This is a genomic window from Sinorhizobium sp. CCBAU 05631 (genome assembly GCF_002288505.1).
Taxonomy (GTDB): Bacteria; Pseudomonadota; Alphaproteobacteria; order Rhizobiales; family Rhizobiaceae; genus Sinorhizobium; species Sinorhizobium fredii_C.
On sequence record NZ_CP023064.1, the window covers coordinates 1084919 to 1197993 of the forward strand.

The 113075-nt window shown below is 63.1% G+C and carries 106 protein-coding genes and 3 pseudogenes (2 of these 109 running past the window's edge); 56 read left to right on the plus strand and 53 right to left on the minus strand.

The annotated features are described in order from the left end of the window. From SS05631_RS24505 to SS05631_RS24525, 4 genes are all read right to left on the minus strand, one after another. Positions 1–874 carry the 5' portion of an ABC transporter permease gene (locus tag SS05631_RS24505; protein ID WP_037416650.1) on the minus strand. The gene continues 125 nt to the left of window position 1, outside the view, so the window shows 874 of its 999 coding nt (coding positions 1–874); it begins with the start codon at positions 872–874; its stop codon lies beyond the left edge, outside the window. Further along, complete coding sequence (locus tag SS05631_RS24510; RefSeq protein ID WP_037416647.1) at positions 871–1872, minus strand: ABC transporter permease; 1002 nt, start codon at positions 1870–1872, stop codon at positions 871–873. The genes SS05631_RS24505 and SS05631_RS24510 overlap by 4 nt, the downstream gene beginning before the upstream one ends. After that, complete coding sequence (locus SS05631_RS24515) at positions 1865–3379, minus strand: sugar ABC transporter ATP-binding protein (RefSeq protein ID WP_037416645.1); 1515 nt, start codon at positions 3377–3379, stop codon at positions 1865–1867. Before SS05631_RS24515 ends, SS05631_RS24510 begins: the two co-directional genes overlap by 8 nt. Positions 3380–3600: 221 nt before the next feature. After that, on the minus strand, positions 3601–4593 hold the full coding sequence (locus SS05631_RS24525; protein ID WP_083853938.1) for an autoinducer 2 ABC transporter substrate-binding protein: 993 nt from the start codon (positions 4591–4593) through the stop codon (positions 3601–3603). 239 nt (positions 4594–4832) lie between these two features. Between SS05631_RS24525 and SS05631_RS24530 the strand changes: the two genes are divergently transcribed. The 6 genes from SS05631_RS24530 (at position 4833) to paaX (ending at position 9438) form a co-directional block, all read left to right on the plus strand. Beyond that, positions 4833–5909: a LacI family DNA-binding transcriptional regulator gene (locus SS05631_RS24530; RefSeq protein ID WP_037416642.1), complete on the plus strand. Its 1077-nt coding sequence runs from the start codon at positions 4833–4835 to the stop codon at positions 5907–5909. A gap of 43 nt (positions 5910–5952) precedes the next feature. Further along, positions 5953–6426, plus strand: coding sequence for an Lrp/AsnC family transcriptional regulator (locus SS05631_RS24535; protein WP_037384241.1), 474 nt, complete (start codon positions 5953–5955; stop codon positions 6424–6426). Further along, positions 6423–7049 carry a LysE family transporter gene (locus SS05631_RS24540; protein WP_037416639.1) on the plus strand — a complete coding sequence of 209 codons (627 nt, stop codon included), beginning with the start codon at positions 6423–6425 and terminating at the stop codon, positions 7047–7049. Before SS05631_RS24535 ends, SS05631_RS24540 begins: the two co-directional genes overlap by 4 nt. A 154-nt stretch (positions 7050–7203) precedes the next feature. Further along, positions 7204–7656 (plus strand): helix-turn-helix transcriptional regulator, encoded by a 453-nt coding sequence (locus SS05631_RS24545; RefSeq protein WP_037416631.1) that lies wholly within the window; start codon positions 7204–7206, stop codon positions 7654–7656. 63 nt (positions 7657–7719) lie between these two features. Beyond that, the gene (locus SS05631_RS24550) at positions 7720–8448 is read left to right on the plus strand and encodes a TfuA-like protein (protein ID WP_037416628.1); all 729 of its coding nucleotides are present in this window, start codon (positions 7720–7722) and stop codon (positions 8446–8448) included. Between the two features lie 111 nt (positions 8449–8559). Next, complete coding sequence (paaX, locus tag SS05631_RS24555) at positions 8560–9438, plus strand: phenylacetic acid degradation operon negative regulatory protein PaaX (RefSeq protein WP_037416625.1); 879 nt, start codon at positions 8560–8562, stop codon at positions 9436–9438. A 26-nt stretch (positions 9439–9464) separates the two neighbouring features. On the opposite strand, the gene SS05631_RS24560 is transcribed toward paaX, so the two are convergent. Beyond that, complete coding sequence (locus tag SS05631_RS24560; protein ID WP_037416622.1) at positions 9465–9935, minus strand: Lrp/AsnC family transcriptional regulator; 471 nt, start codon at positions 9933–9935, stop codon at positions 9465–9467. Between the two features lie 118 nt (positions 9936–10053). On the opposite strand from SS05631_RS24560, the gene SS05631_RS24565 reads away from it, so the two are divergent. Together SS05631_RS24565 and SS05631_RS24570 are read left to right on the plus strand one after the other, a co-directional pair. Next, a complete protein-coding gene (locus tag SS05631_RS24565; RefSeq protein ID WP_037416619.1) occupies positions 10054–12132 on the plus strand; it encodes a transketolase C-terminal domain-containing protein in 2079 nt (692 codons plus the stop codon). 2 nt (positions 12133–12134) lie between these two features. After that, positions 12135–13361 (plus strand): 2-oxo acid dehydrogenase subunit E2, encoded by a 1227-nt coding sequence (locus SS05631_RS24570; RefSeq protein ID WP_037416617.1) that lies wholly within the window; start codon positions 12135–12137, stop codon positions 13359–13361. Between the two features lie 77 nt (positions 13362–13438). On the opposite strand, the gene SS05631_RS31155 is transcribed toward SS05631_RS24570, so the two are convergent. After that, entirely contained in the window at positions 13439–13594 is a 156-nt protein-coding gene (locus SS05631_RS31155; protein WP_157213159.1) for a hypothetical protein, read from the minus strand. 323 nt (positions 13595–13917) lie between these two features. Between SS05631_RS31155 and SS05631_RS24575 the strand changes: the two genes are divergently transcribed. The 7 genes from SS05631_RS24575 to SS05631_RS24605 all read left to right on the plus strand — a co-directional run bounded on the left by SS05631_RS24575 (position 13918) and on the right by SS05631_RS24605 (position 23020). Further along, positions 13918–14508, plus strand: coding sequence for an ANTAR domain-containing response regulator (locus SS05631_RS24575; protein WP_037416578.1), 591 nt, complete (start codon positions 13918–13920; stop codon positions 14506–14508). 106 nt (positions 14509–14614) lie between these two features. Continuing rightward, complete coding sequence (locus SS05631_RS24580; protein WP_244412130.1) at positions 14615–15859, plus strand: CmpA/NrtA family ABC transporter substrate-binding protein; 1245 nt, start codon at positions 14615–14617, stop codon at positions 15857–15859. 355 nt (positions 15860–16214) lie between these two features. Next, positions 16215–16409: a hypothetical protein gene (locus SS05631_RS24585; protein WP_037416572.1), complete on the plus strand. Its 195-nt coding sequence runs from the start codon at positions 16215–16217 to the stop codon at positions 16407–16409. A gap of 7 nt (positions 16410–16416) precedes the next feature. After that, complete coding sequence (gene nirB, locus SS05631_RS24590; protein WP_037416569.1) at positions 16417–18879, plus strand: nitrite reductase large subunit NirB; 2463 nt, start codon at positions 16417–16419, stop codon at positions 18877–18879. Between the two features lie 10 nt (positions 18880–18889). Then, positions 18890–19222, plus strand: a complete 333-nt coding sequence (nirD, locus tag SS05631_RS24595; RefSeq protein ID WP_037416566.1) for a nitrite reductase small subunit NirD — start codon at positions 18890–18892, stop codon at positions 19220–19222. 2 nt (positions 19223–19224) lie between these two features. Next, positions 19225–21882, plus strand: a complete 2658-nt coding sequence (locus SS05631_RS24600) for a nitrate reductase (RefSeq protein ID WP_037416563.1) — start codon at positions 19225–19227, stop codon at positions 21880–21882. Further along, positions 21854–23020 (plus strand): SAM-dependent methyltransferase, encoded by a 1167-nt coding sequence (locus SS05631_RS24605; RefSeq protein WP_037416559.1) that lies wholly within the window; start codon positions 21854–21856, stop codon positions 23018–23020. The genes SS05631_RS24600 and SS05631_RS24605 overlap by 29 nt, the downstream gene beginning before the upstream one ends. A gap of 8 nt (positions 23021–23028) precedes the next feature. Here the strand turns inward: SS05631_RS24605 and SS05631_RS24610 are convergent, their stop codons facing one another. Both SS05631_RS24610 and SS05631_RS24615 read right to left on the minus strand, forming a co-directional pair. Further along, positions 23029–23493, minus strand: a complete 465-nt coding sequence (locus SS05631_RS24610) for an NUDIX domain-containing protein (protein ID WP_037416556.1) — start codon at positions 23491–23493, stop codon at positions 23029–23031. Positions 23494–23599: 106 nt separating this feature from the next. Then, positions 23600–24053: pseudogene (locus SS05631_RS24615) on the minus strand (pyridoxamine 5'-phosphate oxidase family protein). 369 nt (positions 24054–24422) lie between these two features. On the opposite strand from SS05631_RS24615, the gene SS05631_RS24620 reads away from it, so the two are divergent. Then, the gene (locus tag SS05631_RS24620) at positions 24423–24734 is read left to right on the plus strand and encodes a hypothetical protein (protein ID WP_234819616.1); all 312 of its coding nucleotides are present in this window, start codon (positions 24423–24425) and stop codon (positions 24732–24734) included. A 25-nt stretch (positions 24735–24759) separates the two neighbouring features. Here SS05631_RS24620 and SS05631_RS24625 read toward each other — a convergent pair whose 3' ends face one another. Continuing rightward, the gene (locus SS05631_RS24625) at positions 24760–25533 is read right to left on the minus strand and encodes a slipin family protein (protein WP_037416550.1); all 774 of its coding nucleotides are present in this window, start codon (positions 25531–25533) and stop codon (positions 24760–24762) included. Continuing rightward, on the minus strand, positions 25533–26915 hold the full coding sequence (locus tag SS05631_RS24630; protein ID WP_037416547.1) for a nodulation protein NfeD: 1383 nt from the start codon (positions 26913–26915) through the stop codon (positions 25533–25535). Before SS05631_RS24630 ends, SS05631_RS24625 begins: the two co-directional genes overlap by 1 nt. Before the next feature lie 302 nt (positions 26916–27217). Between SS05631_RS24630 and SS05631_RS24635 the strand changes: the two genes are divergently transcribed. The 6 genes from SS05631_RS24635 (at position 27218) to ugpC (ending at position 34287) form a co-directional block, all read left to right on the plus strand. Beyond that, positions 27218–28222, plus strand: coding sequence for a LacI family DNA-binding transcriptional regulator (locus SS05631_RS24635; protein ID WP_037416544.1), 1005 nt, complete (start codon positions 27218–27220; stop codon positions 28220–28222). A gap of 43 nt (positions 28223–28265) precedes the next feature. Beyond that, positions 28266–29558, plus strand: coding sequence for a sugar ABC transporter substrate-binding protein (locus SS05631_RS24640; RefSeq protein ID WP_037416603.1), 1293 nt, complete (start codon positions 28266–28268; stop codon positions 29556–29558). An 89-nt stretch (positions 29559–29647) separates the two neighbouring features. Continuing rightward, positions 29648–30604 carry a sugar ABC transporter permease gene (locus SS05631_RS24645; protein ID WP_037416539.1) on the plus strand — a complete coding sequence of 319 codons (957 nt, stop codon included), beginning with the start codon at positions 29648–29650 and terminating at the stop codon, positions 30602–30604. After that, positions 30597–31490: a carbohydrate ABC transporter permease gene (locus SS05631_RS24650; protein ID WP_037416537.1), complete on the plus strand. Its 894-nt coding sequence runs from the start codon at positions 30597–30599 to the stop codon at positions 31488–31490. Before SS05631_RS24645 ends, SS05631_RS24650 begins: the two co-directional genes overlap by 8 nt. A gap of 3 nt (positions 31491–31493) precedes the next feature. Further along, positions 31494–33215, plus strand: coding sequence for a GH32 C-terminal domain-containing protein (locus tag SS05631_RS24655; RefSeq protein ID WP_037416535.1), 1722 nt, complete (start codon positions 31494–31496; stop codon positions 33213–33215). Positions 33216–33240: 25 nt separating this feature from the next. Beyond that, positions 33241–34287 carry a sn-glycerol-3-phosphate ABC transporter ATP-binding protein UgpC gene (ugpC, locus tag SS05631_RS24660; protein WP_095678084.1) on the plus strand — a complete coding sequence of 349 codons (1047 nt, stop codon included), beginning with the start codon at positions 33241–33243 and terminating at the stop codon, positions 34285–34287. Between the two features lie 52 nt (positions 34288–34339). On the opposite strand, the gene SS05631_RS24665 is transcribed toward ugpC, so the two are convergent. From SS05631_RS24665 to SS05631_RS24680, 4 genes are read right to left on the minus strand one after another with little or no spacing between them, the layout of a single operon-like run. Next, entirely contained in the window at positions 34340–35101 is a 762-nt protein-coding gene (locus SS05631_RS24665; RefSeq protein ID WP_037416530.1) for an ABC transporter ATP-binding protein, read from the minus strand. Further along, the gene (locus SS05631_RS24670; protein WP_037416527.1) at positions 35095–36165 is read right to left on the minus strand and encodes an iron ABC transporter permease; all 1071 of its coding nucleotides are present in this window, start codon (positions 36163–36165) and stop codon (positions 35095–35097) included. Before SS05631_RS24670 ends, SS05631_RS24665 begins: the two co-directional genes overlap by 7 nt. After that, a complete protein-coding gene (locus tag SS05631_RS24675) occupies positions 36162–37298 on the minus strand; it encodes an ABC transporter substrate-binding protein (protein ID WP_037416525.1) in 1137 nt (378 codons plus the stop codon). The genes SS05631_RS24670 and SS05631_RS24675 overlap by 4 nt, the downstream gene beginning before the upstream one ends. Before the next feature lie 51 nt (positions 37299–37349). Further along, entirely contained in the window at positions 37350–38483 is a 1134-nt protein-coding gene (locus SS05631_RS24680; protein ID WP_037416522.1) for an ABC transporter substrate-binding protein, read from the minus strand. Between the two features lie 103 nt (positions 38484–38586). Here SS05631_RS24680 and SS05631_RS24685 point away from each other — a divergent pair, with 103 nt between their 5' ends. Then, complete coding sequence (locus tag SS05631_RS24685; RefSeq protein WP_037416519.1) at positions 38587–39396, plus strand: class I SAM-dependent methyltransferase; 810 nt, start codon at positions 38587–38589, stop codon at positions 39394–39396. A gap of 241 nt (positions 39397–39637) precedes the next feature. Next, on the plus strand, positions 39638–40087 hold the full coding sequence (locus SS05631_RS24690) for a DUF4168 domain-containing protein (RefSeq protein WP_037416600.1): 450 nt from the start codon (positions 39638–39640) through the stop codon (positions 40085–40087). 67 nt (positions 40088–40154) lie between these two features. Here the strand turns inward: SS05631_RS24690 and SS05631_RS24695 are convergent, their stop codons facing one another. From SS05631_RS24695 to glgX, 6 genes are all read right to left on the minus strand, one after another. After that, the gene (locus SS05631_RS24695; protein ID WP_037416516.1) at positions 40155–40817 is read right to left on the minus strand and encodes a DUF6766 family protein; all 663 of its coding nucleotides are present in this window, start codon (positions 40815–40817) and stop codon (positions 40155–40157) included. 44 nt (positions 40818–40861) lie between these two features. Further along, positions 40862–41344 carry a hypothetical protein gene (locus SS05631_RS24700; RefSeq protein ID WP_050988209.1) on the minus strand — a complete coding sequence of 161 codons (483 nt, stop codon included), beginning with the start codon at positions 41342–41344 and terminating at the stop codon, positions 40862–40864. Positions 41345–41403: 59 nt separating this feature from the next. Beyond that, positions 41404–41841 carry a CBS domain-containing protein gene (locus tag SS05631_RS24705; protein WP_037416514.1) on the minus strand — a complete coding sequence of 146 codons (438 nt, stop codon included), beginning with the start codon at positions 41839–41841 and terminating at the stop codon, positions 41404–41406. An 85-nt stretch (positions 41842–41926) separates the two neighbouring features. Then, a complete protein-coding gene (locus tag SS05631_RS24710; protein WP_037416512.1) occupies positions 41927–42172 on the minus strand; it encodes a DUF2934 domain-containing protein in 246 nt (81 codons plus the stop codon). Positions 42173–42241: 69 nt separating this feature from the next. After that, positions 42242–42424 carry a hypothetical protein gene (locus SS05631_RS32085; protein WP_086022736.1) on the minus strand — a complete coding sequence of 61 codons (183 nt, stop codon included), beginning with the start codon at positions 42422–42424 and terminating at the stop codon, positions 42242–42244. Positions 42425–42437: 13 nt separating this feature from the next. Then, positions 42438–44561, minus strand: a complete 2124-nt coding sequence (glgX, locus tag SS05631_RS24720; RefSeq protein ID WP_095678085.1) for a glycogen debranching protein GlgX — start codon at positions 44559–44561, stop codon at positions 42438–42440. 164 nt (positions 44562–44725) lie between these two features. Here glgX and treZ point away from each other — a divergent pair, with 164 nt between their 5' ends. Both treZ and SS05631_RS24730 read left to right on the plus strand, forming a co-directional pair. After that, complete coding sequence (treZ, locus tag SS05631_RS24725) at positions 44726–46498, plus strand: malto-oligosyltrehalose trehalohydrolase (protein WP_037416510.1); 1773 nt, start codon at positions 44726–44728, stop codon at positions 46496–46498. An 83-nt stretch (positions 46499–46581) separates the two neighbouring features. Beyond that, positions 46582–47223: a UdgX family uracil-DNA binding protein gene (locus SS05631_RS24730; RefSeq protein ID WP_037416509.1), complete on the plus strand. Its 642-nt coding sequence runs from the start codon at positions 46582–46584 to the stop codon at positions 47221–47223. Between the two features lie 4 nt (positions 47224–47227). Here the strand turns inward: SS05631_RS24730 and SS05631_RS24735 are convergent, their stop codons facing one another. The 3 genes and pseudogenes from SS05631_RS24735 to SS05631_RS24745 form a co-directional block, all read right to left on the minus strand. Further along, the gene (locus SS05631_RS24735) at positions 47228–47947 is read right to left on the minus strand and encodes a glutathione S-transferase (RefSeq protein ID WP_037416592.1); all 720 of its coding nucleotides are present in this window, start codon (positions 47945–47947) and stop codon (positions 47228–47230) included. A 166-nt stretch (positions 47948–48113) separates the two neighbouring features. Beyond that, positions 48114–48221 (minus strand): annotated as a pseudogene (locus tag SS05631_RS32090) (hypothetical protein); the annotation flags it as partial. Between the two features lie 59 nt (positions 48222–48280). Further along, positions 48281–48496 (minus strand): hypothetical protein, encoded by a 216-nt coding sequence (locus SS05631_RS24745; protein ID WP_037416507.1) that lies wholly within the window; start codon positions 48494–48496, stop codon positions 48281–48283. Between the two features lie 144 nt (positions 48497–48640). Here SS05631_RS24745 and SS05631_RS24750 point away from each other — a divergent pair, with 144 nt between their 5' ends. Next, complete coding sequence (locus SS05631_RS24750; RefSeq protein WP_037416505.1) at positions 48641–48967, plus strand: hypothetical protein; 327 nt, start codon at positions 48641–48643, stop codon at positions 48965–48967. 107 nt (positions 48968–49074) lie between these two features. On the opposite strand, the gene SS05631_RS24755 is transcribed toward SS05631_RS24750, so the two are convergent. After that, a complete protein-coding gene (locus SS05631_RS24755; protein ID WP_037416504.1) occupies positions 49075–49338 on the minus strand; it encodes a hypothetical protein in 264 nt (87 codons plus the stop codon). Positions 49339–49413: 75 nt separating this feature from the next. Next, positions 49414–50697, minus strand: coding sequence for a DUF763 domain-containing protein (locus SS05631_RS24760; protein WP_037416502.1), 1284 nt, complete (start codon positions 50695–50697; stop codon positions 49414–49416). 158 nt (positions 50698–50855) lie between these two features. Here SS05631_RS24760 and SS05631_RS24765 point away from each other — a divergent pair, with 158 nt between their 5' ends. Beyond that, positions 50856–51404 (plus strand): DNA-3-methyladenine glycosylase, encoded by a 549-nt coding sequence (locus SS05631_RS24765; RefSeq protein ID WP_083853929.1) that lies wholly within the window; start codon positions 50856–50858, stop codon positions 51402–51404. Between the two features lie 107 nt (positions 51405–51511). Here the strand turns inward: SS05631_RS24765 and SS05631_RS24770 are convergent, their stop codons facing one another. From SS05631_RS24770 to SS05631_RS24780, 3 genes are all read right to left on the minus strand, one after another. Further along, positions 51512–52606: an ATP-dependent DNA ligase gene (locus tag SS05631_RS24770; protein WP_037416496.1), complete on the minus strand. Its 1095-nt coding sequence runs from the start codon at positions 52604–52606 to the stop codon at positions 51512–51514. Between the two features lie 23 nt (positions 52607–52629). Next, positions 52630–54747, minus strand: coding sequence for a catalase C (gene catE, locus SS05631_RS24775; protein ID WP_037416492.1), 2118 nt, complete (start codon positions 54745–54747; stop codon positions 52630–52632). A gap of 112 nt (positions 54748–54859) precedes the next feature. Further along, positions 54860–55321, minus strand: a complete 462-nt coding sequence (locus SS05631_RS24780; RefSeq protein WP_037416489.1) for a YbhB/YbcL family Raf kinase inhibitor-like protein — start codon at positions 55319–55321, stop codon at positions 54860–54862. A gap of 252 nt (positions 55322–55573) precedes the next feature. Between SS05631_RS24780 and glgA the strand changes: the two genes are divergently transcribed. Continuing rightward, the gene (gene glgA / locus SS05631_RS24785) at positions 55574–57034 is read left to right on the plus strand and encodes a glycogen synthase GlgA (protein WP_037416486.1); all 1461 of its coding nucleotides are present in this window, start codon (positions 55574–55576) and stop codon (positions 57032–57034) included. Between the two features lie 115 nt (positions 57035–57149). Further along, the gene (locus SS05631_RS24790; protein WP_037416483.1) at positions 57150–58061 is read left to right on the plus strand and encodes a DMT family transporter; all 912 of its coding nucleotides are present in this window, start codon (positions 57150–57152) and stop codon (positions 58059–58061) included. A gap of 36 nt (positions 58062–58097) precedes the next feature. Here SS05631_RS24790 and SS05631_RS24795 read toward each other — a convergent pair whose 3' ends face one another. After that, positions 58098–58937 carry a fumarylacetoacetate hydrolase family protein gene (locus SS05631_RS24795; RefSeq protein ID WP_037416480.1) on the minus strand — a complete coding sequence of 280 codons (840 nt, stop codon included), beginning with the start codon at positions 58935–58937 and terminating at the stop codon, positions 58098–58100. Positions 58938–59313: 376 nt separating this feature from the next. On the opposite strand from SS05631_RS24795, the gene SS05631_RS24800 reads away from it, so the two are divergent. Next, entirely contained in the window at positions 59314–59691 is a 378-nt protein-coding gene (locus SS05631_RS24800; RefSeq protein ID WP_037416477.1) for a hypothetical protein, read from the plus strand. A gap of 79 nt (positions 59692–59770) precedes the next feature. On the opposite strand, the gene SS05631_RS24805 is transcribed toward SS05631_RS24800, so the two are convergent. Both SS05631_RS24805 and SS05631_RS24810 read right to left on the minus strand, forming a co-directional pair. After that, positions 59771–60592: a BA14K family protein gene (locus SS05631_RS24805; RefSeq protein WP_037416589.1), complete on the minus strand. Its 822-nt coding sequence runs from the start codon at positions 60590–60592 to the stop codon at positions 59771–59773. A 158-nt stretch (positions 60593–60750) separates the two neighbouring features. Further along, positions 60751–61029 (minus strand): hypothetical protein, encoded by a 279-nt coding sequence (locus SS05631_RS24810; protein WP_037416474.1) that lies wholly within the window; start codon positions 61027–61029, stop codon positions 60751–60753. 317 nt (positions 61030–61346) lie between these two features. Here SS05631_RS24810 and SS05631_RS24815 point away from each other — a divergent pair, with 317 nt between their 5' ends. Further along, complete coding sequence (locus tag SS05631_RS24815; protein ID WP_037416471.1) at positions 61347–61613, plus strand: DUF2277 domain-containing protein; 267 nt, start codon at positions 61347–61349, stop codon at positions 61611–61613. 334 nt (positions 61614–61947) lie between these two features. Here the strand turns inward: SS05631_RS24815 and SS05631_RS24825 are convergent, their stop codons facing one another. After that, positions 61948–62367, minus strand: a complete 420-nt coding sequence (locus tag SS05631_RS24825; RefSeq protein ID WP_083853927.1) for a DUF1236 domain-containing protein — start codon at positions 62365–62367, stop codon at positions 61948–61950. A gap of 97 nt (positions 62368–62464) precedes the next feature. Between SS05631_RS24825 and SS05631_RS24830 the strand changes: the two genes are divergently transcribed. The 4 genes from SS05631_RS24830 (at position 62465) to SS05631_RS24845 (ending at position 66696) form a co-directional block, all read left to right on the plus strand. Beyond that, on the plus strand, positions 62465–63106 hold the full coding sequence (locus SS05631_RS24830; RefSeq protein ID WP_037416467.1) for a ThuA domain-containing protein: 642 nt from the start codon (positions 62465–62467) through the stop codon (positions 63104–63106). 665 nt (positions 63107–63771) lie between these two features. Continuing rightward, a complete protein-coding gene (locus SS05631_RS24835) occupies positions 63772–65214 on the plus strand; it encodes a GMC family oxidoreductase (RefSeq protein ID WP_037416464.1) in 1443 nt (480 codons plus the stop codon). Between the two features lie 156 nt (positions 65215–65370). Beyond that, complete coding sequence (locus tag SS05631_RS24840) at positions 65371–65670, plus strand: hypothetical protein (protein ID WP_234819613.1); 300 nt, start codon at positions 65371–65373, stop codon at positions 65668–65670. A gap of 30 nt (positions 65671–65700) precedes the next feature. Continuing rightward, complete coding sequence (locus SS05631_RS24845; RefSeq protein WP_037416459.1) at positions 65701–66696, plus strand: phosphoribosyltransferase family protein; 996 nt, start codon at positions 65701–65703, stop codon at positions 66694–66696. A 43-nt stretch (positions 66697–66739) separates the two neighbouring features. Here the strand turns inward: SS05631_RS24845 and SS05631_RS24850 are convergent, their stop codons facing one another. Continuing rightward, positions 66740–68233: a lipopolysaccharide biosynthesis protein gene (locus SS05631_RS24850; RefSeq protein WP_037416456.1), complete on the minus strand. Its 1494-nt coding sequence runs from the start codon at positions 68231–68233 to the stop codon at positions 66740–66742. Positions 68234–68694: 461 nt separating this feature from the next. Here SS05631_RS24850 and SS05631_RS24855 point away from each other — a divergent pair, with 461 nt between their 5' ends. Then, entirely contained in the window at positions 68695–70173 is a 1479-nt protein-coding gene (locus SS05631_RS24855) for a hypothetical protein (protein WP_037416453.1), read from the plus strand. Between the two features lie 131 nt (positions 70174–70304). On the opposite strand, the gene SS05631_RS24860 is transcribed toward SS05631_RS24855, so the two are convergent. Together SS05631_RS24860 and SS05631_RS31160 are read right to left on the minus strand one after the other, a co-directional pair. Further along, positions 70305–70727 carry a DCC1-like thiol-disulfide oxidoreductase family protein gene (locus SS05631_RS24860; protein ID WP_037416450.1) on the minus strand — a complete coding sequence of 141 codons (423 nt, stop codon included), beginning with the start codon at positions 70725–70727 and terminating at the stop codon, positions 70305–70307. Then, positions 70724–70915 (minus strand): hypothetical protein, encoded by a 192-nt coding sequence (locus SS05631_RS31160; protein ID WP_157213158.1) that lies wholly within the window; start codon positions 70913–70915, stop codon positions 70724–70726. The genes SS05631_RS24860 and SS05631_RS31160 overlap by 4 nt, the downstream gene beginning before the upstream one ends. A gap of 318 nt (positions 70916–71233) precedes the next feature. Between SS05631_RS31160 and ggt the strand changes: the two genes are divergently transcribed. Next, positions 71234–72817 (plus strand): gamma-glutamyltransferase, encoded by a 1584-nt coding sequence (ggt, locus tag SS05631_RS24870; RefSeq protein WP_050988207.1) that lies wholly within the window; start codon positions 71234–71236, stop codon positions 72815–72817. A 219-nt stretch (positions 72818–73036) separates the two neighbouring features. On the opposite strand, the gene SS05631_RS24875 is transcribed toward ggt, so the two are convergent. Both SS05631_RS24875 and SS05631_RS24880 read right to left on the minus strand, forming a co-directional pair. Continuing rightward, positions 73037–74149 carry an MFS transporter gene (locus tag SS05631_RS24875; protein ID WP_234819631.1) on the minus strand — a complete coding sequence of 371 codons (1113 nt, stop codon included), beginning with the start codon at positions 74147–74149 and terminating at the stop codon, positions 73037–73039. 109 nt (positions 74150–74258) lie between these two features. Beyond that, positions 74259–74486: a DUF1127 domain-containing protein gene (locus SS05631_RS24880; RefSeq protein ID WP_037416443.1), complete on the minus strand. Its 228-nt coding sequence runs from the start codon at positions 74484–74486 to the stop codon at positions 74259–74261. Positions 74487–74621: 135 nt separating this feature from the next. Here SS05631_RS24880 and SS05631_RS24885 point away from each other — a divergent pair, with 135 nt between their 5' ends. After that, a complete protein-coding gene (locus tag SS05631_RS24885; protein ID WP_037416440.1) occupies positions 74622–76130 on the plus strand; it encodes a winged helix-turn-helix domain-containing tetratricopeptide repeat protein in 1509 nt (502 codons plus the stop codon). Between the two features lie 24 nt (positions 76131–76154). Here the strand turns inward: SS05631_RS24885 and SS05631_RS24890 are convergent, their stop codons facing one another. Beyond that, positions 76155–76547 (minus strand): GFA family protein, encoded by a 393-nt coding sequence (locus tag SS05631_RS24890; RefSeq protein ID WP_037416581.1) that lies wholly within the window; start codon positions 76545–76547, stop codon positions 76155–76157. 201 nt (positions 76548–76748) lie between these two features. Here SS05631_RS24890 and SS05631_RS24895 point away from each other — a divergent pair, with 201 nt between their 5' ends. The 3 genes from SS05631_RS24895 to SS05631_RS24905 are packed head-to-tail and all read left to right on the plus strand — an operon-like array spanning position 76749 to position 80419. Then, the gene (locus tag SS05631_RS24895; protein WP_037416437.1) at positions 76749–77615 is read left to right on the plus strand and encodes a Ku protein; all 867 of its coding nucleotides are present in this window, start codon (positions 76749–76751) and stop codon (positions 77613–77615) included. A gap of 3 nt (positions 77616–77618) precedes the next feature. Then, the gene (gene ligD / locus SS05631_RS24900; protein WP_037416433.1) at positions 77619–80171 is read left to right on the plus strand and encodes a DNA ligase D; all 2553 of its coding nucleotides are present in this window, start codon (positions 77619–77621) and stop codon (positions 80169–80171) included. Positions 80172–80212: 41 nt separating this feature from the next. Then, positions 80213–80419 (plus strand): KTSC domain-containing protein, encoded by a 207-nt coding sequence (locus SS05631_RS24905; protein ID WP_037416430.1) that lies wholly within the window; start codon positions 80213–80215, stop codon positions 80417–80419. A 17-nt stretch (positions 80420–80436) separates the two neighbouring features. Here SS05631_RS24905 and SS05631_RS24910 read toward each other — a convergent pair whose 3' ends face one another. From SS05631_RS24910 to SS05631_RS24955, 9 genes and pseudogenes are all read right to left on the minus strand, one after another. Beyond that, positions 80437–81246: a Ku protein gene (locus SS05631_RS24910; RefSeq protein WP_037416427.1), complete on the minus strand. Its 810-nt coding sequence runs from the start codon at positions 81244–81246 to the stop codon at positions 80437–80439. Between the two features lie 155 nt (positions 81247–81401). Further along, positions 81402–81605 (minus strand): hypothetical protein, encoded by a 204-nt coding sequence (locus tag SS05631_RS24915; protein WP_037416424.1) that lies wholly within the window; start codon positions 81603–81605, stop codon positions 81402–81404. Positions 81606–81738: 133 nt separating this feature from the next. Further along, positions 81739–84708 carry an NAD(P)-dependent oxidoreductase gene (locus SS05631_RS24920; RefSeq protein ID WP_037416421.1) on the minus strand — a complete coding sequence of 990 codons (2970 nt, stop codon included), beginning with the start codon at positions 84706–84708 and terminating at the stop codon, positions 81739–81741. Positions 84709–84977: 269 nt separating this feature from the next. Continuing rightward, entirely contained in the window at positions 84978–86555 is a 1578-nt protein-coding gene (locus SS05631_RS24930; RefSeq protein ID WP_037416415.1) for a BCCT family transporter, read from the minus strand. Between the two features lie 141 nt (positions 86556–86696). Continuing rightward, positions 86697–87596 carry a succinate--CoA ligase subunit alpha gene (sucD, locus tag SS05631_RS24935; protein ID WP_037416412.1) on the minus strand — a complete coding sequence of 300 codons (900 nt, stop codon included), beginning with the start codon at positions 87594–87596 and terminating at the stop codon, positions 86697–86699. Between the two features lie 14 nt (positions 87597–87610). Further along, complete coding sequence (locus SS05631_RS24940; RefSeq protein ID WP_037416409.1) at positions 87611–88795, minus strand: malate--CoA ligase subunit beta; 1185 nt, start codon at positions 88793–88795, stop codon at positions 87611–87613. A 12-nt stretch (positions 88796–88807) separates the two neighbouring features. Beyond that, positions 88808–89749: a CoA ester lyase gene (locus SS05631_RS24945; RefSeq protein ID WP_037416406.1), complete on the minus strand. Its 942-nt coding sequence runs from the start codon at positions 89747–89749 to the stop codon at positions 88808–88810. A gap of 21 nt (positions 89750–89770) precedes the next feature. Further along, positions 89771–90961 (minus strand): aminotransferase class V-fold PLP-dependent enzyme, encoded by a 1191-nt coding sequence (locus SS05631_RS24950; protein ID WP_037416404.1) that lies wholly within the window; start codon positions 90959–90961, stop codon positions 89771–89773. A 177-nt stretch (positions 90962–91138) separates the two neighbouring features. After that, positions 91139–91782 (minus strand): annotated as a pseudogene (locus tag SS05631_RS24955) (response regulator transcription factor). Between the two features lie 250 nt (positions 91783–92032). On the opposite strand from SS05631_RS24955, the gene SS05631_RS24960 reads away from it, so the two are divergent. Next, positions 92033–93298 (plus strand): GGDEF domain-containing protein, encoded by a 1266-nt coding sequence (locus SS05631_RS24960; RefSeq protein WP_037416401.1) that lies wholly within the window; start codon positions 92033–92035, stop codon positions 93296–93298. Positions 93299–93333: 35 nt separating this feature from the next. Here SS05631_RS24960 and SS05631_RS24965 read toward each other — a convergent pair whose 3' ends face one another. The 4 genes from SS05631_RS24965 to SS05631_RS24980 form a co-directional block, all read right to left on the minus strand. Beyond that, positions 93334–93660: a GYD domain-containing protein gene (locus SS05631_RS24965; protein ID WP_037416399.1), complete on the minus strand. Its 327-nt coding sequence runs from the start codon at positions 93658–93660 to the stop codon at positions 93334–93336. An 82-nt stretch (positions 93661–93742) separates the two neighbouring features. After that, positions 93743–94879: an adenylate/guanylate cyclase domain-containing protein gene (locus SS05631_RS24970; RefSeq protein ID WP_244412128.1), complete on the minus strand. Its 1137-nt coding sequence runs from the start codon at positions 94877–94879 to the stop codon at positions 93743–93745. Positions 94880–95008: 129 nt separating this feature from the next. Next, entirely contained in the window at positions 95009–95572 is a 564-nt protein-coding gene (locus SS05631_RS24975; RefSeq protein WP_037416393.1) for a methylated-DNA--[protein]-cysteine S-methyltransferase, read from the minus strand. Between the two features lie 99 nt (positions 95573–95671). Then, positions 95672–96562, minus strand: coding sequence for a GNAT family N-acetyltransferase (locus tag SS05631_RS24980; RefSeq protein ID WP_037416390.1), 891 nt, complete (start codon positions 96560–96562; stop codon positions 95672–95674). Between the two features lie 242 nt (positions 96563–96804). Between SS05631_RS24980 and argE the strand changes: the two genes are divergently transcribed. The 8 genes from argE (at position 96805) to SS05631_RS25020 (ending at position 105546) form a co-directional block, all read left to right on the plus strand. Continuing rightward, positions 96805–97929, plus strand: a complete 1125-nt coding sequence (gene argE / locus SS05631_RS24985; RefSeq protein WP_037416386.1) for an acetylornithine deacetylase — start codon at positions 96805–96807, stop codon at positions 97927–97929. Between the two features lie 125 nt (positions 97930–98054). Further along, positions 98055–98978, plus strand: coding sequence for a glyoxylate/hydroxypyruvate reductase A (locus tag SS05631_RS24990; RefSeq protein ID WP_037416383.1), 924 nt, complete (start codon positions 98055–98057; stop codon positions 98976–98978). Positions 98979–99005: 27 nt separating this feature from the next. Continuing rightward, the gene (locus tag SS05631_RS24995; protein ID WP_037416380.1) at positions 99006–99362 is read left to right on the plus strand and encodes a cupin domain-containing protein; all 357 of its coding nucleotides are present in this window, start codon (positions 99006–99008) and stop codon (positions 99360–99362) included. Between the two features lie 66 nt (positions 99363–99428). Beyond that, entirely contained in the window at positions 99429–99647 is a 219-nt protein-coding gene (locus SS05631_RS25000; RefSeq protein WP_037416376.1) for a hypothetical protein, read from the plus strand. A gap of 344 nt (positions 99648–99991) precedes the next feature. Next, positions 99992–101455, plus strand: coding sequence for an aldehyde dehydrogenase family protein (locus tag SS05631_RS25005; RefSeq protein ID WP_095678087.1), 1464 nt, complete (start codon positions 99992–99994; stop codon positions 101453–101455). Between the two features lie 10 nt (positions 101456–101465). Next, positions 101466–102509 (plus strand): tartrate dehydrogenase, encoded by a 1044-nt coding sequence (locus SS05631_RS25010; RefSeq protein WP_037416370.1) that lies wholly within the window; start codon positions 101466–101468, stop codon positions 102507–102509. A 15-nt stretch (positions 102510–102524) separates the two neighbouring features. Further along, positions 102525–103982 (plus strand): NAD-dependent succinate-semialdehyde dehydrogenase, encoded by a 1458-nt coding sequence (locus tag SS05631_RS25015; protein ID WP_037416367.1) that lies wholly within the window; start codon positions 102525–102527, stop codon positions 103980–103982. Between the two features lie 298 nt (positions 103983–104280). Then, positions 104281–105546 carry a CAP domain-containing protein gene (locus SS05631_RS25020; protein WP_245369170.1) on the plus strand — a complete coding sequence of 422 codons (1266 nt, stop codon included), beginning with the start codon at positions 104281–104283 and terminating at the stop codon, positions 105544–105546. Positions 105547–105676: 130 nt separating this feature from the next. Here the strand turns inward: SS05631_RS25020 and SS05631_RS25025 are convergent, their stop codons facing one another. Both SS05631_RS25025 and SS05631_RS25030 read right to left on the minus strand, forming a co-directional pair. Beyond that, positions 105677–106954, minus strand: coding sequence for an FAD-binding oxidoreductase (locus tag SS05631_RS25025; RefSeq protein WP_037416361.1), 1278 nt, complete (start codon positions 106952–106954; stop codon positions 105677–105679). Positions 106955–106966: 12 nt separating this feature from the next. Beyond that, a complete protein-coding gene (locus SS05631_RS25030) occupies positions 106967–107635 on the minus strand; it encodes a haloacid dehalogenase type II (protein ID WP_037416357.1) in 669 nt (222 codons plus the stop codon). Positions 107636–107956: 321 nt separating this feature from the next. On the opposite strand from SS05631_RS25030, the gene SS05631_RS25035 reads away from it, so the two are divergent. The 5 genes from SS05631_RS25035 to SS05631_RS25055 form a co-directional block, all read left to right on the plus strand. Further along, positions 107957–108793, plus strand: coding sequence for a GNAT family N-acetyltransferase (locus SS05631_RS25035; RefSeq protein WP_037416355.1), 837 nt, complete (start codon positions 107957–107959; stop codon positions 108791–108793). A 13-nt stretch (positions 108794–108806) separates the two neighbouring features. Next, on the plus strand, positions 108807–110180 hold the full coding sequence (locus SS05631_RS25040) for an aspartate aminotransferase family protein (RefSeq protein WP_095678088.1): 1374 nt from the start codon (positions 108807–108809) through the stop codon (positions 110178–110180). A gap of 258 nt (positions 110181–110438) precedes the next feature. After that, positions 110439–111146: an HAD-IA family hydrolase gene (locus SS05631_RS25045; protein ID WP_037416322.1), complete on the plus strand. Its 708-nt coding sequence runs from the start codon at positions 110439–110441 to the stop codon at positions 111144–111146. 85 nt (positions 111147–111231) lie between these two features. Further along, positions 111232–112842, plus strand: coding sequence for an ABC transporter substrate-binding protein (locus SS05631_RS25050; protein ID WP_037416343.1), 1611 nt, complete (start codon positions 111232–111234; stop codon positions 112840–112842). A 92-nt stretch (positions 112843–112934) separates the two neighbouring features. Then, positions 112935–113075, plus strand: the 5' end (the start) of a protein-coding gene (locus SS05631_RS25055) for an ABC transporter permease (RefSeq protein ID WP_037416319.1). Its footprint extends 810 nt past the window's final position; the window shows 141 of its 951 coding nt (coding positions 1–141); the start codon lies at positions 112935–112937; its stop codon lies off the right edge, out of view.

Genomic DNA, 113075 nt, shown 5'->3' on the forward strand with positions numbered 1-113075 from the left:
GGCCGGACGATAGAAGCTGCAGCACCACCAGCGCCACGAAGACGGGAATGACCCGGCCGAAGCCGCCGAACGGATTGACGCCGCCGAGGAAGCAGGCAAGCACGGTGATCAGCAGGTAGGACTCGCCGTGACCGATGCGCACCGAATTGAACCGTGCCAGCATGATGATGCCGGCAATGGCGCACATCATCCCGGAGAGCGTGTAGACGAGGACGATCGCCTTGCGCGTATTGATGCCGGAATAGCGGGTCGCTTCGAGATTGGAGCCGATCATGTAGGTATTGAAGCCGAGCTTGGTGCGGCCGAGCAGCACGTGCCAGCCGAGCACGCAGACAATGAAGACGATGAGCGGCACGGGGATGCCGGCGATCGAACCATGGCCAATCGGTCCCATGAAGGCGGGGAACCCGGAAATGTCGCCGCCACGCGTCAGGAACTCGCCGAGCCCGCGCAGGAAAATCATCATCGACAGCGACACGAGGATCGGATGGGCGCGGGTGAAGGCGATCACCAGCCCCATGACGACGCCGCTTGCCGCGCCGACCAGAAGCGCCAGCAGACAGCCGACGATGAAGATGCCGACGCCAGCATCGACGCCGCCATTCTCCCTGAGGACCCAGGCGACCGTAAGCCCGGCGATATTCGCCGTGAAGGTGATCGCCAGATTGAGGCCGCCTGTGAGGATCGGCAGCAGCATGGCAAGCGTCAGCAGGCCGAGTTCGGGCAGTTGGAAAGCGACGGAGCCGAAGGTTGCGGCACTCAGGAACTGCGGCGAGGCAAGTCCGAAGACAAGGACGACGGCGACGAAGGCGAGGCCCGGTCCGGCCATCTCCGGCCCGAGGGCCGTTTTGACGTGCTCGAGGATTGTGGTCATCGTCCCCCTCCCTTCTGGCCGACGAAGGGCACCAGACGTTCGATGCGCGTATTGGAAAGCGTGATGGCGAGCAGGATGATGGCGCCGACGATCATCTTGAAGGCAAAGGGTGAGACGCCCATCAGGTTGAGGCCGTTCTGGGTGATGGAGATCAGGAGAACGCCGAGCACGCAGCCGAGCACCGAACCCTTGCCGCCGCCGAGGCGAGCGCCGCCGAGGACGACCGCAGCAAGCACGTCGAGTTCGCGGCCGTAAAGCGCGTTCGGCACCACCTCCTGGGCATAATGCGCCTGGATCAGCCCGCCGATGCCGGCCATCAGGCCGAGCCAGCCGAAGGCGATGAACTGCATCGCGCCTATGTTGATGCCGAAGCGGCGCGCGCCCTCCGGGTTGTCGCCGAAGGCGTAGAGCTGCCGGCCGATCGTGGTGCGGGTGATCAGCATCCAGGTGGCTATGACACAGATCACCATCACGAGAACCGGCAGCGTGATCTCGATCCAGGTCCCGTCCGGCATTTCATGTTCGAAGAGGATGACACGGTCGGTCAGCCAGTCGGGCAGGTCGTAGATCGACACGCCCCGGGTGAAGAACATCAGCAGCCCGAAATAGATGTTGAACGTGGAGATCGTCGCGACGATTGAGATGATCCGGAAGCGGTGGATCAGGAAGGCGTTGACGCAGCCGAGCAGCACGCCGAACGAGGCGGCGATCAGAAGCCCGGAGACCCAGCCTCCGCCGCCGATCCAGCCGAGCACGATCGCGGTGCAATATTGCACGACCGAAGCGGAGACGGCAAAGGAGATGTCGATGCCGCCGGCAATCAGCACGACCAGCAGGCCGACGGCGAAGATGATGTTGACCGCGCTGATATTGAGGAGGTCGAAGGCGTTGCCGAGCGAGAAGAAGTTCGCCGTGGCAAAGGAAAGCACGGTGCTGATGACGATGATCACTGCCAGCAGCGAGAATTCGGTCGCGTGAGTGCGGATCAGGCTACGCATAGACGGCCGCCTCGATGTCTTCCAGCCGCGCCTGGCGCGGATCATAGCTGCCGACGATCCGCCCCTGCGCCATATGCAGGACGCGGTCGGCGTTGAAATAGACTTCCGGCACCTCGTCGGAGATCAGGATGATTCCTAGGCCGCTCTCGGCGAGGCTGGCCACGATGTCGAAGATGCCGGCGCGGGCGCCGACATCGACACCAACCGTGGGGCAGTCGAGAATGAGGATCTTCGGATCCGTGGCGAGCCATTTGGCGATCGCCACACGCTGCTGGTTGCCGCCCGAGAGCGTCGATATTGCATCGGCCTGGCGGCCGATCTTGACGCCAAGATCGGCGATCCAGCGCGAAACGAGGCTGCGCTTGCGGTCCTCGGAAAGCAGCCCGCCGGAAAGGATCTTTCGCAACGAGGCGATCACCAGATTGTCGGCGATCGCCTGCGGCTGGATGAGCCCGAGCGACAGCCGGTCCTCCGAGAGATAGGCGACGCCAGCCTTGATCGCATCGCGGTTCGAGGTGAAGCGAACGTCCCGCCCCTCGATGCTGATCGTGCCGGAGACGGGCCTCAGCATGCCGAAGAGGGCGAGCGCCAGCTCGGTCCGCCCGGCCCCCAGCAGCCCGGTAATGCCGACCGTTTCGCCGCGCCGGACTGTGAGCGAAATGTCCTCGAACTGGCCGGGCCGGGTCAGCCCCCAAACATCAAGCACCACCGGCTGATCGTCCTTCGCGCGTGCGCGGACATGCTGGTCGAAGATCTTGCCGGTCATCAGTTCGGTGATGCGCGACTGCGTCATGCCGGCGGCGGGATAGACCCCGACCAGCGCCCCGTCGCGCAGCACCGTGATGCGGCTTGAAATCTCCAGCACCTCGGCGAGCCGGTGGCTGACGAAGACGACGGCGACACCGGAAGCAGAGAGGTTGCGAACGATATCGAGGAGGTGATCGGTCTCCGACTGGGTCAGCGATGCGGTCGGCTCGTCCATGAAGACGAGCTTCGCCTCGCCGATCAGTGCCCGGGCGATCGCCACGATCTGGCGCTGGGCGATTGCATATTCCTTCAGCGGCATGTCGACGTCGAGACTGACGCCGAGCCGAGCGAGCGCGTCGGTGGCGATCTGCCGCATGCGGCCGTAGTCGACCAGGCGCGGCCGGCGGCCGACCACTTCGTGGAAGGCGATATTCTCGGCGACGCTCATTTCCGGAAACAGCGCCAGGTCCTGCCAGATGACCTTGATGCCGCGGTCCTGGGCGGTAACCGGCGACATGTGCGAATAGGTCTCGCCGTCATATTCGATGACAGCGCCGTCCGCCGGGCGGTAGACGCCGGTGATCACCTTGATGAGCGTGCTCTTGCCGCAGCCGTTCTCGCCTGCGAGACAATGCACTTCGCCGGGGCGGACCTCGAACCTTACATTCTTCAGCGCCTTGACGCCGCCGAAGGTCATGTTGATGTTGCGAAGGGACAGAAGCGGCTTTTCACCGACCGTCGCGCTCGTTGCCTGATGCATGGACCCTGCGCCTGTCGAACTTCGTTTCACGAGACTTGCCAGGCCGGCCGGAGCCGGCCCAGCAGCCGGGAGAACCCGATTGCATGTCTCCTTGGATCGATCCCGATTTAAGGAAAAAGACATGCAGCAATTCAAAGTGCTACAGCGACCTTTACGCGTCTCGTAGGATGCACGGTGCTGTAGGGCGGGATGCACGGCGCGCATCCCGCCTGGAAACACCGTCAGAGACCCATCGCGGCGAGGTCGGCGACGGTGTCCTTGTTGATCGGTACCAGCTGGTCGACGATGATGTTGCGGTTCTGGAAGTCCGGATGGACGACGCCCAGGCCTTCGATCTCGTCGCCGTCCTTGATCTCCTCGCCCTTGAGCAACTTATCGGCCATCGTCACGAAGACTTCGCCCGCCTGCTTCGGATTCCACATGAAGCCGCCGGAGATCGCGTCGGACTTCACCAGCTTCTGGCCCTGTCCGGGCGAGAAGGGCCCGAGAACGAAGATCTCGCCCACTTTGCGGCGTTCCTCGATCGCACGGCCGGCGCCGATCGGGCCCTGGCTGCCGAAGGCGAGGAAGCCTTTGAGGTTCGGATGAGCGGAGATCAGGTCAAGCGCCGTCGAGCGGCTCTTGTCGACATCCTCGGCAACGCCGTAGCGCTCGCCGACCAGGGTCATCTCCGGGTAGTTCTTCTTGATATAGGCGATCGCCGCATCAGCCCAGGCATTGTGCAGCGGCACGGTCAGCGAGCCGACGAAGACCGCATACTCGCCCTTGCCGCCCATCTTCTCAGCCAGCAGCTTGCCGTGCGCCTCGCCGAAGCCCTGGGACGAGGCAAGCTCGAAGTCCCAGTCGGCCCCCTTCTGGTTCGGCGATTCGTGGGTGATGACGATGATGCCCTTCTCCTTCGCCTTGGTGAGGACCGGCTCCAGCACCTTGGCATCGTTAGGCACGACGCCGATGACTTTGACGCCCTGGGCGATCAGATCCTCGATGGCGCGAACCTGCAGGGCCGGGTCGGCGCTCGTCGGACCGACCATGAAGGCGTCGAGGCCGAGCTTCTGGCCGCGCTCCTTGATGCCCATTTCCATGGCGTTGAACCACGGAATGCCGCCGATCTTGACGACTACGCCGACCTTCGGCGCATCCTGCGCCGCGACGGAAAAGGCACCGGCGAGCGAAAGCGAAGCCGCCAGAGCGGCAGCAAGAAATGTCTTGATCATGTCTCTCCTCCACAGGTTCCCGCAACGGGAACTCTCCCGGGCGCTTGCGCGCCGGCCTCCAGTTTCAATCCTCCTTGACGAGAAGCGAGTTTCCCGCCGCTGACCGTCGCCTCCTCAGGCGACCCACGCCGTGCGCAATCGATATTTCTTGTTTGCACAATCGATGGTGCAGAGACTATCCTGCAGACTTAATCTTTCGTCAAGCGGAAATCGGCTCTAAGAGATTCGAGGGGGCTCAGATGGCGAACAGCGGCAAGAAGAAGGCGACGATCTACGATCTCTCGGTGCTCTCGGGCAGCTCGCCTTCGACGGTGAGCGCCGTGCTGAACGGCACCTGGCGCAAGCGGCGCATCAAGGAAAGCACCGCCGAGCTCATTCGCAGCCTCGCCGAGACCCACCAGTATACCGCCAACCGCCAGGCGCGCGGTTTGCGCAGCTCGCGCTCGGGCCTCGTCGGGTTGCTCCTGCCGGTGCACGACAACCGTTACTTCTCCTCGCTCGCCCAGACCTTCGAGGCGCATGTGCGCAGCAAGGGCCAGTGCCCGATCGTCGTCAGCGCCAGCCGCGACCCGGAGGAGGAGCGCAAGACCGCCGAGACGCTGATCTCCTATTCGATCGACGAATTGTTCATCTGCGGCGCGACGGATCCGGACGGGGTTCACGAGGTCTGCGAAGCGGCCGGCCTGAAGCACATCAATATCGACCTGCCGGGCACGAAGGTCCCGTCCGTCATCAGCGACAATTTCGAAGGCGGCCGGCTGCTGACCGAGGCGATTATCCGCCACTTTCCCGCCGACCGGCCGCTCCAGCCGCGCGATCTCTACCTTTTCGGCGGCCGCAACGACCATGCGAGCCATGAGCGGATCCGCGGCTTCCGCGCCGTGAAAAAGGAACTCCTCGGCGACGATCCGGACGAATGCATCCAGCCGACCGGCTATGCCGCGAACAATGCGCGAAAGGCCTTCGACGCCTTCTACGCCCGGCACGGCAAGCTGCCGCGCGGCCTCTTCGTCAATTCGTCGATCAACTTCGAAGGCCTATTGCGCTTCATGGCCGAGCATCCGCATAACAATTTCACCGACCTCGTCGTCGGCTGTTACGACTACGACCCTTTCGCCTCGTTTCTCCCTTTTCCCGTCATCATGATCCGGCAGGATGTTGAAGGAATGATCGCCAAGGCCTTCGAGGTGATCGAACAACCCCGGGCGGCGGCGCGCATCCATCTGGTGGAGCCGGTGCTCGTGCCGCCGAGGACGGCACTGACCGGGCCGCTCGATGCTCTGAAGGACATCGATCTGCCGCGGGGAGCACCTTAAATATTCTCTGTACATTAGCTGCCTTGCAATGTATTTTTCTGTAATGGACATTACAGACAAAAAAATCATTGGAATCCTAGCCAACGACGCTCGTGCCTCGCTGACGGACATCGGCGCCGCGGTGGACCTTTCGCCCTCGGCGGTCAACGAACGCATCCGCCGCCTGGTGACGAGCGGCGTCATCCGCCGCTTCACGCTCGAGGTCGATCACCGGATCCTCGGCTTCGACGTGCTTGCCTTCGTCTGGATCGCGCTGGCGACCGATGCCGACGAGAGCGAGTTTCGCAGCTTCATCGCCTCCCACCCGGCGGTTGCCGAGTGCCATCACGTGACCGGCGCCTGGTCCTACTGCGCCAAGGTGCGCATGCCGACGCTCGGCGACATCGAACCGTTTCTAGCGGAACTGAAGGCGCGCCGCTATCTCGCCCGCAGCGAGACTGTCCTGGCGCTCTCCACCGCCACGGAACGTCCGGTCACTTTGCCCGCGGGCGACGAGGCGAAGCGAGTGAGATCATGACCCTGTTCCTCTTCGCGAAGGGGCTGCTCCTCGGCCTTGCCATTGCCGCACCGCTCGGCCCGATCGGCGCGCTGTGCATCAGCCGTACGCTCGAGCGCGGCTTCTGGGCCGGCGTCGCCGGCGGTCTCGGCACGGCGCTGGCCGATGCAACCTATGCGATGATGGCGGCTGCCGGCTTTGCGGCCTTTGCGACGTTTCTCGCGACGCTTTCGGTGCCGCTCGGCGTCTTCGGCGGTGTCTTCATGCTCTGGCTCGGCTGGCGAGGATTGACGCCGCGGCCGATGGCGGCGGCGGCCGAGATCGGTGCACGCGATCTGCTGCACACCACCACCGCGACCTTCCTGCTGACGATGGCGAACCCGACCACGATCCTGACCTTCGCGGCGATCTTTGCGGGCCTCGGGCTTGCCGCCGTCGGCGATGGAGGGAGCGCCGCGATCCTGGTCGCCGGTGTCTTCCTCGGATCGCTAGGCTGGTGGTTCCTCCTGAGCGGCGGCGTCGCCCTCGCCAAGACCCGGCTGCCCGACGGTTTTTCCGCCTGGACCTCGCGTCTTTCCGGATTTCTCCTCATCGCTTTCGGCTTCGCCGCCCTTGCCTCGGCAGCGTCCGGCCTTGCAGGGTAGCGATTCATTTCGCAGCGACACGCGGCCAATACTCCTCCTTGCCGCAAAAGCGCCGTTTCAACCATAGAATTTAGCGCGCAGTGATTGCATCCGCTCGCTTATGCGAGCAGACTTACATATAACTGTGGTGAGAGATCGCGAGGAGAATCGTTTAATGAAGAAGAATCCAAATCCGATCGATACCTTCGTTGGTTCGCGGGTCAGAATGCGCAGATTGATGGTCGGAATGAGCCAGGAAAAACTCGCCGACGGCCTCGGGATCACATTCCAGCAGGTGCAGAAATACGAGAAGGGCACGAACCGCATCGGCGCGAGCCGGTTGCAGGCGATCGCGGATATTCTCGGCGTGCATCCGAGCTTCTTCTTCCAGCAGGACGAGAAGCCAGAGGCGCGAGAAACTGCGGCCGATGTGCATGAGTCGCACGAAATCTCTTCCTTTGTCGCCTCCAAGGAGGGGATCGCGCTTAACAGGGCATTCCTGAAGATCGCCGATCCGGTCTTGCGGAAGAAGATCATCGCCCTCGTCGCCGCCATGGCAAATTCCGGCGAGGCGGAACAGTCGGCCGTGCCGTCGGCGGCCCGCCATGCCGAACCCTTGCACAGCTAAGACCTGCAGCGCCGCGCGTCCTATCAGGCGCGCAACGGCTGCTGCAGCGCTTTGGACTGCTGCATGAAAATCCTATTCGTCGGCCCGACCGTCCCCGATGCGGCCAGAATTGCCGGCGACGCACTGGCCGTCCGGCCGCCCGCCACGCAGGGCGATCTCGTCCGCGTCGTCAACGAGGGGGCCACGGCCATCGGCCTGATCGACGGCAATTTCGAATATGTCGCTCCCGTCTGGCACAAGGAAATACTCTTCGCCCTCTCTCAGGGTGTCGCAGTCCTCGGCGCCGCCAGCATGGGCGCCCTGCGGGCGGCCGAATGCGCCCCCTTCGGCATGGTCGGGATCGGTGCCGTTTTTCGTCAGTATATCGACGGCGAGACGGTGGACGACTCGGACGTGGCACTGCTGCATGCACCACGGGAACTCGGCTATGCGCCGCTTACGGTGCCGCTCGTCAATCTGCGTGCGACGCTGCGCCACCTCACGGAGCAGAATCTGTTATCGCACTCGGATGCGGCGCGCACCGCCGATGCGGCGGCAAGCCTGTTCTACAAGGAACGGAGCTGGGCCGCGATCTTTGCCCGCGCGGGCTTTGCGTCCGGAACCGATGCGGTGATGCTGCGCGCCAACTATGTCGACCAGAAGCGCATCGATGCACTCGAGCTTCTTGAAGCGCTGCAACGGATGCCGGCGGAAAGACGTGCGGCTCCGCGAGACTGGAATTTCAACGCAACCAGTCTCTGGACGACGAGGCTGAGCCGGCTGCCGCCGTCCACCGAAATCGCGGATGTCTGAACGTCAGTGCGCTTTGGCTGAGCGAATAGCTCGCCTCCATGGCTTCTCCATTGTGTTCTGCCACAGCCCATGGAATGTGATCGGGCTGTGAGAGAAGGCGCGAGTCGAATAATGGCAGAAGGCGAGGCAGACGGTCGCATAGCGGAACTTGTCGAGAACATTCTCGCCGAGACGCCCCTGAAGGCCGCCGGCTTCATCGTGACGATCTATGGAGACGTCGTGGAGCCCCGCGGCGGCGTCGTTTGGATCGGCAATCTGATCGACACCTGCGCCGCGGTCGGCATCAGCGAAACGCTGGTGCGAACCGCCGTCTCGCGGCTGGTCGCGGCCGGGCAGTTGCTCGGCGAGAGAGAAGGACGGCGCAGCTACTATCGCCTTTCGAAAGCAGCCGGCAGCGACTTCGCTGCCGCGGCACGGATCATTTTCGGCAGCGCGCAGGCGGAAAGCTGGCAACTGGTGCATCTGAGCGGCGCCCGGGCCGAGGAAAGGATGCAGGCCCTCGAGCGCGCCGGCTACGCACGGCTAGACCCGCGCCTCGCCATCGGGCCTGCGAGAGAGAGGCCGGGATCGGCCGACGCCCTGGTGCTGCGCGCCGACTCGCCCGATTCGAAGGCGCTCGCCGCCTTTGTCCAGACCTATTGGGACCTCGCACCGCACGCTGCCGCCTATCGCCGATTCATCGACCAGTTCGCACCGGTGGTCCTTCTTGCGCAGAGCCTAGCGCCGGCCGCGGCGCTAACGATGCGGCTGCTTCTGATCCACCGGTTCCGCACCGTCCTGCTGCATGACCCCCGCCTGCCTTCTGCCGCTTTGCCTGAGGATTGGCCCGGCATGGAGGCGCGCCGCCTATTCGCCGCGCTTTACCGGCTCCTGTCGCCCTTAGCCGACGCCCATATCGGGCAGACCTTCGTCAGCGGGTCCGGTCCGCTTCCCGACGTCACCGAGGAGACGGAAAGGCGCCTTGCCCTGCTCGAAACACAGGCCGCTTAGTCTTTGCGTCTGAACAGCCGAGGCCGTCACACCGGAACGGCGGTCGAATATTTCACGCTCTTCAGGGCGAAATGCGACGACGAGTTCGCCACCGCGTCATGCGTCAGGATGCCGTGCATCAGCAAGCGCTCGTAATCGGCAACGTCTGCCACAACGACGCGCAACAGATAATCCCACTCGCCCGACATCGAGTAGCACTCCAGCACTTCCTCGTGGCTCTCGACGAAGCGTTCGAAGCTGCGGCGGGCGACAAGGTCGTGCGATTTCATCCGCACATGGCAGAAGACGTTCAGCCCGCGACCGACCATATCCGGATTGACGAGCCGAACGGCCTTTCCGAGCACGCCGGCGGTGTCGAGGGCCTTGATCCGCCGCCAGCAGGAGGCCGGCGAGGCGCCGACCGCCTCGGCCAACGCAGCGTGGCTGATATCGGCCTGTTCCTGGAGGATTCTCAGGATCTTTCGGTCGACCGTATCGAGATTGAACGCGCTCATCATAATTCTTTCGAAAATGAAACAGGTTCATCAATCGATATCGAAAATCCTGCAAGATTGAAACCGATTTGCGCCCGAGGCGAGCTACTCTTCCAGTGAGGAACCTGGAGGAGATAAGGCAATGGGACAGGCTGCACTCAAACCGCACCGTCGGAACGCACCGGACGAGAGCATCGACTGGAAGCGGGTGGTGCATCTGACGCTTCTGTCCCGCGAACTCGACGAGATGGAGGAGAAGCGCCTCGTCCCCGAGAAGAAGGTCCTCTATCAGTTCTCGGCCCGCGGCCATGACATGGCGCAGATCCTCTTGGGGCTGAAGCTCACGGGTAAGCACGACGCGGCCTGTGGCTATTACCGTTCCCGCCCACTGCTGCTGTCGCTCGGCGTCGATCCGGCCGACGCGCTCGGCTCGGCCATGGCGCGCGCCGGCGGCTATTCCGACGGCCGCGACATCGGCGTCGTCTTCAACTATCCCAATCCGAACGGCGCCTCGGCGCTGCCGATGTGCGGCGGCGTCGGATCGCAGTACACCCCGACGGCCGGATGGGCGCAGGCGATCGCCTATTTCAGCAAGCACCTCAAAAACCGGGATTACGACCGCGACATCGCCGTCGTCCTCGGCGGCGACGCTTCGGTCGCCTCCAACGGCTTCTGGTCGGCGCTGACGGTCGCCACGACACAGGGCCTGCCGATGCTCTTCTATATCGAAGACAACGGCTTCGGCATTTCGGTCCCCTCGACCTTGCAGACACCCGAGGGCAACATCGCCGCCAATCTCGCGGCCTGGAAAAACCTCACCATTCTCGATGGCGACGGCTCTGATCCGGAGGAGGCCGCGCGGCTCACCGGAGGCGCCGTGGACCTCGTTCGCGACGAACGCCGGCCCGTCCTGCTGCGCCTGCGGGTGCCCCGCCTCGAGGGGCACAGCTTCCAGGACACGCAGGCCTACAAGAGCGAAGAGCTCGTCAGAAGCGAATGGGCGCGGGATCCGTTGCCGCGGCTGAAGGACTATCTGGTTCCTGCCGTCTTGAGCGAAAGGGAATGGGAAGAGGTCGCCGGCGCTGCCAGGGCGGCGGCCGAACAGGCACGCCTGGAGGCCGAGTCGCGGCCGGTCGCCGATCCCGCAACGCTGACCCGCAATGTCTTCTTCGAGGGCGAGATGCAGGCGATGGGCGGCCAGCACTGTAGCGGTTACCAACCACCCGCAGCGACCGACACGCCGACGGGCGACGGCCAGCGGATCAACATGGTGACCGCAATCCGGCGGACGCTCGACCTCGAAATGTCGATCAATGACAAGGTCATCCTGTTCGGCGAGGATATCGGCCCCAAGGGCGGCGTCCATGCCGTGACCCTCGGATTGCAGGAGAAATACGGCGCGGCCCGCGTGTTCGACACCTCGCTGTCGGAGGAAGGCATCGTCGGCCGCGCCGTCGGAATGGCGCTCGCCGGCCTCGTGCCCGTTCCCGAAATCCAGTTCCGCAAATATGCGGAACCGGCGATGGAACAGATCAATGATTGCGGCACGGTCCGCTGGCGCACGAACAACCGCTTCGCCGCCCCGATCGTCCTGCGCATGCCGGGCGGCTTCTTCAAATGTGGCGACCCGTGGCACAGCCAGACGAACGAGGTCGCCTTCGTCCACCAGCCGGGCTGGAAGGTCGCCGTTCCCTCCAACGCCGAGGATGCCGTCGGGCTCCTCAGAACGTCGTTGCGCGGCAACGACCCGGTGATCTTCTTCGAGCACCGCGCTATGCTGGACCATGCCTGGGCGCGCCGCCCCTATCCAGGCGACGCCTTCGCCCTGCCCTTCGGCAAGGCGAAGTTCACGCGCCAAGGCAAAGACGTCACGATCGTCACCTGGGGCGCGATGGTGCACCGCTGCGAGGAGGCGGCAGAGGGGATTTCCGCCGACGTCATCGACCTCAGGACATTGATGCCCTGGGACCGCGACGCGGTGCTTTCCTCGGTCCGCCGCACCCGCCGCTGCCTGATCGTTCACGAGGATCTCGGCACTGCCGGTTTCGGTGCCGAAATCGCCGCGGCCGTCGCCGACGAAGCCTTCATCGATCTCGACGCTCCGGTCTCGCGGCTCACCATGCCGGATATTCCAAGTCCCCATAATCCGGTCCTGCTCGACTGGGCGGTCCCCTCGACGGAACGGATCCGCCGGAAAATCACCGACCTGCTGGAGTATTGAGCATGGGCGACCTCATCGACATCAACGCCCCCATCGAGCAGGAGGGGACGAAGGCCGTAGTCCGCAACTGGCTCAAGAAAATCGGCGAAAGCGTGAAGTCGGGCGACCCGCTGGTCGAGCTCGAAACCGACAAGGTGACCCAGGAAGTCCCCGCCCCGGCCGATGGCATTCTCACGGAAATCCTCATGGAGAATGGCGCCCAAGCCATGCCCGGCGCCGTTCTCGGCCGGATCGGCAGCGAAACACTCGGTCGTGAGCAGGCCGCGGTGCCGCCCCAGGGGTCGGCCTCGAGGACGCCCGGCGATGCGGGGGCACCGCATTTCTCTCCCGCCGTACGCCACGCGGCCGAGGAATACGGGATCGATCCGACGACCATTGCCGGCACCGGCCGGGACGGCCGCGTCACGCGCACGGACATGGACAGGGCCTTCGCGCAAAGGCCGGAAGGCCGCGCTCCGGTGCCCGAGGCGAGGCCCACCCAACCGCCACCGCGGATGGAACCGGCGGAGAAGGGCACCTTGCTGCGTTCGCGAAAGATAGCGCACAGCGGCATGCGCAGCTCGATCGCCGCACATATGCTCTCGTCGGTGACCACCGCGCCGCACGTGACCGCCGTCTTCGAAGCCGATTTCTCGGCGGTCATGCGCCACCGGAACGCGCATAAGGCGAAGCTGGCGGCGGAGGGCATCACTCTCTCCTATACCGCCTATATCGTTTCCGCCTGCGTGGCGGCGATGCGCGCCGTCCCCGAAGTCAACAGCCGCTGGCACGAGGATGCGCTCGAAGTTTTCGACGAGATCAATATCGGCGTCGGAACCGCGCTCGGCGACAAGGGACTGATCGTGCCGGTGATCCACCAGGCCCAGGATCTCCCCTTCGCCGGGATTGCGGCGAAGCTGCAGGACCTAACTGCCCGGGCACGGGCAAACGCCCTCGGCCCCGACGACGTTAGGGGTGGCACCTTCACCATTTCGAACCATGGCGTATCGGGCTCCTTGCTTGCGACACCGATCATCATCAACCAGCCGCAATCGGCGATCCTCGGGATTGGAAAACTCGAGAAGCGGGTCGTTGTGCGCGAGATCGACGGCGTCGACACGATCCAGGTGCGGCCGATGGCCTATGTGTCGCTGACCATCGACCACCGGGCGCTCGACGGCCATCAGACGAATATGTGGCTCACCCATTTTGTCCAGGCCTTAGAGACCTGGCCCCATGAACGAATGTAATAAATGCTGACGTGCGGGTCATAGGCGGACCCGATGATGAGCCATCAACGGCGGCAGCCCGCCAGCGGCAGCACCAGCTAGCGCGAAGCGTTCGTCTTCTCGAGCTTCGGCACCGTCCAATAGCGGCCGTCACCGGAATGGCGCTCCGCGGCCCAGAGCGGTCCCAGCCAGATGAGCAACAGACCGGCCGCCAGCGGTAAAGCCAAAACCGTAACGAACAGGACAGCTTGCATAGCAACATTTCCCATGCTCTGCAGCCGTCAGCCTTGCTGACGGCTGCAACGTACAACCGGTCGGGTCTGCGAAAAGTTCCAATTGAGGTCGGCGCGGCTGTGCCCGCCAATCTTAGATGTAGGTCGGGAGTCGGGACCCAGCGAAACGACGCGGTTGCCCGCCGCCCCCGCCCACCATCAAAGATGGAAGTTACGGCCCATTTTTTGCGCAGCCAGGTGTGCATGATGGGGCATTTAGCCCCAAATTTGAGCAATTCGACAATCCGCAAATTATTTAGGCACAGACCTATTGCGAAAGTTGCTGCACTGCATCATGATGCAGCATGTCGCATCGAGATCTGACCATCCTAGTCATTGACGAGAACGCCATTCGCGCCTCGATCATCGAGGAAGGTCTGCGCGAAGCGGGCCACCGCAATGTTACGGTCATCCATGAAGTCCATGGGGTGGCGCGGATCATCGAGACGCTGCAGCCCGATGTGATCGTCATCGATATCGAGAATCCCAACCGGGACATGATGGAACACCTCTTCCAGCTGACGCGCACCGTCGGCCGGCCGATCGCCATGTTCGTCGACCGCTCCGATACGGCCTCGATCGAGGCCGCGGTCGAGGCCGGCGTCTCGGCCTACGTGATCGACGGGCTGAGAAAGGAACGGGTCAAGCCGATCCTCGACATGGCCGTCAGCCGCTTCAACGCCTTCAGCCGGCTGCAGCGCGAACTGGCCGAGGCGAAATCGGCGCTCGAGGAGCGCAAACTCGTCGAACGAGCCAAGGGCATTCTCATGAAAATGCGAGGGCTTTCCGAGGAGGAGGCCTTCACGCTGCTTCGCCAGACCGCGATGAACGAGAAGAAGAAGATCTCGGAAATCGCGCAGAGCGTGGTGACCGCCGCCGGATTGCTGATCCGATGAGGGACGGACGCCACGCGAAGCGAGCAGCGCGTCGGGAGAGACCGGAGTGAATGCATTGACGAATTTCGACGAGTCCAAGGCGAGCAAGCTCGCCGCCGGCGAGGCCCTGCCCGTTCCGTCCATCGTGGCAGCCGAAGGGCCGCGCACCGTGCGCGCCGGCTTCATTCCGCTAGTCGATGCGGCCGTGCTGATCGCCGCAGCCGAGTTCGGCTTCGCGCAAAAGCAAGGCATCACCCTCGATCTGGTGAAGGATGTCTCCTGGGCGAATATGCGCGACCGGCTGGCCTTTCGTCAGTTCGACGTCGCGCATATGCTCTCGCCCATGCCGGTCGCGGCGATGCTCGGACTCGGCTCCAACCCGTCGCCGACGATCACGCCCTTCTCGCTCGGGCGCGGCGGCAATGCGATCACCCTGTCGACGCGGCTCTATGCCGAGATGAGGAGGGAGGGCGAACTCGACGCGAGCGACAACGCTCTGGCCAATGCGCAAGCCCTGGCGGCGGTGATCCGTCGCGACCGGGCCGCCGGTCGTCCGCCGCTGACGCTTGGCGTCACTTATCCGTTTTCCTCGCATAATTACGAGTTCCGCTATTGGCTTGCCGCAGGCGGCGTCGATCCGGACCGCGACGTCAAGCTCGTCGTCGTACCGCCGCCGATGACATCCGACGCGCTGGCGGCCGGGGCGATCGACGGCTTTTGCGTCGGCGCTCCCTGGAACATGGTGGCCTCGGAACGCGGCGTCGGCCGCATCGTTGCGACCAAGCAGGACATATGGCCGTCGGCGCCGGAAAAGGTGATCGGCATGCGGCCCGACTGGGCCGAGGCCAATCCAGAGACCGTTTCGCGACTGCTCGTCGCGCTCGATGCCGCCGCCCGCTGGTGCGACGCGGCGGAGAACCGCGCGGCTCTTGCAGAGGTCCTTTCCGCGCAGCGCTACGTCGCCGCCCCCGTCGATATCCTGCGACGGGTGCTGGCCGGTCAATTCACCATCGATCCCGAAGGCAACCAGCGGGTGGTCGACGACTATTTCGTCTTCCACGCCGGCTCGGCCAATTTCCCCCGCCCGAGCCAGGCGCTCTGGACCTACAGCCAAATGGTCCGCTGGGGACAGGCGGCCTTGTCCCCCGAGGGGCTGGAGGCGAGCGTTTCCGCCTACCGGCCCGACCTCTACCGCCGCGCGCTCGGACAAGCGGCCCCGCCGGCGGAGACCGATATTGTCCTCGAAGGCGCAATGCCCGGCGACGGCTTCATGGATGGACACGTCTTCGACCCCAAGCGGATCGGGGAATATATCGAGAGCTTCCCAGTGAAGGCGGCGGGGCTTCCCCCCGCCTCGCTCGACGACGTCTGAGCGATAAGCTGCTCGTTTCAACGGCAGGGGCTTCCTTTGAATGCCGCATCGCACAAAAATTAATCACAACACACCGTGTTTATTTATTGGGCAGACCTGCCGCGCTAGAATTCCATTGCGAATTCAATGAGGTAAGCGAATAATCCGAAACTGGCACGACGTTTGCTTTTGTAAAATTGCTTTAGTCAACGGCGATTGAAAGCGAGCTCGGGCGCCGCCAGCGCCCGTCAAAGACACCGACGTCGCAAGGCTTTGCCTCCAAGGGATTTCTTACAGGTCCCGGAGCGCAAATGTCCAAGCGGCTTTTTTTTGTGCCGGTCCCGGACCGGCCGGCAAATTTTGAGGAAACGTGCACATGACCAGGACCTCGATGGGCGGGCCACTCCGCCGCAGTCCCCCGAAGACAGCCGCAACGGGCGCGTCAAACCGCGCCTATCTGCGGGACCGGGTTTTGGCCATCCATCCGATCCTCAATCGAACCCACCTGAACTGTCGCGAAGTCGTGCTCTCTCTCGCCGAGCGACGCCACTTCGTCGAAGCTGCGGAGTAATTACCCAATGGCTGAAAGCACCCTTGAAAAACTCGTCATCATCGGCAACGGCATGGCGCCGGGCCGGATGCTGGAAGAGCTCTTCGAAAAGGCGCCCGGGCGCTATCAAGTGACGATCTTCAACGCCGAGCCGCGTGTCAATTACGACCGCATCATGCTCTCGCCGGTACTGTCCGGCGAGAAGGACTACGAAGAGATCATCATCCATGGCGACGGATGGTACATCAAGCACGGCATCACACTTTACAAGGGTCACAAGATCGTCGCGATCGACCGTTCCGCCAAGACCGTGACGTCGGATCACGGCGTCACCGAAAGCTACGACAAGTTGGTGATCGCCACCGGTTCGGTGCCCTTCATCATTCCAGTACCGGGAAAAGACCTGCAAGGCGTCATCACCTATCGCGACCTCGATGACGTGCAGGCGATGCTGCTCGCCGCCCAGTCGCGCGAGAAGGCGGTGGTCATCGGCGGCGGTCTGCTCGGCCTCGAAGCGGCCGCCGGCCTCAAGGCCCGCGGTATGGAGGTCACCGTCCTCCACGTCATGCCGACGCTGATGGAACGCCAGCTCGATCCGGCCGCCGGCTATCTCTTGCAGAAGGCGGTCGAAGAGCGCGGCATCAAGGTCCTGACCAAGGCGAACACCAAGCGGATCATCGGCGAAACCAGGGTCGAGGGCATCGAGCTCGAGGACGGCCGGATCATTCCGGCAACGCTGGTCGTGATGGCCGTCGGCATCCGGCCGAATGCTGGCCTCGCCAAGGATGCGGGGCTTGCGGTCAACCGCGGCATCGTCGTCGACGCCGGTATGCAGACTTCCGACGGCGACATCATGGCGCTCGGCGAGTGCGCCGAAGTCGGTGGAATGGTTTACGGCCTCGTGGCGCCGCTCTATGAGATGGCGCGGGTTGCCGCCTCCCACCTCGCCGGGGACCGCAAGGCCGCCTTCGTCCACTCGGACACGCCGACCAAGCTCAAGGTGACCGGCATCAATCTCTATTCCGTCGGCGATTTCGCCGATGGCGATGGGCGCGAGGAGATCGTGCTTCGCGATGCCACCGCCGGCATCTACAAGCGGCTGGTGCTCAAGGAGAACCGCATCATCGGTTCGGTTCTCTATGGCGACACCGCGGACGGCGCCTGGTTCAACGACCTGTTGAAGCGCGGCACCGATATCACCGAAATGCGCGACACATTGATCTTCGGCCAGGCCTACCAGGGAGGAGCCCCTCTGGACCCTACGGCGGCCGTTGCAGCCTTGCCGGATGATGCGGAAATCTGCGGCTGCAACGGCGTGTGCAAGGGCAAGATCGTTTCGACGATCACCGGCAAGGGCCTGACCTCGCTCGACGAGGTTCGCGCCCACACCAAGGCATCCGCCTCCTGCGGCTCCTGCACCGGACTTGTCGAGCAGTTGATGTCGCTCACGCTTGGCGAGAGCTACAACCCGGCCGCCGTGCAGCCGATGTGCAACTGCACCGAGCTCGGCCATGACGACGTGCGCCGGCTGATCAAGGCGAAGGGGTTGAAGACCATTCCGGCCGTCATGCAGGAGCTCGAGTGGAAGACATCCTGCGGCTGCGCCAAATGTCGGCCGGCCCTCAACTACTACCTCGTCTGCGATTGGCCGGACGAATATGCCGACGACTACCAGTCGCGTTTCATCAATGAGCGCGTCCACGCTAATATCCAGAAGGACGGCACCTATTCGGTCGTGCCGCGCATGTGGGGCGGCGTCACCAGCTCCAACGAACTGCGCGCCATCGCCGATGTAGTCGACAAGTTCAATGTCCCGCTGGTCAAGGTCACCGGCGGCCAGCGCATCGACCTGCTGGGCATCGAGAAGGAGGACCTGCCGGCCGTCTGGGCCGATCTCGGCAAGGCGGGCTTCGTCTCCGGCCAGGCCTATGCCAAGGGCTTGCGCACGGTGAAGACCTGCGTCGGCTCGCAATGGTGTCGCTTCGGCACCCAGGATTCGACCGGCCTCGGGATCCGCATCGAAAAGTTCATGTGGGGCTCGTGGACACCGGCCAAGCTGAAGATGGCTGTCTCCGGCTGCCCGCGCAACTGCGCCGAGGCGACCTGCAAGGACATCGGAGTCATCTGCGTCGACTCCGGCTTCGAAATCCACTTTGCCGGTGCCGCCGGTCTCGACATCAAGGGCACCGAGGTTCTGGGGCTCGTCAAGACCGAAGACGAGGCGCTCGAGCATATCGTCGCGCTGACGCAGATGTACCGCGAACAGGCCCGTTACCTGGAGCGCATCTACAAGTGGGCAAAGCGCATCGGCCTCGACGAAATCCGCCGGCAGATCATGGACGAAGCGGAGAAGCGCAAGGGCTACTACGACCGCTTTGTCTTCAGCCAGAAATTTGCACAGGTCGATCCCTGGTCGGAACGGGTCTCCGGCAAGGACAAGCACGAGTTCCGGCCGATGGCGACGGTCGGGTTCAACCAGGCAGCGGAATGAGGTGAGGACAATGAACTGGATAGCTATTGGCGACATCAGCGACATTCCGCTTCGCGGCGCCCGTTGCGTCAAGACGCCGATCGGCAAGATCGCTGTCTTCCGGACCGCCGAGAACGAGGTCTTTGCGATCGAGGATCACTGCCCGCACAAGGGCGGCCCGCTGAGCCAGGGCATCGTCCATGGCAACGCGGTCACCTGCCCGCTGCACAACTGGGTGATTTCGCTGGAGACCGGCAAGGCGCTCGGCGCCGACGAAGGCGCGGTGCGCACCATACCGGTCAGGAATGACAATGGCGCGCTCTCCATCGCGCTCGAGAACCTGGCACTGGCAGCGGCGGAGTAGGCATGGCGTGCGAGGTCAAGACCACCTGTCCCTATTGCGGCGTCGGCTGCGGCGTCATCGCCCGCGTGGGCGAGGACGGTGCGGTCAGCGTCAAGGGCGATCCCGAGCACCCGGCCAATTTCGGCCGGCTCTGCTCGAAGGGATTGGCGCTGGCCGAAACTCTCGATCTCGACGGTCGCCTGCTCCATCCGGAAGTCGGCGGCCGCCGGGCTGGCTGGGACGAAGCGCTTGACCTCGTCGCCGAACGGTTTTCCCAAAGCATCGCCGAACACGGGCCGGATTCGGTGGCCTTTTATGTCTCGGGGCAATTGCTGACCGAGGACTACTACCTCGCCAACAAGCTGATGAAGGGCTTCATCGGCTCGGCCAATATCGACACCAATTCGCGCCTCTGCATGTCCTCTTCGGTCGCCGGCCACCGGCGCGCCTTCGGCGCCGATACGGTACCGGGCACCTATGAAGACATCGAGCTTGCCGACCTCGTCATCCTGACGGGCTCCAACATGGCCTGGTGCCATCCGGTCCTCTACCAGCGCCTTTCGGCAGCGAAGGCCAACCGCCCGAAAATGAAGGTCGTGGTCATCGACCCGCGTCGGACGATGACGGCCGACATCGCCGACATGCATCTGGCGATCGCGCCCGACGGCGACACGGCGCTGTTCAACGGGCTGCTTGCGCATCTGGCAGAGAGCGGCGCCATCGATCGGGACTATGTGTCCGCCCACACGCAAGGCTTCGCCGAGGCCCTTCAGGCCGCGTCGGCACTCGATCTCCCTGCGCTGTCGGCGGCGACGGGCCTCACGCCCAAGCAGTTGCGCGACTTTTTCCGGCTGTTCGAAACGACGGAGAGGGTCGTCACCTGCTACAGCCAGGGCGTCAACCAGTCCTCCGCCGGCACCGACAAGGTGAACGCCATCCTCAACTGCCATCTGGCGACCGGCCGCATCGGCCGCCCGGGCATGGGCCCCTTCTCGCTGACCGGCCAGCCGAATGCGATGGGCGGCCGGGAGGTCGGCGGGCTGGCGAACATGCTTGCCGCCCATTTGGATATCGACAAGGCGGTCGACCGCGATCTGGTGCGCCGCTTCTGGGGAGCGCCGAGCATCGCCTCGAAGCAGGGCCTCAAGGCGGTGGACATGTTCCGCGCCGTTGCCGATGGCAGGATCAAGGCGCTGTGGATCATGGCGACGAACCCGGTCGTCTCCATGCCCGACGCCGACGCCGTCGAAGCGGCGATCAGGGCCTGTCCCTTCGTCGTCGTCTCGGACATGCAGCGGCAGACCGATACGGCCCGTCACGCCCATGTCCTGCTCCCCTCGCTCGGCTGGGGCGAGAAGGACGGCACCGTGACCAATTCCGAGCGGCGCGTTTCGCGCCAGCGCGCCTTTCTCCCCGCACCGGGCGAAGCGCGGGCCGACTGGTGGCAACTCGCCGAGGTCGCGCGGCGGATGGGCTTTGACGAGGCCTTCAGCCATTCGTCGCAATCCGAGATCTTCGCCGAGCACGCCGCACTTTCCGGCTTCGAAAACGATGGGCGCCGCGATTTCGACATCAGCGCCCACGCGGCGATCGACCGGGCGACCTATGACGAGCTCAGGCCCTTCCAATGGCCGCAGCCGAAAGGAAGCGCGCCTCAGGTCAAGCGCTTCTTCGCCAAGGGCGGCTTCTATCATCCGGATGGCCGCGCCCGCTTCATCGCCGTTCAGGCGCCGCAGGCGCGCCGCACCAACGAGGCCTTCCCTTTGACCCTCAACACCGGCCGGGTGCGCGACCACTGGCACACGATGACCCGTACCGGCAAGAGCGCCCGGCTATCGAGCCATCTCGCCGAGCCCTTCGTGGAAATCCATCCGCGCGACGCGCAGAAGGCCGGCGTCTCGATCGCCGACGTCGTCATGCTCGAAAGCCCGCATGGCACGGCGATCGTGCGGGCGCTCGTCACCGAACGGCAGGCCGAAGGCAATCTCTTCGTACCGATGCACTGGAACGATCAGTTCGCCTCGAAGGCGCGGATCGACGCTCTGGTCCCGCCGGTCACCGACCCGGTCTCGGGCCAACCTGCCTCGAAGAACGTCGCTGTTCGGGCGAAGCGTTTCGCCGCAAAAGCCTACGGCTTCGCCGTTTCGGCCGAAAAGCCTGAGCAGTTCGACGCGGCCTACTGGGCGATCGCCAAGGCCGAGGGCGGATGGCGCATGGAACTCGCCTTCACCGGCGCGGACGGCGATTGGATAGGCTGGTGCCGGCAGGCCTTCTCCATTCCCGCCGATATCGACCCGATCGGCTATACGGACCGGACCTCGGGAGAACTCCGCCTTGCCTTCTTCGACGGCGACAGGCTGCTTGCCGCGCTCTTCCTCTCGCCCCGGCCGGTTGCGGTGGCGCGAAACTGGGCGGTTTCGCAGCTTGGCGTTTCGCACGCGAATCTCAGCAAGCGCTTCGCCATGGCCGCCGGCCGCCCCGGTGCCGACAAGCCCGACCCGGGCGCAACCGTCTGTTCCTGCTTCAGCGTCGGCGTCAACCAGATCACCGCGGCGATCCGCGGAGGCTGTCACAGCGTCGAAGCCATTGGCGAGAAGACCAGCGCCGGAACCAATTGCGGTTCCTGCCGCTCCGAAATCAGGGGGATCATCAATGCATGCCTTGCCGCCGCTGCCGAGTGATCGCGCCTCGAAGCCGCAGCGTGTCGCGGCACTGGCGACGCTGCCGCTCTTCTGGACGCTGAAAGGCAAGCGCGTCGTCGTTGCCGGCGGCAGCGACGGTGCCGCCTGGAAGGCCGAACTGCTTGCCGCCTGCGGCGCCGAGGTGCACGTCTACGCATCGCATGCGGACCTCGGCGACGGCTTTCACGACCTGCTCGGCCGCGGCGCCGCCGATCGGGACGGCTCCTTCGTGCGCCATGATCAGACCTGGCATGACGGCATCTTCGGCGATGCCGCGCTGGCGATCGGCGACTGTGAAGACGACGAGGAGGCCGAAGCCTTCTTCAATGCGGCCGGTGCCGCCGGTGTGCCCGTCAACGTCATCGACAAGCCGCAGTTCTGCCAGTTCCAGTTCGGGTCGATCGTCAACCGCTCGCCCGTTGTCGTGGCAATCTCGACCGACGGAGCAGCGCCGATCCTGGCGCAGGCGATCCGCCGCCGTATCGAGACGCTCCTGCCGCCGGCGATGAAGCGTTGGGCCGGCGTCGCCCAGGCAATCCGCGAACGGGTGAATGTCCGCCTGCAGCCGGGCGCTCAGCGCCGCACGTTCTGGGAGCGCTTCGTCGATCGGGCTTTCATCGAAACACCGGAGGAGGGTGTGGAGACGCGGCTGATCGCGGAGGTGGATCGTCTGGCGACGCCCCGCCCCTCCGTCGGCCGCGTCACCATCGTCGGCGCCGGCCCGGGCGACGCGGAGCTCTTGACGCTGAAGGCGGTCCGCGCCCTGCAGGCCGCCGACGTCATCCTCTACGACGAACGGATCTCCAACGACGTGCTGGAACTCGCCCGGCGCGAGGCCAGGCGCATCCTTGTCAACCAGCGAAGCCGGGATGCAGACGCCGGAGATGGAAGCAACGCGATTGTCGCTCTCGCGAGGGCCGGAAAACGCGTCGTGCAGCTCCAGGCGGGCGATCCGGCAAGCGATGCCGAAACGCGGGAGGCGGCCGCATGGCTCGGCCAACGCGGCATCCCGGTAGAGATCGTCCCCGGCGTCGCCGATCGCCGCCGCGGCGCCTGGGAGAACGGCGATGCGCAGGCGCTCGTCGTCGCAGGCATGGCCGAGCAGGCTCACGAGCGGCTCCGGGTCGCCGGCCATTAGATGGCATGCTATCGGCGGTTATGGCGGTCTTCCAAACGATCGATGAATGCCGTTTGAGCGGCGTTTATCTTTGCCCGTGCCTCCTCGAGCGTGAACCATTCCGCCCGATCAACTTCGGGGAAGGATTGCATGCGCCCGCTTCCAGGCGGCCACTCCATCTCGAACAGGTTGCTGCGAATGCTGGCGATGTCGAACTCGCTTTCGCCCGCGAAGGCGGTGATCAGCTTGCCGCTTTTCAGGCGCGCCTCGCCGAGCGGCTCCAACGGCCCCGTGACGGCGATGCCGGTCTCCTCGAGGAACTCGCGGCGCGCCGCCGCTTCCGGCTCTTCGCCCCCCTCGTATTCGCCTTTCGGGATCGACCAGGCCCCGAGATCCCGGTTGCTCCAGAAGGGGCCGCCGGGATGAACGAGCAGGACGAGAAGCGCACCGGCTTCGTATCTGTAGAGCAGGATGCCTGCGCTTTTCTTCGGCATGTGCGATCCTCCGATCGATAGTCCGGCGCCCGTTCGGCCTCAGCGGCCGGGGCAGGATACATCGTAGCGGCGGCTTCGGACGAATGTCCGTCGCGCGCACAGAGTTTCAGCCCCGGTCATCTGCCGCGGCGGCACGTCCGGTCATCTCGTCGATGCCGATGCAATAGAAGAGATGCGGCGAAGCGCCGAGCATCTTCTGCGGCGTCGGCTTCAATCCTCCGGGTTCCCACCAGTTGACGTGCTTCTCCAGAAGAGACCAGGCGTGCATGCGTTCGCGTGCCATTGTGGCGTTTCCGGAAGCTACCGATACTGGCCATAGAGGAGCACGCTCTTCCAGCCCTGCGCGCCTATAAACACGTCGATCTGCAGACATGCGGATTGACGCGCATCCACTCGATCTTCCGGCCCGGCATGGAGAAGCTGTAGAGGCGCCGGCCGGCATAGGCATAATGGATCGGAACGACATAGGGCCGGTCGTCCTTTGAACAGGCGAGCCTGGCGAGCCGCCCCGACGTCACGACAGCGATGCACTCCGCTTCACTCATTTCCCTGATGAACATGATGTGAGTCCCTTCATCAAGCGATCTAAATGCTTTAGTCTATGGCCGAAGCGCAGACCCGCCTTGACCGGCGTCAAGACGGATGGGTGCCGCGGCGGCGGCCCTGCGCTTCCAAATTGATGCGGATCAACGAGTGTGGGGACTGGCCGCCCTAGCTTGGTAGCCAAAGGAGACCGCCAATCCGGGTCGTAGAGGGCGCCGTCACGTCTTCCAAACGACGCCGATGGTCCTGCTCAATGAGTTTTGTGTGCCGCTGATACAGCGAGATGCTGCAGAAGAGGAGGCTCTGCGATGTCGAAGACAATATCCGACCCTCTTGCATCAGAGACATGGCCACGATGGCCGGTAGGCCCTGAAGGTCGATCGCTGATGCTTTCGATGGCCCGTTTCCAGGCGGACTTCTTGCAGACCGCCTTGCGGGGTCAGATCGAGGCGCTCACCTTCATGCAGAGCCGCAGCGAGCAGCATCTGCAGCTCTGGGAGGAGCTGCTCGCGTCGGACTACGCGCGCGACGGCTTCGATCTCTACTGCGCCTTCTGGCGCAACGCCTTTCAGGACTATTCCGACGAGACGGAGCGGTTCACCCGAATGGGGGCAGAGCTCGCCACCCAGGCGGCAAAGCGCGTCAGCGAGGAGCAGGAAGAACTGACCGAGAAAGTGGCGCGGCAGATGGTGATGTGACGCGCCGGGGGCCTCGCCGGCGCTGCTATTCCGAGGAGCGTCCGGTCTTGGCCGAGAGGATTTCGGCGATTTCCATCGGGAACGGGAAGATGATCGTCGAGTTCTTCTCGCCGGCAATGACATTGAGCGTGCTGAGATAGCGAAGCTGCATGGCCTGCGGCTGGCGGGCGAGGATCTGCGCCGCTTCGAGCAGTTTCGCCGCCGCCTGCTGCTCGCCCTCGGCATTGATGACTTTGGCGCGCCGCTCGCGTTCGGCTTCCGCCTGGCGGGCGATTGCGCGGATCATCGATTCATTGATGTCAACATGTTTGATCTCGACGGTCGCGACCTTGATGCCCCAGGCATCGGTCTGCACGTCGAGAATCTTCTGGATATCGTCGTTCAGCCGGTCGCGCTCCGCCAGCATCTCGTCGAGATCATGCTTGCCGAGCACCGACCGCAAGGTCGTCTGGGCGAGCTGGCTCGTCGCCGCCATGAAATCCTCGACCTGGATCGTCGATTTCTCCGCATCAATCACGCGGAAATAAATGACCGCGCTGACGCGGACTGAGACGTTGTCGTGCGAGATGACGTCCTGGCTCGGCACGTCGAGCACGCGCGTGCGGAGGTCGACGCGCACCATCTGCTGCACGTAAGGAAGGAGCAGGATGAGGCCCGGTCCCTTGACGCCAGTGAAGCGGCCGAGCGTGAAGACGACGCCGCGTTCGTATTCCCGGAGGATCCGGATCGCGTAGGCAATGACGATCAGCAGGACAAACAGCGCCGCGGCGAGCGGGACGAGACTTCCTATGAAGGGCATCAAACTCCTCCTCTTCTGGCTTCCTTTGCCCGGCGCTCGACTTCGAGCGTCAAGCCGTCCCGGCCGACGACCATCACGTCCTCGCCGGGGCCTAGCGGATCGCTGCTCACCGCTCGCCAACGCTCCCCATGGGCGATGACGTAACCGTTGGCGCCTGCCCAGCTATCGACCTTGCCAAAAATACCGATCATCTGCTCGGCTCCGGTGGCGACCTTGTGCCGGCGGGACACGAAGGCGAGGCGGGCGACAATGAGGCTGAAGGCGAGGCTCGCGATCGCCACGCCGCCGAGAACCGGCCAAGACACCTGCAGCCCCGGCACGTCGGTATCGAAGAGGATGGCGGCACCGAGCACGATGGCAACGCCACCGCCGAGCCCGAGCACGCCGAAGGACGGCGCGTGCGCTTCGGCCACGAGCAATGCCACGCCGAGGATGATCAGTCCGATACCGGCATAGCTGACCGGCAGCACGGCGAGAGCATAGAGACCGAGCAGAAGGCAGATGCCGCCGACCGTGCCGGGCAGCACGGTGCCGGGCGACAGAAACTCGAAAATCAAGCCGTAGATGCCGACGAGCATCAGCAGCAGCGCGACATTCGGATCGGTGATCACCGAAAGGAGCCGCGTGCGCCAGTCGGGAAGCACGTCTTCAATTGAGAGCCCAATCGTATCGAGCCGGCTATCGGCCTGGCCGATGCGAACCGTTCGGCCATGGGCCTGCTTCAGCAGGTCCTCGACGGTGGCGGCGGTGAAATCGACGACCTTCTCCCGGACCGCCGCCGCCGAAGAGAGGCTTGCGGCCTCGCGCACGGCCTTTTCCGCCCAATCGACATTGCGATTGCGTAGCTCGGCAAGCCCGCGAATATAGGCCACCGCATCGTTGATCAGCTTTGCCTCGCCGGCGCTTGCCGGGCGTTTCGGAGCGTCGGTCTTGCCTTCCTCGGCAGGCTTGTCCTTGTCGCTTTCCTCGTCGCCGCCGAACAGCCCTCCGCCGATGGCGATCGGTGTCGCGGCGCCGAGATTGGTTCCCGGCGCCATCGCCGCCACGTGGCTCGCGTAAAGGATATACGTCCCGGCGCTCGCCGCCCTGGCGCCACTCGGCGCAACGAAGCTGGCGACGGCTACGGGCGAATCGAGGATGGCCCGGATGATGGCGCGCATCGAGGTGTCGAGGCCGCCGGGCGTATCCATCTGCAAAACCACCAGTGACACGCCCCGATCCTTCCCGCGCTGGAGTCCTCGGATCAAATATTCCGCGGTCGCCGGACTGATCGCGCCGTTGACGTGCAGCACCAATGCGACGCGCTCGGCCGCGGACACCGGTGGGACGGGAGAAGCGAAGGCCGACAAGATGAACAGAACAAGGGTGAGGATTCGGGACATCCGCCGTCAAGCCTCTGGTTGCGCTACGGGCCGAGCGGGAGTATGGATCGGACGCTATCCTACCCGCTCTCTACCTTTCGTCGAAATTCATGGTTTCTAATATAGGTTAGAACGGCAAAAAGCGTAAGGGATCTAGTCTCGATGCTCTGCCGCGAAAGTTGTATCGAGATGATGCCGCATAGATTTTTGCACTTGCCGGGAACGCATGAGAAGAGGCGGCGACGAGGCAGTCAAGGTCTGTGATTGACTCCGTCCGTTTGATGATGGTATTACTTGAGTAATCGTTAACCCAAGGAAACACAGTGACGATTTCGTTGAGCGACATAGCCGAGCGTGCAGGCGTTTCCGTCAAGACCGTATCGGGTGCTCTTCATGGTGGCTCGGCCCGGATGTCGGAAGAGACGCGGCAGCGGATCAAGGAGATCGCCGAGGAACTCGGCTATGTCACTAATCTCGCCGCACGCAGCATGCGGCAGGGCTGGATGCCGCTGATCGGCGTCGTCGCCGACGAGTTGATCACCTCGCCTTTCGCGACCGAAATCATCCGCGGGCTCGACGGTGCGGCGCGGGCCTCAGAGATGGCCGTCTTCGCGATGACGCTCAGCGGTAGTCGCGACGTTGCTTCGGTGGTGGAGGAAGTCCGCCGCTTCCGCCCGCGGGCGATCGCCTATGCCGCGATGTACCACAAGACCGTCACGCTGCCGGAGGAGTTTGCCGGCACCGTCGGGGTGATGATCAACTGTCGTGAGGCGAGCGACCGCGTCACGTCTCTCGTGCCGGACGAGGTCGGCGCGGCGCATGAGATCACCAGCTACCTGATCGACGCAGGGCGGCGCAACATCGCCTTCATCAACCTGCCGGGCCTGCTCGCCGGCGACCTGCGCGAGATCGGCTTTCGCCAGGCGATGACGGAGGCCGGTCTCGATGGCGCCGGCGCAAGGGTGTTGCCGGCGGTGCGGCGCGCCACCTACAGCGACCGGGCGCCGAGCCTCGTCCACTCCCACGTCACCGAACTGATGCGCGGGCCTGACCGCCCGGATGCAATCCTCTGCGGCAACGACCGGGTTGCGATGGAGGTCTATGCCGCCCTGCGCCGGGTCGGCGCCGAGATCCCGGACGACGTCGCCGTCGCCAGCTTCGACAACCAGGTCGATATCGCCTCGCGCCTCGATCCGCCTTTGACGACCATGGCCCTGCCCCATCGCACGATGGGCCGCATGGCAGCCAACATTCTGCTGACCAATGATGCGGTGCCGGGAGAAGTGCGAAAGTTGCCGTTCCAATTGGTGGAGCGGCTATCCGTATGAATTTAGTTGCAGCGTAAAAACCCGTTGAGGAGGAGTGACTATGATGGGTAATCGTTTACTTTCACTACTGGAGGCATCGGCGGCCCTGGGTCTGCTGATGGGCCAGGCCGAAGCCAATACCGTCATCCAGGTGATGCACCAGGGCGATCCCGGCTGGGTCTCGACCTATGGCGACGTCGCCAAGCGTTTCGAGGCGGCCAATCCGGACGTCGACATCGAGCTGATCTATGCGCCGCACGACGCCTATAACGAGAAGTTCAGCGCCGCCGTCATGTCCAAGCAGTTGCCGGACGTCATGGAACTCGACGCTCCCTTCCTCGCCAACTACGTCTGGTCCGGCTACCTGCAGCCGATAAAACCTCTGATCCAGCAGGATATCCTCGACGACATGACCGAGTCCAACGTCGCGCAGGGCACCTATCCGATCGACAAGGAGCTTTACGCCGTAGGCCTCACCGACTCCTCCGTCGTCCTCTATGGCAACAGAAAATACCTTGAGGCGATCGGCGCCCGCATTCCGAAGGGCGTGGATGACGCCTGGACGCGGGAGGAATTCGAAGGCTATCTCGACAAGCTCTCGAAAGTCGAGGGCGTCAAATGGCCGATCGACACGTTCCGAGGCTATGGCATCAAGACCGAATGGATCACCTATGCCTATGGTCCGATCCTGCAATCCGCCGGCTGCGACCTGATCGACCGCAAGAGCTGGAAAGCGGTCGGAACGCTCGACAGCGATCCGTGCGTCGATGCGCTGACGATGATGCAGAAATGGGTGAATAACGGCTGGGTCGTGCCGCAATCCTCCGGCACCAACCAGTTCTTCGCCGAGGGGCATCCGGCCGCGCTGGCGTTCGGCGGCCACTGGATCTATGCGGAAGCCGCCGCCTCGATGAAGGACGACATCGTCGTCATGCCGCTGCCGAAGTTCGGGCCGAAAGGCGCGAGCCCGAACGGCACCTGGATCTGGGGCATCACCACCGCCTCCGAGCATCCCGATATTGCCGGCAAGTTCGTGAGCTTCATGCTGAAGGACAAGCAATATCGCGACTATGCCAGGGAGGATTCCGCCTATCCGGGGCTGAAGAGCTTTGCCGCCGATTCTCCCTTGTATAGCACCGGCGGCCCGATGGCCGTCGCCTTCGAGCAGGCATCGAAGACCGCGATCGCACGGCCGCCGCATCCGGCCTATCCGGCGATCACCTCGGCCTTCATGGGAGCCGTCGACGAGATCTTCAACGGCGGCGACGTCAAGGCGGCGCTCAGCGCAGCGGCAGAGAAGATCGACGAGGACATCGAAGAGAACGACGGCTACCCGCCCTTCGACGAACAGCAGTAACGCTGACGGGCGACCGCTCGCCCAATTCGCGCGGTCGCCCAATCGGTCGCAGAGGCGATCGACTTACGCGATTGAATGAGGAGGAGATCATGACCTTGCAGCAACCGGCGCTGACCGCGACGGCAGCCCTGGCGCGCCCTGCCCAACGCAAAGACAAGGGACGCAGGGATCGGGGCCGCCTGTTCCAGGAAATCGGCATGCTTGCGCCGGCGGTGGTGCTCTTGGCGATCTTCCTGATCGTGCCGTTCCTCCTGTCGTTCTGGACGGCGATGACCAACCAGCCGCTGGTGCCGCGTCCGACACCTGTCCGCTTCATCGGCCTCACCAACTTCCTGAGGATCTTGAAGGACGACCTGTTCTGGACCTCGCTCTGGAACGTCTCGCGCTTCACCTTCTGGATTCTGCCGGTGCAATGCGGGCTCGCCTTCGCGACCGCCCTGCTGCTGCATCAGAAGCTGCCCTTCCGCAACTTCTTCCGCGGGCTGTTCTTCCTGCCCGCCATCACCTCGATGGTCGTTGTCTGCGTCATCTGGGGAACACTGTTCCAATACCCGACCGGGCCGCTCAACCAGGTGATCGGGTTCCTCTCCGGTGGCCGTATCCAGCCGATCGACTGGCTCGGCGACCCCAACTGGGCGATGTTCTCGATCGTGCTGCTCTCGGCCTGGCAGGCCTACGGCTTCCAGATGATCGTCTATCTTGCCGGCCTGCAGGGCATACCGGACGAGCTCTATGATGCCGCCCGCATCGACGGCGCCAATGCCTTCCAGCGCTTCTGGCACGTGACCATGCCGGGCCTGAGGCCGACGCATGTCTTCGTGCTGGTGATCACCACCATCCAGGCCTTCAAGCTCTATACTCAGGTCGCGGTCCTGACCCAGGGCGGACCGAAAAGCAGCACCGAAACCGTGGTGCATTACATGGTGCGAACCGGCTTCGAGGAGCAGAAGCTCGGGCTTGCCTCGGCCGTGTCGGTCATTCTGTTCCTCATCGTTCTCGTTATCGCGCTGCTGCAGCGCCAGCTTCTGAGGCGTTTCGATGTCTGATCTCGTCCTTTCCACAACACCGTTGGAGGTAGAGCGTGAGCGCTCCGCTGTCGGTACGCTGCGCCTCGTGCAGACCGCCTGCATCCTCGTCATCGCGCTCGTCATCATCTCGCCGCTGTTCATGCTGCTGGTGGCGAGCCTCAAGGATGATCGCTTCCAGATCCTCGCCGATATGGGCAGTTTCCGTGCCTTCTGGGTGTCGAACCCGACGCTGTCGAACTTCGCGGAGGTCGGCAACCTCTCGGGCGAGCTCGCCTACGGCCGCTACCTGCTGAATTCGCTGATCATTCTCGCATGCACCGTAGGCGCGGGCCTGATCGTCAATTCCATGGCTGGCTTCGTGCTTGCCTGGGGATCGCTGCGCGGGCGGGCCTTGATGCTGTCGGTCGTCATCGCCCTCTATGTCATCCCGCAGGAAAGCATCATCATGCCGCTCGTCATCATGGTGTCGCGCGCCGGCATGACCGACACCTTCACGGTGCAGATCGTGCCCTGGGTCGCCAGTCCGCTCTACATTTTCCTGTTCTACCAGTTCTTCGCCCAGCTTCCGAAGGAGCTCTTCGAGGCCGCTGAGATGGACGGTGCTTCCGTCTTCCGCATCTATCGCTCGATCTTCCTGCCGCTGAGCCTGCCGGCGCTCGCCACCGTCTCGATCCTCATGGGGATCGAGGCCTGGAACCAGTATCTCTGGCCGATCCTGGTAACGCAGACCGACTACGCGCGGCCGATCGCCGTCGCCATCGCCACCTTCTTCGGCCAGGACAGCATCTACTGGGATCGTGCCATGGCGGCCTCGGTCCTGATGATGATCCCGATCCTCGCCCTCTATCTCGTCTTCCAGCGCTGGTTCGTAAGTTCCTTCGTTGGCTCCGCCGTGAAAGGTTGATCAATGACAAGCCATGCAAATCCCTCCTCGCTTCTCGACGGCAGCCTCAAGACGCTGAGTGCCGCCCTTCCCGCCGGCACGACAATCCATGCGTGGCTGAAGGCGATCGACGCGGGAACGCCGGCTGAGCTTAGAGCCGATCAGGAAGGACGCGACGCCGGTCGTCTGATGGCTCGCAACAGCGAGGAATTCGAGTTCCAATCGCTGGTGATCGAGAGCGGCGGCGAAACGACATTGACCTATGACGCGACGACGACCACCCTGTCCGTCGTCTATGCCTTTTCGGAAAAGGAGGTGCTCGAAACCGGCATCCGCATCCTCTTCACCGGCGAGGCCAATGCGGCACCCGCCGTTCCCGGCAGCTACCATTTCCGCCCGCCCTTCGGCTGGATGAATGATCCGAACGGCTTCGGCCGCTTCGGCGACAAGGTCCATCTCTTCTACCAGCACTATCCGCACAGCCTGCGCTGGAACACGATGCACTGGGGCCATGCGATCTCCGACGACTATCTCCGCTGGAGGCATCTCCCGGTATTCCTGCTGCCCGCGGCGGAGCTTTCCGCAAGCGCCGACGGCCGCGGCGGCGCTTTCTCCGGCTCGGCAATCCCGCTCGCCGGAGAGGAGGAGGGCATCCGAGTATTCTTCACCGAACAGGTCAAGGACCGCGCGCCGGAAGAGCAGATCCAGTTGACAGCTGTCACCCGCGACCAGATTTCCGCCGGACCCGCCGAGGTCCTTCTTCCCGAGCGTCCGGCAGGCCTCGACCTGACACTCGATTTCCGTGATCCCTATGCGATCAGGGGTCCGGACGGCCGCTGGAAGATGCTCATCGGCAGCCGTGACCACGCCGGCGGCGTCATCCTGCTCTACGAGACCGTCGATCCAGCGGCGGCTGGCGGCTGGACCTTCGTCGGCATCCTGCACCGCGAGGACCGTTTTGGCATGACGGCGGCCGAATGCCCGTGCATCGTTCCGGTCGACGGGCCGGCTGACGATCCGCAGACCCGCTGGGCGCTGATTTTTGGCCTCTTGACAAGCCGCGACCCGGCGACCGGCCGCCGCAACATCACGATCGCGACCGTCGGTCGCTTCGACGGCCGGAGCTTTACCAGGGAATTCGAGCAGGAACTCGACTTCGGCACCGACGCCTATGCCTTTCAGGCATTTGTCGACCAGTCTGGGCCAGTCGGCATCGCGTGGCTGGCGAATTGGACGGAGATTTCGAAGAAGGCCGATTTCCCGACCGCCATGACGCTGCCACGCCGCGTGCTGATCACAGACGGCGCTCTGTCGACACCGCCTGTCGACGCCGTCGACAGCCTGCGAAAACACCTGATCGACGAGGCCCGGCTATGGTCCGGCGAAACGGTCGCGCTCGGCAACGGCGCCGTCGAGATCGTCATCGACCTTGCGGCCCCAGGCGCGGCCTTCGATCTCGAATTCGACCATCCTGAAGTCGAACTCGGCCTAAGGCTCGACCAAAAGGGCCTGAGCATCCTCTATGACGTTCCGGACGGCAAATGGCTGCCGCGCTACATTGCGACCGGCGCGCGTCCCTCGACACTTCGGATCTTCCTGGACAAGGGATCGATCGAGGTCTTTGCCGACAACGGCCGCTGGACCGGGACGAAGCGCCTGTCTGGCTTCGCGGGCGTCCGCTCGGCACGCCTCGCCGCACCGGACGGCAATGTCACTGCCGCATTGATCTGGCAGCTTGAGCTCTGAAAGAACAGGAAGGGAGGAATCAACGATGGCATCCGTCACGATCGAACAGGTTCGCAAGCAATACGGCGCCGTGCCGGTGATCCACGGCGTTTCGGTGGACATCGAGGATGGCGAGTTCGTCACCCTCGTCGGCCCCTCCGGCTGCGGCAAGTCGACCCTTCTGCGCATGCTCGCCGGGCTGGAGGACATCAGCGGGGGCGAAATTCGCATCGGCGGGCGGGTCGTCAATGACGTCGCGCCGAAGGAGCGGGATATCGCCATGGTGTTCCAAAGCTATGCGCTCTATCCGCACATGACGGTCGCGGAGAACATGGGCTTCGCGTTGAAGCTCAAGGGTGAAGGCAAGGCGGCGATCGAAAAGCGCGTGCGCGAAGCGGCCGACGTCCTGGCGCTCGGGCCGTTGCTCGACCGTCTGCCGAAACAGCTCTCCGGCGGCCAGCGCCAGCGCGTCGCGATGGGGCGCGCGATCGTCCGCCATCCGCAGGTCTTCCTGTTCGACGAACCGCTGTCGAACCTCGACGCCAAGCTGCGCGTCACTATGCGCGCCGAGATCAAGGACCTGCACCAGCGCCTGAAGACGACGACCGTCTACGTCACCCACGATCAGATCGAAGCGATGACCATGGCGGACCGGATCGTCGTCATGCGCGGCGGCAATGTCGAGCAGATCGGCAAACCGCTCGAGCTTTACGACCGTCCGGCCAACACCTTCGTCGCGGCCTTCATCGGCTCGCCGGCAATGAACCTCTTTGAGGGCTCGGTCGCGAATGGAGAGTTCGTCACGCGCAACGGCGCTTCGCTGCCGATGCCGGCTCGCTATCAAGTCGCAGCGGCGGCCATCTACGGCATCCGGCCGGAACATCTCGCCCTCGCCGAGAACGGCGTGCCGGCGACGGTGGTCGTCGTGGAGCCTACCGGCTCCGAAACGCATGTGCTCGTCAAGCTCGGCTCTGCGGAAGCCAACCTGGTCCTCAGGGACCGGATCGATCTTGAGCCCGGCCAACAAGTGCATGTCGCCCCGGACCTCGCCAAGCTGCATCTGTTTTCCGCGCAGGGAACGCGCGTCAACTGAGGCATCCGCCTCGACATCCATGAGTCGCGCCGTGTCGGCGCGACCGCACCATTCAACGGAGGGGAATGGAATCGTCGACGATGATCACGGGGCGTCCGTGCGAACAGGATTCGACCCGGGCTTCGACTCGGTAGACGGATTTCAGCATCTCGGCGGTGATCACCTGGTGCGTCGGCCCGCTCGCCGCCACCGAGCCGCCGCTGATCACAATCGTGTCGTCGCAATAGCGAAGCGCGTGGTTCAGATCGTGCAGCGCAATCAACACCGCCATGCCCGACTGCTCGGCGAGCCGCTTCATGAAGCCGAGCACTTCGATCTGGCGGAAGAGGTCGAGCGCCGAAGTCGGCTCGTCCATGAGCAGAACCTCCGGCTTGCGCACCAGCGCCTGGGCGATCGAGACGAGCTGCCGCTGGCCACCGGAGAGTTCGCCGAGACCGCGAAACGCGAGGTCGTCGATCCTGAGTGCCGCAAGCACCCGATCGATTTCAGCGAGCTCGCCGTCCTTCACCTTCCACCCCGAGCCCTGCTTGGCCGAAAGCAGGACGGATTCGTACACCGTCAGCACCGCATTGGCCCCGGTGTCCTGCGGCATGTAACAGATTGTCTCCGGCCCTTTTTCCGTGTCGGTGAGGTGGACGAGACCGGGACCGGCGGCGAGCCCTGCAATGCGCTTGAAGAGCGTCGACTTGCCGGCGGCGTTCGGACCGACGACCGCGGTCAGGCCCCCGCCTCTGAGCGTGCCGGTGTCGATGCCGGACAGCACGGTGCGCCGACCATAGGTGGCGCCGACCGCGTCTAACCTCAAGGCTACCATGCTCGTCTCCTGTTGGTGAAAATCAGCACGAAGAAGAACGGCACGCCGACCAGCGCCGTGATGATGCCGATCGGCAGCACCGCGCCCGGAATGATCATCTTGCTGACGACGGACGTGACGGACAGCAACAGCGCACCGCAAAGCACGGACGCCGGCAGGAAGAAGCGCTGGTCCTCGCCGACCAGCATGCGGGCGATGTGCGGCCCGACGAGGCCGACGAAACCGATCGTGCCGACGAAGGAAACGGGGATCGCCGCGAGCAGGCTGACGATCAGCATCGTCTCGAGCCTGAGGCGCCGGACGTTGATGCCGAAGCTCGCGGCCTTGTCGTCGCCGAGCCGAAGCGCCGTCAACGCCCAGGCATGGCGGGCAAAGAGCGGCACGGCGAAAACCAGCACCGCGGCGGTGATCCAGACCTTCGGCCAGGTCGCCTTGGTCAGGCTCCCCATGGTCCAGAAGACGACGGCTGCGAGCGCCTGTTCGGAGGCGAGGTATTCGAGCAGCGACAGCGCCGCGTTGAAGGTGAAGACGAGCGCAATGCCGAGGAGCACAACCGTCTCGACGGTGACCCCCCGCATCGTCGAGGCGAAATGGATGAACAGCGCCGCCAGCATCGCCATCAGGAAGGCGTTGAGCGGAACCATGTACTGGACCGCGACGGGAAACACCGCGACGCCGGCAACGAGCCCCAGCGCGGCGCCGAAGCCGGCCGCCGCCGAAATGCCGAGCGTGAAGGGGCTTGCCAGCGGATTTGCGAGGATCGTCTGCATCTGGGCGCCGGCGACCGACAGCGAAGCGCCGACAGTCACCGCCATCAGCGCGATCGGCATGCGGATGTCCCAGATCACCACGCGCAGCTGGTCGGTCACCGTATCGGAGCTGAACAGCGCCGTCAGCACGTCGGAAAGCGGATAGTTCGCCGGTCCGAGCGCCATGTCGACCGCGACCGAAAGGAACAAGGCGGCGATCAGGGCGGAAAGAATCAGGAGCCGGCGCGCGACAAGGGCGCGGTAGCGACCGCGCCCCTCGAGGCCGGAGATTTCGTCGGCGATCGCGACCATCATTCACCCCCGTCCGAAAGCGAGACAAAATAGCCGGGCCGGTAGGCGATCGGCAGGAACTTTTTATGAAATTCGCGGAAGGTCCGGTCCGGATCGATATCGGCGAAAAGTTCGGGATGAAACCATTTGGCGAATTGCTGGATCGGCACGAACTCATAGGGCGCGCCGTAGAACTGGTGCCAGACGGCATGCACCCTGCCCGCCTTGACGGCGTCGAGCGTGGCAAAGGCCGGCCTTTCCACCAGCCCTTTCAGCCGCTTTTGCGCCGCTTGCAGATCGGCGCCGCGGCCGACGCTGACGAACTGGTTGACGTCGGCTTCGGCCGTCCAGTTGCTGCCGGTGACGATCACATGGTCCGGATTGGCAACGACGAGTTGCTCGGGATTGAGGTCGCCGAAGGTCGCCGTGATCACGTCGGAGCCGATATTGTGGCCGCCGGCCTTTTCCACCATCTCGCCGAAATTTGCCGGCCCGAAGGTCCGGCAGCAAGCTGTGTCTCCGGTGATCCCGGGTGAGCGCTCGATGAAGACTTTCGGGCGCGCAATCGCACCGGCCCCGGCGAGACGGTCGGTGACGACGTTGATCTGGGCGCTCCGATAGTCGATGAACTCCCTCGCCCGCACCTCGGCGCCGAATATCTGGCCGAGGATTTCAACCGATTTCTCGCTGTTCTTCGCCGGATCGACGCGGAAATCGAGGTAGACGACGGCGATGCCGGCAGCGGCAGCCTTGTCGATGAAGCCCGACTCCTCGACTGCCTCCTGCGCTTCAAGGTTCAGCGTCAGCACGTCCGGCTTCAGCGCGATTGCCGCCTCCAGGCTGAAGTCGCCGCTCGGGATATAGCCGAAGCGCGGCAGCTTCTCGATCGCCGGAAAGCGTTCACGGTAACCCTCATAGGAATCCGGATCCTTCATGATCAGATCGTCGCGCCAGCCGACGATCGTGTCGAAGACATGCTCGCCCCTGAGCGCCGCCGCGATGTGGATCTGTCGCGCCTCGCCGAGCAGGATCCGCTTGGCCGGAAGCTCGATCTCGACCTTGCGGCCGGTGACATCGGTGACTTCCGCCGCAACGGCTGGTGCCGCGGCAAAAACCGCGGCGACAAGTGCCAGGACGACTTTCTTCAGGTTCCGCATTTCAAAACCTCGCAAAAGCGGATCGGAGGGCTTTGCCCTCCGATCCGGATTTTACTGGCCGACATTCAGCGACACGAAGTAGCCGCTCTTGTAGGGAAGTGGCAGGAAGCGCTCGTGCAGTTCCTTGAACGTCGCGTCCGGGTCGAGGTCCTTGAAGAGGTCCGGATGCAGCCACTTGGCGATCTGCTGGATGGCGACGAACTGGTACGGGTTGTTGTAGAACTGGTGCCAGATGGCGTGGACATTGCCTTCCTTCACTGCCTTCACGCCGGTGAAGGCCGGGCGCTTCGTCAAGTTTTCGAGCTTGCGGAAGGCTTCCTTCTCATCGGCGCCATAGCCGACGCCGACCCAGTTTCCGCCCGGCACGTAACCTTCCCAGTTGCCGCCGGTGATGATGATCTGGTCCGGGTTCGAGGCGATGATCTGCTCCGGATTGACCGTCCCGAACGTCCCCGGGATGATCTCCTTCGCCATGTTGATGCCGCCGGCGAACTCGACCATCTTGCCGAAATTCTCGTCGCCGAAGGACATGCAGCAATCGTCTGAATAGCCGCCGGCGCGCTCCATGAAGACGAGGGGCTTCTTCGGATCGGCCTTAGCCAGCACGTCCGTCACCTTGGCGATGCTGTCGGCGCGGAACTTGATGAATTCCTCGGCCTTTTCTTCCTTGCCGAACAGCTTGCCGATCAGGCGCATGCTCGGCTCTGTGTTTTCCATCGGCTTTTCGCGGAAGTCGACATAGACGAGCGGAATGCCGACCTTCTCGAGCTTCTCGATATAGCCCGCCTCTTCCGTCGCCGTCTTCGCGTCGACATTCATCAGCATGACGTCGGGCTTCAGCGCCACCGCCTGCTCGATGTCGAAGGTGCCGTCCTTCATGCCGCCGAAGGCCGGCAGCTTGGCGATGTTAGGATATTTGGCGAGGTAGGCGCCATAGGTCTCGGGGTCGGCCTTGGTCAGGTCGTCGCGCCAGCCGACAACGCGCTTGAAGGGCTCGTCCTTGTCCAGGGCGCCGACGAAATAGATCTGCCGACCTTCGCCGAGGATTACGTGCTGGACTGGCACATTGACTTCGACCTCGCGGCCCGTGATGTCCTTCACCTTGACCGTGTCAGCGAGTGCGGCGCTCGAAAAAAGCACGCAAAGACCCGCGGCGGCGGAAGCCACCCTGTTGAAAACCTTCATTGATCCCTGCTCCTTTGGAAAACGCTGCCTTCTAATGTTTCATGACTTTACCAGTCAACATTTATCTTTTAGAACGCTTCCAAACAGGAGAGGCGGACTGGTAATGAGCGACGTGGCGGCGGGCCGGAACTACGATCTTCGCGACGAAATCAAGGCCTATTGGTCGGAACGTGCCGCCACTTTCGATCTCTCGCCGGGACACGAAATCTTCTCCGAGGAAGAGCGCGCCGCCTGGCACCGGCTTTTCCTGCGCCATCTCGGTCACGGCGAAGGGCGCGCCGCACTCGACCTTGCGAGCGGCACCGGCGTCATCTCACACCTGCTCGACGATCTCGGCTTCCAGGTGACCGGTCTCGACTGGGCCGAGCCCATGCTCGAGCGGGCACGTCAGAAGGCAAGAAGCCGCAAGCGTGCCATTTCCTTCCGCATGGGCGACGCGGAAAGCACGATGGAGCCGGACGACCACTATGACGTCATCGTCAACAGGCATCTGGTCTGGACGCTCGTCGATCCGGCCGCGGCCTTCGCCGAATGGCTGCGCGTGCTGAAGCCCGGCGGGACGCTTCTGATCGTCGACGGCGATTTCGTCAATACGGGTGCGCTGGAGCGCCTGTTCTCGAAATTGAGCGCCTGGGGACAGTGCACCGGCGTTTTCAAGCCGGACGCACCGATGCACTCGCGCGAGATGATGGAGACCCACCAGAGCATCCTCTCCCGTGTCCATTTCGCCAACGGCGCACGCGCCGAGGCCGTTGTCGAACTCCTTACGGCCACCGGCTTTACGGACATCATCGTCGATACCGATCTCGGCGAAATCCACCGGACGCAGGCGAAGAACTGGAACCTCTTCAAGGGGCTGGCGAGACGCAGCCAGCATCGTTACGCGATCCGCGCAAGCAAGCGCGCCGCCTGAGCGGGCGGCACTTCGCCGCCACCGCTGGCTGTACTCGCTTTCTGGTTCGAGAGAAGCGCGGGGCCACAAAGCTGCCGCGCAATGGTCAGCAAATTGCCCCGACATCGCCCAACCGAGCACTTTTGAGGGCTACATGGTCAATCGCCGCTGCGTCACACACGACACGGAGCGGTTGAGCAAGGCGGTATTGCTGCCGATCACGTCATGCACGTCCAAGAGGGCACGTCCAAGAGGAATGAATATGATCACTCGTTACACCCCCGTTGCATCGCTGACCGCTGCAGTCTTCGGCCTGATGGTCGTGAGCCCGGCCTCGGCGCTGGAACTTGCCCAGGCCCAGGAAACACAGCCGGCGCAGCAGACGGCCCCGGCTCAACCCGGCGCCAAGGGTGCCCAGATCAGCGAACAGAAGATCGAGGCCTTCGCGGTCGCCTACCTTCAGGTCGACAAGGTCCGGCAGGAATATTCCGCCAAGATCGGCGCGACACAGGACGCGGCTGCAAAGGAGAAGCTGCAGAGCGAAGCCAGCCAGCAGATGGTCAAGGCCGTCGAGGCCTCGCCGAACATCTCTGTCGAGGAATATACGACCATTCTGACGGCCGCGCAGAACGATCCGGCGCTTGCCAAGAAGGTCCAGGAAAAGCTTCAGGGCACGGCGCCTGCCGAGCAGGCTCCGGCACAGCAACAATAAGCTTCCCGCCCGCCGATGCTTCCGGCGTTCCGACGTCAGGTCGGGACCCCGGAAGCGTTTCTGGCTTCTACTTTCCGGTTGCGCTTATAGGGGCCGCGACCGGCTTCGATTCCGGCGATCCGCGGAAACGCAGGAAAATCGAGAGCAGAACCAGCAGCAGGGTGGAGAGGAACTCCGATTGCCAGTTCTGAAAACACTCGAACCAGAACTCGGCCTCGGCTAGTCGCGTCCAGAGGCCGACAGGCGGTTCGCCATGGCGCATCGCCTCGACATTTGCGGCCGCGGCGCTGGCGCGCAGATGGAAAATGAAGCTCAGGACGAACAGTGCAGCAAGCACGATGCCAAGCGAATAGGAATAGAGCGTCCTTATCAGCGGCCCTTGCCGAACGGCCCAGGGTGCCTTCGGATCGTTCTTCTTCTCGCGAGGATCTTCGTCCACCTCGTCCTGAAGGACGTCCGGGTCCTTGGACTCGGCCGAGCCACGCTGGTAGAGGAACGCCGTCAGGCAGACATATGCCGCCATCTGCAGAAATTCGCTCTCCCAATTTTCGAAGAGAGCGGACAGGAAATGGCCGGTGGAGAGATATTCGGCGACGGTCACGGTCGCTTCGCCGTGCATGATCGCCTCTTGATTGGAGGCATGAGTGCCGGCGAAAACCATGCCCGCGATGGTTGCGGCAGTGAGAATGGTCAGCGTAATGCTCAGTCCGTGGTCACGCAGAAGCGACATTCACTTTCTCCGCCATTGCGGTTCTACGCTCAATCCAACGTGCATCAGGTGACGAGCCAGAAGAAGGTTCCCGCCACCAGAATGAAAAGGGCGATTGCAGCAAGCAGGCGAAGCATCCCGGCATTCGTCGTATCGCCAAGCATCCTGTTCCAGGTCTCTCCGCCCGTTCCTTCGTCACTGCTTTCCTGATGTTCCTGAGTTGCGGCTTCCTGTACCGTTCGGCCTTGGTCGTGTTTCGGCCTGATCGGTTGAGCGCCGCCGCTGAAATCGCGCGGCGAAGGTTGCGGCGGGTCGACCGACATTCCGGCGCGCAAGTCCTGGGCGCCGCCGCCCGCGTCCGAAGCGTCCGCTATGTGGTCTTCGCCGGAAGCATTCTCTGGCTGCGACTGCAGGTGCGCTGTCCTTTGCGGCTGCGGCCCCAGGCGACGAGCCGGCCACGATACATCGGGCGACTGCGACGCCCGGCGCGGGCGCTGCTCCGCGGGGCGACCCTTCCCAGGCTCTCCATTGTCCTGCTTTTGCGGCATGCTGCCTCCATGGCTTGGCGCCCTTCGCGGGCGCCAATTCGTTTTTCAAAGGGAGCGTGTCAGTGCCGGCCGGCCTGATTGTGCTCGCCGCCGGGCATGGTCACGCCCTTCAGGCCCGCGCCCGCCGCGGCGGGCTGCTCCCGCGCGGCGTCAGCCAAAGACACGATGCCGACGAGGCGCTTGTCGCGATTGACGACGGGGAGACGTCGCACCTGGATATCGCCCATGTTCCGCGCCACGTCGTCCACCTCTTCGTCCTCGAAGCAATATTTGACGTCTGTCGTCATCACGTCGCGCACTTTCGCCTGCGGATCGAGTCCGTCCGCCACGCCGCGCACGACGATGTCCCGGTCCGTCACCATGCCGACAAGGCGGTCATGGTCTTCGACCGGCATGAAGCCGATGTCGTTGTCCGCCATCTGCCGCGCCACATCCCTGATCGTGTCGTTGGGGGTGGCGAGATGAACGTCCCTGCTCATGATATCCGATACATGCATTGTCCTGCTCCTTTCTCGGAAGGTGCTGTCCGATCAGCCGAGCCGTCCGGGACCAGGCCGAATCAGACAGGTGGGAAGCGGCATTTCAGTGCGCTCGCGCTCCGTTCCTGGCAGTTTTTGCGCGCGGTGCAGGCGGCTTCGGGGTCGACACGGCATTGGTCGTGCCCTCCGTCTCAAGGCTCTCGCCTCCGTTGGGGCTGGACGTGCCTTGCCCTTCCATTTCCCGCGCTGCCTGCTCCCAATGGCGCAGGTGTTCGCCGTCCGGACGGCCTTCCTGCTCCCAGATCGCGTAAGCCCTGCGCTTGATGAGCTCTTCCCTGTCGTGTTCCATGTCCCTTACCTCGCTGATGAAGCCTCGTCGGCAAAATGCAAACGGGACGACCGCCCATTTGTTCCATGCTTAAAACCTGTTCCAGTAACGCTCGCCGGAGCCGCCGCCATAGCGCGGCGGCTCCGGATTCTCATCGGGATTCGGTACCGGCGCCTCGTCCGGAAGGCGGTCGGGTTCAGGTTCGCCGATAGGCGGTTCCGGATCCCTCGGCGACGGTGGCGGAGTCTGACCCGGCTGACGCGGATTTTGCACTGCTGCCTCCTTTCTACGCGCCCGCAAGCGCAGTTGTTGGCGCCTCCTGCTCGCCAGAGTCTTGTGGAACGAAAGCGGCGACGCTCTGCGCGCGGACCGTTTCCCGCTCCCTGGCAACGGTCTCGGTAAAGGCGTCGTCTTCGGCCGTATTGAGCGCCCACCGCCAGCCTTGCGCCCCGTGCACAGGCGGAAGCGCGACATCGCAGTCGCCGCCGGCGTTGAAGACGAGAAAGATCTCTTCCGCCGGTGCCTCGTTAGGGGAGAGGTGGCAGAGATAGACGCCGAGGATGCGCAATTCGCCGTCGCCCCATGCCGGCTCGTCCATCATGCTACCGTCGGGCTTGTACCAGGCAATCTCGATACGTCCGTGCTCGTCGGTGGCCCCTTCCAGGAAATTCTCCTGGCGCAGCACCGGGTTCTCCCGCCGGAAGGCCGTCATCTTGCGGCAGAAGGTAAGGAACGCCTCGTCAGAGCTGCTCCAGTCGATCCAGCCGATCTCGTTGTCCTGGCAATAGGCGTTGTTGTTGCCGCCCTGGCTGTTGCCGAGTTCGTCGCCGCCGAGGATCATCGGAACGCCCTGGCTCATCATCAAGGTGGCGACCATTGCACGGCGGCGGCGCCGGCGCGCCTCGCCCATCCCGGGATCATCGGTCGGCCCCTCGGCGCCCATATTGTCCGAATGGTTGTCCGAGTGGCCGTCGCGATTGTCTTCGCCATTGCCCTCGTTGTGCTTCTCCGTATAGGAGACGGTGTCCATCAGCGTGAAGCCGTCATGTGCGCTTAGGAGATTGACGGAGGTGGTCGCCGCCCGGCCGGAATGATTGAACTGGACCGGCGAGCCCGTGAGCCGTTCGGCGAGCACCGGCACGACGCCGCCGTCTCCCTTCCAGAAGCGACGGACATCATCGCGGAAGCGATCGTTCCACTCGCGGAAGGGCGGCGGGAAACCGCCGAGCTGATAGCCGCCGTCGCCGATGTCCCACGGTTCGGCGATGAGCTTGACGCCGGCCAGCATCGGGTCTTGCCGGATCGCATCCAAAAAGCCGCCCTCGCGATCGAATTCCATGTATTCGCGCCCGAGGGCGCTCGCCAGATCGAAGCGGAAACCGTCGATGTGCATGACGCCCACCCAGTAGCGGAGGCTGTCAAGCACCATGCGCAGCACCATGGGATGCGCGACGTTCAGCGTGTTGCCGGTGCCGGTCATGTCATAGGTATGCCGGGGCTGCTCCGGCGACTGGCGGTAATAGCTGAGATTGTCGAGACCTCGGAAGCTGAGCGTCGGCCCCTGTTCCGAACCCTCGGCTGTATGGTTGTAGACGACGTCCATCAGAACCTCGATGCCGGCGGCGTGGAAGCGCTTCACCATCGCCTTGAACTCGGTAATCCTGGTGCCCTTCATGTAGCGCGCATGCGGCGCGAAATAGCCGAGCGGCTGGTAACCCCAGTAGTTCCTGAGGTTTCGCTCGATGAGGTAGCGGTCGTCGAGGAAATATTGCACCGGCAGAAGCTCAACCGCGGAGACGCCGAGTTTCATGAGATGATCGATGATCGGGTCGCTGGCCATGCCGAGAAAGGTGCCGCGCAATTCGTCCGGCACGCCGGGATGCGTCATGGTCATGCCGCGCAGGTGAGTCTCGTAGATGATCGTCTCGGTCCAGGGCCGGCGGATCGCCTCTTCGCCGTCCCAGTCGAAGTTCGGATCCTGGACGACGCCCTTGACCATGAACGGAGCGCTGTCCCGCTCGTCGAAGGAAAGATCGCCTTCCGGGTTGCCGATCGTATAGCCGAACAGCGCGTCGTCCCAGACGAACTCCCCCGCCACCTGCTTGGCATAGGGATCGAGGAGCAGCTTGTTCGGATTGAAGCGATGTCCGTTTTGCGGGTCGTAAGGTCCGTAGGCGCGGTAGCCGTAGAGCGTGCCCGGCCCCAGCCCCTCGATATATCCGGACCAGATGTCGCCCTCCCGCTTCGGCAGGGGCAGCCGCGCCGTTTCCTTGCTGCCATCCTCGGAAAAGAGACACAGCTCGATTTTTTCGGCATGGGCGGAAAACACCGCGAAATGGGTGCCCTGGCCGGTGTATTCGGCGCCAAGCTCCGGCTTCAGAAAATCGAGTTCGGAGAAAGCCACATTCATTCGGTGTCGTCGCGCCCCCTGCAGCGTCGTGGAAGTGAGGGGGCAACGCCGATGGCGGCAACTTTGTTCCTGCCGAAGCTCGGCGACGATTGGTTGCCGCGGAACTTTCGACCGGTCGACGCAGTTCTCGTCTCTTGCCGATCTCGCAGCATCAAGGAAAATGAATGACCGATTCTGTCCGGAAAACCTGGGGCGCCGAGCTCACCTCAGACGACGTCGCACATTTTCGCCTGTGGGCCCCCGACCAGCAGGCGGTCCGCCTCGTTCTTGCCGATGTGCCGCACTCGATGCGCGCGCTCGACAGCGGCTGGTTCGAAATCTCTGCCCGGGCGCAGGCAGGCGATCGCTACTGGTTCGAACTTTCCGACGGAACCCGCGTCGCCGATCCTGCCTCTCGCGCCCAGCCAGAAGGAGTTTCCGGCCCGTCGATGCTCGTCTATCATTCGGCCTACCAGTGGAAGGCTTCCTCCTGGCGCGGGCGGCCCTGGGAAGAGGCAATCATCTCCGAGCTGCATGTCGGCTGTTTTACGCCGGAGGGCACCTTTAGAGCGGCGGCCGAGCGGTTGCCGCATCTCGCCGAGGCCGGCATCACCGCCATCGAGATCATGCCCGTCGCGGAGTTTCAAGGCGAGCGCGGCTGGGGCTACGACGGCGTTCTGCCCTATGCGCCACACCATGCCTATGGCACTCCCGACGATCTCAAGGCGCTGGTCGATGCGGCGCACGGGCTCGGCATGATGGTCCTGCTCGACGTCGTCTACAATCACTTCGGACCGGAGGGCAACAGCCTCCCCCGTTACGCCAGCCGCTTCTTCAACCGCGACCGGCCGACCCCATGGGGTGCGTCGATCGCCTTCGAGGAACCCGCCGTGCGCCGCTTCTTCATCGACAACGCGCTCTATTGGCTCGGTGACTTCCACTTCGACGGGCTGCGCCTCGATGCGACGGACCAGATCCGAGACACCAGCCAGCCGCATTTTCTTGCCGCCCTGGCCCGCGAGGTGCGCGAAACTTTTGCCGACCGCAGCATCCATCTGGTGGTCGAGGATGCCGACCGTCGGCGCAATCTGGTGCGGCGCAACGCCGACGGGACGATCGCTCTCTTCACTGCCGGGTGGAACGACGATTTTCACCACGGCCTCCATGTCATCGCAACGGGCGAAGACAGGGGCTTCTATCGGCCCTTTGCAGCGCGCCCTTGGCAGGCGACGCGCGAGGCCATGACCGACGGCTTCGCCTCGACCGAAACGATCGAGTCCCTCCCTCAGCCGGAGGGCCAAGTGCCGCCGCAGGCGCGCGTGAGCTTCCTGCAGAACCACGACCAGATCGGCAACCGCGCCTTCGGCGAGCGCCTCGTCTCGCTCGCGAGGACTGACCAGCTGAACGTGATGACCGCGATGCTGATGCTTTCGCCGCAGATTCCGCTGCTCTTCATGGGCGAGGAATACGGGGAAAGCCAGCCGTTCCTGTTCTTCGCCGACTATGCGGGCGAACTCGGCGCGGCCGTTCGGCGCGGGCGGCAGGAGGAAGCCGAGAAATTCGGCGGCATGCCGCCCGGCAAGACGGCAGGAGATCTTCCCGATCCGATCGATCCCGAGACCTTTGCCGCTTCGAAGCTTCGCTGGGAACGCGCCGAGAGCGCGGCCGGCAGGACTCACCTCGCCTTCATGCGCCACCTCGCCGATATCCGGCAGCGGCACATCGCGCCGCTGGTGAGACAATGCAACCTTCCGAGTTTCGAGGTCCATTCCGCTCGCGACGGCATTGTCGCCGTTGACTGGTCGTTCGGCGGCCCGGTGCTCGAGTTGCGCGCCAATCTCTCCGCAGGCAAAGCCGCCGTTCCGCCGATCTGCGGCGAGCAGATATTCGGCGCACTTAAATTGGACGGACGTGAGTTGCCGGGCCCAAGCATCGTTGCTGCCGTACGGTCCAATTAACGTAGCGAACGGAACATGGTCGGAGCCTGTCGGTTTAGCCGATTGCACGACTGAAATGGACCGAGGCTCGTGTCTTGAAAGCCATGCCGACTGAACTTGTAAAAATGGGTCCGGCCCTTTCCGGCGAGCACGCTGATGCGCCCTCCATTGCAGCGTTGCGCAAGCAGGCCGAGGGCTGCGAGCGTTGCGATCTCTACAAGCATGCGACGCAGCTCGTGTTTGGCGAGGGCCCCGGCAAGGCCCGCGTCGTCCTTGTCGGCGAACAGCCCGGCGATCGCGAGGATCTGGCCGGGCGGCCCTTCGTCGGCCCGGCGGGACGTATTCTCGACGAGTGCCTGCATGAGGCAGGCATCGATCGCTCAAGCTGCTATCTCACCAATGCCGTCAAGCATTTTAAGTTCGAGCAACGCGGCAAGCGCCGCCTGCATTCGCGGCCCAATGCGGGCGAGATCCAGCGCTGTTCCTGGTGGCTCGGCACAGAGCTCGAGCAGCTGCGGCCCAAGGTCGTCGTCGCGCTGGGTGCAACGGCGCTTTCGTCGCTGCTCGGACGCCGCGCCGGCGTGATGAAAAACCGCGGCGACCTAGTCGCCACGCCCGCCGGATACCCGGTGCTCGTCACCATCCATCCCTCCTATCTTCTCAGAATTCAGAACAGGGACGACGCCGCGGCGGAACGCGCCCGCTTCGTGAAAGACCTCGCCCAAATCGCCGGCCACGTGGATTAGCAACTCAGGACGGTCGGTCGAGTTCGGGATAGCGGCGGAAAATGCAGGACTCGTTGAAGGGCAAGCGCCTGTCGGAAGCCAGATAGCTCATGATCCGCGGTCGCGCCGCTACCGAATCATGCAGCGCAACCAGCGCCGGCACATGCTCTTCATTGGCACGCATCCCGTTCGGAAACGCGTAGCGGAGCCCCTCGACCAGGTGGAACAGCGAAAGATCGACATAGCTCGGTCGCCCGCCGACGCTATGCTCCGGGCCTTCCGGATTTTGGGCGAGAACGCGTTCGAAATAGCCAAGATACGGGAGCCGCTCGGATAGGAAGTTCTCCGCCCGCTTCGACGCTTGCGGTTTCTGCTCCTCGTAATAGAGCGACACGCCTATCGGATGGTGCGTGTCGTGGATTTCGGTAACGAGATCCGTCACCGTCAGTTGCAGGCCGTTGGCAACGTGGCGCAGGCCCTCATCCTCGGGCGCCAGCCCCAGCCTCGGGCCGAGATAGAACAGGATATTGGCGACGTGGGAGATGAGCAGTTCGCCATCGACCAGAAAGGGGGGCGCGAAAGGGCTGGTGGCACCGCCGGCATCCTTCATCAGCTTCAGCATTGCATCTGTGCCGCCCGGCTGGCGCGCCGCATCGACATAGTCGGCGCCTGCCTCCTCCAATGCGAGCCGCACAAATTCGCCGCGGCCGGGAATTCCGTCCCAGTAATAGAGCGTGAATGCCATGAAATCCCTCGTCTCCCGGTTCAGCCTGTGGGCTCCCGCCCGAAATTCCCTCCTGAGTTCGTCCTTCGCCTGTTCGAGCACGCACCGCTGTTCGTCGGCCAATCCAGAGGCCTGCCCTGTTGATATAGAAGGTGAGCATCGACATCGCGGACCGGTAGGCGCTCGACTTACGGCGGTCGCTCGCTTCCGCCAGCGTCTCAGGGAACGTGCAATCTTCCGCGGATCGTCCGAGGCATACGGGCTCGATGTCCAGCGCATTGCTATGCGCCGTCACCTCTTGCGACCATTTCGTCGTCTTTTTACTGCCGTTGCCCTTCGGGCCCCATCAGCGGCTCAGCGCAGCCACACGGGCAATTCGGAAGCCTGCCGAAATTCGCGCGCCCGGTCCTTCCAGCCGAGCTTTTCCCAGGCGAATTGCTGGGCCGCCATCCTTGCCGTTTCCTTCGTGGGATAAAAATCAGGCAACACATAATCCTTGTCGCCACAGCAGAGCAACGCTCTCCCGCTCATCAGGTCGAAATGAAGCTCTAGGCATTCCTGTGCATGCATCGAATCCCTCCCGGACATGATTCACAAAAACGGCCCTCGCGAGAGGAAGTTCCAACGACATGAAAAGAAGCTCCGCAAATCCGCATCGTACCACCGGAACAACGGAGGCTTCCCGGAGTTTAGAGCGCTTACGGGAGACCAGCCATGAGCAAGCACGGAAAAGCGCGATCCCCGACCGTCGCGCGCCCTCTTGATCCGCACGGTGTCGACGAACCGATCGATGCGTCCGAACGTCATGCGGCAGAGACCAGTGGTACGGTCCGGCAACAGATCACTGACCTGCAGGAGCGCATCGCCGAGCTCGAGGCAGAGATCGATGCGATTGCGACCGAGGCGCATACCGCAATCGGTACGCTCCCCGGCGCCGACCGGATCGAGACGGCAAAGGATGTGGTTACCGAGAAGCGCGACGAGATTCAGAGGCTGAGGGCCCGGCTGGAGGAAATTCAAAGGCTCGTCGCGACGCGTTAGCTTCTCCAACTCAACCGCGGCGACGCCGGTTCAAAACACGTCATACCTCAAAATTGGCGCGCCATACGGAGGCGGCCTGAACAGGTTTTACTTGCAAGTGTCCGCTCTCACTCGCGGTCGACGAACTTGAAGAAACGGCTGACTTTCCCCTCCGCGGTCCGGTCCTGATAAAGGAAGGCCAGCTTGTTCTCGTCGAATATGCTGAAGAAATCCTCCCAGGAAATCTCCTCCAGCCTCTCTTCCGGCTTTCCAAAGTCGATGCGTAGCAAACCGCCGTCGGATGCCCCCTTGACGCGGGCCGGATGGCCGTTGCGGCTCTCTGCCCATTTGCGGATCGTGTCGTGATCGGTCGTTGTTTTCGAAGCGCTCACCGGAACCTCCTTCGGTTGGGGATGTCTCGCATCTCGCCCCTCTAATCGATCGGTCCGGTGATTGTTCCCGTGAGCTCAGCTGCGGCTGCGGCCCTTGACGGCGGCAGCGTCCCTGTGGTCTTCCTTGTCCTCCGGCTCCCAGCCGAACACGCTCCGCCCGCCAAAGCGGGCAGAATTTCTGAACTCGCCGGCAACGATCTCCTTAAGATCCGGGCCGGTGACGTAGCGCTCCAACCGGCGCGACTGCTCATCGAGCCGCCGCAAGGCGGCGAGTTCCTCCTCTCGCCCGAGCCGCCCTTTCTGCACCGCCGATTTCATCACGTTGATCGTCTCGTCATAGACCTTGAGCGGCACCGGGAAGGGATGACGGTCCTTGCCGCCATGGGCGAGCGAAAAACGAGCCGGGTCGGAAAAGCGGCACGGCGTGCCGTGCACCACCTCGGCGACCATCGCGAGCGCCTTGACGGTTCGCGCGCCGACGCCCGGCACGAGAAGCAGTTCCTCGAAATCCTTCGGCCCGCGATCAGCTGCGGCGGCGAAATTGCCGTGCAGGCGCCGCATGTTCACGTCGCTTTCGCGCACGTCGTGATGGGCCGGCATGAAGAGGTGCGGCAGCATCGGCTGGGCCGGAGCCGGCAGTCCCGGCCCGCGCGCCTCGATCGTCGCCAGCTCGCGCATGAGGCCATCGGGTCCGAGCGCGCTTAAAAGGTCGAGCTGGCTTGCCCGCGAGGCGCCGGCGCGCCGGTCCGCAAGGTTGATGATCTTGCCCTGCTCCCGCCCCTCGATCGCCGCATGCGGCGAGTCGACGAAGCTATCCAGGCCTTCGGAAAGCCAGTGATAGCGCCGTGCCTGCCGTCGGTCGCCATTCATGCCCTGCTGGACAACCACCCAGCTCGCATCGTCCGTGACAATGAAGCCGTGAAGGTAGAGATCGAAGCCGTCCTGTACGGCGGCACTGTCGACCTTGGCGACGAGGCGGCTCGCCTCGGCAAGCCTCGCGCCGTCGAACCCGATGCGTTCGCCGATCACGACAAGTTCGCCCGGGGTCATTCGGGAATGCCGGCCACGGCCGCCGCAGACGTGAATGCCGAGTTCGCCCGAAAGCGGCGTCAGGCCACGCTTCAAGGCGCCGATGACGCTGGTGGTGATCCCCGACGAATGCCAGTCCATGCCCATCACCGCGCCGAAGGACTGGAACCAGAACGGGTGCGCAAGCCGCCTCAGGAATTCGTCCCGTCCATAATGATGGACGATCGCCTCGGTGATCAGAGTGCCGAGGCGTGTCATCCGGTCGCCGAGCCACTTCGGGACCCGGCCGCCATGCAGCGGCAGATCCGCATTGCCCGCTCGTTGCGCCATGTCTCGGCTCCTCGTTGTATCGTCTTTGATTTAACCCTACATGCTTCGGATGTTCGCGGAAAGTTCTCAGTGGCTGCGCGCGAGTTTCGGGCGCAACGTTGGCGAGCGTGAAAATATGAGACTACATACGACCGGCATAGATCGGGGAGCGCTATCGATTGCAGTGGGATGACAGCTTCTTTGCGCGCGACGCCGTTAAGGTCGCCGCCGATTTAATCGGTGCGGAATTCGCTGTCTCCGGCATCGGCGGCATCATAGTCGAGACGGAAGCTTATCTGCCCGACGATGCCGCCTCTCACAGCTTCGCCGGTACCACGAACCGCAACCGCTCGATGTTCGGCCCGCCGGCGCATGCCTATGTCTATCTTTCCTACGGTCTTCACTGGTGCCTGAATTTCGTCTGCCTGCCCGGCAGCGCCGTGCTCGTCCGCGCCATCGAGCCGAGATGGGGGCTGGAGACGATGCGGGAGCGGCGCGGCGTTTCGCAAGACAGGTTGCTCTGTTCCGGCCCCGGACGAGTCGGCCAGGCGCTCGCGATCGGCAAGGAACAGGATGGCTTGCCGCTTAACGGAAAGCCCTTCCAGCTAAGCCTGCAGACGAAGCGGCCGCCCGTTGCAACCGGCCTTCGCGTCGGAATATCCAAGGCCGTCGAGCACCCCTGGCGCTTCGGATTGGAGGGCTCACCCTTCCTCAGTCGCAAATTCTAATGCATGTCGCCCAAACGTGTGCAGCGGTTTTGGGATGACGACATGCACAAAACAAGGACCTAAAGCGCGCAGCGTGAATACATTTTCTCGCGACGCGCTTTGGCCTGTCAGCGTGGCTCGATCTGCTCATAGGTGCATTGGCGCGGATCCTTGTCGGGACGCCAGCGCATCAGCTTCGTGCCATGGCGAAAGCGACGGCTGCTGACGTGATCGAATCTCACCTCGACCACCAGCTCCGGACGGACCGGTTCCCATTCGCCGCTGCGCTCGGTGCTCCAGCGGCTCGGGCCGCCGGGTGCCTTGCCGGTAAAGCCGGGCGGCTCGCGCAATGCCTCCAGCCGACGTGTCAATGCCGGGCGCTCCTTGTCGGAAATCGTCGCGGTGAAACCGACGTGGTTCAGCGTTCCGTCGCTATCGTAAAGCCCGAGCAGGAGGGAGCCGACCGCGTCGCTGTTGCTCTCGTAGCGGAAGCCGCCGACGACGCAATCGGCGGTTTTCAGGCGTTTGACCTTGACCATCGCCCGCTCGCCGCATTCGTAAGTCCCGTCGCGCCGCTTGGCGACGACGCCGTCGGTCGCGCCCGCCTCCCACGAGGCGAGCCATCGCTCGGCCTCCTGTCGGTCTCGCGTGAAGGGGGAAAGGGCGAGCTTGTCCGGAACTGCGTTTTTGGCGGCAAAGGCTTCCAGTGCCGCTCTCCGGGCGGGAAGAGGCTTGTCGGTCAGGATTGCCCCCTTTGCGTCGACCAGCATGTCGAACAGGATGAGGCGGGCCGGCGTTTGCTGCGCGAGCTTCTCGACGCGGCTTGCCGCCGGATGCAGGCGCATCTGCAGGGCGTCGAAGGAAAGACGCCCCTCGACTTCGATGACGAGTTCACCGTCAAGGACGAATTGGCGGGCGTCCAGCCGGTGCAAGAGGGCGATGACTTCCGGGAAAAACCGCCCGAGCGGCTTGCCGGATTTGGCCCTAAGATCAACCTCCTCGCCGGATTTGAAGGCAAGGCAGCGGAAGCCGTCCCATTTCGGCTCATACTGCCATGCCCCATCTCTCGGAAGCTCGGTCGCAGAGCGGGCCTCCATCGGCGCGGTGCTGACCGGCAGCGCGAAGCCGCCGGCGGATACAGCCTCCGCCGCCGCCCTTGCCTTTCTCGCCGAGCGCGGCCGTCCGGTCGCCTTGGTCGGTTTTCGATGCGCCGGTGACGGCATCGTCCACTCCTTGCCCGATCGCCCTATTTCAGCTTCACGGCCGGTTCCCTCGCCCAGACGCGCAGCTTGCCGAGTTCCTTGAAGAAGGCGGCGATGCTCCCGGCATCGGTGAGCTCGATCGTTCCCTCGTCGAGGGCGTCGGCAATGCCGGCCCTCTCCAGGAGGGGACGTGCCGCACCGACAAAGCCGATATATTTGCAGTGGGCGAAAGCATCGGCCACGAAATCGCGGGCGGTGGCGACATCGATCAGATCGGCGACGGCCTCTGCCGAAGGAAGAAGCACCACCGCGTCGTAGAGCACGGATGGGCCGCCATCGACCATCTGATGGGCTGCGACCCACCTGCCGTCCGAGGCGGTGAATCCGCCGACCTTGGGGGCGATCAGCTCGAAGGCTGCCTTTTGCTCCGTGACCGCAGCGATCAGGCCATCGAGCAGCGCCGCATCCGCGCCCTCGGTCGCCAGAATTCCGAGCTTACGGCCCTCGAAGCGCTTCGGACCGCGCTCGATGATGCTGAGCGCCGGCGATGGATTGAGGTCCTGCCGCGTGGGTACGGCAGCTTCGGCCGGCTTCGGCATTGTTTGCAATCCGAGCGCGTGGCCGACCTTCTTGCCGAGCGTCTCGTCGATATTGAGGAGATGGGCGACCATGCGCTCGCGGATCACAGGTGTCTCCACCTTGCTCAATTCGAAGGTCAGGGCGTCAGCAATATGACGCTGCTCGGGCGGCGTCTGGCTGATGAAGAACTGGCGCGCCTGGCTATAGTGGTCCGCGAAGCTCTCGGCCCGAATGCGCAGTTTCGGCCCCTGCTCCTCCGAAGCGAAATGTCGGAACCCCTTCGTCGGAGATTCGCGCGGCCCCTCGCCCCAGGAATTCGGCTGGTAATTCACGCGCCCGACCGGATTGCGCATGGCCATGTGGCCGTCCTGCTGGAAGTTCTGGAAGGGACATTTCGGCGCATTGATTGGCAGATGGGTGAAGTTCGGGCTGCCGAGCCGCTTCAGCTGCGTGTCGAGATAGGAGAAGTTGCGCCCCTGCAGCAGAGGGTCATCGCTGAAGTCGATGCCCGGCGGCACGTTCTGGGTCATGAAGGCGACCTGCTCGGTCTCGGCGAAGAAATTCTCCGGCATTCGATCGAGCACCAGCCGCCCGACCGGCTTCGTCGGCAGAACCTCCTCCGGAATGATCTTGGTGGGATCGAGAATGTCGAAATCGAACTTGTCGGCAAAGTCCTGGTCGAAGAGCTGTACATGCAGTTCCCACTCCGGGAAATTGCCGGACTGGATCGCCTGCCACAGGTCGCGGCGGTGGAAGTCGGGATCCGCGCCGTTGATCTTCACCGCCTCGTTCCAGGCGACCGACTGCAGTCCGAGCTTCGGCTTCCAGTGGAACTTGACGAAGGTCGACTCGTCCTTGGCATTGACGAAGCGGAAGGTGTGAACACCGAATCCTTCCATGAAGCGGAAGGACCGCGGGATGGCCCGATCTGACATGACCCACATGATCATGTGCATGCTCTCCGGGGTCAGGCTGATGAAGTCCCAGAAATTGTCGTGCGCCGATTGCGCCTGCGGGAACTCCCGGTCCGGCTCCGGCTTTACAGAGTGGATCACGTCCGGAAACTTGATCGCGTCCTGGATGAAGAAGACCGGGATGTTGTTGCCAACGAGGTCCCAATTGCCCTCCTTGGTATAGATCTTGACGGCGAAGCCGCGCACGTCGCGTGCCAGATCGAAGGAGCCCTTGCTGCCGGCCACGGTCGAGAAGCGCACGAAGGCCGGCGTCTGTTCGCCCGCCCGCTGAAACAGGTCCGCCCGGGTATAGGCGGCAAGCGATTCATACGTCTCGAAGAAGCCATGGGCGCCGTAGCCGCGGGCGTGCACGACGCGCTCCGGGATCCGCTCGTGATCGAAGTGAAAGATCTTTTCGCGGAAATGAAAGTCCTCGATCAATGTCGGGCCACGCTCGCCGGCGCGCAGGCTGTTCTGATCGTCTACCACCGGTCCTCCTTGCGCGGTCGTCAAGACAGGAGTGGCGCCTTCGGCGATCTGATGGAGCTCGCCGCCGTTGCCGCGGGTTGCTTTCTGGTCATGAATGGTGGCCGGCTTGGAATTGTTCGGCGCAGAGGGTTTCTTGGCCATCGCAGCACTCCTTGATCGGGGACGGAATGGGCACGAAACCGCGACCGCTGAGGTTGGTTCCCGGCGAACTCGTTTTTCGAAGGCTGAGGTGATCGACGCCGTAACCGAAGCGTCAGCCTTGACAGGTGCCGATCAGAACGGCCTCCGCGATGCGGTGCTTGCCGGCCTCGTTCCAGGCCTGCACCGCCCCGACATCGTCCGAGATCGACATGTTGCGGGTGTCCAGCGCGGCGAGCTTGAAGTGATAGTGATGCAGGCCAGTCCCCGCCGGAGGCTGCGGCCCATCATAGCGCGCATTACCGAAGTCGTTCCGGATGAACTTAATGGCGTGTTCCGGGCCGGTATCGACAGCCTGCGAAAGCTCGGTCCAGTTGCCGGGAATGTTGATGATGGCGCAATGCCGGAACACCCCCCTTACGGCGTCCGGATCCTCGACGATCAATGCAAAGCTCTGTGTACCGTCGGGCGTACCCGTCCATTTCAGCGGCGGAAAGATGTTCTCGCCGAAGCGCGTATGTTTTTTCGGGATCGGCTGGCCTTCCGCGAAGGCGGGGCTCATCAAGCTGAAAGTCATCACCTCTCTCCTTCATGTTCGGCACATGGAACGGGCGCACGACCGCCGGATTGTACTCCCAAAGCAGGCCGGTGTTGAGGTCGGTGGCAGCAAATCGCCACCCGACCGAACCGGTCGCGGCGCGCACAGAGGCTCCTGCAAAAATTTCGATTTCGCGGCGGAACTTTGCGCACGGGCTTCGTGTTGAAGGAACTGCAAATGGGGCGGCGATTGGCCGGCAACGGCCAACACAATTTTCCGGAAATACGATCTATGAACGTTCTCTCCGTGACGGCCGAGATTTTCCCTTTGGTGAAGACCGGCGGGCTGGCCGATGTTGCCGGCTCGCTGCCCAAAGCTTTGAAATCGCACGGGATTCGCACACGCACGCTGATCCCGGGCTACGCCTCCGTCATCGAGGCCCTCGAGGCGGCCGCACCAGTTGCCCGCTACGATTGTCTTTTCGGAGAGAAGGCGACCCTGCTTTCCGGACGCGCCGCGGGGCTGGAGCTTTTCGTGCTCGATGCGCCGGGATTCTTCTTCAGATCGGGCGGCCCCTACACCGACGAGCACGGGGTGGACTATCCGGACAATTGGAAGCGCTTCGCCGCCTTCTCCCTGGTCGCATCGCAGATCGCCGGCGGACTCGTGCAGCACTGGCGGCCGGACATCATTCACGCGCACGACTGGCACGCCGCCTTGAGTCTGGTCTACGCCAAATATGCAAAGAACGTGCCGATTCCACGTGTCCTGACCGTCCACAACATTGCCTTCCAGGGACAGTTTTCCGCCCATCTCTTCTCAGAACTCGGCCTGCCGAACGAGGCCTATTCCATAGACGGCCTCGAGTATTACGGCGATGTCGGGTATTTGAAGGGCGGCCTGCAGGCGGCCGATGCCATCACCGTCGTCAGCCCCACCTATGCGCGCGAAATCATGACGCCGACCTTCGGGATGGGTCTCGAAGGAGTGGTGAATGCACGCCATGAAGACGTCGTCGGCATCGTCAACGGGATCGACGTCGACGTCTGGGATCCCTCGATCGATCCCCATATCGAGCATTCCTATTCGGCGAGAACGCCTCTCCGGCGGCTGCCGAACCGCGAGGCGCTGCTCGAGCTGTTCGGCCTGCCGCATACGCGCGCTCCGGTCTTCGCCAGCATCAACAGGCTGACTTGGCAGAAGGGCATGGATCTTCTGGCAGCCGTCGTCGACGAAATCGTCGCCATGGACGGCCGGCTGATCGTTCATGGCAATGGCGACGCGGATATCGAATACGCCTTTCTCGACGCCGCCCGGCGGTTCCCGCAACACGTCGTCATGAGGCTCGGCTACGAGGAGCAGATCGCCCATAAGATCCATGCCGGCGCCGACGCCATGCTCGTTCCTTCGCGCTTCGAACCCTGCGGGCTGACGCAGCTCTATGCGCTTCGATACGGCTGCGTGCCGATCGTCGCGCGGACCGGGGGCCTGTCGGAAACGATCATCGACGCCAACGTCGCTGCGCTCCAGGCGCAGGCCGCCACCGGAGTGCAATTTGCCCCGGTCGATACGGAGGGATTGCGGCACGCGCTGCGCCGCGCCCTCAAACTATTCCGGCACCGGCGCGTCTGGGAGAGCCTGCAGCGGCAGGGGATGAAGACGGACTCATCCTGGCACCGCAGTGCTGCCAGATATGCGGAGCTCTACGGCGACCTCACCGCGACCGCCACCGACATGCGCTTGGCCGGCTAGCATCAGCCGGTCCGTTTGACGTCTCATTCGCAACGCTGATGAGTCGATCAAGAACGATGCATGGATTGCGGCGCCGGAATATGCCAATGGCTCAGCGCTCCACGAGGACTTCGCCATGGCCGTCGAGACCGCGCCCGCCGCCCTAGCCACCGCGTCCAACGCCACCCGCACGGGCGTGCTGGTCATGCTCTTGGGCATGCTGATGTTTTCGCTCAACGACGTCATGGGCAAGTGGCTCGTCGCCACCTATTCGGTCGGTCAGGTCGTGCTGATCCGCAGTCTCGCCGCGGCGGTCCTGCTTGTCCCTTTCCTCTGGCTCGGCGGTGCCCGCAAACTTCTCGCCATCGAGCAGCCGGGCCTCCAGGTCGCCCGGGTCGTCGCCTCGACGGCGGAGGTCTTCGCCTTCTATTTCGCCGTCATCTACCTGCCGCTTGCCGATGTCATGACCTACTGGCTGGCGGCGCCGATCTATGTGGCGGCCGCCTCACCGCTCCTGTTGAAGGAACATGTCGGCTGGCGGCGCTGGACGGCGATCGCCTTCGGCTTCGTCGGCGTCCTGATCGCCCTCGAACCTTCTTCTGAGGCGCTGACTCTGCCGGCGCTGATTTCGATCCTCGGCAGCATGTGCTTCGCCTTCATGATGGTGTCCGGGCGTTCGCTGCGCGGCACGCCGGATACGACGCTCGCCTTCTGGCAGCTGGTCGGGGCCGCGCTTGCCGGCCTCCTCTGGGCGCCGTTTGACTGGACGCCGCTGAAGCCGCTCGACACGGCGCTGCTCGGCCTGCTCGGCGTCGTCGCGATGGTCGCCCACGTGCTCGTCAATCGGGCGCTGAAGCTTGCCGACGCCGCGACGGTGGCGCCACTTCAATACACGCTGCTCTTCTGGGCGATCGTCTTCGGCTGGCTGATCTTCGGCGACACGCCGCGCCTGCCGATGGTGCTCGGCGCCGGTCTCATCGTCGCCTCTGGCCTCTTCATTTTCTTCCGCGAGCAACAGCTCAAGCGGCAGGGGCGGCTGAAGGCTTAGACCCGGCGGCGCCCTCAAGGGGCGCCACCGGCGAAATCAGTCGTCCGCAACCACCATCTGCTTCTGCGTGCCGAGGCCTTCGATGCCGAGTTCGATGACGTCGCCGCCCTTCAGATATTGCGGCGGCTTGAAACCCATGCCGACGCCGGGCGGCGTCCCGGTCGAGATGATGTCGCCCGGATGGAGCGTCATGAACTGCGAAAGGTAGCTGACCAGATACGCGACGCCGTAGACCATCGTCTCGGTCGAGCCGTTCTGCTTCGTCTCGCCATTGATCTTCAGCCACATCGCGAGGTTTTGCGGATCGGCGATCTCGTCGCGGGTGACGAGCCAGGGACCGGTCGGACCGAAGGTGTCGCAGGACTTACCCTTGGTCCACTGGCCGGAGCGCTTGATCTGGAAATCCCGTTCCGAGACGTCGTTGATGACGCAATAGCCGGTGACATGGTCCATCGCTTCGTCTCGGCCCACATATTTGGCCTTCTTGCCGATCACCACGCCAAGTTCGACTTCCCAATCGGTCGCCACCGAACCGCGCGGGATGATGACGTTGTCGTTCGGACCGACGATCGCCGAGGTGGCCTTCATGAAGACCACGGGCTCCGGTGGAACCTCGAGGCCGGATTCTGCCGCATGGTCCGCGTAATTGAGGCCGATGCAGATGAACTTGCCGCTACCGGCGACGCAGGGGCCGAGCCGGGGCGTGCCCTCTACGAGCGGAAGGCCCTCGAGGTCGAGACCGCGAGCCCAGCCGAGATCGGCGATTGCCGGGCCGGCGACGTCGGCGATCACCGCCGAGAGGTCGCGAATTCGGCCAGCACTGTCCAGAACGCCCGGCTTTTCCGCCCCTTCGGGGCCGTAACGCAACAACTTCATTCTGCTCCTCCAAACGGTCGAGACGAAAGACTCCGCCTCACAAACCAAAGGAAGCGGTAGATGTAAAGCTGTTTTGGAGGTGCCGGAAGAAAAGCGGATCCTCGCAGGTCCGGTTCGCGGCGGAAGCGAATCGAAAGAGCGTGGAACCTTCCCGTCACCGGCCGGTTCGGTGCGCTGCGCGTTGTGCGCGCTAATAAGAAGGACAACGCAGATGAAATACAATTATTTTTTTGCCGCGGCTATCTCGCTTGCAATGGCATCCGCCGCTGTCGCTCAAAGCAGTTCAGGGTCAACATCGGGTGGTGGCACGGCGGGCTCCGCATCAGGGACGACCTCCGCCTCTCCTTCCGGGAGCAGCTCGGGAGCCCCGGGGGTGATGCAGATGAATGAAGCGGAAAGGAGCACCACGTCGAAATGGCCGGATCCGGTACGCAACGCCCTCTTCTCCGATGCGTCAGGGACGAGCTTGCGCAGCCAGGATGAAATCAAGGCCAACTGGTCGAAGCTGACGGCCGAGCAGCAGAACCAGATCAAGCAGGATTGCAATACGATGCAAACCGCATCGGCGACGGGAGCCGGAAGCGCATCAGGCAGCGCAAGTGGGTCGGCGGCCGGAACTACACCCCAGGTTTCGGGCGAAACCACTGCAAGCACCTCTACCGGATCGACCTCGTCCGGGTCGGCGGCGGGCACTCAGGCCACAGGCGGCGCGATGACCATCGCGCAACTCTGCACTATGGTCAACGCGATGTAGAGCTGGCCGTCCGTATCGCGGGAGACGTGGCGCTCCCGCGATACGGCTATTCCGCTTTCCTTCTCCGCAACATCTCGGCTTATCGGCACTGACGGCGCGGCCCGCCGTCATAGGGCTGGTAGGTGTTGTCTTCCGGACGGTACGATCGGTATCGACTGAAGCAATAGTCGACATGTTCGAACGACAGGTTCGTCGCATCGGCCGAGAGGTCCATCTCGGCTGAAGGAGCGTCGACGCTTTCCTCAGGAGTGGGTGGCGGCAAGGCGACTTCCGACGGCGTTCCGGCCGCATTCATATAGGGAGAGATGCAAGTCCGCCGGCCGCCACTAAAGGATGTATAGCTGTTGTCGCGGGCACGGTAGGACCGATAGCGGTTCGCACACCATTCGACGTGCGCCGTCGGCCCGGCTGCCGACACCGGCTGCTCCTCGCTGGGTATCGTTTGAACTGAGCCGGTGGCCATTGAATCCAGAGAAGGAAGTTCCTTTTCGTCCCCATTGACCCTTGCGATCACCTCGGGTTCCGAAGGAAGGTCTTCTGCAGCCTCATTGCCCTGCGTGGTTACCACGTGTTCCGGGAAGTCCTCCACTGCCTCTTTGCCTTTTGTGGTCGCGATGCGTTCTGAAGGCAGGGTCACTACCGGCTCTTTGCCTTTTTCGGTCTCCAAGGGCTCCTTGGGAGAGACATCAATTGCCGCGGCGCGGGCGGGGAGCCGCTCGAATTGCTGAGCCGCCGGGTTCACTGCACGCGGCTGCTCGGTCCATATTTCCGACTGATTCATGTCGAGCTGCGGCTCACGTGCCGGGTTCCCGTTAAGGATGAAAGTTGCGACCGCCGCCCCGCTAAGGAAGAGTGCGAGTGACAGGGCGAACCCGCAAAGTCCCGCCAATAAGCCTTTCACCTGACCCTCCATCGTTTGTCTGTACGAAGAATGCGAGGGCTCCGTCTCAGGTTCCGCCGTGCGTGAGAATCCCCTGAATTTTGGCGGCCAGCTTCTCGCGCACGGTCGCAGAGATGCCTGACAAAGGTCTGGCTCCGCGATAAGAAAGAAACCCGCCCCTACTGCAGGGCGGCCGGATCGATCTTCCGGCTGTTCAACAGGTGCACGAATGTGATCCCCTGCTCCAGGAGCAGTTCGGCGGCCTTCAGGTCGCACGCCTCAAGGCCGGAGGAACAGCCGCGAAGGCTGCATGCGAGCGACATCGAGTTCGCAACCGCGCGCGCGTCGCCGTCCTCCTCGGCCTCGTCGGCGGCTGCTTCGAGCGCGTCGGCTACCGCCGACATCAGGTCCGCCAGTTCTCTGACATTCATCTCTTCGACAGTTTTCAGAACTTGCATGACGTCTCCTTGGCGCGCGACAATTCGCGGTGGCAAACAGCGCGCGCATCTTTCATATGGAAGTCGTGGAAGTGGTCTGATGAGATATGGTCGCGGAACCCCTGGCCTGCAAGGCATGGCTACCATGCCCGTGGCGCATGCCCTATGCCGCGGAGAACCGGCTCGCTCAGGCTTTTGGAGATGAAAAGCAACTTGCGCGCTACCCAAAGCCATCAGTTTTTGAAAAGATGCGCGATGCTGCGTGTCAGCGCCTGCCGCTCAAGTCGCCATCCGATGTGACTTGAAGCGGAGGAGACGAGGATGACCGGGAGCAAGCCATGTGCCGAAACATCAAACCTCTCTTCAATTTCGATCCGCCGGCGACGGACGAGGAGATACGCGATGCCGCACTGCAGTTCGTGCGAAAATTGAGCGGAACGACCAAGCCGTCTAAGCGCAATGAAGCGGCGTTCGAGCGCGCCGTAAGCTCGATCGCGGCCTGCGCCAGCGAACTGCTCGAAACGCTGGAGACTTCCCAACCCCCGCGCAACCGTGAGGACGAAGCAGCAAAGGCGCGTGCGAGAATGGCGATCCGCTTCCCGTAACATGTGCGGGCGTAAAATTCTGTCAAGAGTTGCACAGGCAAAGGGACTCGACCTCTAGGTTTTTCTCTGGTTTTATCTTCAGCTAATATTCTTGGGTGGAGGAGGACAGAGGATGGTTTACGACTGGGACGGAAAGCGGACGCGTCGCCTTCAGATGCTGAAATTCTTCAGCGCGCTGGCGATACCTGCCCTTCTTTTCGGTTCAGCGGTTGCGACAGTGGAGTGGACCGACAGAGGCACCCAGGGCGTCAAGGCCACTCGAATTCGGTAAGCGGCCGATGAACGCTTCGGCGTTCACCCGGCGAGCTCGGAAGCTCACCGGGTGAATTCAAGTTTATTGTATGACCTGTACCACCGTGCGGCTTTTCGGGTCGGCGATGACCCGTTGGTCATTCACGACCGCATAGGCATAGCGCGTATCTTCGGGTATCGGAGTAAGGACAACCGTCTCGGGCAAGGGCTTGCCGACGACGATCTGTTCCTGGATGACGACTGGCTGCGTCGGAAGCGGCTGCGCTTCGACATAGGCAATCACTTTCGGCGGAGGCGGGTCGATGACCGCTCCCGCGATCGCGCCCGCGACGCCGCCAACCGCGGCTCCGACCGGACCTCCAACGACTGCGCCCGCGGCGGCTCCGCCAGCGGCGCCGGTCACTGCGCTATTTCTCGACGTGTCTTCTGCTGCAGCAGGAAGAGTTACGGCTCCAATTCCAAGACTCAACGCAACAGCACTCTTGAGGAGCATGGCTTTCATCAGAAAATTCTCCCTTGTGCATCCCTTCGGGTCGACAAACTACAGGGTTCGGGCTTTTGTTCCGGCGGTCCGCAAACGAGATCAAGGAGGATGAGACATGCGCGAGGCACTGATCGTCTGGGGCGGCTGGAGCGGGCACGAGCCAAAGGAATGCGCCCATGTCATTCGCGACATGCTGCAGGAGGACGGCTTCCGGGTCTATCTGGAACACACGACCGAGACCTTTGCCGATCCCTCCATTCACGACCTGTCGCTGATCGTGCCGATCATGACCATGTCGAAGATCGAGAAGGAGGAGGCGAAAAACCTCGCCGCTGCCGTGCAAGGTGGCGTCGGCATTGCCGGCTATCACGGCGGCGCCGGCGATGCGTTCCGCGAATGCGTTGAGTACCAGTTCATCATCGGTGGCCAATGGGTGGCCCATCCCGGAAACATCATCGACTACCGCGTGAACATCAGCCGCCCCGACGACCCCCTGATGGAAGGGATCTCCGATTTCCCTTACACCTCAGAGCAATATTACATGCATGTCGATCCCTCGAACGAGGTGCTGGCGACGACCACCTTTTCCGGCGAGCATGCGTGGTGGATCGAGGGCGTGGTGATGCCGGTAGTCTGGAAGCGCAAGCACGGTAAGGGCCGGGTCTTCTATTCCTCGCTCGGCCACGTATCGAAGGAATTCGAGGTTCCGCAGATGCGGACGATCTTCCGCCGCGGTGCCAACTGGGCGGCGCGGTAAATCGATCTGGCGCTTACTGGATGGGTTGCCGCTCGGCGTTCTCTCGCTGCGCCAAGCCGACCGCTCTTCGGCCTCGCAACTGATCCAGCCTATCGTCAAACGGGCTATGACTGTGTTTCGTCTGGCGCTGCACAACGAGGCCGCTCCGCCTACAATCCTTCCCCAACCCTTTGGAATTCCCTGTAAAGCTGCTCCGGAGAAAACTTTCATGCACATGTTGCAATGCAATAATATTCTGTTAGGGTGTATTGCAGAGATTATCTCCTCTTGAGGTTGTGCAATGAAGGCATATGCTTGGTCGGGCAGCCGGAGTTTTCAACGGGCTAAGGGCGTTCCCCGCAGGCCGTCCGCCCGCTTTGGTGAAGCGCAGTTTCGAGGTAAGTGCACACAGCGCGAATATTCAAAGTGCGGGTCGTTTCTTCGGCATCTGCGTATCATTGCAAAAACTGTAGCTGCGGTCTGCAGCCGGTAATCGCCTGTGCCGCATTTCACAGGCAATAGCGGCCGTCGGGGAACTCCGACTGCTGCCATCCGAAATTCGCATCGAAGCATCTGCCTACTACCGCAGCACTGGTGAGAACGTGACCGGAGTGAATTTGCTGACCCTGCAATCCGGGCCCCGCAGGCCAATGCGGTTGCTCCTCCCCGCCTTGCGAGGTTAACAGATGGTGCTGGGTGTTCGCGCCGAAGAGATCGCCGGAGAGCATTTCGACGTGGTCGTGATCGGTTCCGGCTTCGGATCCGCCTTCTTCCTCCATGGTTTCACGCATCGCCGCAGCGCGCGCATTCTTCTCCTTGAATGGGGTCGCCACAACTCGCATGCGTGGCAGTTGGAACATGGTGCGAATACCGATCTCAAGGATGAGCAGACCTACAGGAGCAATTCAACAAAGCCGTGGAACTACACGATCGGGCTGGGCGGCGGCACCAACTGCTGGTTCGCCCAGACGCCACGGCTGCATCCGAATGATTTCAGGCTGAGAAGCCTCTATGGGGTCGGACAGGATTGGCCGATCAGCTACGATGATCTCGAGCCTTTCTACTGTCAGGCCGAGTCGATCATGTCCATATCGGGCGATCCGGATATGGCGGCGCTCATGCCGCGATCGAGGCCCTTCCCTCAACCGCCGCATCGGATGTCGACGCCGGATCGGATGATGAAAGCGGCGCAACCGGATCGGCACTTCGTCATGCCGACAGCACGGGCGCGGGTAGCGACTGAACAGCGTCCGTCCTGCTGCGCATCGCTGCGCTGCTGGCTCTGCCCGGCCGATGCGAAATTCACTGCCAATAACGGTCTCATGCATGTCTTCGAACACCCACAGGTATCCGTTTGCTTGGAATCGGAAGTGCGGCGATTGGAGCACGCGGCCGGAAGTATTCGCGCCGCGACGTTCCGCCACGATGGCAGCGAGCATACGGTCACGGGCGATCTTTTCGTGCTCGGCGCCAACGGTATCCAGAGCCCCGCTGTCATGCTGCGATCGGGTCTCGGCGGCGATTTGGTCGGGCGGGGTCTGCATGAATCCTACGGCTGGAACCTTGAAGCCTATCTCGACGGCGTCGACAATTTCGATGGAAGCACCATCACCACTGGTCTGAATTTCGGCCTGTATGACGGAGCCCACAGATCGGAGCACGGCGCGGCTCTGGTCTATTTCGAGAACCGCTGGCAGCACGGTCTTCGTCCCGAGAAGGGGCGATTGCGGCAAACACTTCCCCTCGTAATCGTCACCGAGGACCTGCTGGAGGCGGACAATTTCGTCAGCCTCGATGAAAACGGCGACGCTTTCATAAGCTACAAGGGAGCGGCCGAATACGCGGTCAAAGGCATGACGAGAGCCAAGGAGCAACTGCCGGAGCTTCTTCGGCCGCTGCCGGTCGAAAAAGTCCTGGATCGCGGCATCCGGCGGACGGAATCGCATGTTCAAGGCACGCTTCGCATGGGGAAAGACCCCAAGGACTCGGTGGTCGACGGTGATTTGATCCACCACCAAATTCGCAATCTGCTGATCGTCGGCACGAGCACCTACCCAAGCTGTTCCTGCGCCAATCCCAGCTTGACGGCCGCGGCCCTCTCGTTGCGGGCGGCTAGTCGCCTAACATGATGGAGAAAAAGCATGATCACGCTTTCACGGCGCGCGGTTCTCGGTCTGGCCGGCGGGTGTGTCGCTTCAACCGCCCTTGCCTACACGGCGGCCCGGTCCTTTTCCGGCGAGGATTTGGTCCGGGCATCTCTGAAACGGTATCTCGGAGAGCTGAACATGTCGGATGAGCATCTGCGCGCCTTCACCCTGGAATTCCACAAGCGAAATCCATGGGATTTCCCGACGGAAAAGCTGGCGGATGCTTCGACGCTATTCGAAGGACTGGGTCTGGGAGACGCGGTTCGACCACTGCTGCCCGATGATGACGCAAAGCGTTTGGAGCGGTTCGAGCGCTGGCTGCTCGCCGACTTTCATCTCCTCACCGACTACGCCTGGCGCAGCGGACCGGAAGATGCCGTTACCTTTTCAGGCAGCCAGCATTGCGTGAACCCGTTTGCAAATTTCGACGCTGCATAGTGTCCATCAATACTACTTGGGAGTGAAGTTATGTACTACAGATCAATTGCAGATATGAATTCCACCATTGCCAGAAACCTCCACCGACTGCCACGTGATATCGATCTCGTCGTCGGAATCCCCAGAAGCGGCCTCCTGGCTGCCAACCTCGTCAGTCTGACCGCGAACATCCAGATGACCGATCTCGACAGCTTTGTCGCCGGCAAGACCTTCTCCTGCGGGATCACCAAGCGCTCCGCCGCTCTGCAGCGCACCATACCTGAGATGCGCCGGATACTGGTTATCGATGACAGCATCAATGGCGGTGGCGCCATGCGGGAGGCGCGGGTAAAGGCAGCCGCCGCGGGCGTTGCCCGCGACCAGCTTGTCTTCGCTGCCGTATACGGCACCTATGAGCGCTACGACGAGGCCGATCTCGTGCTCGAGGTCGTACCACAGCCTCGGCTTTTCCAGTGGAACGTGATGCACCACAAGTTTCTCGGCCAGAGCTGCGTCGATATTGACGGGGTCCTGTGTTTCGATCCCACCAACGAAGAAAACGATGACGGCCCCGCCTACCTCCAATTCCTGGCGCAAGCACGTCCACTGTATGTCCCGACGCGAAAGATCGCCTATCTGGTGACCAGTCGGCTGGAAAAATACCGGGCCCAGACGGAGGCTTGGCTGGCGGCGCAGGGAATCGAGTATGGAGAACTCATCATGCTCGACCTTCCCAGCAAGGAAGAGCGCCAACGGCTCGCCGCGCACGGCCGCTTCAAGGCCGAGTTCTACCGGCGTTCGGATGCCGTGCTTTTCATCGAAAGCGAGCACGATCAGGCGGTGAATATAGCCAAGCTCTCGGGAAAGCCGGTGCTTTGTATAGAGTCGCAACAGATGATCTCTTCGAATTCCGCTTGGCTGCTGGCAGGGCTAAAACAGGCGAAATCGTTGGAGGGTCGGCAGGCAATGCTGAAGGCAGCGGCCCGTGCGATGCTTGGAGAACGGGGTTACCAGGCGCTGAAGGGCAGGGTGCGAAAGCCGGCCTGATGATTGATGATTGCAGAAGGCCTCCGATGCGCAGAAGGCGCTCTTAGGCCTCCCCGCCCCGCGATCCGATCACGCGTCCCGGCACGAGCTTGATGGCCTCCCGCAAGGTTTGTCTGCCGAACGGGAAAAGCATCGCGATCACGATTGTAACGGCGTATGACAGGGCGGCAACGGCCGCAATGGCGAGAATAGGCTGGTTCGGCAAGACCGGTCGGGAAAACCAAAGGACCAGCAATGCGCAATGCGAACCGAGCACAAAGGGGCCGGCAGCACAAAGCACATCCTTCAAACCCAACGGCCCCTTTCTCCCGACATAGATCCACAGAAGCGGTGTTCGAACATACTCGCTGAGCGAATAGACAACGGCGACCCCTAAGGCTCCGTAGGGCAGACCGATGACGAAGGCCAAAGCCGACGTTAACGCTGTCACGATTCCCCACCGCATGAAATCACCCGACCGGCCCTGGCTGATGAACAGCCAACCCGCAGGATTGTTGACCGGCTGCAGCAAGCCGGCAAAGCCGAGCGCCATGAAAATGACTGCGCTCTCCCGCCACTGCTCTCCCAAGACAAAAGGAATAAGCACATCGGCCGTGGCAATGGCGGCGCCGACGCCGGGGAGCGCCACAATGAGCATCAAGGGCAGCACCCGAAGATAGGCGCTGCGATACCGATCGGGCTCGTTCGTCAGGCGGGAGAGCGCCGGCACCATGACTTTCGACAGCGGATTGGCCAGTTGGCTGAGCGGAAAGAGCAGCAGCTTATAGGCTCGGTCGTAAAGCCCCAATTGCGTCTCGCCCCAGTATCGGCCGATGAGAATGTTGTCCAGATTGCGGGCAAAGAAGTTCGCGAAGTTGAATCCAGTTATGCCGGCACCGAAGGTCAGCAACGCGCCTACGCCTTCGGTTTTGAGTGTGAAACCTGGCCGCCACCCCGAATTCGCCCAGTAACAGAGCGTCGGCAAGACGGCACTCGTCAGCGTGCCGGCGTAAAGCGCCCAATAGGATCGATCGACGAAAGTCCAGCCGACGGCGGCGAAAAAGCCACCCATGGCGCTAGCGATCTCCACCACCGCCAGGCGATCGAAGGCCATGCGCCGGTTGAGCAGTGCAAGGTGTTGGGCCCCGAAGCCATAGGCGAGTATCTGCAACGACATCGCGGCGACAAGAGGCCCCACTCGGGGCTCATCGTAAAAAGCTCCGATGAGCGGTGCCATGCCCACCATCAAACAGGCAAGCGCCACGCTGACCGCAACGTTGATCCAGAAGAGAGAATTCACCTCTTCATGTGTTATGGAGCGTTTCTGCACGGTCGCCTGCGTGAGCCCAAGGTCCTGAAACAGTGCGATGAACGCCAATACCGGCGCGCACATCGCAACCACGCCAAAATCCTGAGGTGACAGGAGGCGCGAAAGGACGATTACGGAAAGGATCTGCGTCGCGACCTTGACCGCTTGGGCAAGGGCCGTCGCGACGGCACCCCGACCTACTTTCTCGCGGAGCGAACCGTCAGGGGGATCGAATGCGCTGGCTTCCAAATCCTCACCCTCATGCAGGTTGCAGTCGACGACAGGTTTGAAACTAACCCAGATGCTTGCCGCAGCGCAACAGAAACGGTCTGTTGTTGCTGCCTTGCACAATGAAATATTGCTGCGCAACATGGGCCGTAGTAGAGTTGCTTCGCAACCGTGGGTCATGCAGCGTGCCGCTTCCGTGGGAACCAACTCTCCAAGGAACTGTCTTGGAAGGGTCGTCCGCAAACGCTCACCGCCGGTTGCTGACAGAATTGTTGTTTACAATTGAGAGTTGCTTAAGCTAATCATGGACCCCGCCAATGGTCGGGGCGCGTTGGACAGGACACCGGCAAGATGTCGTGATGCGGCAAATTGCTCCCGGTGCATTCGAGGTCGTGTGAAATTGTCGGTGCACAAAAGGCTGCCCGGAGGAGCATGCCTTCTTCTCCGGCGCGAGAAACAATCACTTCAAGTGGGTTCTAACGATGACGGCGAGCGCAATACCTTTCTGGAACTTTCGTCCAAGCAAACTCTCAACTGTCGGAAATCCCGCCTATACCTATGACGGTCTTACTGCATTTACGCCGTTTTGGGCGATGGCAGCGCTCTTCAGCATCGCGGGCGATGTCTATTCACTGATCGGTTACAAAGGGCTGGCCTACACGGTTTTGAGCTGGTCCATCGTCCTGCTCAGCCTCTTGCTTCTGCTCTATCCGCGCCGCACCGGCATCCTGCTGGGGCTGGTCGCGGTCTCGCTGCTGTTATACGGCCTCCGCTTGCCGGTTGCCTCAAACAACAAGACGATCACGGCCGTGATGAACTTGGGAATCCTGCTCAGCGCAGCGGCTCTCTACGTCAAAGCCGGCAGCATCGCCGCCATCGACCGCATGACGCTCTATGGTCAGATCCGTGTCGTCGCCCGCGCCCTGCTCGCGATCATGTACTTCTACGGAATCTTTCATAAGATCAACACGGACTTCCTCGATCCTTCCGTCAGTTGTGCCGTGGGGCTCTACGTTCCGCTTGCTCGCCCGTTCGGTCTCGAAGACAATCTGTTTGGCAGGTACCTGGCGATCTATGCGACCTTTGTTATCGAGGCGATTGCCATCGTCGCACTCTACTGGAAGCGCTATTTCGCGATCGGCTTCATCCTGGCGCTTGTCTTCCACTACGTGATCCCGATCTCCGCCTATTCGTGGTACATGGATTTTTCGAGCCTTGTATTCGCGCTTTACGTGCTGAGCATTCCAGTTCCCGCCAGCCGATCGCTCTACGGCATCTCGCTTGCCGCCGCCAACGGCCTTCGCGCGCAGTTCGGACGGATTGGCACGCTCTTCCCGGCGGCGGTGCTCATGTTTTTCGCGATTGCAGTCGTCCTGCTTCTCGCCCGGACCTATCCGGAGCGCAGCTTCGACATGGTGGTCCACTCCGTATGGATCCTCGTGTGGTCCGTGGTCGGCGGCGTCGCGATGATCGTCCTGGCCTATGTGGCGCTGCAGAATCTGCCTTGCGACAACGTTTCCGCCCCGCGCCCGCCGGCATGGGTCTACGTCATCCCGGGCTTGTTTTTCCTTTCGTGCCTTTCGCCCTATGTGGGGCTAAAGACCGAAAGCTCGATCAACATGTTCAGCAATCTGCATACCGAAGCCGGTCAAACCAACCACCTGCTGTTCCCGACGCCGCCGTATCTTTTCAACTACCAGAACGAGGTGATGAAGATCGTCGATTCTTCCGAGCCGCACTTGGTCAGGCAAGCGCAGGCCGGAAAGTATCACGTCCTGCACGAGATTAAGAAGCAGCTCCGCTGGAATCCCGAGGCGTGGGTGACCTACGTCAAGGATGGAGAAACCGTTAGTCGCGCGACGGCAGCGACGTTGGCAGATGAAATGCCCAACATCCTCGAACGCAAGCTGCTGATCTTCAAGCTGGTGGACTTCTCCCGGCCTAAGGTCTGCACCCACTAGGCTCGGGACCTGCAGTTTTCTGCCAGGCGGACGCGCGGCTCAGGCGTCCGCGCGGCCACCGGGACGGCGCAGGGCGACAATGCGAGCCAGACCATCAGCCTGCCGGGTTTAGCGCCTGAGGAAGTTCCCCCTCACCAGCCGCTATTTCCATCCGGTGGAGGGTCAAGGTCGGCCTGAATGAGCGGGCGCCCGCGCAGTCGCAGCGTAGCACGGCGCCCCGCCTTGAGGAGCGGGTAGATCAACCTCGCGGCCGTTCTATTGGAAAGAAGCGCCCGGTTAAGGCGGCCGAAGAGGGACGAAGACGAACTAAGGATTGCCAGGAGATTGGCCGCTTCGTCGCCGTGGTAAATGCGATCCTCGAAGACGAACAGCATTCCTTCATTGAGGTCGAAACCCTGCTTCTGGAAGCGAGCCACTCGCGGATCAGCGGAGCGGGCGTCGAGCAGTTCGACGGCACCAATGGTTTCGCGCAATCGCATGAAGCGAACATAGCTTTGGCAGAAGATGCAATCGCCATCATAGACGATCAGTGCTGGTGTCGGGGCCTCTTTCATTGGACTAGCGGATCGACGCCCAGGTCGGTGGGCGGCTCGGCCATGTCGCCGAGGCGGCATTCACCATAAAACGTGCAGCCCGAAACGACGGGCAAATTGATGAGCGCATCGAATACACCGACAAACGCCAGAGCGACAATCCCGAGGGCAACGAGCTTCTTATAAAGAGGCATGTCTCGAAAACCCACCGGCTCCACTCCTCTCAGGCTCGCGTCGCGCCTCGCCCGCCGCCGATCTTGTGCAATGCACAATGCTTCGAAATCAGCTTGAGATCAAGAGGCTTCCTATCATTGGTTGTATTCAACTCATCCTCGCGGCACCTCTCGCCCGTCATGGGCAAATGTGGCTTGATCTTTGAATATTGAAATATATCGCGGCTCGCATGGGCGTCTCGATGATCCGCGCCTGTTTCCATCGAAACGGCCCCGTCATAAGCTCCGGACTGTCTTCTCGATCCTCGCGGAGTTCCATTCCCATGCGTGACCTGCAATGGCCGTTCAGTCGTCATGGGCAGGCATGGCGCCGCGGCCACGTCGCATGCTCTTTCGACGCTCGCCGCCATCGAAATCCTGCGCCGCGGCGGTAATGCGGCCGACGCCGCGATCGCCGCCTGTGCCGTCCAATGCGTGGTCGAGCCGGGCTCGACAGGCATCGGCGGCGACAATTTCGTGCTCTTCGCTCCCGCGTCTACCGATCCGCCGGGCACCGACACCAAGACGCGCGGCAAGGTCTACGGTCTGAACGGCTCGGGGTGCGCGCCGGGGGGCCTCACCGCCGAGCATCTCTTGAGGCAGGGAGTGAAGGAGATCGCTCTAACGTCGGTGCATGCGGTGACCGTCCCGGGCGCCATTGATTCCTGGGCCAAGCTGAACCAGCGCCTCGGCTCCATGCCGCTCGGCGCGTTGCTGCAGCCCGCCATCCGCCATGCCGAGGAAGGTTTTGCGGTGACCGAGCGCGTCGCCACCGATTGGGCCCGTAACGAAGACAAGCTGAAGGCGGATGCCAATAGTGCGCGCATGTGGTTGAAGGGTGGCCGCGCTCCCACGGCCGGTGAGGTGTTCAGGCAGCCAGAGCATGCGAAAGTCCTCCGGGAGATCGCCGCCAAGGGCCGCGACGGCTTTTACACCGGCTGGGTCGCCGAGGACATGGTGGCCTATCTCCGCAGCCTCGGCGGCACGCATTCGCTGGAGGATTTCGCCTCGCAGGAGGCTTTTTGGGTCGAGCCTATTTCGACCAGCTATCGCGGCATCGAGATCCTGGAAATCCCGCCGAACGGCGTCGGCATCACGACTTTGCTAATGCTCAACATCCTGAGCGGCTTCGACCTGGGCAAATACGATCCGGTCGGCGTCGAGCGCTTCCATATCGAGGCCGAGGCCACAAGACTGGCCTTTGAGGCGCGCGACATGTATGTCGCCGACCCGGCCTTTGCCGATGTCCCCGTGCAGAAGCTGCTTTCGGCCAACTTCGCCGACGGCCTGCGCGGCCGCATCGACCTGAGGAGAGCCATGCCGGCTGGGGGCCCGCTCGGCACCACGACATATCGGGATACCGTCTATATCAGCGTGGTCGACGGAAAGGGCAACGCCTGCTCCTTTATCAACTCGCTGTTCTGGCCCTATGGCACCGGCCTTTCCAGCCCGAAAACCGGCGTGCTGCTGCACAACCGCGGCACGGGCTTCCTTGTCGATCCCGCGCACCCCAATTGCGTGGCACCGCGGAAGCGCCCGCTGCACACGATTATCCCGGCGATGGCCATGAAGGACGGCAAACCGTGGCTCTGCTTCGGCGTCATGGGCGGCGGCTTCCAACCGGTCGGCCAAACCCACGTGCTCACCAATATCATCGACTTCGGCATGAATGTGCAGGAAGCCATCGACTGCGCCCGCGGCTTCCCCCAGATGGGGCGCTTCGAGGCCGAGCGCGGCATCCGCGAGGATGTGCTGAAAGGCCTCGTGGCATTGGGCCATGATATCAAAATGGCCGAGATGCCGCTTGGCGGCGGCCAGGCGATCATGATCGATGCGGCTAGCGGCGTGCTGCAGGCCGGCTCGGATCCGCGCAAGGACGGCTGCGCGCTGGCTTACTGAGCCTGCTCGAAGCGAGAACATTCGCCAACGTTCGGAACCTTGCGCGGGCGCGGGACGTTAGAGCCCGTCGCTTTACCAAGCGACGTTGACGCAATGGGGGTCGACTCTTTCCCTCCCACTGCCCCCGAGTCGACCTTGTTGGCAGCGCCCCTCCTCCCTCCTCCGAGGGGCGCTGCCTCACCATGGCAATGTTCGGCAGTGATGCTGTAGATGCCTCGATCAGAGCCGCCTTCTCTCTGCCATCAGAAGCACTGCCAGAACGCAGCACAGGAGGCCGAGGGACGTTGGCAGCCCGTGATGTCCGATCAGTTGCATCGTCAATCCCGTCGCGGGCGAGCCGACGATGCCGCCGATACCCCATACGAAGGCGAAGGCCGCGTTACCGGCGATCAGCGCCTGACCGGTGAACCGCTCGCCGAGCCGGATGAGCGATACGGTATAAATCCCGAAGGAGACTCCGCCCCAGACGAAAACGAGCGGCCAGACGAGCCATGCGTCGAAGATCGACGGCAGCAGCAGGCAGCCGGCCAGCGCAGCCAGGGCACAGAGCAACAGGGTCCGCCTCGAGCCGAGCCGTTCGGTCATGCGCCCGAACAAAATCTGCAGCACGGCATTGCCAGCGATGAAACAGGCGATGAGCGAAGCGATACGGGCCTCGGCGCTACCGAGCGCGGCGCCATAGACCGCCAACAAAGAGAGCAGGGTCTGCTCGAAGGCGGCGGCCGTGAAGACCGCGAACAATAGGAGCGGCGCCCGTGCGAAGAAGCCGCCGACCGATATTGCCTCGCCTTCGTGCGGCATCTTCGGCAGACGTGGCACGACCCCAAGCACGATCAGGCCGCAGAGTAGAAGGGCCACGATGCCGATCAGGAAAGGCGGCCAACCCTCGGTACCGGTGAGGCCGAGCGAGAGCGGGCCGATGGCGAAGCCCCCCGAAACAATCGATGAATAGAGGCCCAGGATGCGGCCCCGGCGTGGCGCCGGCGTGATCGACATCAGCCAGGTCTCGCTGATGACGTAGAGCGGATTGGCGAAGAAGCCGAGCAGGAAGCGCAGCGGCATCCAGGCCCAGACGCCCTGCATCCAGGCGATCGCGGCCAGCGTGAGCGCCGCCAGCAGCGAACACAGGATCGCAAGCCGCGCCCCGCCCACGCGCCGCGCCAGCGCCGGAACGAGGGGTGCGGATACAATGAAACCCAGCGGCGTCATCGCCGCCGACAAGCCGATCAGGTCCGGCGCCATCCCCTGCCGCTCGAGGATGAAGCTGAGCAGCGGATAGGTCAGCCCCTGCGCCACGGCAAACACCGAGACGGTCGCGATGATGCCCGCCATCGCCGCCCAGGGGAGCCGATCCTCTCGCGGCGATGCCGTGCTTTGCAGGTGCCGGCAAACAACTGCGGCACGCGGAAACTGGCGATCCTCTGTCATTGCAGCAGTCGCCTCATAGAGGCGGCATCGGCCCTTGCCAGGAGGGCTTGGCGATCTCTGCCTCGAACTGCCGTTGGGTCAGGCCGATATCGGCGATCAAATGCGGATCGTCCTTCAACTTCTGCTCGAGTTCCCGGCGAAAGCGTATCCGCTCGCCCCAGGTCGCGATGATGCTCCGCAGAGTCGCGAGGCTGTAATGCCGATGGGGCGGGGCCGAAGCAGGGGTCGGAGTCTCGTTCATACCAATCCTCCTTATGGTTTGCGGGTCGGGGATCCGACCTGAAAGAGGATGAATTCTGCGGGAGACGAGGAGCGCCGTAATTAAGCGCTCCCAAAAAGTTCTCAAAAACTTCCAAACGGACTATAGACTTGCCCTATGCAGGGATCGCGCTTTGCCTTTGGTCCGTTCGTGCTTGATCCGGCTGCGGGAACGCTGCTTCGGAACGATGACACCGTTGCGGTCGGCTACCGCGGGCTGAAGCTGCTTGCGGCTCTCGTCGGACGGTCCGGCGAAATCCTGAGCAAAGCCGAGTTGATGGACGCGGCGTGGCCCGACACGGCCGTCGAGGAAGGCAACCTCACCGTCCAGATTGCGCAGCTCCGGAAGCTGCTCGGTCCAGCCCCCGACGGCGGTGAATGGATCTCCACGGTTCCGCGCGTCGGCTACCGCTTCACGGGGGCGACCGAACAGCTCGGTGGCGCCATGCGAAAGCCTTTGCCACTGCCCGACAGGCCGTCGATTGCCGTGCTCCCCTTCGTGAATTTCAGCAACGATCCCGAGCAGGAAGCCTTCGCGGACGGGTTGACCGAAGATCTGATCACCGATTTATCCAGGATCTCCGGCCTGTTCGTCATCGCCCGCAACTCGGTCTTTGCCTACAAAGGACAGGCGACAGACGTGCGCGAGATCGCCGAGGACCTCGGCGTCCGATACCTGCTCGAGGGCAGCGCAAGACGCGCCAAGGGGCGCGTGCGCATCAACGCCCAGCTGGTCGATGCGCTGAGTGGCGCCCATCTCTGGGCGGAACGCTTCGATCGCAGCCTCGAGGATATCTTTGCCGTTCAGGACGAGGTCACCGGCAAGATCGTCGAGGCGCTGCTCGGCCGGCTGCGGGCACCGCCGCAGCGCAATCGGCCCAAGAATCTCGAGGCATACGATCTCTGCGTGCGGGCGCGCAAGCTGATCGACGATTCGCCGCAGACGGCGCGGGAGGCGCATCTGATGCTGACCCGCGCGGTCTCGCTCGATCCGCGATATGCCGAGGCCTATCGCTGGCTTGCCATGAATCATTGGATGGGGTGGGTGCATTGGGGCGAACCGATCGAACCAAGCCGCAGCGTTTCCTTGGAACTGGCGCGCAAGGCCGTAGCGATCGATCCCAACGATGCCGGCTGCCGCTGGGTGTTGGCCAACTTGCTTGCCTATGAGCGCAGCTTCAGGGAGGCGGATGCGGAATTCGCCAAGGCGATCGAGCTCGATCCGAACGAGGCCGACATCTGGGCGACCTTATCCGACATTGCGGTCCTGGCCGGCCGGGTCGCGGAGGGCCTGGAGCACATCAGAAAGGCCTTCCGGCTGAACCCGTTTCCGGCAAGCTGGTACTATCTGACGCTCGGCCAGGCGCAATATGCGGGCGGCGAATACGAAGCGGCTGTCGTGACACTCAGCCGGGACGAGACCTATCGCACGGGCTCGCGCCGTTTCCTGGCGGCAAGCCTTGCCCAACTCGGCCGGCTGGACGAGGCGCGCGCCGAGGTCGAGCTTTTCCTCGTCGGCAACCCACATTTCACGATCCGCCATTGGGCCACGACCGAGCCGTTCCGCGACGACGCGACGCTCGAGCATTTCGTTGACGGTTTCCGCAAGGCCGGGCTTCCGGAGTGACGCGCTTCGCGCGGTTCGCTCGACCTACTCCTCGAACCGACCCGAGCCCTCTCGATCGCGCTCGTATTGTCTCGTGAGCGGAAACGGCGGCAGCCAGGCCTCACGGCGAACGATCCAGCTTTCATAGGTCGGCATCAGTTGGTCGGGGGCGTCCAGGGATCCCAGGTTCACTTCGATTTCGTCCGCGCTGCGGCCGAAAAGCGACGAGCCGCAGCGGGGGCAGAAAAACCGCCCGGCATAGTCGCGCGTTTCGCCATCGACCGTCACCGCGCTTTCGGGGAATATCGCGGAAGCGTGAAAAAGCGCCCCGTGATGCTTGCGGCAGTCGAGACAGTGGCAAAGGCCGACCCGGTATGGGAGTCCCGACGCCACAAGACGAACGTTGCCGCACAGGCAACCTCCGGTGAACCGGTTCATGCTGTGCCTCCTCCAGATCAAGCGGAGCGAATTGTTTACAACGAACGGCCCTGTCATTGCAATTTTCCGCCACCGGCGGGGAGTGATCGACCGACGCGCCCGCCTCCGAGGGGAACAAACCGCCACGCCTCCACGTTCCCGACCGTCGAGCATGTTGCGCGCAACCACCCCAGTGCTCCGTTCCCAGAGTGAGGCCGCATCGTGGCGCCGAGAGCAAATTGGAAGGGCTATCTGAAGGTCGCCGAGGTCAGCTGCCCGGTCGCGCTCTACACAGCGGCCTCGACCTCGGAACGAATTGCCTTTCACACCATCAACCGTGCCACCGGGCATCGCGTTCACCGGCAATTCGTCGACAGCGAGACCGGAAAGCCGGTCGAAAAGGACGATCAGGTCAAGGGCTATGAAGTCGGATCCGGCGACTACGTCGTGCTGGAGCCCGAGGAGATCGCGGCGGCCGTTCCGGAGAGCGACAAGACCCTGTCGATCTCGGCCTTCATCGCCTGCGGCGATATCGACAACGTCTATTTCGACAAGCCCTATTACCTTGCTCCGACCAAGAGCCATGCCGAAGACGCGTTCGCTCTGATCCGCGAGGGCATGCGCAAGAAGAACGTCGCGGCCATCGCCAGTGCAGTGCTGTTCCGGCGGGTGCGCACGCTTCTGATCCGCGCCTATGAGGACGGACTGATCGCAACGACCTTGAACTTCGACTACGAGGTCCGCTCGGCCCAAGAAGCGTTCGACGACGTGCCGGATCTGAAGATCGAGGGCGAGATGCTGAAGCTTGCCGAGCACATCATCAAGACGAAACGCGGAAAGTTCGACCCGGCCAAATTCGATGATCGCTATGAGGCGGCCCTTGCCGAGCTGGTCGAGGCGAAACTCGAGGGCAAGAAGATCGAGCCGCGCAAGGAGCCGAAGCGCGAAAAGGTCGTGGACCTGATGGAGGCATTGCGGCAGAGCGCCGGCGTTCCGGCCAAGAAGACAAAGGCGGCCACTCAAACCAAAAAGAAGGCGACCCGTGGCGCGAAGACGAAGGAAGCTTCGCCGCGTCGCAAGGCGGGCTGACCCATGGGCCTCGAAACCTATCGGGAAAAGCGCGACTTCGCCTCGACACCCGAACCGAAGGGGGGCAAAGCGCGTCGATCCGGCAACAGTTTCGTTGTCCAGAAGCACGACGCCACGCGGCTGCATTACGACTTCCGGCTGGAGATGGACGGGGTTTTGAAGAGCTGGGCCGTCACTAAGGGTCCGAGCCCCGTTCCCGGCGAGAAGCGCCTTGCCGTTCACGTCGAGGACCACCCTCTCGAATACGGAGATTTCGAAGGCACGATCCCGAAAGGCGAATATGGCGGCGGTACCGTCATCCTGTGGGATCGCGGCACGTGGACGCCGATCGGCGATGCCCGGCGGGGCTACGCGAAAGGCCATCTCGACTTCGAGCTCAGCGGCGAAAAGCTCGGCGGCCGCTGGCATCTGGTTCGGATGGCCGGCAAGCCGCGCGAGAAACGGGAAAACTGGCTGCTGATCAAAGGCGACGACGAGGCGGCGCGATCGGAGCAAGACCCCGATATTCTCGAGGAGCGGCCGGAGTCGGTTCTGACCGGCCGCGAGATCAAGGATGTTGCCGGCGAAGAGCCGGGCTGGTCGTCGAAGACCGGCCGGATACGCAAGCGGGCTCGCGGCAGGAAAACCGCCGCTTCACCAGGGCAGGAGCCGGAAGCGGCTTCGAACGTCCCAGATCCCGCGAAGTTCAAGGGCGCCAAGCGGGCTCCTTTGCCGGACTTCGTCGAGCCCTCATTGGCGACCCTCGTCGCCTCCGCGCCGGCCGGCGAACGCTGGCTCCACGAAATCAAGTTCGATGGCTACCGGTTGCAGGCGCGGATCGAAGCCGGGCGCACCAAGCTTCTCACCCGTGGCGGGCTGGACTGGACGAAAAGGTTCGGCAAGGCGCTGGTGTCGGCATTGCAGGCGCTACCGGTCGGAACGGCCTTGATCGACGGCGAGGTCGTTGTCGAAACGGGCTCCGGGGCCTCCGACTTTTCCGGATTGCAGGCCGACTTGAGCGAGGGTCGCAGCGATCGTTTCCGCTTCTATGTCTTCGACCTGCTCTATCTCGACGGCTACGACTTGCGCGCTCTGCCCCTGGTCAAACGCAAGGAGCTGCTCGGCCAGCTGATCAGCGAAGGCGATGGCCTCATCCGCTTCAGCAGCCATTTCGAGGAGGAAGGCAGCCTGGTGCTGCGTCATGCCTGCAGGCTGAGCCTCGAAGGCATCGTCTCGAAGCAGCGCGATGCGCCCTATCGTGCGGGACGGAACAAAAGCTGGGTGAAATCCAAGTGCTCGGCGCGTCAGGAGTTCGTCGTCGCCGGCTACGTGCCGTCGACCACGTCGCGCAAGGCGATCGGCTCACTCGTGCTCGGCGTCTATCAAGGCGGCAAGCTCCATCATGTGGGCCGCGTTGGAACAGGGTTCACCGTCGCCGTTGCGGAGGAGCTCTTCAAGAGGTTGGACCGTTTGCGGACGCCCGAGAGCCCGTTCGCGGCGCGGCTTGCGGCGGAAGATGCGCGCCAGGTCCGATATGTCAGGCCGGAGCTCGTTGCCGAGGTCGAGTTCAGGGCCTGGACCGCCGACGGCCTTCTCCGCCACGCTTCGTTCAGGGGATTGCGAGAGGATAAACCCGCCCGCGACATCGTGCGCGAAACGCCGAAGTCCGCGGCAGTTGCGCCCAAGGCTCCGCGTCGGACCGTGAAACTCACCCACCCCGACCGGTTCTACTGGCCGGACGAGGGTGTCACCAAAGAGGGGCTCGCCGATTATTACTCCGAAGTCTGGCGCTTTGTCGGCCCCCATATCGTCGGGCGCCCGCTCGCTTTGGTCAGATGCCCCAACGGGATCACCGGGGAGACGTTCTTCCAGAAGCATGCCTGGAAGGGGCTGAACCCCAATATCGTGCTCGTCAACGATCCGAAGGACCCGCCCGACGAACAGCTGTTGAGCATCAGGGATCTCGATGGCCTGATGGGGCTAGTCCAGTCCGCGGTTCTCGAAATCCATCCTTGGGGCTCGACGGTCGCCGATTGGGAAAGACCGGACACGATCATAATGGATCTCGATCCCGGCGAGGACGTGCCGTTCGAAGCGGTGATCGAAGCTGCGCTCGAGACCGCAGGCCGCCTGAAGGCGGCCGGCCTTGTTCCCTTCGTCAAGACATCCGGCGGCAAGGGGCTTCACGTGGTGGCGCCGTTGAAGCCCAAGGCGGAGTGGCCGGCCGTCAAGGCCTTCACCAAGTTGGTTGCCGATGCGATGGCCTCCGACAGTCCCGACCGGTTCGTTTCGACCATCAGCAAATCCAAGCGCCGCGGCAAGATCCTGGTCGACTATCTGAGAAACCAGCGCGGCGCGACCGCGGTGGCCCCCTATTCGACGCGAGCGCGGCCGGGCGCCGCCGTCTCGATGCCCCTCTCCTGGGACGAATTGGCTCCCAGCATCGGACCGGCCTATTTCACGGTGGAGAACACGCCGACGCGGCTGGCGTCGCTGCACGCCGACCCATGGGCGGATTTTCGCGCGGCCGCCGTTCCGCTCAAGGAGGCGAAGGCCGGGCGAAGGAGGGCCGCGTAAGGCTGCACTCAGAACGGACCCTTTCAGGAAGCGGTGAGGCAATGCCGTCGCATCTGATAAAAAGGACAGACTACGACGCCGAGACGCGAACGCTCTCGGTCTGGCTCCTGACCACCGAAAAGCGTTATGACTATGAGGATGTGCCTCCCGAAACTTATGCGGCCTTCAAGCGGGCCTTTTCAAAGGGCCGCTTCTTCAACGCGCATATCCGCGATCGCTTCAAGTATCGCGTCTCGATGCCGGACTGACACCTTGATGCCGGGAGTTAACTCTTCGTCTTTTTCTTCTTTTCCGAACTGAGGCTCTTGCGAAGCGCGTCCATGATATTGACCACGTTGCTGGGTCGCTCCTCTTCCTCAGCCTTTGCCTTGGCCGGCCGCTTCCGGCCCTTCTTTTTGGCGGAAATGATGTCCAGGAGTCGCGCCTGAACGGGATCGCTCACCATAGCGGGATCCCAGGGCTTGCTGCGTTCTTCGATCAGCTTCGTCACGAGGCGCATCAGTTCGGGATCGTTATCGCTGTCATCAATGTTGCGGAAGTACTCCTCGGGTTTCCGCACCTCGTCGCCATAGCGCAGCGTCCAAAGAACGATCCCCTTCCCTCTCGGTTCGAGCATAACGGCGCGCTCGCGGCGATACATGACAAGCCGCGAAATACCGACCGTCCCGGTTGAGGCCATCGCGTCGCGGATGACTGAAAAGGCCTCCTCACCGACGGGATCGTCGGGAACGAGATAGTGCGGCTTGTCGTACCATATCCAGCGAATGCTGTCGGCCTCCACGAACATGTCGATGTCGATGGTGCGCGTGCTTTCCAGCCCGACCGCTTCGAGTTCCTCGTCCTCCAGAAGCACGAAATCGTCCTCGCCACGTTCATAGCCTTTAACTTCGTCATCTTCGTCGACAGCTTTTCCGCTCACCGCATCGACATACTGGCTGACGACGCGATTGTTGGTCTTCCGGTTGAGCGTGTGGAAGCGGACCTTCTCGTTCTCGGTCGTCGCCGGCGTCATTGCCACCGGACAGGTGACGAGTGACAGTTTCAGATAGCCTTTCCAGAATGAGCGGGGTGCCATTGCGGTTGGCCTCGAAGCCTCTCGTTTGAATTTCCGAAACGGGGCCGCGCGCGAGTTTGTTCCTCAGTCCTCGGGCAGGCACTGCCCTGCTCTATCCCGATGAGCGGCGCCCCGAGCTTTAGCGCCCTGTTTGCGCTGGCCAAAGGCGCTCTCTGCTATCGGTCTCTCAGCCTTTCAGCCAAGAGATTCGGGTCTCTGACGCCTTCCTGATAGAGCGCGACCAGCCTCCTTGCGAGCGTTTCGGCCTCCTCGGTGTCACTCCTCAGCCTTGTCCGGGCAAGTTCGGTTTCGAACACGCCTTGCAGCATACTGATCTCGCTTGGTCGGATAACGCAGTCAAAGTCGCGGAACGGATACATGGCGCGGCCTCCTAGGATGGGGCGAAAGCGCGATGATCTCCCAGCCAGTGGCGCCCTTGCTAATAGCCGCTGATACTACGCAGCATGCGCCTCAAGTGAGACCGCAGCAAGGGGCACCTTCTCGCCTGTCCTCCTACTCCTTGGCAGCAGGGGCCAGCAGACCGGCAGACCTTAGAAGTTGAACCTGCTTCAACGCGTTCTGCGCAAGCAGTGACCGGTAGCGCTCGACGATCCGCGCTTTGTGAGCCTCGTCGGAAACTGTTTCGAGCGATCCGAGGATCGCGGCTATCTTTTCGCTGGCCTCCCGCAACTGGACGAGAAGACCCTTGTCGTTCGCAACTCGGTCAAGGACGGAGCGCGTAACAAGGCCAATGCCAGAGGGGCTGCTTGCACCTTGCGATACATAGCCATCGGGCAGGTCACCCTTGAGGTTCGTGACCGAGAGCAATCGTATCGAGTCGATGATCTGGTCGACGGCTTGCTTCGCGCCGGCCACGCGCGTCGGATGGTCGGTGTCCGCTGCCGCGTGCGGGAGGAGTTCAAGCTTGTCGGCATGCTTCGGGAGAAGCGAGAGATAGGGTTTCATCGGGCCGCTCGGGCCGTCCGACGACTTGAAGATGTCGGCATCAATCGCCGCATGCCTGACCTTGCCGGATGTCAGGGCGTCGTCCAGGTCTCTCACGTTCACGAGCTCGCCGCGATCGTAGTTGAGCAGAACGGCCCTGTCGTTCAGAGCGGACAGGACTTCGCGATCGACGATCCCGGCATTGGAGAATGTCCCGGTGGCCGGATCCTGTTTTCCGAGGCCGAGATGGACCGACAAGACATCCGAACCACGCGCGGCCTCCGCCGGAGTAGCCGCGTATTCATAGCCTTCCGCGATGATGTTGTCGCGATGCGCGGGCCGGGCGTAGACGACCACATCCATGTGGAACGCCTCGGCAAGACGTGCGAGTTCCCTGCCTATGTTGCCGTAGCCGAGGATCGCGATCCTTTTTCCCTCGAGCTTCTCAGTCGGATATTCGGCGAGGTTCTTGCCGGTATCGAAGTCGCCCGCGACGACGCGGGCATGCAATTCCTCGACCGGCAGGTCGGGGAGAACCTTGAGAAGAGCCTTCATGGCCATCTGCGCGGTCGCCCTGCTGTTGATGCCCGGCGTATTCATCAGCGGGGCCTCGCCGCCTTCACCGTTCGGCCCGCCCCAGGAAGCGGATCCCATGTTCCCGGTACCCGTACCGATACGGACGCCGCCAAGGCGGAATTTCGCGGCCTGGGGGATGAATGTCGCGGCGGCGATCACCGCGTCGTACTGCCCCTCGCCGGCTTCAGCAAGGATCTCGTCAGCGGTGCTGAGGTGGGGCCGGTAGTAGAAATGAATCTTGCCGTCATCGAGCGGGCTGGCGCCGTTCACCGCGTTTTCGTGGAACACGCCGCCTTTCTCGTGGATGTATGCGGCCAGCTCACTGTGATCGAGACGGCCCTCGGCGTCGAAGCGAAGGCCGATCGCATCGGCGATCAATACCTTGAAAGTGCCTTCGCGCACCGATGCGACACCGGTGGCGGCGGATTCAGCATAGTCGACGCGGCTGCCTCTGCTCTCGAGTTCCTCCTCGATGACGACGATCTTCGCCCTGAGATAGGCATATTTGAGATTGTCGAGCAGCGCGGTGACATCGGCAGCGTCGCGAATGCCACCGATCCAGGCGCGATAATCACCCGGAGTGCCGGGGAACGCGTTCACGTAGCGCGCCGCATCGAGGCCCTTTTCGTGGACACCGTTCGGATGGGTAATTCCTTCATAGCCGAGGATCTGCTTAGATCTCGCAATGATGCGCTGATGCAGGTCTGACGACGAGATGCTGCCGTCATTGACCTTCAGCAGCGTCACCGCCGCGCCGCGGCGATCCTCTTCCTCCACGACGAGACTGAACAGCGGGTTGCGGTCCACCCATTCGTTGACGAGCTTGCGGTTCTTTGCCGAGCGCCTGTTCAATTCGCTGACGGACCCGACGCGCCGTTCGGTCTGCAAGAGCCCGAAGGTCGTCTCGGCGAATGCCAGGGCGCTATAGGTGTTGATGACGCCGCCGCGCATCCTGTCTTCCTCGGCATCGTAGAACGGACCGGAATCGACCGACCGCTTGCTGCTGAACGGCTGCCGGGGATTGATCGGCGGCGCAATCTTGAGCTGCCTCGGGATTGCCCAGGACGGATTGCTCTGGTTGCGCTCGATCAATGCCAGAGCCGCCGGTGTGAAGGATGCGACGAAGTAGCCGGACACGCCGCCGATTGCTTTCTGGAACGGCATGAACAGGCAGCATTTGGCCATTACCGCCCGAACGACATCGGGCTCCCAAGGCATCGCCCCCAGCATGGAGGTCGCGTCGAAGACGGCATGACGGTTTTCAGGGTCGCCGTCCAACCAGGCCAGGAGCTCGGTGATCTCCTCGTTGGTGTATGAATTGGCACCGGTCGTTTCGTGTCCCACGCCAATGAAGATCGAAACGCCGAGTTCTGCGAGCGCGCTTGCCGAGGGGATCTCCCCCTCGCGCTTCGCAAAGTGAATCCTGTTTTCGTCGCCCTTTTCCGCGAAGCGATGCATCTCTATGAGCTGGGTTGCCCAGGATTGCCGGAAGAAGCCCGCTGCACCGGCGCGGTCGCTCTCGGGGCGCGGGGTGTCGACATACACCCGCTGGCCCGCGTCATTTGCGTTGAGCAGGTGCTGCACGCAAACGGTATAGCCGCTGTGGCCGCCGCCCAAACCGACTGCAATCCTGTTCGACTTGGGGAATTCAAAATAGCGATGGATCGCCCGCATCATATCGAGCAGAATTTTGTCCGCCGGGTAACCGCGATGCATGCTGCGGGAAAGCTCGGCGGTCGTAAACGCGCCGATATCCTTGCCGGTGTCATCGTATTTCCGGTAGGTGCTCTCTATCCATTTGTCGAACTCATAGCGCCGCAGCCGGCTGTCGACCTCATCCTTTGTCGCATCGGTTATCGGACCGACCCCGAAGAACGGATTCGTCGGCAGCGAAGGAGCGCCGCCTTCGGTGCGTTTCATTGCGTCGAGGCGATGCGCGACAAGGTCTGAATCGGAAATCATTTCTACCTCTGTTCATTCTGGGCAGCAGGTAATCGCTCCCCGTCATTGGTGATCGCCGAAACTGACGCTGCGGCCGAACGTGCAAGTCTCGCTCCCGGATCGGGCGATTGCTCAGGCGACAATGTTGGACAATTCAAAAATCCACGCAGCACGAATTCCGAACGTATTGCCATCGAATTGCGACATGAGACGCTGGATACGATCGAACGCATGCTTTTCTTAAGAGCGGCCGATCAGAAGATCGGCCGCTCTTAAGATTATCAGCATCGTTATTGTGCGGCTTCAGGCGCAAGTGCGGCGGCTTCGCCAGCGGTAGCGGCAGTCGGCACCCTCCGCGGCGACCGCCCCTCTTCCAGTTCGTCGAGGAGCGAGTGCCACAGCGAGATGCAGAGCCCGACCATGACGATCAGGAACGGGGCCGCCGCGATGATCGAGGCCGTCTGCAAACCCTGCAATCCGCCCATCATGAGCAGGACCGAGGCCGAGGCGCCCGCCAGCACGCCCCAAAGCACGACGACACTCGGGGGCGGCTCGAGCGTGCCGTTCGACGAGAGCATTCCCATCACCACCGCGCCTGCATCGGCGCCGGAGATGAAGAAGATCGCAACCAGGAAAATGGCGACCAGGGACGTCAGCCAGGCGAAGGGATACTGCGCCAGCAAGGCAAAGAGCGAGACTGCGGCACCCTGGTTGTTGACCGCGTCGACGATGCCGCCGGCGCCGAAGAGCTCGGAATGCAGCGCGGTTCCACCCATGATCGTGAACCAGACGAAGGTGACGCCGCTCGGGATCAGCAGAACGCCGATCACGAATTCGCGGATCGTGCGGCCACGCGAGATGCGGGCGATGAACACGCCGACGAAGGGCGCCCAGGAAACCCACCATGCCCAATAGAAGATCGTCCAGCTGCCGAGCCACTTGCCGTCGCTGAAGGCCGCAGTGCGGAACGACATGGTTACGAGGTCACTCAGATAGAAGCCGAGCGATTCCGTGAAGGTGTTGAAGATGAAGATCGTCGGACCGATGCAGAGCAGGAATATCAACAGCAGCATCGCGATGATCATATTCATGTTGGAGAGGAACTGGATGCCCTTGCCCACGCCCGACACCGCCGAGAGGATGAACAGCACCGACATGACGCCGATGATGGACAGCGCGATCGCGTTGGAAGTCCCGGTCCCCCATAGGAAGTCCATGCCGCTGTTGATCTGCTGGGCACCGAGGCCGAGCGAAGTGGCCGTGCCGAACAGCGTCGCGATGATCGCCAGCACGTCGATTGCCTTGCCGATCGGCCCGCTTGCGGCCTTGCCGAGAAGCGGCGTGAAGGCAGACGAAATCAGGTTCGACTTGCCCTTGCGGAACGTGAAATAGGCGATCGTCAGGCCGACCACGGCATAGATGGCCCAGGGGTGAAGCGCCCAGTGGAAATAGGAGTACTTCATGGCGAGAAGCGCCGCCTCGAGGCTCTTCGGCTCCGCCTGCCCGTGCGGCGGGCTTGAAAAATGAAAGATCGGTTCTGCAACGCCCCAGAACATCAGGCCGATGCCCATGCCGACGCTGAACATCATGCAGATCCAGGATGCGGTGCGGAATTCCGGCCGCTCGTCGTCCTGTCCGAGCCGGATCTTGCCCAGGCGGCTGACGGCAAGAAAAAGCGCGAAAATCAGGAAGCCCGCTGACGAGACGACGAAGCCCCACCCGAAATCGTCGATGACCGTGTTGAGGACCACTTTCGAGACCGAGGACAGGCTGTCGGGGAACACCGTCCCCCAACCGACAAATCCCAAAATGATGGTGATCGACGGCCAGAAGACGGCCGGATCGACCTGAGGTCTTGATCCTTGCATTGGTTGCTCCTCCTAGTTAACCGGGGCTGCCCGCCTTCTTCCGAGCAGCCTGTTCCCACTCGTGCGATCCGCCGGGCGGATCGTGTCTTCTTGTTGTTGTCTGGGGCGAGCACGCCCGCACTCAACGGGCGGCCTTGCCGCTCAGGCTGCCTTGTTCATCGCCGACAACACGTCGGCGACGCTCTCGCCGAAGGAGGACGGAGTCGGCACGATCGTGACACCCGCCCCCTTCAGGATCTCGACCTTTTCCTGCGCCGATTCCCCGAAGGCGGAGATGATCGCGCCCGCATGACCCATGCGCCGGCCTTTCGGCGCCGAAAGCCCTGCGATATAGGCGATCAGCGGCTTCTTCATCTGGTCGCGCGCCCACAGAGCGGCCTCCGCCTCCTGCGGGCCGCCGATCTCGCCGATCATCAGCACGGCGTCCGTTTCCGAATCCTGTTCGAACAACTCCAGCATGTCCTTGAAGGACGAGCCGTTGACCGGGTCGCCGCCAATGCCGACCGATGTCGACACACCGATGCCGAGGGCCTTCATCTGGCTCGCCGCCTCGTAGCCGAGCGTCCCCGAGCGGCCGACAATGCCGATGCGGCCGGGCAGGTAGATCGAGCCCGGCATGATCCCCATCATCGCCTCGCCAGGCGTGATCATGCCGGCGCAGTTCGGCCCGATCAGGGTCATGCGATCCTCAAAGCGATAGCGCCTCATGTATCGCTTGACCCTGATCATGTCCTGGGAGGGAATGCCGTCGGTGATGCAGACGCAGAGCCGGATGCCGGCATCCGCCGCCTCCATGATCGAGTCGGCGGCAAAGGGCGGCGGCACGAAGACGATCGAGGCATCGGCGCCGGTTTCCTGGACGGCGCCTTTCACCGTGTTGAAGACCGGCATGCCGAGATGCGTCTGCCCGCCCTTGCCGGGCGTGACGCCGCCGACCACGTTGGTGCCGTAACGCTTCATGTCTTCGGCATGGAAGCTGCCGATTTTACCGGTGAAGCCCTGCACGATGACGCGCGTGTTCTTGTCGAGGAGAATGGACATGGCGTAGGCCTCCCTCAAGCAGCTTTGTTGGCGGTGTAGGAACGCCAGGCGGCGACCGCCTTCTCGGCAGCCTCGGCCAGCGTTTCCGCGACGATGATGTCCTCGCCGGACTCGGCGAGGATGCGCCGGCCCTCTTCCATGTTGGTGCCGGAAAGGCGCACGACGAGCGGAACCGGGACACCGACTTCCTTCAGCGCCTTGATCACGCCCTCCGCCACCCAATCGCAGCGGTTGATGCCGGCGAAGATGTTGACGAGGATCGTTTCAACGTTCTTGTCGTGCAGCACGGCGCGGAAGGATTTCGCAACGCGGTCGGGCGAGGCCCCGCCTCCGATGTCGAGAAAATTCGCGGGCTCGCCGCCGGCAATCTTGATCATGTCCATGGTCGCCATGGCCAGCCCCGCGCCGTTGATGATGCAGCCGATATTGCCGTCGAGACCGACATAGGAGAGGCCGCGGTCGGACGCGTAGGTCTCGCGCGGATCTTCCTGGCTCTTGTCGCGCATTTCGGCGATATGCGGCCGTCGGAACAGCGCGTTCTCGTCGAAGCTCATCTTGGCGTCGAGCGCCACGAGATCACCGCGGCGGGTCACGACCAGCGGATTGATCTCAAGCATCGAGGCGTCATAGTCGACGAAGGCGCGATAGCAGCCCATGAGCGTCTGCGTGGCGCGGCCGATCAGGGCATTGTCGATGCCGAGCCCGAAGGCAATCTCGCGGGCCTGGAAATCCTGCATGCCGACGCCCGGATCGACGGTGGCGCGGATGATGGAATCGGGCTCCGCCTCGGCGATCTCCTCGATCTCCATGCCGCCCGAGGACGAGGCGACGATCATGATGCGCTCGGATTTGCGGTCGAGGACGAAGCCGAGATAGATCTCGCGCTCGATATCCATCGCCTCCTCGACGTAGAGGCGGCTGACCAGCTTGCCCTGCGCTCCGGTCTGGTGCGTCACCAGCTTGGCACCGAGCATGGCATCGGCGGCCGCGACGATCTCATGGTCGGACGAGCAGAGCTTGACACCACCGGCCTTGCCGCGGGCGCCGGAATGTATCTGCGCCTTCACGACCCAGCGATCGCCACCGATCTCGCTTGCGCGATAGGCGGCCTGTTCGGGGCTGTAGGCCAGCCCGCCACGCGGAATGTGGATGTGATAGCGGGAGAGAAGTTCCTTGGCCTGATATTCGTGGATGTCCATGTCTTCCTCCTCTCAGCGACCGGCCGTGATGGCTTCATGGGTGGCGAGCACGTTGCGCGCCATGCGCTCGGACGCGGCGTCGATCATCTTTCCGTCGAGCGAGGCTGCACCCTTGCCCTCGCTTTCGGCGATCTTCAGCGCATCGATGATGCGGCGGGCGCGTTCGACCTCCTTGTCAGGCGGGGAGAATATCTCGTTGGCAAGCCCGATCTGGCTCGGATGGATGGCCCACTTGCCCTCGATGCCAAGTGCGGCGGCACGGCGGGCGGCGGCCCTGTAGCCCTCGGGATCGGAAAAATCGCCGAAGGGACCGTCGATGGCGCGCAGACCGTAGGCGCGGCAGGCAACGGTCATCCGCGACAGGCCGAAATGCCACTGGTCTCCCGGATAATCGGGGTTGAGGCCGCCGATATTGACGGTGCGGGCCTTGAGGCTGGCGGCATAGTCGGCGACGCCGAAATGCAGCGCCTCGAGGCGACCGCCAAAGGAGGCGATGGCCTCGACATTGGCCATGCCGAGAGCCGTCTCGATCAGGGCCTCGAGACCGACACGGGTCTTGTAGCCCTTGGCGATCTCGATCTGGTTGACCATCGCCTCGACCATGTAGAGGTCGGCGGGCACGCCGACCTTCGGCACCAGCAGCGTGTCGATCCTGTCGCCGGCCTGCTCCATGAGGTCGACGACGTCGCGGTACATGTAGTGCGTGTCCAGCCCGTTGATGCGCACCGAGATGGTCTTGCCACGGCCGCGCCAGTCGATCTCGTTCAGCGCTGCGACGATATTGGCGCGGGCCCGCTCCTTGTCCGGCGGGGCGACGGCATCCTCGATGTCGAGGAAGATGTAGTCGGCGTCGGAATTTGCGGCCTTCCCGATCATTTCGGGGTTCGAGCCCGGAACGGCGAGTTCGCTGCGCTGCAGCCGCAACCGGCGGAGATGGTTTATCGTGTGGCTCATGATTTCCTCTCCTCCCGGTTTTCAGGCTGCCTTGGCGGACGACGCGGTCGCGGCGGAACGGAACTGGCTGATCGCCGCACCCACACCCGCACCCGGCTCGATCTTCAGGCCGCAGTCGAGCAGCGTCAGTTCGGCGGCGGAAAGCGCGCCCAGAACCATGACCTCGTTCAGCGAGCCGAGATGGCCGATGCGGAAGACCTTGCCTGCCACCTTGCCGAGCCCGCTGCCGAGCGAGGTGTTATAGGTTTGGTAGGCGTGGCGGATGACCTCGACACCATCGATTCCTTCCGGCAGACGGATTGCCGAAACGGTGTCGGAATGCCATTTCGGTTCGGTCGCGCAGAGCTTGAGCCCCCAGGCGGAGACCGCGGCGCGGACGCCATTGGCGAGATGATGATGGCGGGCGAAGATAGTCTCCAGGCCTTCTTCGAAGATCAGGTCGAGCGCCGCTCTGAGGCCGTGCAGCAGCTGTGTCGGCGGCGTATACGGAAAGTAGCCGGTGTCGTTGGTCTTGATCATGTCCTCGAAGGAGAAGTAGCAGCGCATGTGACGCGCGGTCCTGGCGGCCTCGAGCGCCTTCTGGCTGACAGAGAGGAAACCGAGGCCAGCAGGCATCATGAACCCCTTCTGCGAACCGGACACGGCGCAGTCGACGCCCCATTCGTCCTGGCGAAAGTCGATCGAGCCGATCGACGAGACGCCATCGACGAAGAGCAGCGCCGGGTGGCCGCAGGCGTCGAGCGCGGCGCGCACGGCGGCGACGTCCGAGGTGACGCCGGTCGCGGTTTCGTTATGGGTCACGAAGACGGCTTTGATCGTGTGGGCCTTGTCGGCGGCGAGCCGGTCGGCATAGAGCTCGACCGGCACGCCCGTGCCCCACTCCCGGTCGAGGCAATCGACCTCGAAACCGAGGCGTTCGGCCATGTCGACCCAGAGATGCGAGAACTGGCCGAAACGGCTCATCAGCACCCTGTCGCCGGGGTAGAGCACGTTGGTCATCGCCGCTTCCCAGGCGCCGGTGCCGGACGATGGATAGATGAAAACGCGGCCGCTCTGGTTCTTGAACACTCTCTTGATGTCGGCGAAGAGCGGCAGCGTGAGCTCCGGATAGCGAGGGGACCGCATGTCCTCCATCGGCAGGTTCATCGCCTGGCGGACCTGCTCGGGAATGTTGGTGGGGCCTGGGATGAAGAGATGATTGTAGCCTGACATCGTTCCTCCAATGGCTGCGTCCGCGGACGGCGTTTCCTCGGAACCGAAGCTGCCTTTCAGGGAAAGTCTGCACAACACTCGCTCAGGCAGAAAAGAATGCCGGACGGGCAGCGCGAGCGCGGTCCTTGCGGGTGGTCACTTCGAGGAGATGGGTAGGCGAAGACTACCCGCAGGTAGTTACTCCGGGTTGCGCCGGCGTTCTTTTGTGTAGAGTGCTACGGCCATGGCGCGATTGCGCACCTCGAGCTTGTCGTAAAGGTTTTTGAGGTGGTATTTCACGGTATTCTCGGAGATGCCGGTTCGCGCGGCGATCTGGATATTGGTCCAGCCATTGGCCAGCATGCCGAGCAATTCGCTCTCGCGAGAGGTGAGCTGCTGAAAGGGCGTGTGTTGGAGATTTTGGAGAGCACCGTATAGGGAATGCAGATCCGGCCCTTCATCACGGCGGTGAGCGTCGCGAACAGGATTTCCGGATCCTCGAACTGATAGCAAAGCCCGTTCACACCCAGCCTGATCGTCTCGTTGACGACGGCCGGATCACGAGTATCGGCGAATAGAACGATCCTCGGATCGAGTCCGAGCCGGCCGAGATCGGCGAGAACCTCGGGTGCCTCGGCATCGTCGAGCTGCCAGGAAAGCAGCACGCAATCCACTTCGGCGATGGCAAGCTTCTCGTAAAGCTCGGCCGATGTGCTCGCGGTGTCGGCGATGAAAAAGCGGGCATTCTCGGAAAACAATCCACGGAGGGCAGCAATGACGAGCGGATTGCGTTCCGCGATCAGAACACGCCCGACCGCCTCCTGCGGCACGGATGCAACCATGCGTCTCTCCCGTTGACGCAGACCTGTTCGACTACTGCATGTCTCGTTCAATCGATCTCGATTTAAGGACAAAGACATGCGGCAATTCCAAGTACTGCAGCGACCTTTGAGCGCCTGATAGGACGCGCGGCGCTGTATGGAACGTATCATTTGCGTCGGCGGCCGGGTCACCGCGAAACGACGGAACATATTCAAATAGCCCGCTTTGCCTTTACTTGCCTGGGGGAGACGCTCCCCTACATGGGCAGGCATGGACATTGAGGATAGTGCAGTCTCGGCGCGTAGGCTTGATCCGTCCGCACAGATGCAGCTTCAGGCACAGGATCCTGCGGTCATGGCCGAGGTTGCCCGCCTTCTCGCGGGCCGAACGCGTGACATCCGCCTCAAGGGCGAGCTTCGTCGCCTGTTCCAGGAGCGCTCCTGGCCGCGAACCGCCAAGGTTATTCGTGCCTGGATGATTTGGGTGGCCCTGTTGGATGTCCTGACCCTGGGCCTCAACGCCATCCTCCTCCCGAAGGCGATCGTCCTGTCGATGCTCGCGCCCGCCTGCATCCTGCCGCCAGCCGCTCTCGGCACAGCCTTCGTCTGGCGAAAACCGCGAGCGACCTCGATCCAGGGAGGCTCGATCATCGCGGGCCTGTTTTTCATCCTCCTCTCGGTCGCGCTGGTGGGCGTCGGCGCGGGTGGCGAGTTTTACGAACGCCACCTGACCATCATGCTCTTCGTGGCGATCACCGCCATTATCATCTTCAGCGTTCCGTTGGCTTGGACCGTTACCGTCGCCGCCCTGGCGCTGAGCCTCTACCTGGTTTTCCAGTTGCTGAACCCCAGCCTGGAGACCGGAAGCGCCGTGGCTGCGACGTTGTTTTTTGCCAGCGGCATCGTCGCCACTGTCGTTGCGCGGCGCACCATGACGATCCTGGCGCAGAAGGGGTTTCTTCTCGAGCTCAGAGACCGCAGCCGTGTGGCAGAACTGGCCGATGCGAATGCCCGGCTGGAACGTCTCGCCAGAACCGATCCGCTGACGGGGATCGCCAACCGGCGCTGGATGATGGAAACGCTCAACCGGTTCTGGAGCGCAGGCCTGGATAGCCGCGGCTGCTCCATGCTGATGTGCGATATCGATGAGTTCAAGAAGCTCAACGATCGCCTCGGCCATGCGGAGGGCGATCGTTGCCTCGTGAAGGTTGCGGGTATTATTGAAAGCAGCGTGCAAAGCGATCGCGATCATGTCGCCCGTTACGGCGGCGAGGAGTTCCTGATCGTGCTTCCGGGCGTCGACGAGGGCGAGGCGGTCCTTCTCGCCGAACGGATTCGCAAGAGTGTCGAAGCCGCCTCCCTTCCGAACCCGGATTCCCGCGTTTCGCCTTACGTCACCTTGAGCATCGGAGTGGCGACCCAGCCGCCGGATGAGACGATCGTTTCACCGGAACAGCTTCAGAACCAGGCCGATGCTGCACTTTATCTTGCCAAGCAGGCCGGCCGAAATCGCGTGGTCCTGCACGAACCAAGCTGACCGACGGCTCAAGCATCTCGCTCAATGTGGAACAGCTACGTTGCCGGTGGGCGATACCGCACCTGCTTTGCCTTTGCCAAGGCATCAATCGTCTCCTCGACGCTGAGCAGTACGGTGGTCTCAATGGAGCTCAGCGCGCCTCCCGCGCCGATCGCAATGGCGACAGCGGCCATCGAGACGCTGTCGGGCGCCTCCCAAAGCGTCCAACCGTCATGCTCACCAAACGCGTACCAGAAGCCGTGAAGCTTACCGCCCACGGCCTCGATATACGTTCGAGCCGCCTCGCGTCGATCCTCGGGGTTCTGAATCATCCGCGCCCATGTTTCGGGCGTGTAGCTGAAGCGCGTGAGATACATGGTCATGGCTCACCTCCTGCGTGAGAGCGATTCAGTTAACGCTCAAGCCGCGGGGAACGCGAGTCATTTCCAGGATAGTGTTCCAGACCTACTTGGCACCCAAGAGGGCAAACACATCGACCGGTTCGTCCAGCCCTCTCAAGGCATAGGAGCCGAGACTTTCAAGTTCTCCGGCGCATCCTGCCCTTTCGACAAAGGCTCTTGAAAGCAGAACGGGGCGCTTGAGCTCCTTGGTCAGGCTCTCGAGCCGAGAGGCGATGTTGACGGCCGGACCGATGACTGTGAAATCGAGGCGCTTGCGCGAACCGATATTGCCGTACATCACGTCGCCGACATGGACGCCGATGCCGTAGCCGAGCGGATCGTGGCCCTTTTTTAGATTGGCCTCGTTGAGCCTGGAAAGCGCCGCCTGCGCTTCGTCAATGGCGGCGAGAAGCTGGCTGCAGGCGCAAGGATCGGTGAGCGGAAAGATCGCCAGCAGCCCGTCGCCCATGAATTTCAGTATTTCTCCGCCATGCCGTTCGATCGGCTCGGACATCGCGTCGAAATAGTCGTTCAGAAGCTCTATAACGTCGTCGCGCGGCCAGAGATCCGACAATCTCGTGAAATCGCGCAGGTCGCAGATCAGGATCGCCGCGCCGACCGTCACGCCGCTGCCGCGCGTCGTCGCCCCGGCCAAAATCTGTTCGCTGGCATGCGGGCCGACATAGGTTTCGAGAAGCGTGCGCGCCATACGGTTTTTCAACCGGATCTCGCTGACGAGCGCCAGCGCCGGCAGGATGTCCGACAGGAAGGCGATATCCTCGGCATCGAAGCCGCCCGGCCTGTCGCTGGCAAAGGTGATCGCGTGGCGCTTGCCCAGTGTGTGGTAGAGCGGCCAGATCATGTAATCGGTGAGACCTTCGGTCCTGAGCTCTTCGTAGAGCGGGTAGTTCGGACCGTCGGCTGTCGGGTCGTCCAGGTGCCGGCGCACCTCGTCGGCTCCCTCGTTGAACGCGTGCAAGGGGCTGTTCAGATATTGCGTGCTGTCTTCGACGCCATATTCATAGGTGTCGATCTCCGCCTCCGACAATCCTTTCCGCCACAGGATGCGCGCACCGATCCATTGCGGGTGATGAATCCTGAAATGCAGCGTCGCACGGGCCACCGGCAAGCCCGCCTCCGACAATCTCCGGCAGAGCTCCACGAAGATGTTGTCGATGAAGCGTTCTTCGCGCGTCTCCATCACCAGCCAGTCGAGAATCTTCCTTCGCTCGACGGACCACGCCCGATCGCTCTGGCGAGCGGAACCCAACCGCGCCTCTAACGTCTGCATTGCTCCCTCCTTCGGCCTGGGTTCCATCGCAACCCTTGTTCAAAATCCCAGGGATTGCTGTGCCGGCTCCGGCCGGCCGATGTGGACGCCTTCCAATTCGAGCATGCGCAGCTTCGTGGTGGCGCCGCCCGGCGCAGAAAACCCGCCGACCTTGCCGCCGGCCGCCAGCACGCGATGGCACGGTATGATCAGCGCGACCGGATTTTTCGCCATCGCCTGGCCGACATCGCGCGCCGCTTCCGGGCTGGCGCCGAGCTCCTTGGCCAGCGCGCCATAGGTCGTCGTGCGCCCCCAGGGAATTTTTCGCGTCGCTGCATAGATCTGCTTGAACAGAGCGTCCTCTTCTTCGAGATCGAGCGCGAGCCCGGAAAAATCCGTCTCCTTGCCCTCGAAATAGCGTTTCACCTCGGCAACGGCTTCCACGACTGCCGGCGTGGGCTCGTGTGGTACCGCCTCGGGCAGACGCCTGAGCAGAAGCCGCTCGGTCGCCTCCGCGCTTTTGGTCGGCAGTTGAAAGCGTGTGATACCTCGCACGCTCCAGGCAATGCCGCAGAAGCCGGCGGCCGTTTCGAAGATCAGATATTGGTGCGCTGTCTGGCCCATAGCCACAGCCTCCCACGATTCTGGAGTTTCCATGAAAATCGTGCGGCCAGGCTGCGAATTCAACCCGTTTCTTGGGTTGGGCGGCAGTTAGGCCGTCCCCTATCCCAGGGCGTGGCTGGCCAAGCCATAGATTATCGGCTTCTCGCCGCCCGCGTCGTCGATCAGCCAAGGCCGCCGGAGCGACATGCTGGTAACGGTGTCGTAGACCGGAAGGCCGCATTGCGCGACGAACTCTGCGAACGAACCGCTCTTCTGCCGGGTGTCGATGCGCAGAAAGGCCCCGGCGTGGTCGGCCACATGCGGCCTCGTCACCGCAATAGCATCATCGTCGCTTGCCGCCACCACCGGGCCGATCAAGTGGCCGCGCCCGAAGCGCCGGCACAGCGAGTAGGCGGCGATGCGATCGCCACGGACAAGCGCCATGCCTTTCGAGAGCTCGACGAGGCGGGCCAAAACTGAGGTGCGGTCGGCGCGATAGGCGGCGCGGTCGAGAGCCGCGATCTCGTCAAGATCGTCCCGCGTAAGCGAACGCAGCGCCGCTCCCGACGGAAGAGTGCCCTGCGGCGTTGCAATCGCATCGCCCTGGCACTGATAGACGGTTCGTTCCGGAGCAAAACCGAGCGACTTATAGAGCCGCCGAGCGGAGCGGGTCGCGTTGAGGCCGATCGCCCGCGAGCCGGTTTGGGCCAGCAGATGATTCATCAACCAGGTACCGGCGCCGAGCATCTGCAAGCGCGGCAAGGTGATGACCAAGCCGAAGGTGGTGAAATCGGGTGCATGATCGAACCACATGGCCGAGCCGAGCACGCGCCCGATTGCATCGCGTGCCACGATCCCGTGACCGAGCTCGCGCGCGAGCTGCCAATCCTCGGCTCGATGCGGCCAGCCGACGGACATGGACAGGGCATGGAGCGCGTCGAGATCGGCATCGGCGATGTCACCGATACTCAATTCGAAGGAATCCAACTTTATCGAATCGGCTCTTTCCATTTTCTTGCCCCTTGGAGGCACCAGCACGCCATCCGCGCTACGGTTCGTACTCGGGCCGCGGAAGCCGAATGTCCCGCTTCAGTTGTAGCCGCTTGCCCGCAACACAAAACGCTTCAGATCTTTCCCAGTTCAGCACTTTCCACCGAAGCCGCAAATCATTCGGCAGGCATTTGCCCGCTCTGGACCTATCCTGATGCGACGCCACCTCGACCCCGGCCAACCCGGCATGCTGTGAGGCAAGAATGAAGACAGAAGAAATCCTCGCCCGGCTGATATCCTTTCCGTCGGTGGTCGGAACGGCGAACCACGAGATAGTCGACTGGATCCGCAGCTACCTTGCAGAGCTCGGCGCCAAGGTGAGCGTGCTGCCGGGTCCGGAAGGCGATCGCTCCAACCTCTTCGCCAGCCTCGGCCCCGTCGACCGGCCGGGCATCATCCTGTCGGGACACATGGACGTGGTGCCGGCTGCCGAGCCGACATGGAACAGCGATCCCTTCACGCTCAGGCACGAGGGTGAACGGCTCTATGGCCGCGGAACCAGCGACATGAAAGGGTTTCTCGCCTGCGCCCTCGCGGCTCTGCCGGCGATCGCCTCCCTGCCGCTCTCCCAGCCGCTCCACCTCGCCTTCTCCTATGACGAGGAAGCCGGCTGCCGCGGCGTCCCGCACCTGATTTCCCGGCTTCCGGATCTCTGCGCCAAGCCCGAAGGCTGTATCGTCGGCGAGCCGAGCGGCCTGCGTGCCATCCGCGCTCACAAGGGCAAGGCCGCCGCGCGCATCGAGATCGTCGGCCGGGCCGGCCATTCCTCACGGCCGGACCTCGGCCTCAACGCCATCCACGCCATGGCGGAGATCGTTGGCGAGGCGGTCCGTTCCGCCGCGGCTTTGATGGCAGGTCCGTTCGACGGCAATTTCGAGCCGCCCTATTCGTCGCTCCAGGTCGGCACCATTGCCGGCGGGCAGGCGGTGAACATCATTCCCGACCGCTGTACGATCGAACTGGAAGCCCGCGCCGTGGCGGGGGTCGATCCCGCCGGGCTCCTCTCAGGCATTGAGGCGAAGCTCCAAAGCCTGGCCGGCCGCGGCTTCAAGGCCCGCTGGGAAAGCTTGAGCTCCTATCCGGCGTTGTCGCTCAGGGAAGATGCGCCGCTTGCCGCGCTGCTGCACGATCTCACCGGTAAGGAGCCGCTTGCCGCCGTCAGCTACGGCACGGAAGCGGGCCTTTATCAGGCGGCCGGTATCGACGCGATCATCTGCGGTCCGGGTGACATCGCACGAGCCCACAAGGCGGACGAATATCTCGAGATCGGCGAACTCGCGGCCTGCCGAACAATGATCGAGGCGCTTGGCCGAAGGCTAGGCGCGTGAACCCGGTCAACCGGCAAGTCGAAGCCACCCATCAAATCGGTGCCAAATGCCGTCGACCCTGCCCGCTTCGGAGCATTCTACCGGGGCAACACGGCAATGATGCTTGAAAAGAAACGGGGACGACCATGGCCTTTCTATTCAACTCGGATGCCGTACGGGCGAAGATCTTCGCGACTGAATTCGCCCGCGAGTTACCCTCGCTTTCTTTCTTCACGGATGCCGGCAGCGTCGATCCTGCTGCGGTCCGCTACCTGCTGACTTGGACCGCACCGCCGGACCTCGAACGCTATGTCAATCTCGAAGTGCTGTTCTCGATCGGCGCCGGCGTCGACCAGTTCGCGCTCGACCGCCTGCCGAAAAGGGTCAAGCTCGTCCGGATGATCGAGGACGGCATCACCCGGATGATGCAGGAATATGTGACACTCGCCGTCCTCGCGCTGCATCGCGACCTTCCCGGTTATCTCAACCAGCAACGTGCCGGCGAATGGCGCGGGCGTCCCGTCCGCCAGGCGGCGGAGCGCCGGGTCGGCGTCATGGGCCTCGGCAATCTCGGCCGGGCGGCGCTGGACCGGCTCGGTCCCTTCGGCTTCCCGCTTGCCGGCTGGAGCCGCTCGCCGCACGAGGTCCCGGGCGTCACCTGCTACCACGGCGAAAGCGGTCTTGCCGACTTTCTCGCCAAGCAGGACATCCTGATCTGCCTGCTGCCGCTCACCGCCGAGACACACGGCATCCTCGACGCGTCGCTGTTTTCTAAACTCCCGCTGGGCGCCGGTCTCGTTCATGCCGGGCGCGGGCCACAGCTCGATACCGACGCGCTTGTTGCAGCACTTGAGAGCGGCCAGCTCGCCGGCGCAGTGCTCGACGTCACCGATCCGGAGCCGCTGTCGGCGGAGCACCCGCTCTGGCGCCATCCGAAGGTGATCATCACTCCGCATATCGCCAGCGTCACCCAGCCGGAAGCCGCGGCAAAAACCGTCGTCGCCAATATCCGGCGCCACGAGGCCGGCCTCGAGCTCGTCGGCCTCGTCGACCGCGACCGCGGCTATTGAACCCACAGCAACGCCGAAAGGAAAGCCATGTCTCTTCTGAAGAAAATCGACACCAATCCGCAGTTCGAGCCGAAGCGGTCGACGCCGACCCCCGAACGACTGATTTCCGGCAATCCGTCCTTCAAGACCTGGGCACAGGACGTCGCCCGCGACGGCAAGATCAATACCGGCGTCTGGGAAGCAACGCCGGGCGAGACCCGCTCGATCAAGGGTGAAACATTCGAGTTCTGCCATATCATCGAAGGCGTCGTCGAACTGACGGAAGAAGGCGGTGCGGCTCCCGTCACCTATCGCGCCGGCGACAGCTTCGTGATGAAGCCCGGCTTCAAGGGCGTCTGGCGGACGATCGAAACCGTTCGGAAAATCTATTTGACCGTCGGCTAGTGGCAGCGCTTCAGGATCTCCCGGTCTACGAGGTCCAGCGGGACGGCTACTGGCTCAGCGCCGACCGTGGTCGTCCTCGACCTCGACCGAATCCACCGGCATCTTGCCGAGGAATCCTACGAGACCCTTGGTTTCGACCGCCGTCTTTTCTGCGCCCTCGCCGTCTTCGCCATCTCCGACGTCTTTACCCTGCCTGCTGATTTCGGGCGACGACTTGTCGCCGAGCTGACAAAGGGCATGCGCCAGCTGCCTAACCCGCTCACCCCCTGGATGCTCCCCATGTAGGATATCTTCCGACGAGCTGAAAAGGCGAAACGACGGCCGTTGACCTCACACCTGATCTTCTGTTGTTCCCCGCCGGGCGGATCGGAACGTGGCGATGCAGACCGCCTCCCTGTTCTCCGTCCTTTCAGCCACGCACCCCGATGCAGGCCATCATGGCAACCAGTGACATCCGTCCTTCCCCGCGTTCGCAAAGCCGTTCCTCGCTTGCCTCGGGCCAATTGAACGGCCGAAGATTGCGCTGAAACGCCCCCGTCAAACAGCGCATTCGATCATCGCTATTGGCGCAGTCGACTGAAACTGCCGGTAAAGCGCCGCTAATCTTGCTCGGAAGGCAAGGAGCAGCCATGACCCTCAGTTTCAACCCCGATACGCTCGAACTCCCCAAAGGCCATTTCATTGGCGGTCGCTACGTGCCCGCGGCCGGCGGGCTCGCCATGCATCGTCCTTCCGATGGGGTGGCCTATGCCGAGTGCCCCGTCGCCGGGGAAGACATGGTCGATCAGGCGGTCGCGAGCGCGACGCGGGCACTCAAGGAAAGCGGCTGGTCGGGCCTGCGTCCGCGCGAAAGGACCCGCGCTCTTTCGCGCTGGGCCGACCTCATCGAGGCGGAAGCGGCGACGCTGGCGCGCCTCGAGGCGGTCGCCTCTACCCGTCCCGTCGGTCATCTCGTCGACGGCGATATCGCCGTCACCGCCGAGCAGATCCGCTTCTTCGCCGAATTCGCCGACAAGGAAGGCGGCGATCTGGTGCCGACGGACGACGACAATCTCGGCATGATCATGACCGAGCCCTATGGCGTCGTCGGCGCAATCACACCCTGGAACTTCCCGGTGTCGATGGCCGGCTGGAAGCTCGGGCCGGCGCTCGCCGCCGGCAATGCGGTCGTCTTGAAGCCGTCCGAGATGACGCCCTTCTCGACGCTCTATCTCGCCGAGCTTTCGGTGCGCGCCGGCCTTCCGGCCGGTCTCGTCAATGTCGTGCTCGGCGACGGGCCGACGACCGGCAATGCCATTACCGGGCATCCCGGCATTGCCAAGGTGAGCTTCACCGGCTCGACGGCGGCCGGAGCGGCGATCATGGAAAACATCGCGCGCACCGGCATCAAGCCGATGACGCTCGAGCTCGGCGGAAAAAGCCCGCAGCTCGTCTTCGCCGATGCCGATCTCGACCGCGCGGCGCAGGCGATCGCCCGCAACATCACCGCCAATGCCGGCCAGGCCTGCGTCGCCGGTTCGCGGCTGATCGCCGACCGGAAGATCGCCGAGCGGCTGACCGCAGCGATCGTCGGGCACATGTCGGCGATCCAGCCCGGACCGACCTGGGACGCGGCAAGCCAATATTCGCCGATCATCTCCGAGCGCCAGATCGGCCGGATCGATGCGATCGTGCGGAGAGCCGCGGCGACCGGCGGCGAATGCCTGCTCGGCGGCCGGCAACTTGAGCGGGAGGGCTACTTCTATGCGCCGACGCTGATCGCCGGGGTCGACCAGTCCTCTCCCGCCGTGACCGAGGAGATCTTCGGTCCGGTGCTGACGCTGCAGACCTTCGACGAGGAAGAAGAGGCCCTGGCGCTCGCCGACCACCCGACCTACGGGCTTGCCGCCGGCGTCTTCACCCGCGACCTGTCGCGCGCTGTCCGCGTGACCCGCCGGCTCGAGGCGGGCACCGTCTGGGTCAACCGATACGGCCGCTCGCGCGACCACATCCTGCCAACCGGTGGCTACAAGAGCTCCGGCATCGGCAAGGATCTCGGCCGCGAAGCCTATCTCGCCAACCGCCGCAGCAAGAGCGTGCTGATCAATCTCTGAGGGAACTACGATGAAGAGCTATTCAATCGCATTGATCCCCGGGGACGGCATCGGCAAGGACGTGGCCGCGGCCGCCTGGGAGGTACTGGAGAAGGTCTCCGCCCGGTCGGGCTTCGAGCTGAAGGCCACGGCCTTTCCCTGGTCCTGCGCCTATTACAAGGAAACCGGGGCGATGATGCCGGCCGACGGCATCGAGACGCTGCGCGGTTTCGACGCCATCCTGCTCGGCGCGGTCGGCTGGCCCGCGGAGGTTCCGGATTCCGTGTCTCTGCACGGCCTGCTGCTGCCGATCCGCAAGGCCTTCGTGCAATACGCCAATATCCGTCCGCACCGGCTGCTGCCCGGCGTCGAGGGCCCCTTGAAGGCCCGCAGCTTCGACATCCTCTGCATCCGCGAGAACACCGAGGGTGAATATTCCGGTGCCGGCGGCCGCGTGCATCAGGGCACGACGGACGAGGTCGCGGTCGAGACATCGATCTTCACCCGAACCGGTGTCGAACGCATCCTCCGTTTCGGCTTCGAACAGGCCCGCGCCCGCCGCGGCAAGCTCGCCTCGGTGACGAAGTCCAACGCGCAGAAATATTCGATGGTCTTCTGGGACGAGATCACCGAGCATCTGGCCACGGAATATCCGGACGTGACGGTCACCAGCTACCACATCGACGCGATGGCCGCGCGCATGGTCATGGCGCCGGAAAGCCTCGACGTCGTCGTCGCCTCCAATCTCTTCGGAGACATCCTCACCGACCTTGGCGCCGCCATTCAGGGCGGCCTCGGCTTTGCCGCCTCAGCCAACATCAATCCCGATCGCAGCGCCCCTTCGATGTTCGAGCCGGTGCACGGATCGGCGCCGGATATCGCCCATCTCGGCATCGCCAACCCGATCGCGGCGATCTGGTCGGCGGCGATGATGCTCGATCATGTCGGCGAGGCGGCCGCGGCGGAGGCAGTCATGGCGGCGATCGCCTCCGCCACCTCCGCCGGGATCGGCACGGTGCCCGGCAAGGACAGAACGGAAACCATCACAGCCGCGGTTCTTGCCGCGCTCGACTAATCACAGGGGAACGACATGCTGAAGTTGAACGACAAGGAGCTTTTCCGCCAGGCCGGCCTGATCGACGGCGCATGGGTCGACGCAGCCTTCGGTGAGGTCGTCGAGGTCATCGACCCCGCTTCTCAGGACGTCCTCGGCACGGTTCCGGACATGGGGACGGATGAGACGCGGGCTGCAATCGAGGCTGCCGCTGCCGCCTTCGGAGCGTGGAAAAAGAAGACGCATGCCGAGCGGGCCGCGCTGCTCGAACGCTGGCACGCGCTGATGATCGAAAATCTCGAGGATCTGGCGCTGCTCCTCACCCTGGAGCAGGGAAAGCCGCTCGACGAAGCGCGTGGCGAGATCCGCTATGGCGCCGCCTTCGTCAAATGGTTCGCCGAGGAGGCCCGCCGCATCGGCGGCCATACCATCCCCTCGCCAACGGCGGACCGGCGCATCGTCGTCTTGAAGGAAGCAGTCGGCGTCTGCGCCATCGTCACGCCCTGGAACTTCCCGAACGCGATGATCACCCGCAAGGTCGCCCCGGCGCTCGCCGCCGGCTGCACCGTCGTCATCAAGCCCTCGGAATTCACGCCGTTCTCGGCGCTTGCGCTCGGTGTGCTGGCCGAGCGCGCCGGCATTCCGGCCGGCGTGATCAACATCGTCACCGGCATGCCGACCAAGATCGGCAACGAGTTCATGGCGAACGAAACGGTCCGCAAGATCTCCTTCACCGGCTCGACGCGCGTCGGTTCGCTTCTGATGCGCGGCGCCGCCGACAGCGTCAAGCGGCTCTCCCTCGAGCTTGGCGGCAACGCCCCTTTCATCGTCTTCGACGACGCCGATCTCGACCTTGCGGTCGAAGGCGCGATCGCCTCAAAATTCCGCAACGGCGGCCAAACCTGCGTCTGCGCCAACCGCATCCTGGTGCAATCGGGCGTCTATGACGCCTTCGCCGAGAAGCTCGCCGCCCGCGTCGACGCGATGAAGGTCGGACCGGGAACCGAGCCGGGCGTCGCCATCGGCCCGATGATCAACGCGGCGGCGATCGAGAAGATCGAGCGCCATGTCGAGGATGCGTTGGCCAGAGGCGCAAAGCTCGCGGCTCGCAGCAAATCTGTGCCGGAGGGCAAGCAATACACGGCCCCGATCGTGCTCACAGGAGCGACCACCGAGATGCTGCTCGCCAGCGAAGAGACCTTCGGCCCGGTCGCGCCCCTCTTCCGCTTCGAGACCGAGGAGGAGGCGATCGCTATTGCCAACGGCACGCCCTTCGGACTTGCCGCCTATTTCTACACGGAAAGCCTGAAGCGCTCCTGGCGTGTCGGTGAAGCGCTGGAATTCGGCATGATCGGTCTCAACACCGGCGCCATCTCCACCGAAGTCGCGCCCTTCGGCGGCGTCAAGCAATCCGGCCTCGGCCGCGAGGGCGCGCAATGCGGCATTGAGGAATATCTCGAAATGAAGAGCTTCCACATCGGCGGGCTGGCGTAACGTCGGGATACTCGCAAACCGTGTCGCTCGGGCGGGAACCGCTTCGAACACGAGGCGGTTCCCGCCAGGCGATCATCACCTCGGCAGTGGACAGCGCGCGAAACAATTCCTCCGACCGCTGAGGATCCTCGTCCGTCCTGCACCTTAGCGTCGTCTCGTGTCTCCGCGATAATAGCTCCGCAGTAACCGAGCGCGCGATTTTGCCATTTGCGACATCGCGCGAAGGGGCGGCGAAGATACATGTGCGAATCCCCAAGCTAGCCAATCTTATTCCGCACCTTGGACACAGTTCCTTCCTATGGAGCGTTGGGGAGATGTACTCAACCAACAAGGAACGACTGCCAGGGAGACTTACCGAATGCCGCAGCATAGCGCGAATGAACAGTACCTGCTAGAGTTGATCAATGCCGAGAGGGCGAAAGCGGGCGTACAGCCGCTGGCCTTCGACAACGACCTCAGCGAAGCCGCCGAAGGGCACAGCCAGTGGATGCTCGCTGCCGACGTTTTCTCGCATACCGGTTCTGGGGGATCCAGTTCGACACAGCGTATCAAGGCGGCGGGCTATGTCTTGCAGGGGTCCTGGGCCACCGGTGAGAATATCGCCTGGGCAACGACCCGTGCCCCCACCGGCTATCAGGATGAAGTCAAGCTCCTGCACACCAACTTAATGAACTCGTCGGGTCACCGCGCCAACCTTCTCAATCCGAATTTCCGCGAGGTCGGCCTCGGCGTCGAGGTCGGTGACTATGGCGGCCGCAGCAGTGCGTTCGTGACGGAGAATTTCGCAAAGACCGGTTCCGACCTCTTCCTGACGGGCGTGGCTTTCGACGATCGCGACGGCGATCGCTTCTACGATCCCGGCGAGGGTCTCGGCGGCATCACGGTGACGGCCAAGAATTCAGCGGGGCAGCTTTTCAAGACCACGACGAGCGCCGCCGGCGGCTATGACCTCGCGCTGAAGCCCGGCACCTATACCGTTACCTTCTCGGGCGCCAACATTGCCACGTCGACCCAGACGGCCACCATCGGCACGAAAAACGTCAAGAAGGATCTTATCGATCCGGCCATGACCTCAGGAACGCTGAGTGCGAATGCCGCAGCAGAAGGTTCGGCGCCGATGTCGACACCGGTCCACACTCCAGTCCCTTCCGATGCATCGGAGGGCGACGGAACGCCTACTTCGAACGCTTGGCTTGCGGATTTCCTCAAAGACAGCGGTGATTGGGACGCGGTGCAGAGCGACCGCTTGACCGGTTCCGCCAGTGATGAGGCAAGCGCCCCGGTGGCCAAGAATGGCGATCATCTTGCTCTCGCGCTCAATGGAGACCAGTTGCATTTTCAACCGTCCCTGGAGACTGTCGGCAAAGCCGATGAAATCGCCGACTTGTTCGAGGAGATGGTTGCGAACTTCGCTCACCGCGATTCTCTCCCGTCTCGGCTAGCGGACCATTCGGACGACCTCCAGGTGCCGGCGGACGTCGATGCCACGCACGACGCCCTTGCCGACATCCTGGTCCAGATGGCGACAGCTAGAGGCAGCCTGAATTCGGATCTGTTTGTCTGAAGCCATCCGCCGGCGAAAGTCGCGGGTTCCCGCCAAGGCGGGAACCCGCGAACGTGCACATGAGCCGGTTGCTAGGGAGCGACATCGATCCGCGAGCGCTGGCTCGCCGCACCGTTGTCGGCTCCCCCAGCTACTGAACCCTGTCGAGCATCTTGTAGTACATGCCGACCAGCGGCAGGAACCACGGCTTGCCGAAATGTCCGGGCACCGCCGGCCAGGCGAGGTCCTTGACCGGGTTGCGATCGGCCTTGCCGAGAATGGCGTCGGCGATCAGCATGCCCATATGGGTCGACATCTGTGCCCCGTGGCCGGAATAGCCCATGGCGTACCAGAGCCCGTCGGCAAATCCCGCCCGCGGAAAACGGTCCTTGGTCATGTCGACCAGGCCGCCCCAACAGTAGTCGATCTCGACCTTGGCGAGATGCGGGAAGATTTCGGCCAGGCTCGCACGCAGGATCGCACCGCTCTTTTCGTCGGAGCGCTGATCCGACGTTGCCGAAAACCGCGCACGGCCGCCGAAGATCAGCCGGTTGTCGGGCGACAGCCGGAAATAGTTGCCGATATTGAGCGAGGTGACGCAGGTGCGGTTGCCGGGCATCGTCGCGGCAATCTCGGCCTCGGTCAGCGGCCTGGTTGCGATGATGAAGCTGCCGACCGGCACGATGCGGCGGCGGAAATAGCCGAAGGCGCCCGTCGTATAGGCGCCGGTCGCCAACAGCACCGTATCGGCCGTCACGCTGCCGCGCGACGTCGCCAGTTCCTGCTTGCCGCCCGACTGGCGCCGGCCCGTTACCGGGGCGTTCTCGACGACTGTCGCGCCGTGGCGGACCGCCGTATCGGCAAGACCGACGACGAAGCGGCCCATATGCATCATCGCGCTCTTCTTCGAGAGCATTGCACCGTGAAAGCAGTCCGAGCCGACCTCGTCCTTCAAATCGCCTTTCGTCAGAAGCGCCGTGTCCGGGTCGACCTCGCGGTTCACCACCTCGAAGTTCCGGGCGATCGCCTCGAAATGCACCGGCTTCGAGGCAAGCTTCAGCTTGCCGGCGCGCCGGAAGCTGCAGTCGATACCCTCCTCCGCCACGATGCGCTCGATCGTGTCGACGGAAGCGTCGTAGGCGCGGTAGAGCGCCGCCGCCCGCTCGGGTCCGAGTTCCGCCTTGGCGGCGACGAAGCTGTGGGCAATGCCGTTGTTGAGATGGCCGCCATTGCGGCCGGAGGCGCCCGATCCGACCGCCCCCGCCTCCAGCACGATCACTTTCGCGCCGGCCAATGCAAGCTGACGTGCAGCTCCGAGCCCCGTGAATCCGCCGCCGATGACGGCGACGTCATAGTGGCCCTCGACCGGTGCGCGGCTGCCCCCTTGAAAGGTGCGAGCCGTGTCGTGCCAGTAGGACTTGAGCTGCATGGCCATCTCCTGTCAGAGCCCGACGACGCCGGGCAGGCCGGAAATATCCTTGATTTCCGTATATCCATAGAAGGGATTTGCCGGCTCGTGGCCTCGGTTGACCCAGACCTTGTTCTTGATGCCGAGATCGTGCGCGGACATCAGGTCGTAGCGGAACGAGGACGAGCAGTGGAGAATGTCCTCCGGGCCGCAGCCCAGCATGTCGAACATATATTCGAAAGCCTTGAAGCGCGGCTTGTAGGCCTGTGCCTGCTCGGCTGTGTAGACTGCGTGAAAGGGAGCACCGAGTTTCTCGACATTCGACATGATCTGCGAATTCATAGCGTTCGACAGGATCACCAGCGGGATCTCTTTGGCGACCTTGGCGAGGCCGGCCGGCACGTCCGCATGCGGACCCCAGGTCGGCACCCGCTCATAGACCACACGGGCGGCCTCATCGCGGAATTTTATGCCGTTGCGCTTGCAGGTGCGTTCCAGCGAATTGTGCACCACTTCCGCATAGGGCTTCCAGTCGCCCATGATCTCGTCGAGACGATAGGCGGCAAAATTCTTGATGAACTCGGCCATGCGCGGTTCATCGAGTTGCTCACCGTAAAGGTCGCGCGCCGCTTCCGCCATCTGGAAGTTGGTCAGAGTGCCGTAACAGTCGAAGGTGATGTATTTCGGACGGAAGTTCGCCATGCGCATTCTCCTCTTCAATGACGTGACGGGGTTTATCCGAAATGGATCATAGGCGTGTCCCGTGCGCCGGCTTGCGCGATTTGGGCGCCTATTGAAGCAGATTGTACCGTATCCGCGGGCGGCTTTGGCACATGGTTGTGTGCACTGCCCGCAGCGCTCAGCCTTGTTCCCACGCTCGAGACCCTTTGCCGCTGCCCTGTCGGCATAAGATGCGGCGACCCGGCGGAGCAAAGATATAAGATACCGCCCCGACCGGCGCCTTCGGACGATCTGCCGGTCGCACTTCCTTAACACTTGCTGCAGGAAACCAAGGACCAGTCCATGCAGTTAAGTCAGATCGAACTTGCCCCGTTCGGCCCCGAGCATCTGGAGAGCGCCGCGCGCCTTTCCCGCCAGGCCGGTTGGCCGCATCGGCTGGAGGACTGGCAGATGGCACTGGCGCTGAGCGAGGGCGTCGTTGCTCTCGAGGCCGGCCGGGTTGTCGGGACGACATTGGTGACCACCTATGGGAACGGCTGCGCCACGATCAACATGGTGATCGTCGACGAGGCGATGCGCGGCCGCGGCCTTGGTCGCGGACTGATGGATGCGGCCCTGCGGATCGCCGGCGACCGCCGGCTCCGGCTGGTGGCGACGGCGGACGGCCTGCCTCTTTATGAAAAGCTCGGCTTCCGCGAAACCGGTACCGTGCTGCAGCACCAGGGCATCGCCAGAGAGCTTGCCGCCCCCGCTGAAACCGAGCCGGCGACCGCGGAAGACATTGCGGAGATCGCCGCCCTCGATCGCATCGCCTTCGGTGCCGATCGCCGGGATCTGATCGCGTATATCGTCAAGGTGGGCGAGTTCGTGGTCATCCGCCGCAACGGCCGTGTCGTCGGCTTTGCCGCCCTGCGCGCCTTCGGTCGCGGCGATGTCATCGGGCCCGTTGTCGCTGCAAATGTCGACGACGCCAAGGCGCTGATAACCCATTTCATCGCAAGGCGGGCCGGCCAATTCGTCAGGATCGATACCACCGCCGAAACCGGCCTCTCCCCCTGGCTGTCAGACCAGGGGCTTAGCAATGTTGGTGGCGCTTTTGCCATGGACAGACCCACCGTTGACCGCGCCGCAGACCGCGCGGCTTTCACCTTCGCCCTCGCCAATCAGGCGCTCGGCTGATCTGGAGGACTCGATGTACAGCAATTCCCTAATCGAACTCGATCGCGCCCATCTGGTCCACCCGGTCGCCTCCTATCGCAGCCACGAGCGGATCGGCGTGCGCGTCCTTCGGTCCGCCAAAGGCGCGACCGTGACCGACGCCTCGGGGCATACGATGATCGACGGTTTTGCGGGGCTTTGGTGCGTCAATGCCGGCTACGGCCATGAATCGATCGTCGAGGCGGCGGCCCGGCAGATGCGCGAGCTGCCCTATGCTACCGGCTATTTCGGCCTCGGCTCCGAACCGGCGATCCGGTTGGCGGCGGAACTGGCGGAGCGAGCGCCGGGCGACCTCAACCATGTCTATTTCACGCTTGGCGGGTCGGACGCCGTCGACAGCACGATCCGTTTCATCCGCTATTACTGGATCGCCCGGGGCCAACCGCAGCGCGACCAGTTCATCTCCATCGAGCAGGGCTATCACGGCTCCTCAACCGTTGGTGCGGGCCTCACGGCACTGCCTCTGTTCCATGCGGGCTTCGGCATCCCGTTCGACTGGCAGCACAAGATTCCGTCGCACTATGCCTACCGCAACCCGGTGGGCGACGATCCGCAGGCGATCATAGATGCGTCGCTTGCGGCACTCAGGCGCAAGGTCGAGGAGATCGGTCCCGAGCGGGTCGCCGCCTTCTATGCCGAGCCGATTCAGGGCTCCGGCGGAGTGCTGGTACCGCCGAACGGCTGGATGAAGGCGATGCGTGAACTCTGCCGCGAGCTGGGCATCCTCTTCGTCGCCGACGAGGTCATTACCGGGTTCGGCCGCACCGGTCCGCTCTTTGCCTGCGAGGAGGACGGGATCGTTCCCGATTTCATAACCGTGGCGAAGGGCCTGACCTCCGGCTACGTGCCGATGGGCGCGGTTTTCATGGGCGATCATATCTACCAGACGATCGCGGATGGTGCCGGTGCCGTCGCCGTCGGTCACGGCTATACCTATTCGGCCCATCCGGTCAGCGCCGCGGTAGGACTTGAAGTGCTGAGGCTCTACGAGAACGGGTTGCTGGACAACGGCCGGAAAGCCGGCGCACGGCTGATGGCGGGGCTCAAAGGCCTCAAGGACCATCCGCTCGTCGGCGATGTGCGCGGCCGTGGCATGCTGGCCGCCGTCGAGCTGGTGGCCAACAAGGAGAAGAAGGCCCCGCTGCCGGCGGCCGCCGATCCGGCGCGCCGCATCTTCGACCGCGCCTGGGACAACGGCCTCGTCATTCGCGCCTTCGGCAACGGCGTTCTCGGCTACGCGCCGCCGCTCTGCTGCACCGACGCGGAAATCGACGCAATCGTCGAGCGCACGCGGCTGACGCTCGACCAGACCTTGGAGGACCCCGAAATTCGCGCGGCCCTCACCTGACCCCCGACTTCCGCTCAGAGAACAGCGGATCGGCGGTCGGAAAGGTGAAATACCGGTTTATGCCCATATTCGCAATTTTGTGCCGGCATCCTTCTTCCATTCAGAGACTCCGGCGAGCCGATGCTGCGAGACTGGATGGGCTAAGGGGCGCAGGAATGCCCGGGAAAGCAAGTCTTTCCGGCCCGTTGAAAACAGCATTTTCTTCTGATGCAGCCCAGCGCGAGCAAACTTCGCCCGCGCCAAATAGAGGAAAGAGCCTTGGCAAAGACCTTCGCCGATTTCAAGTATCTCACCTTCGACGTCGTCGGCACGCTGATTGATTTCGAAGGCGGCATCAAGGATTGCCTGGCCGACATCGGTAAGGAAGCGGGCGTCACGGTCGACGGCGAAGAGGCGCTGGAGCTTTACCGGGCAGGGCGCTACTCTGCCGATGCCGACCTCTTCCCCGACGATCTGGTCCGCGTCTATCTCGCCATTGCTCCGGAGCTCGGTCTTCCCGCCGAAGCAAAATATGGCGAAAGGCTGCGTGATTCCGCCAAGGGTTTTGCCGACAGCGCTGAGGCGCTTGCCCGCCTTGCTAAGCGCTACCGCCTGATCGCCATGACCAACGCCCGGCGCTGGGCTTTCGAGCATTTTTCCCGCGAGCTCGGCAATCCGTTCTATGCCGCCTTCACCGCCGACGATACGGGCACCGAAAAGCCGGATCCGGCCTTCTTCGAGAAAGTCTTCGCCTTCGTCGCGGCGGAGGGCAATTCGAAGGACGACATCCTGCACGTCGCCCAAAGCCAGTATCACGACATCGGCATCTCGCGGAAACTCGGGCTGACCAATTGCTGGATCGAACGGCGCCATGCCCAGAAGGGCTATGGCGGCACAATCGAGCCGGCCGAGTTCACCAAGCCCGACTTTCATTTCACCTCCATGGCCGGCCTTGCCGACGCCGTGAAGAAAGCCAAGGCCGCCTGAAAGGCGGGCGAAGCATTCCACCTGAACCCCGTATGCAAAAGAAGACGGGGCGATCCGACCAACCACCAAGCGAATGGGGAACGACATGACTGACAAAATTACCAACTGGACCGGAAAAGACGACGCAGTCGTCGAAAACGCCATTCGCCGCGGCGCCACCCGCCGCGAGCTCCTGCAGATGCTGCTGGCCGGCGGCGCCGCCATGTCCGCCGGCGGCCTGGTGCTTGGCCGCGCCTCTGACGCGGTGGCCGCAACTCCGGTCAAAGGAGGGCACCTCAAGGTGGCGGGCTTCACGTCTTCGACCGCAGACACGCTCGATCCGGCCAAAGCTTCGAATTCCACGGACTATTCGCGATGCTCCGCGGTTTATAACCGCCTCTCGAGCCTCGACAAATCCGGCGCCACCCAGATGGAGCTGGCAGAAAGCATCGAAAGCGCCGATGCCAAGGTGTGGACCGTGAAATTGCAGAAGGGCGTTACGTTTCACGATGGGAAGTCGCTGACATCCGCAGACGTAATCTTCTCGCTCAAGCGCCATCTGGATCCCGATGTCGGTTCCAAGGTCAATGCTATTGCGAAGCAGATGACCGGCTTCAAGGCAGTCGACGATCTCACGGTCGAAATCACGCTCGCCGATGCCAACGCAGATCTGCCGACAATCCTGGCGCTGCATCATTTCATGATCGTCGCCGACGGCACCGCCGACTTCTCCAAGGGCAACGGCACCGGACCCTTCGTTCTCGAAAACTTCGAGCCGGGCGTGCGCTCGGTCATGCGGAGGAACGAGAACTACTGGAAGTCAAAGGGGCCATATGTTGACTCCTTTGAGTTCTTGGCGATCAGCGACGATAGCTCCCGCGTCAATGCGCTTCTGTCCGGGGACATCCATGTCGCCGCCGCCATCAACCCCCGTTCGGAGCGCCTTGTCGCAAGCCAGCCAGGTTTCGTTCTCTCCAAGTCGAGTGCCAACAGCTACACCAACCTCAACATGCGCCTCGACGCGGCCCCGGGTCAAAACAAGGACTTCGTGGCCGGTATGAAGCACCTGGTCAATCGCGAGCAGATCCTGAGGGCGGCCCTGCGCGGGCGCGGCGAAATCGGCAACGATCAGCCCGTCTTTCCGGGCAACGTCTACCGCAACGACGATATTAAGCCAAAGGCGTACGATCCTGAAAAGGCGAAATTCCATTTTGAGAAGGCCGGCGTTTTCGGCCAGACCATCCCGGTGGTCGCTTCCGACGCGGCTACCGGTTCGGTGGACATGGCGATGGTCATCCAGGCGGCCGCTGCCGAGATCGGCCTGAAGCTCGATGTCCAGCGCGTGCCCTCGGACGGTTACTGGGACAATTACTGGCTCAAGGCGCCGATCCATTTCGGCAACATCAATTACAGGCCGACGCCCGACATCCTGTTCTCGCTGCTCTACGCCTCCAGTGCTCCCTGGAACGAGAGCCAGTATAAATCGGAAAAATTCGACAAGATGCTGATCGAGGCGCGCGGTTCGCTTGACCAGGAGAAGCGCAAGGCGATTTACCACGAGATGCAGGTCATGGTCGCCGAGGAGGCCGGTACCATCATTCCGGCCTACCTGACTGGTATCGACGCCATCACAGACAAGCTCAAAGGCATGGAAACCAACCCGCTAGGCGGTATGATGGGTTATCGCATGGCCGAGCATGTCTGGTTTGAGGCCTGATTGGGCAACTGGCCTAGGGGGCTGCAGCTTCGATGCTGCGGCCCCGGACAGTATGGTTTGAAACCTATCTTGAAAGCCGAAAGGGAGCGCGCGTGAACAACCGGGTCCTATCCCTTGCGCTGAGTAGATTGCTCATCGCCTTCATCACCCTGATGATTGTCTCCTTCGCCGTGTTCTTCGCGACAACGCTCCTGCCGGGCGATACCGCGTCGATTCTGCTCGGCCAAGCCGCC

Bases quoted from the DNA above. Each gene is read 5' to 3' on its own strand.
- SS05631_RS24610 (WP_037416556.1), bottom strand. From the start codon at position 23,493: ATGCCGAAGAAAAGCGCAGGCATCCTGCTCTACAGATACGAAGCCGGT.
- SS05631_RS24640 (WP_037416603.1), top strand. From the start codon at position 28,266: ATGGGTAATCGTTTACTTTCACTACTGGAGGCATCGGCGGCCCTGGGT.
- SS05631_RS24890 (WP_037416581.1), bottom strand. From the start codon at position 76,547: ATGAACCGGTTCACCGGAGGTTGCCTGTGCGGCAACGTTCGTCTTGTG.
- SS05631_RS25015 (WP_037416367.1), top strand. From the start codon at position 102,525: ATGCTGAAGTTGAACGACAAGGAGCTTTTCCGCCAGGCCGGCCTGATC.
- SS05631_RS24605 (WP_037416559.1), top strand. From the start codon at position 21,854: ATGCATGCCTTGCCGCCGCTGCCGAGTGATCGCGCCTCGAAGCCGCAG.
- SS05631_RS24815 (WP_037416471.1), top strand. From the start codon at position 61,347: ATGTGCCGAAACATCAAACCTCTCTTCAATTTCGATCCGCCGGCGACG.
- SS05631_RS24910 (WP_037416427.1), bottom strand. From the start codon at position 81,246: ATGGCACCCCGCTCATTCTGGAAAGGCTATCTGAAACTGTCACTCGTC.
- SS05631_RS24670 (WP_037416527.1), bottom strand. From the start codon at position 36,165: ATGATGGTCGCGATCGCCGACGAAATCTCCGGCCTCGAGGGGCGCGGT.
- SS05631_RS25025 (WP_037416361.1), bottom strand. From the start codon at position 106,954: ATGCAGCTCAAGTCCTACTGGCACGACACGGCTCGCACCTTTCAAGGG.
- SS05631_RS31155 (WP_157213159.1), bottom strand. From the start codon at position 13,594: ATGCAAGCTGTCCTGTTCGTTACGGTTTTGGCTTTACCGCTGGCGGCC.
- SS05631_RS24625 (WP_037416550.1), bottom strand. From the start codon at position 25,533: ATGCCCTTCATAGGAAGTCTCGTCCCGCTCGCCGCGGCGCTGTTTGTC.
- catE (WP_037416492.1), bottom strand. From the start codon at position 54,747: ATGGCCAAGAAACCCTCTGCGCCGAACAATTCCAAGCCGGCCACCATT.
- SS05631_RS25020 (WP_245369170.1), top strand. From the start codon at position 104,281: ATGGAGCGTTGGGGAGATGTACTCAACCAACAAGGAACGACTGCCAGG.
- SS05631_RS24930 (WP_037416415.1), bottom strand. From the start codon at position 86,555: ATGCAAGGATCAAGACCTCAGGTCGATCCGGCCGTCTTCTGGCCGTCG.
- paaX (WP_037416625.1), top strand. From the start codon at position 8,560: ATGGCAGAAGGCGAGGCAGACGGTCGCATAGCGGAACTTGTCGAGAAC.
- SS05631_RS24570 (WP_037416617.1), top strand. From the start codon at position 12,135: ATGGGCGACCTCATCGACATCAACGCCCCCATCGAGCAGGAGGGGACG.
- SS05631_RS24825 (WP_083853927.1), bottom strand. From the start codon at position 62,367: ATGAAAGCCATGCTCCTCAAGAGTGCTGTTGCGTTGAGTCTTGGAATT.
- SS05631_RS24650 (WP_037416537.1), top strand. From the start codon at position 30,597: ATGTCTGATCTCGTCCTTTCCACAACACCGTTGGAGGTAGAGCGTGAG.
- SS05631_RS24700 (WP_050988209.1), bottom strand. From the start codon at position 41,344: ATGCCGCAAAAGCAGGACAATGGAGAGCCTGGGAAGGGTCGCCCCGCG.
- SS05631_RS25010 (WP_037416370.1), top strand. From the start codon at position 101,466: ATGAAGAGCTATTCAATCGCATTGATCCCCGGGGACGGCATCGGCAAG.
- SS05631_RS24730 (WP_037416509.1), top strand. From the start codon at position 46,582: ATGCCGACTGAACTTGTAAAAATGGGTCCGGCCCTTTCCGGCGAGCAC.
- SS05631_RS24600 (WP_037416563.1), top strand. From the start codon at position 19,225: ATGGCGTGCGAGGTCAAGACCACCTGTCCCTATTGCGGCGTCGGCTGC.
- SS05631_RS24830 (WP_037416467.1), top strand. From the start codon at position 62,465: ATGCGCGAGGCACTGATCGTCTGGGGCGGCTGGAGCGGGCACGAGCCA.
- sucD (WP_037416412.1), bottom strand. From the start codon at position 87,596: ATGTCCATTCTCCTCGACAAGAACACGCGCGTCATCGTGCAGGGCTTC.
- SS05631_RS24655 (WP_037416535.1), top strand. From the start codon at position 31,494: ATGACAAGCCATGCAAATCCCTCCTCGCTTCTCGACGGCAGCCTCAAG.
- SS05631_RS24545 (WP_037416631.1), top strand. From the start codon at position 7,204: ATGAAGAAGAATCCAAATCCGATCGATACCTTCGTTGGTTCGCGGGTC.
- SS05631_RS24840 (WP_234819613.1), top strand. From the start codon at position 65,371: ATGTCGGATGAGCATCTGCGCGCCTTCACCCTGGAATTCCACAAGCGA.
- SS05631_RS24965 (WP_037416399.1), bottom strand. From the start codon at position 93,660: ATGACCATGTATCTCACGCGCTTCAGCTACACGCCCGAAACATGGGCG.
- SS05631_RS24705 (WP_037416514.1), bottom strand. From the start codon at position 41,841: ATGCATGTATCGGATATCATGAGCAGGGACGTTCATCTCGCCACCCCC.
- SS05631_RS24540 (WP_037416639.1), top strand. From the start codon at position 6,423: ATGACCCTGTTCCTCTTCGCGAAGGGGCTGCTCCTCGGCCTTGCCATT.
- SS05631_RS24790 (WP_037416483.1), top strand. From the start codon at position 57,150: ATGGCCGTCGAGACCGCGCCCGCCGCCCTAGCCACCGCGTCCAACGCC.
- SS05631_RS24875 (WP_234819631.1), bottom strand. From the start codon at position 74,149: ATGGCGGGCATCATCGCGACCGTCTCGGTGTTTGCCGTGGCGCAGGGG.
- SS05631_RS24880 (WP_037416443.1), bottom strand. From the start codon at position 74,486: ATGAACGAGACTCCGACCCCTGCTTCGGCCCCGCCCCATCGGCATTAC.
- SS05631_RS24710 (WP_037416512.1), bottom strand. From the start codon at position 42,172: ATGGAACACGACAGGGAAGAGCTCATCAAGCGCAGGGCTTACGCGATC.
- SS05631_RS24750 (WP_037416505.1), top strand. From the start codon at position 48,641: ATGAGCAAGCACGGAAAAGCGCGATCCCCGACCGTCGCGCGCCCTCTT.
- SS05631_RS24585 (WP_037416572.1), top strand. From the start codon at position 16,215: ATGACCAGGACCTCGATGGGCGGGCCACTCCGCCGCAGTCCCCCGAAG.
- SS05631_RS25035 (WP_037416355.1), top strand. From the start codon at position 107,957: ATGCAGTTAAGTCAGATCGAACTTGCCCCGTTCGGCCCCGAGCATCTG.
- SS05631_RS24695 (WP_037416516.1), bottom strand. From the start codon at position 40,817: ATGTCGCTTCTGCGTGACCACGGACTGAGCATTACGCTGACCATTCTC.
- SS05631_RS25050 (WP_037416343.1), top strand. From the start codon at position 111,232: ATGACTGACAAAATTACCAACTGGACCGGAAAAGACGACGCAGTCGTC.
- glgA (WP_037416486.1), top strand. From the start codon at position 55,574: ATGAACGTTCTCTCCGTGACGGCCGAGATTTTCCCTTTGGTGAAGACC.
- SS05631_RS24920 (WP_037416421.1), bottom strand. From the start codon at position 84,708: ATGATTTCCGATTCAGACCTTGTCGCGCATCGCCTCGACGCAATGAAA.
- ugpC (WP_095678084.1), top strand. From the start codon at position 33,241: ATGGCATCCGTCACGATCGAACAGGTTCGCAAGCAATACGGCGCCGTG.
- SS05631_RS24780 (WP_037416489.1), bottom strand. From the start codon at position 55,321: ATGACTTTCAGCTTGATGAGCCCCGCCTTCGCGGAAGGCCAGCCGATC.
- SS05631_RS24915 (WP_037416424.1), bottom strand. From the start codon at position 81,605: ATGTATCCGTTCCGCGACTTTGACTGCGTTATCCGACCAAGCGAGATC.
- SS05631_RS24735 (WP_037416592.1), bottom strand. From the start codon at position 47,947: ATGGCATTCACGCTCTATTACTGGGACGGAATTCCCGGCCGCGGCGAA.
- SS05631_RS24810 (WP_037416474.1), bottom strand. From the start codon at position 61,029: ATGCAAGTTCTGAAAACTGTCGAAGAGATGAATGTCAGAGAACTGGCG.
- treZ (WP_037416510.1), top strand. From the start codon at position 44,726: ATGACCGATTCTGTCCGGAAAACCTGGGGCGCCGAGCTCACCTCAGAC.
- SS05631_RS24525 (WP_083853938.1), bottom strand. From the start codon at position 4,593: ATGATCAAGACATTTCTTGCTGCCGCTCTGGCGGCTTCGCTTTCGCTC.
- SS05631_RS24575 (WP_037416578.1), top strand. From the start codon at position 13,918: ATGTCGCATCGAGATCTGACCATCCTAGTCATTGACGAGAACGCCATT.
- SS05631_RS24745 (WP_037416507.1), bottom strand. From the start codon at position 48,496: ATGCATGCACAGGAATGCCTAGAGCTTCATTTCGACCTGATGAGCGGG.
- SS05631_RS24665 (WP_037416530.1), bottom strand. From the start codon at position 35,101: ATGGTAGCCTTGAGGTTAGACGCGGTCGGCGCCACCTATGGTCGGCGC.
- ggt (WP_050988207.1), top strand. From the start codon at position 71,234: ATGGGCAGGCATGGCGCCGCGGCCACGTCGCATGCTCTTTCGACGCTC.
- SS05631_RS24560 (WP_037416622.1), bottom strand. From the start codon at position 9,935: ATGATGAGCGCGTTCAATCTCGATACGGTCGACCGAAAGATCCTGAGA.
- SS05631_RS25030 (WP_037416357.1), bottom strand. From the start codon at position 107,635: ATGGCGAACTTCCGTCCGAAATACATCACCTTCGACTGTTACGGCACT.
- SS05631_RS24940 (WP_037416409.1), bottom strand. From the start codon at position 88,795: ATGGACATCCACGAATATCAGGCCAAGGAACTTCTCTCCCGCTATCAC.
- SS05631_RS24510 (WP_037416647.1), bottom strand. From the start codon at position 1,872: ATGCGTAGCCTGATCCGCACTCACGCGACCGAATTCTCGCTGCTGGCA.
- SS05631_RS24885 (WP_037416440.1), top strand. From the start codon at position 74,622: ATGCAGGGATCGCGCTTTGCCTTTGGTCCGTTCGTGCTTGATCCGGCT.
- SS05631_RS24860 (WP_037416450.1), bottom strand. From the start codon at position 70,727: ATGAAAGAGGCCCCGACACCAGCACTGATCGTCTATGATGGCGATTGC.
- SS05631_RS24550 (WP_037416628.1), top strand. From the start codon at position 7,720: ATGAAAATCCTATTCGTCGGCCCGACCGTCCCCGATGCGGCCAGAATT.
- SS05631_RS24690 (WP_037416600.1), top strand. From the start codon at position 39,638: ATGATCACTCGTTACACCCCCGTTGCATCGCTGACCGCTGCAGTCTTC.
- SS05631_RS24645 (WP_037416539.1), top strand. From the start codon at position 29,648: ATGACCTTGCAGCAACCGGCGCTGACCGCGACGGCAGCCCTGGCGCGC.
- SS05631_RS24995 (WP_037416380.1), top strand. From the start codon at position 99,006: ATGTCTCTTCTGAAGAAAATCGACACCAATCCGCAGTTCGAGCCGAAG.
- SS05631_RS24685 (WP_037416519.1), top strand. From the start codon at position 38,587: ATGAGCGACGTGGCGGCGGGCCGGAACTACGATCTTCGCGACGAAATC.
- SS05631_RS24800 (WP_037416477.1), top strand. From the start codon at position 59,314: ATGCAGATGAATGAAGCGGAAAGGAGCACCACGTCGAAATGGCCGGAT.
- SS05631_RS24630 (WP_037416547.1), bottom strand. From the start codon at position 26,915: ATGTCCCGAATCCTCACCCTTGTTCTGTTCATCTTGTCGGCCTTCGCT.
- SS05631_RS24770 (WP_037416496.1), bottom strand. From the start codon at position 52,606: ATGCCGTCACCGGCGCATCGAAAACCGACCAAGGCGACCGGACGGCCG.
- SS05631_RS24795 (WP_037416480.1), bottom strand. From the start codon at position 58,937: ATGAAGTTGTTGCGTTACGGCCCCGAAGGGGCGGAAAAGCCGGGCGTT.
- SS05631_RS24990 (WP_037416383.1), top strand. From the start codon at position 98,055: ATGGCCTTTCTATTCAACTCGGATGCCGTACGGGCGAAGATCTTCGCG.
- SS05631_RS24970 (WP_244412128.1), bottom strand. From the start codon at position 94,879: ATGGAGACGCGCGAAGAACGCTTCATCGACAACATCTTCGTGGAGCTC.
- SS05631_RS24945 (WP_037416406.1), bottom strand. From the start codon at position 89,749: ATGAGCCACACGATAAACCATCTCCGCCGGTTGCGGCTGCAGCGCAGC.
- SS05631_RS24845 (WP_037416459.1), top strand. From the start codon at position 65,701: ATGTACTACAGATCAATTGCAGATATGAATTCCACCATTGCCAGAAAC.
- SS05631_RS24975 (WP_037416393.1), bottom strand. From the start codon at position 95,572: ATGGGCCAGACAGCGCACCAATATCTGATCTTCGAAACGGCCGCCGGC.
- nirB (WP_037416569.1), top strand. From the start codon at position 16,417: ATGGCTGAAAGCACCCTTGAAAAACTCGTCATCATCGGCAACGGCATG.
- SS05631_RS24680 (WP_037416522.1), bottom strand. From the start codon at position 38,483: ATGAAGGTTTTCAACAGGGTGGCTTCCGCCGCCGCGGGTCTTTGCGTG.
- SS05631_RS24620 (WP_234819616.1), top strand. From the start codon at position 24,423: ATGCTTTCGATGGCCCGTTTCCAGGCGGACTTCTTGCAGACCGCCTTG.
- glgX (WP_095678085.1), bottom strand. From the start codon at position 44,561: ATGAATGTGGCTTTCTCCGAACTCGATTTTCTGAAGCCGGAGCTTGGC.
- SS05631_RS25005 (WP_095678087.1), top strand. From the start codon at position 99,992: ATGACCCTCAGTTTCAACCCCGATACGCTCGAACTCCCCAAAGGCCAT.
- SS05631_RS24530 (WP_037416642.1), top strand. From the start codon at position 4,833: ATGGCGAACAGCGGCAAGAAGAAGGCGACGATCTACGATCTCTCGGTG.
- SS05631_RS24535 (WP_037384241.1), top strand. From the start codon at position 5,953: ATGGACATTACAGACAAAAAAATCATTGGAATCCTAGCCAACGACGCT.
- SS05631_RS24950 (WP_037416404.1), bottom strand. From the start codon at position 90,961: ATGTCAGGCTACAATCATCTCTTCATCCCAGGCCCCACCAACATTCCC.
- SS05631_RS24835 (WP_037416464.1), top strand. From the start codon at position 63,772: ATGGTGCTGGGTGTTCGCGCCGAAGAGATCGCCGGAGAGCATTTCGAC.
- ligD (WP_037416433.1), top strand. From the start codon at position 77,619: ATGGGCCTCGAAACCTATCGGGAAAAGCGCGACTTCGCCTCGACACCC.
- SS05631_RS24905 (WP_037416430.1), top strand. From the start codon at position 80,213: ATGCCGTCGCATCTGATAAAAAGGACAGACTACGACGCCGAGACGCGA.
- SS05631_RS24760 (WP_037416502.1), bottom strand. From the start codon at position 50,697: ATGGCGCAACGAGCGGGCAATGCGGATCTGCCGCTGCATGGCGGCCGG.
- SS05631_RS25040 (WP_095678088.1), top strand. From the start codon at position 108,807: ATGTACAGCAATTCCCTAATCGAACTCGATCGCGCCCATCTGGTCCAC.
- SS05631_RS24855 (WP_037416453.1), top strand. From the start codon at position 68,695: ATGACGGCGAGCGCAATACCTTTCTGGAACTTTCGTCCAAGCAAACTC.
- SS05631_RS24960 (WP_037416401.1), top strand. From the start codon at position 92,033: ATGGACATTGAGGATAGTGCAGTCTCGGCGCGTAGGCTTGATCCGTCC.
- SS05631_RS24515 (WP_037416645.1), bottom strand. From the start codon at position 3,379: ATGCATCAGGCAACGAGCGCGACGGTCGGTGAAAAGCCGCTTCTGTCC.
- SS05631_RS24980 (WP_037416390.1), bottom strand. From the start codon at position 96,562: ATGGAAAGAGCCGATTCGATAAAGTTGGATTCCTTCGAATTGAGTATC.
- nirD (WP_037416566.1), top strand. From the start codon at position 18,890: ATGAACTGGATAGCTATTGGCGACATCAGCGACATTCCGCTTCGCGGC.
- argE (WP_037416386.1), top strand. From the start codon at position 96,805: ATGAAGACAGAAGAAATCCTCGCCCGGCTGATATCCTTTCCGTCGGTG.
- SS05631_RS24565 (WP_037416619.1), top strand. From the start codon at position 10,054: ATGGGACAGGCTGCACTCAAACCGCACCGTCGGAACGCACCGGACGAG.
- SS05631_RS24675 (WP_037416525.1), bottom strand. From the start codon at position 37,298: ATGCGGAACCTGAAGAAAGTCGTCCTGGCACTTGTCGCCGCGGTTTTT.